Annotated in this window: 107 protein-coding genes (2 of these 107 cut by a window edge); 61 read left to right on the top strand and 46 right to left on the bottom strand. The window is 33.0% G+C overall.

Features of this window, described 5'->3' with window-relative positions:
• From MW871_RS01005 to MW871_RS00980, 6 genes are all read left to right on the top strand, one after another.
• Positions 1-3,900 carry the end of a T9SS type B sorting domain-containing protein gene (locus MW871_RS01005; protein ID WP_248427261.1) on the top strand. The gene continues 13,599 nt to the left of window position 1, outside the view, so the window shows 3,900 of its 17,499 coding nt (coding positions 13,600-17,499); its start codon lies off the left edge, out of view; its stop codon occupies positions 3,898-3,900.
• A gap of 47 nt (positions 3,901-3,947) precedes the next feature.
• Positions 3,948-4,922, top strand: coding sequence for a PorP/SprF family type IX secretion system membrane protein (locus tag MW871_RS01000; protein WP_210645112.1), 975 nt, complete (start codon positions 3,948-3,950; stop codon positions 4,920-4,922).
• A gap of 153 nt (positions 4,923-5,075) precedes the next feature.
• Positions 5,076-6,263, top strand: coding sequence for a phosphoglycerate kinase (locus MW871_RS00995; protein WP_248427260.1), 1,188 nt, complete (start codon positions 5,076-5,078; stop codon positions 6,261-6,263).
• Positions 6,264-6,561: 298 nt separating this feature from the next.
• Complete coding sequence (locus MW871_RS00990; protein ID WP_248427259.1) at positions 6,562-8,577, top strand: LysM peptidoglycan-binding domain-containing protein; 2,016 nt, start codon at positions 6,562-6,564, stop codon at positions 8,575-8,577.
• A gap of 48 nt (positions 8,578-8,625) precedes the next feature.
• A complete protein-coding gene (locus tag MW871_RS00985) occupies positions 8,626-9,603 on the top strand; it encodes a DUF4837 family protein (RefSeq protein ID WP_248427258.1) in 978 nt (325 codons plus the stop codon).
• Between the two features lie 42 nt (positions 9,604-9,645).
• Positions 9,646-10,092 (top strand): GNAT family N-acetyltransferase, encoded by a 447-nt coding sequence (locus MW871_RS00980; protein WP_248427257.1) that lies wholly within the window; start codon positions 9,646-9,648, stop codon positions 10,090-10,092.
• Here the strand turns inward: MW871_RS00980 and MW871_RS00975 are convergent, their stop codons facing one another.
• The 4 genes from MW871_RS00975 to rnpA are packed head-to-tail and all read right to left on the bottom strand — an operon-like array spanning position 10,093 to position 13,799.
• Positions 10,093-10,902, bottom strand: a complete 810-nt coding sequence (locus MW871_RS00975) for an OmpA family protein (RefSeq protein ID WP_248427256.1) — start codon at positions 10,900-10,902, stop codon at positions 10,093-10,095.
• Positions 10,899-12,536: a S41 family peptidase gene (locus MW871_RS00970; RefSeq protein WP_248427255.1), complete on the bottom strand. Its 1,638-nt coding sequence runs from the start codon at positions 12,534-12,536 to the stop codon at positions 10,899-10,901. Before MW871_RS00970 ends, MW871_RS00975 begins: the two co-directional genes overlap by 4 nt.
• Positions 12,536-13,375, bottom strand: coding sequence for a DUF4349 domain-containing protein (locus tag MW871_RS00965; RefSeq protein ID WP_248427254.1), 840 nt, complete (start codon positions 13,373-13,375; stop codon positions 12,536-12,538). The genes MW871_RS00970 and MW871_RS00965 overlap by 1 nt, the downstream gene beginning before the upstream one ends.
• 43 nt (positions 13,376-13,418) lie before the next feature.
• A complete protein-coding gene (rnpA, locus tag MW871_RS00960; RefSeq protein WP_188049239.1) occupies positions 13,419-13,799 on the bottom strand; it encodes a ribonuclease P protein component in 381 nt (126 codons plus the stop codon).
• A gap of 124 nt (positions 13,800-13,923) precedes the next feature.
• On the opposite strand from rnpA, the gene MW871_RS00955 reads away from it, so the two are divergent.
• From MW871_RS00955 to MW871_RS00945, 3 genes are all read left to right on the top strand, one after another.
• On the top strand, positions 13,924-14,661 hold the full coding sequence (locus MW871_RS00955) for a lysophospholipid acyltransferase family protein (protein WP_248427253.1): 738 nt from the start codon (positions 13,924-13,926) through the stop codon (positions 14,659-14,661).
• A 16-nt stretch (positions 14,662-14,677) separates the two neighbouring features.
• On the top strand, positions 14,678-15,667 hold the full coding sequence (locus MW871_RS00950; RefSeq protein WP_210645099.1) for an acyl-ACP desaturase: 990 nt from the start codon (positions 14,678-14,680) through the stop codon (positions 15,665-15,667).
• Between the two features lie 86 nt (positions 15,668-15,753).
• Entirely contained in the window at positions 15,754-16,407 is a 654-nt protein-coding gene (locus tag MW871_RS00945) for an HD domain-containing protein (protein ID WP_210645097.1), read from the top strand.
• A gap of 91 nt (positions 16,408-16,498) precedes the next feature.
• On the opposite strand, the gene MW871_RS00940 is transcribed toward MW871_RS00945, so the two are convergent.
• From MW871_RS00940 to MW871_RS00910, 7 genes are all read right to left on the bottom strand, one after another.
• Positions 16,499-16,903, bottom strand: a complete 405-nt coding sequence (locus MW871_RS00940) for a hypothetical protein (RefSeq protein ID WP_188049235.1) — start codon at positions 16,901-16,903, stop codon at positions 16,499-16,501.
• Between the two features lie 147 nt (positions 16,904-17,050).
• On the bottom strand, positions 17,051-17,833 hold the full coding sequence (locus tag MW871_RS00935; RefSeq protein ID WP_248427252.1) for an enoyl-CoA hydratase/isomerase family protein: 783 nt from the start codon (positions 17,831-17,833) through the stop codon (positions 17,051-17,053).
• A gap of 10 nt (positions 17,834-17,843) precedes the next feature.
• The gene (locus tag MW871_RS00930; protein WP_248427407.1) at positions 17,844-19,259 is read right to left on the bottom strand and encodes a sensor histidine kinase; all 1,416 of its coding nucleotides are present in this window, start codon (positions 19,257-19,259) and stop codon (positions 17,844-17,846) included.
• A gap of 58 nt (positions 19,260-19,317) precedes the next feature.
• Positions 19,318-19,872, bottom strand: a complete 555-nt coding sequence (locus MW871_RS00925; RefSeq protein ID WP_210645093.1) for a CopD family protein — start codon at positions 19,870-19,872, stop codon at positions 19,318-19,320.
• On the bottom strand, positions 19,859-21,214 hold the full coding sequence (locus MW871_RS00920; protein WP_188049232.1) for an MATE family efflux transporter: 1,356 nt from the start codon (positions 21,212-21,214) through the stop codon (positions 19,859-19,861). The genes MW871_RS00925 and MW871_RS00920 overlap by 14 nt, the downstream gene beginning before the upstream one ends.
• A complete protein-coding gene (hemH, locus tag MW871_RS00915) occupies positions 21,215-22,270 on the bottom strand; it encodes a ferrochelatase (RefSeq protein ID WP_210645091.1) in 1,056 nt (351 codons plus the stop codon).
• A gap of 103 nt (positions 22,271-22,373) precedes the next feature.
• Positions 22,374-23,240: a helix-turn-helix domain-containing protein gene (locus tag MW871_RS00910; protein WP_210645089.1), complete on the bottom strand. Its 867-nt coding sequence runs from the start codon at positions 23,238-23,240 to the stop codon at positions 22,374-22,376.
• Positions 23,241-23,589: 349 nt separating this feature from the next.
• On the opposite strand from MW871_RS00910, the gene MW871_RS00905 reads away from it, so the two are divergent.
• The 20 genes from MW871_RS00905 to MW871_RS00810 all read left to right on the top strand — a co-directional run bounded on the left by MW871_RS00905 (position 23,590) and on the right by MW871_RS00810 (position 42,015).
• Complete coding sequence (locus tag MW871_RS00905; protein WP_248427251.1) at positions 23,590-23,979, top strand: hypothetical protein; 390 nt, start codon at positions 23,590-23,592, stop codon at positions 23,977-23,979.
• A 141-nt stretch (positions 23,980-24,120) separates the two neighbouring features.
• Positions 24,121-24,558, top strand: coding sequence for a hypothetical protein (locus MW871_RS00900; protein ID WP_188049228.1), 438 nt, complete (start codon positions 24,121-24,123; stop codon positions 24,556-24,558).
• Positions 24,559-24,577: 19 nt separating this feature from the next.
• The gene (locus tag MW871_RS00895; RefSeq protein WP_248427250.1) at positions 24,578-25,171 is read left to right on the top strand and encodes a globin family protein; all 594 of its coding nucleotides are present in this window, start codon (positions 24,578-24,580) and stop codon (positions 25,169-25,171) included.
• Positions 25,172-25,657: 486 nt separating this feature from the next.
• Positions 25,658-26,917 carry a glutamyl-tRNA reductase gene (hemA, locus tag MW871_RS00890; protein ID WP_210645083.1) on the top strand — a complete coding sequence of 420 codons (1,260 nt, stop codon included), beginning with the start codon at positions 25,658-25,660 and terminating at the stop codon, positions 26,915-26,917.
• Between the two features lie 60 nt (positions 26,918-26,977).
• Positions 26,978-27,898 (top strand): hydroxymethylbilane synthase, encoded by a 921-nt coding sequence (gene hemC, locus MW871_RS00885; protein ID WP_248427249.1) that lies wholly within the window; start codon positions 26,978-26,980, stop codon positions 27,896-27,898.
• A 12-nt stretch (positions 27,899-27,910) separates the two neighbouring features.
• Positions 27,911-29,653, top strand: coding sequence for a TrkH family potassium uptake protein (locus tag MW871_RS00880; protein ID WP_188049224.1), 1,743 nt, complete (start codon positions 27,911-27,913; stop codon positions 29,651-29,653).
• A 10-nt stretch (positions 29,654-29,663) separates the two neighbouring features.
• Positions 29,664-30,371 carry a potassium channel family protein gene (locus MW871_RS00875; protein ID WP_188049223.1) on the top strand — a complete coding sequence of 236 codons (708 nt, stop codon included), beginning with the start codon at positions 29,664-29,666 and terminating at the stop codon, positions 30,369-30,371.
• A 2-nt stretch (positions 30,372-30,373) separates the two neighbouring features.
• Positions 30,374-31,030, top strand: a complete 657-nt coding sequence (locus tag MW871_RS00870) for a uroporphyrinogen-III synthase (RefSeq protein WP_248427248.1) — start codon at positions 30,374-30,376, stop codon at positions 31,028-31,030.
• A 66-nt stretch (positions 31,031-31,096) separates the two neighbouring features.
• A complete protein-coding gene (hemE, locus tag MW871_RS00865) occupies positions 31,097-32,122 on the top strand; it encodes a uroporphyrinogen decarboxylase (protein ID WP_188049221.1) in 1,026 nt (341 codons plus the stop codon).
• Between the two features lie 373 nt (positions 32,123-32,495).
• Positions 32,496-33,047, top strand: coding sequence for a transposase (locus tag MW871_RS00860; RefSeq protein WP_188049220.1), 552 nt, complete (start codon positions 32,496-32,498; stop codon positions 33,045-33,047).
• 168 nt (positions 33,048-33,215) lie between these two features.
• Complete coding sequence (locus MW871_RS00855) at positions 33,216-33,596, top strand: hypothetical protein (RefSeq protein ID WP_248427247.1); 381 nt, start codon at positions 33,216-33,218, stop codon at positions 33,594-33,596.
• 3 nt (positions 33,597-33,599) lie between these two features.
• On the top strand, positions 33,600-34,136 hold the full coding sequence (locus MW871_RS00850; protein ID WP_248427246.1) for a GNAT family N-acetyltransferase: 537 nt from the start codon (positions 33,600-33,602) through the stop codon (positions 34,134-34,136).
• Positions 34,126-35,034 carry an oxygen-dependent coproporphyrinogen oxidase gene (gene hemF / locus MW871_RS00845; protein WP_248427245.1) on the top strand — a complete coding sequence of 303 codons (909 nt, stop codon included), beginning with the start codon at positions 34,126-34,128 and terminating at the stop codon, positions 35,032-35,034. The genes MW871_RS00850 and hemF overlap by 11 nt, the downstream gene beginning before the upstream one ends.
• A gap of 87 nt (positions 35,035-35,121) precedes the next feature.
• Entirely contained in the window at positions 35,122-35,577 is a 456-nt protein-coding gene (gene tnpA / locus MW871_RS00840) for an IS200/IS605 family transposase (protein WP_248427244.1), read from the top strand.
• Between the two features lie 90 nt (positions 35,578-35,667).
• Positions 35,668-36,666, top strand: a complete 999-nt coding sequence (hemB, locus tag MW871_RS00835) for a porphobilinogen synthase (RefSeq protein ID WP_248427243.1) — start codon at positions 35,668-35,670, stop codon at positions 36,664-36,666.
• A gap of 128 nt (positions 36,667-36,794) precedes the next feature.
• On the top strand, positions 36,795-37,181 hold the full coding sequence (locus MW871_RS00830) for a c-type cytochrome (RefSeq protein ID WP_188049215.1): 387 nt from the start codon (positions 36,795-36,797) through the stop codon (positions 37,179-37,181).
• Between the two features lie 150 nt (positions 37,182-37,331).
• Positions 37,332-39,215 (top strand): DUF2207 domain-containing protein, encoded by a 1,884-nt coding sequence (locus tag MW871_RS00825; RefSeq protein ID WP_248427242.1) that lies wholly within the window; start codon positions 37,332-37,334, stop codon positions 39,213-39,215.
• A 33-nt stretch (positions 39,216-39,248) separates the two neighbouring features.
• Positions 39,249-39,731, top strand: a complete 483-nt coding sequence (locus tag MW871_RS00820; protein ID WP_188049213.1) for a methylated-DNA--[protein]-cysteine S-methyltransferase — start codon at positions 39,249-39,251, stop codon at positions 39,729-39,731.
• A 77-nt stretch (positions 39,732-39,808) separates the two neighbouring features.
• Positions 39,809-40,522 carry a 3'-5' exonuclease gene (locus MW871_RS00815; protein ID WP_248427241.1) on the top strand — a complete coding sequence of 238 codons (714 nt, stop codon included), beginning with the start codon at positions 39,809-39,811 and terminating at the stop codon, positions 40,520-40,522.
• 53 nt (positions 40,523-40,575) lie between these two features.
• Entirely contained in the window at positions 40,576-42,015 is a 1,440-nt protein-coding gene (locus tag MW871_RS00810) for a nucleoside recognition domain-containing protein (protein ID WP_248427240.1), read from the top strand.
• A gap of 262 nt (positions 42,016-42,277) precedes the next feature.
• Here the strand turns inward: MW871_RS00810 and MW871_RS00805 are convergent, their stop codons facing one another.
• The 5 genes from MW871_RS00805 to MW871_RS00785 form a co-directional block, all read right to left on the bottom strand.
• Complete coding sequence (locus MW871_RS00805; RefSeq protein WP_188049210.1) at positions 42,278-42,937, bottom strand: CoA transferase subunit B; 660 nt, start codon at positions 42,935-42,937, stop codon at positions 42,278-42,280.
• 70 nt (positions 42,938-43,007) lie between these two features.
• Positions 43,008-43,709 (bottom strand): CoA transferase subunit A, encoded by a 702-nt coding sequence (locus MW871_RS00800; protein ID WP_188049209.1) that lies wholly within the window; start codon positions 43,707-43,709, stop codon positions 43,008-43,010.
• Positions 43,710-43,771: 62 nt separating this feature from the next.
• Positions 43,772-46,081 carry a penicillin-binding protein 1A gene (locus MW871_RS00795; RefSeq protein ID WP_188049208.1) on the bottom strand — a complete coding sequence of 770 codons (2,310 nt, stop codon included), beginning with the start codon at positions 46,079-46,081 and terminating at the stop codon, positions 43,772-43,774.
• Positions 46,082-46,090: 9 nt separating this feature from the next.
• Positions 46,091-46,570, bottom strand: a complete 480-nt coding sequence (locus MW871_RS00790) for a gliding motility lipoprotein GldH (RefSeq protein ID WP_248427239.1) — start codon at positions 46,568-46,570, stop codon at positions 46,091-46,093.
• The gene (locus tag MW871_RS00785; protein ID WP_248427238.1) at positions 46,554-47,849 is read right to left on the bottom strand and encodes a PSP1 domain-containing protein; all 1,296 of its coding nucleotides are present in this window, start codon (positions 47,847-47,849) and stop codon (positions 46,554-46,556) included. The genes MW871_RS00790 and MW871_RS00785 overlap by 17 nt, the downstream gene beginning before the upstream one ends.
• A 445-nt stretch (positions 47,850-48,294) precedes the next feature.
• Between MW871_RS00785 and MW871_RS00780 the strand changes: the two genes are divergently transcribed.
• The 4 genes from MW871_RS00780 to MW871_RS00765 all read left to right on the top strand — a co-directional run bounded on the left by MW871_RS00780 (position 48,295) and on the right by MW871_RS00765 (position 52,133).
• Positions 48,295-49,542, top strand: coding sequence for a hypothetical protein (locus MW871_RS00780; RefSeq protein ID WP_248427237.1), 1,248 nt, complete (start codon positions 48,295-48,297; stop codon positions 49,540-49,542).
• Between the two features lie 96 nt (positions 49,543-49,638).
• Positions 49,639-50,151 carry a hypothetical protein gene (locus tag MW871_RS00775; RefSeq protein ID WP_210645054.1) on the top strand — a complete coding sequence of 171 codons (513 nt, stop codon included), beginning with the start codon at positions 49,639-49,641 and terminating at the stop codon, positions 50,149-50,151.
• 60 nt (positions 50,152-50,211) lie between these two features.
• The gene (locus tag MW871_RS00770) at positions 50,212-51,162 is read left to right on the top strand and encodes a DUF6175 family protein (protein WP_248427236.1); all 951 of its coding nucleotides are present in this window, start codon (positions 50,212-50,214) and stop codon (positions 51,160-51,162) included.
• Between the two features lie 17 nt (positions 51,163-51,179).
• Positions 51,180-52,133 (top strand): hypothetical protein, encoded by a 954-nt coding sequence (locus tag MW871_RS00765; protein ID WP_210645051.1) that lies wholly within the window; start codon positions 51,180-51,182, stop codon positions 52,131-52,133.
• A 103-nt stretch (positions 52,134-52,236) separates the two neighbouring features.
• Here MW871_RS00765 and MW871_RS00760 read toward each other — a convergent pair whose 3' ends face one another.
• The 8 genes from MW871_RS00760 to MW871_RS00725 all read right to left on the bottom strand — a co-directional run bounded on the left by MW871_RS00760 (position 52,237) and on the right by MW871_RS00725 (position 60,990).
• On the bottom strand, positions 52,237-52,467 hold the full coding sequence (locus MW871_RS00760; protein WP_188049201.1) for a ferredoxin: 231 nt from the start codon (positions 52,465-52,467) through the stop codon (positions 52,237-52,239).
• A complete protein-coding gene (locus MW871_RS00755) occupies positions 52,467-53,708 on the bottom strand; it encodes a peptidase U32 family protein (RefSeq protein WP_248427235.1) in 1,242 nt (413 codons plus the stop codon). The genes MW871_RS00760 and MW871_RS00755 overlap by 1 nt, the downstream gene beginning before the upstream one ends.
• A gap of 70 nt (positions 53,709-53,778) precedes the next feature.
• On the bottom strand, positions 53,779-55,164 hold the full coding sequence (gene trhO, locus MW871_RS00750) for an oxygen-dependent tRNA uridine(34) hydroxylase TrhO (RefSeq protein WP_248427234.1): 1,386 nt from the start codon (positions 55,162-55,164) through the stop codon (positions 53,779-53,781).
• 552 nt (positions 55,165-55,716) lie between these two features.
• On the bottom strand, positions 55,717-56,325 hold the full coding sequence (locus MW871_RS00745) for a hypothetical protein (RefSeq protein ID WP_248427233.1): 609 nt from the start codon (positions 56,323-56,325) through the stop codon (positions 55,717-55,719).
• Between the two features lie 242 nt (positions 56,326-56,567).
• Complete coding sequence (locus MW871_RS00740; RefSeq protein ID WP_188049197.1) at positions 56,568-56,978, bottom strand: BrxA/BrxB family bacilliredoxin; 411 nt, start codon at positions 56,976-56,978, stop codon at positions 56,568-56,570.
• Positions 56,979-57,085: 107 nt separating this feature from the next.
• Complete coding sequence (locus tag MW871_RS00735; RefSeq protein WP_248427406.1) at positions 57,086-58,237, bottom strand: lycopene cyclase family protein; 1,152 nt, start codon at positions 58,235-58,237, stop codon at positions 57,086-57,088.
• Between the two features lie 36 nt (positions 58,238-58,273).
• Positions 58,274-58,738 (bottom strand): thioredoxin family protein, encoded by a 465-nt coding sequence (locus tag MW871_RS00730; protein ID WP_248427232.1) that lies wholly within the window; start codon positions 58,736-58,738, stop codon positions 58,274-58,276.
• On the bottom strand, positions 58,738-60,990 hold the full coding sequence (locus MW871_RS00725; protein ID WP_427854610.1) for a TonB-dependent receptor: 2,253 nt from the start codon (positions 60,988-60,990) through the stop codon (positions 58,738-58,740). The genes MW871_RS00730 and MW871_RS00725 overlap by 1 nt, the downstream gene beginning before the upstream one ends.
• 103 nt (positions 60,991-61,093) lie before the next feature.
• On the opposite strand from MW871_RS00725, the gene MW871_RS00720 reads away from it, so the two are divergent.
• The 4 genes from MW871_RS00720 (at position 61,094) to MW871_RS00705 (ending at position 65,043) form a co-directional block, all read left to right on the top strand.
• The gene (locus MW871_RS00720; RefSeq protein WP_248427231.1) at positions 61,094-62,965 is read left to right on the top strand and encodes an Nramp family divalent metal transporter; all 1,872 of its coding nucleotides are present in this window, start codon (positions 61,094-61,096) and stop codon (positions 62,963-62,965) included.
• A 125-nt stretch (positions 62,966-63,090) separates the two neighbouring features.
• Positions 63,091-63,738: a metal-dependent transcriptional regulator gene (locus MW871_RS00715; protein ID WP_248427230.1), complete on the top strand. Its 648-nt coding sequence runs from the start codon at positions 63,091-63,093 to the stop codon at positions 63,736-63,738.
• A 2-nt stretch (positions 63,739-63,740) separates the two neighbouring features.
• Positions 63,741-64,559: a ZIP family metal transporter gene (locus tag MW871_RS00710; protein ID WP_188049192.1), complete on the top strand. Its 819-nt coding sequence runs from the start codon at positions 63,741-63,743 to the stop codon at positions 64,557-64,559.
• 61 nt (positions 64,560-64,620) lie between these two features.
• Positions 64,621-65,043, top strand: coding sequence for a hypothetical protein (locus MW871_RS00705; RefSeq protein WP_248427229.1), 423 nt, complete (start codon positions 64,621-64,623; stop codon positions 65,041-65,043).
• Here the strand turns inward: MW871_RS00705 and MW871_RS00700 are convergent.
• From MW871_RS00700 to MW871_RS00685, 4 genes are all read right to left on the bottom strand, one after another.
• Positions 65,040-65,165 (bottom strand): FeoB-associated Cys-rich membrane protein, encoded by a 126-nt coding sequence (locus MW871_RS00700; protein ID WP_188049190.1) that lies wholly within the window; start codon positions 65,163-65,165, stop codon positions 65,040-65,042. The two genes, MW871_RS00705 and MW871_RS00700, sit on opposite strands and share 4 nt — an antisense overlap.
• 6 nt (positions 65,166-65,171) lie before the next feature.
• Positions 65,172-67,274, bottom strand: coding sequence for a ferrous iron transport protein B (gene feoB / locus MW871_RS00695; RefSeq protein WP_188049189.1), 2,103 nt, complete (start codon positions 67,272-67,274; stop codon positions 65,172-65,174).
• On the bottom strand, positions 67,268-67,510 hold the full coding sequence (locus MW871_RS00690; RefSeq protein WP_188049188.1) for a FeoA family protein: 243 nt from the start codon (positions 67,508-67,510) through the stop codon (positions 67,268-67,270). Before MW871_RS00690 ends, feoB begins: the two co-directional genes overlap by 7 nt.
• Positions 67,511-67,675: 165 nt before the next feature.
• On the bottom strand, positions 67,676-68,341 hold the full coding sequence (locus MW871_RS00685; RefSeq protein WP_188049187.1) for an SCO family protein: 666 nt from the start codon (positions 68,339-68,341) through the stop codon (positions 67,676-67,678).
• A gap of 231 nt (positions 68,342-68,572) precedes the next feature.
• On the opposite strand from MW871_RS00685, the gene MW871_RS00680 reads away from it, so the two are divergent.
• On the top strand, positions 68,573-70,636 hold the full coding sequence (locus MW871_RS00680) for a M13 family metallopeptidase (protein WP_248427228.1): 2,064 nt from the start codon (positions 68,573-68,575) through the stop codon (positions 70,634-70,636).
• Positions 70,637-70,780: 144 nt separating this feature from the next.
• The gene (locus MW871_RS00675) at positions 70,781-72,844 is read left to right on the top strand and encodes a M13 family metallopeptidase (RefSeq protein WP_248427227.1); all 2,064 of its coding nucleotides are present in this window, start codon (positions 70,781-70,783) and stop codon (positions 72,842-72,844) included.
• Positions 72,845-72,896: 52 nt separating this feature from the next.
• Here the strand turns inward: MW871_RS00675 and MW871_RS00670 are convergent, their stop codons facing one another.
• The 5 genes from MW871_RS00670 to MW871_RS00650 form a co-directional block, all read right to left on the bottom strand.
• On the bottom strand, positions 72,897-73,838 hold the full coding sequence (locus MW871_RS00670; RefSeq protein ID WP_248427226.1) for a DMT family transporter: 942 nt from the start codon (positions 73,836-73,838) through the stop codon (positions 72,897-72,899).
• A 1-nt stretch (position 73,839) separates the two neighbouring features.
• The gene (locus tag MW871_RS00665; protein ID WP_248427225.1) at positions 73,840-74,682 is read right to left on the bottom strand and encodes a Rossmann-fold NAD(P)-binding domain-containing protein; all 843 of its coding nucleotides are present in this window, start codon (positions 74,680-74,682) and stop codon (positions 73,840-73,842) included.
• Between the two features lie 42 nt (positions 74,683-74,724).
• Entirely contained in the window at positions 74,725-77,052 is a 2,328-nt protein-coding gene (locus MW871_RS00660; RefSeq protein WP_427854616.1) for a M28 family peptidase, read from the bottom strand.
• A gap of 91 nt (positions 77,053-77,143) precedes the next feature.
• Positions 77,144-77,494 (bottom strand): hypothetical protein, encoded by a 351-nt coding sequence (locus tag MW871_RS00655; protein ID WP_188049182.1) that lies wholly within the window; start codon positions 77,492-77,494, stop codon positions 77,144-77,146.
• A complete protein-coding gene (locus MW871_RS00650; protein ID WP_188049181.1) occupies positions 77,494-79,020 on the bottom strand; it encodes a bifunctional GNAT family N-acetyltransferase/carbon-nitrogen hydrolase family protein in 1,527 nt (508 codons plus the stop codon). Before MW871_RS00650 ends, MW871_RS00655 begins: the two co-directional genes overlap by 1 nt.
• Before the next feature lie 185 nt (positions 79,021-79,205).
• Here MW871_RS00650 and MW871_RS00645 point away from each other — a divergent pair, with 185 nt between their 5' ends.
• Entirely contained in the window at positions 79,206-79,529 is a 324-nt protein-coding gene (locus MW871_RS00645; RefSeq protein WP_188049180.1) for a single-stranded DNA-binding protein, read from the top strand.
• A 115-nt stretch (positions 79,530-79,644) separates the two neighbouring features.
• Here the strand turns inward: MW871_RS00645 and MW871_RS00640 are convergent, their stop codons facing one another.
• The 4 genes from MW871_RS00640 to metG form a co-directional block, all read right to left on the bottom strand.
• Positions 79,645-80,901, bottom strand: a complete 1,257-nt coding sequence (locus MW871_RS00640) for an OmpA family protein (protein ID WP_188049179.1) — start codon at positions 80,899-80,901, stop codon at positions 79,645-79,647.
• Positions 80,902-81,181: 280 nt separating this feature from the next.
• Positions 81,182-81,874 carry an HAD family hydrolase gene (locus MW871_RS00635; protein WP_248427223.1) on the bottom strand — a complete coding sequence of 231 codons (693 nt, stop codon included), beginning with the start codon at positions 81,872-81,874 and terminating at the stop codon, positions 81,182-81,184.
• Between the two features lie 14 nt (positions 81,875-81,888).
• The gene (locus MW871_RS00630; protein ID WP_188049177.1) at positions 81,889-82,782 is read right to left on the bottom strand and encodes a DMT family transporter; all 894 of its coding nucleotides are present in this window, start codon (positions 82,780-82,782) and stop codon (positions 81,889-81,891) included.
• Positions 82,783-82,867: 85 nt separating this feature from the next.
• Positions 82,868-84,925, bottom strand: coding sequence for a methionine--tRNA ligase (metG, locus tag MW871_RS00625; protein ID WP_248427222.1), 2,058 nt, complete (start codon positions 84,923-84,925; stop codon positions 82,868-82,870).
• Between the two features lie 302 nt (positions 84,926-85,227).
• Between metG and MW871_RS00620 the strand changes: the two genes are divergently transcribed.
• From MW871_RS00620 to MW871_RS00610, 3 genes are all read left to right on the top strand, one after another.
• The gene (locus MW871_RS00620) at positions 85,228-85,545 is read left to right on the top strand and encodes a hypothetical protein (RefSeq protein WP_248427221.1); all 318 of its coding nucleotides are present in this window, start codon (positions 85,228-85,230) and stop codon (positions 85,543-85,545) included.
• A gap of 41 nt (positions 85,546-85,586) precedes the next feature.
• A complete protein-coding gene (locus MW871_RS00615; RefSeq protein ID WP_248427220.1) occupies positions 85,587-85,937 on the top strand; it encodes a hypothetical protein in 351 nt (116 codons plus the stop codon).
• A 73-nt stretch (positions 85,938-86,010) separates the two neighbouring features.
• Positions 86,011-86,166, top strand: coding sequence for a hypothetical protein (locus tag MW871_RS00610; protein WP_248427219.1), 156 nt, complete (start codon positions 86,011-86,013; stop codon positions 86,164-86,166).
• A gap of 9 nt (positions 86,167-86,175) precedes the next feature.
• On the opposite strand, the gene MW871_RS00605 is transcribed toward MW871_RS00610, so the two are convergent.
• Positions 86,176-86,703, bottom strand: coding sequence for a TlpA family protein disulfide reductase (locus MW871_RS00605; protein WP_248427218.1), 528 nt, complete (start codon positions 86,701-86,703; stop codon positions 86,176-86,178).
• A 240-nt stretch (positions 86,704-86,943) separates the two neighbouring features.
• Here MW871_RS00605 and MW871_RS00600 point away from each other — a divergent pair, with 240 nt between their 5' ends.
• The 8 genes from MW871_RS00600 to proC all read left to right on the top strand — a co-directional run bounded on the left by MW871_RS00600 (position 86,944) and on the right by proC (position 95,016).
• Positions 86,944-87,363: a lipocalin family protein gene (locus MW871_RS00600; protein ID WP_188049171.1), complete on the top strand. Its 420-nt coding sequence runs from the start codon at positions 86,944-86,946 to the stop codon at positions 87,361-87,363.
• Between the two features lie 169 nt (positions 87,364-87,532).
• Positions 87,533-88,072 carry a DMP19 family protein gene (locus MW871_RS00595; RefSeq protein ID WP_248427217.1) on the top strand — a complete coding sequence of 180 codons (540 nt, stop codon included), beginning with the start codon at positions 87,533-87,535 and terminating at the stop codon, positions 88,070-88,072.
• Positions 88,073-88,266: 194 nt separating this feature from the next.
• Complete coding sequence (serS, locus tag MW871_RS00590) at positions 88,267-89,538, top strand: serine--tRNA ligase (RefSeq protein ID WP_248427216.1); 1,272 nt, start codon at positions 88,267-88,269, stop codon at positions 89,536-89,538.
• A gap of 125 nt (positions 89,539-89,663) precedes the next feature.
• Positions 89,664-91,442, top strand: a complete 1,779-nt coding sequence (locus MW871_RS00585) for a tetratricopeptide repeat protein (protein ID WP_248427215.1) — start codon at positions 89,664-89,666, stop codon at positions 91,440-91,442.
• 84 nt (positions 91,443-91,526) lie between these two features.
• The gene (locus MW871_RS00580) at positions 91,527-91,838 is read left to right on the top strand and encodes a DUF4286 family protein (protein ID WP_188049167.1); all 312 of its coding nucleotides are present in this window, start codon (positions 91,527-91,529) and stop codon (positions 91,836-91,838) included.
• A gap of 180 nt (positions 91,839-92,018) precedes the next feature.
• Positions 92,019-92,798, top strand: coding sequence for a 16S rRNA (adenine(1518)-N(6)/adenine(1519)-N(6))-dimethyltransferase RsmA (rsmA, locus tag MW871_RS00575; RefSeq protein WP_210645003.1), 780 nt, complete (start codon positions 92,019-92,021; stop codon positions 92,796-92,798).
• A complete protein-coding gene (gene mgtE, locus MW871_RS00570; RefSeq protein WP_188049165.1) occupies positions 92,788-94,140 on the top strand; it encodes a magnesium transporter in 1,353 nt (450 codons plus the stop codon). The genes rsmA and mgtE overlap by 11 nt, the downstream gene beginning before the upstream one ends.
• Before the next feature lie 99 nt (positions 94,141-94,239).
• On the top strand, positions 94,240-95,016 hold the full coding sequence (gene proC, locus MW871_RS00565; protein WP_248427214.1) for a pyrroline-5-carboxylate reductase: 777 nt from the start codon (positions 94,240-94,242) through the stop codon (positions 95,014-95,016).
• Between the two features lie 111 nt (positions 95,017-95,127).
• On the opposite strand, the gene nhaA is transcribed toward proC, so the two are convergent.
• Entirely contained in the window at positions 95,128-96,282 is a 1,155-nt protein-coding gene (gene nhaA, locus MW871_RS00560; protein ID WP_188049163.1) for a Na+/H+ antiporter NhaA, read from the bottom strand.
• A 146-nt stretch (positions 96,283-96,428) separates the two neighbouring features.
• On the opposite strand from nhaA, the gene MW871_RS00555 reads away from it, so the two are divergent.
• The 3 genes from MW871_RS00555 (at position 96,429) to MW871_RS00545 (ending at position 98,366) form a co-directional block, all read left to right on the top strand.
• Positions 96,429-97,376, top strand: a complete 948-nt coding sequence (locus MW871_RS00555) for a 2-hydroxyacid dehydrogenase (protein ID WP_188049162.1) — start codon at positions 96,429-96,431, stop codon at positions 97,374-97,376.
• 167 nt (positions 97,377-97,543) lie between these two features.
• Entirely contained in the window at positions 97,544-97,927 is a 384-nt protein-coding gene (locus MW871_RS00550; protein ID WP_188049161.1) for a DUF4234 domain-containing protein, read from the top strand.
• Positions 97,902-98,366 carry a DUF2752 domain-containing protein gene (locus MW871_RS00545; RefSeq protein WP_188049160.1) on the top strand — a complete coding sequence of 155 codons (465 nt, stop codon included), beginning with the start codon at positions 97,902-97,904 and terminating at the stop codon, positions 98,364-98,366. Before MW871_RS00550 ends, MW871_RS00545 begins: the two co-directional genes overlap by 26 nt.
• Positions 98,367-98,425: 59 nt before the next feature.
• Here the strand turns inward: MW871_RS00545 and MW871_RS00540 are convergent, their stop codons facing one another.
• Positions 98,426-100,228, bottom strand: coding sequence for a GNAT family N-acyltransferase (locus tag MW871_RS00540; RefSeq protein WP_188049159.1), 1,803 nt, complete (start codon positions 100,226-100,228; stop codon positions 98,426-98,428).
• A gap of 113 nt (positions 100,229-100,341) precedes the next feature.
• Here MW871_RS00540 and MW871_RS00535 point away from each other — a divergent pair, with 113 nt between their 5' ends.
• The 3 genes from MW871_RS00535 to MW871_RS00525 all read left to right on the top strand — a co-directional run bounded on the left by MW871_RS00535 (position 100,342) and on the right by MW871_RS00525 (position 103,401).
• Positions 100,342-101,103 (top strand): exodeoxyribonuclease III, encoded by a 762-nt coding sequence (locus MW871_RS00535; RefSeq protein WP_248427213.1) that lies wholly within the window; start codon positions 100,342-100,344, stop codon positions 101,101-101,103.
• 161 nt (positions 101,104-101,264) lie between these two features.
• Positions 101,265-102,206 carry an OmpA/MotB family protein gene (locus tag MW871_RS00530; RefSeq protein WP_210644996.1) on the top strand — a complete coding sequence of 314 codons (942 nt, stop codon included), beginning with the start codon at positions 101,265-101,267 and terminating at the stop codon, positions 102,204-102,206.
• Between the two features lie 157 nt (positions 102,207-102,363).
• The gene (locus MW871_RS00525) at positions 102,364-103,401 is read left to right on the top strand and encodes an aldo/keto reductase (protein ID WP_188049156.1); all 1,038 of its coding nucleotides are present in this window, start codon (positions 102,364-102,366) and stop codon (positions 103,399-103,401) included.
• A gap of 70 nt (positions 103,402-103,471) precedes the next feature.
• On the opposite strand, the gene MW871_RS00520 is transcribed toward MW871_RS00525, so the two are convergent.
• From MW871_RS00520 to panC, 6 genes are all read right to left on the bottom strand, one after another.
• Positions 103,472-105,433 carry a transglycosylase domain-containing protein gene (locus MW871_RS00520; RefSeq protein ID WP_248427212.1) on the bottom strand — a complete coding sequence of 654 codons (1,962 nt, stop codon included), beginning with the start codon at positions 105,431-105,433 and terminating at the stop codon, positions 103,472-103,474.
• A gap of 172 nt (positions 105,434-105,605) precedes the next feature.
• Positions 105,606-106,016, bottom strand: coding sequence for a hypothetical protein (locus MW871_RS00515; RefSeq protein WP_188049154.1), 411 nt, complete (start codon positions 106,014-106,016; stop codon positions 105,606-105,608).
• A 226-nt stretch (positions 106,017-106,242) separates the two neighbouring features.
• A complete protein-coding gene (radA, locus tag MW871_RS00510; RefSeq protein ID WP_210644990.1) occupies positions 106,243-107,604 on the bottom strand; it encodes a DNA repair protein RadA in 1,362 nt (453 codons plus the stop codon).
• Positions 107,604-108,752, bottom strand: a complete 1,149-nt coding sequence (locus MW871_RS00505) for an alpha/beta hydrolase (RefSeq protein ID WP_210644988.1) — start codon at positions 108,750-108,752, stop codon at positions 107,604-107,606. Before MW871_RS00505 ends, radA begins: the two co-directional genes overlap by 1 nt.
• 226 nt (positions 108,753-108,978) lie before the next feature.
• The gene (gene panD, locus MW871_RS00500; RefSeq protein ID WP_188049151.1) at positions 108,979-109,329 is read right to left on the bottom strand and encodes an aspartate 1-decarboxylase; all 351 of its coding nucleotides are present in this window, start codon (positions 109,327-109,329) and stop codon (positions 108,979-108,981) included.
• Between the two features lie 14 nt (positions 109,330-109,343).
• Positions 109,344-110,192, bottom strand: coding sequence for a pantoate--beta-alanine ligase (gene panC / locus MW871_RS00495; RefSeq protein ID WP_248427211.1), 849 nt, complete (start codon positions 110,190-110,192; stop codon positions 109,344-109,346).
• Between the two features lie 108 nt (positions 110,193-110,300).
• Here panC and MW871_RS00490 point away from each other — a divergent pair, with 108 nt between their 5' ends.
• The 4 genes from MW871_RS00490 to MW871_RS00475 all read left to right on the top strand — a co-directional run.
• A complete protein-coding gene (locus MW871_RS00490; RefSeq protein ID WP_248427210.1) occupies positions 110,301-111,107 on the top strand; it encodes a glycogen/starch synthase in 807 nt (268 codons plus the stop codon).
• Between the two features lie 20 nt (positions 111,108-111,127).
• Positions 111,128-112,786 (top strand): BamH family beta-barrel-assembly machinery protein, encoded by a 1,659-nt coding sequence (gene bamH / locus MW871_RS00485; RefSeq protein ID WP_248427209.1) that lies wholly within the window; start codon positions 111,128-111,130, stop codon positions 112,784-112,786.
• Positions 112,787-112,795: 9 nt separating this feature from the next.
• Positions 112,796-114,643: a glutamine--fructose-6-phosphate transaminase (isomerizing) gene (gene glmS, locus MW871_RS00480; protein WP_188049147.1), complete on the top strand. Its 1,848-nt coding sequence runs from the start codon at positions 112,796-112,798 to the stop codon at positions 114,641-114,643.
• 350 nt (positions 114,644-114,993) lie between these two features.
• Positions 114,994-115,343: the 5' end (the start) of a TonB-dependent receptor gene (locus MW871_RS00475; protein ID WP_248427208.1), read on the top strand. The gene runs 2,464 nt beyond the window's last position; 350 of the gene's 2,814 nt are visible here — the first part of the coding sequence; it begins with the start codon at positions 114,994-114,996; the stop codon falls past the right edge of the window.

Genomic DNA, 115,343 nt, shown 5'->3' with positions numbered 1-115,343 from the left:
AACACATGGGATTTCTATGCTAAAGATGCTCATGGTTGTATTTCTGCACCATTGTTAGTTACAATTGCTATGGATCCGTTGCCAGCAGGATTTACTGCTACTGCAACATATTGTCCTACTGTAACTGGAGAGTATACTATTACGGTAACAGATGGCCCAACAGGAATGGGACCATATACTTACAGCATAGGAACAGGTTTCCAAACAAGTAAAGTATTTATTGTAAATGCTCCAGGAATTTACAATCTTATTGTAAAAGATAAATTTGGTTGTGAAGTTACATTCCCTGCAGCAGTTACCATTTTAAAACCGATTGCTATTGATGCTCAAATTACAGCTTTACCAAGTTGTACAATTAATGACGGAAGCATTACTGCTTCAGCAACTGGTGGTTCTGGAAATTACAGTTATCAAATAGACGGAGGTCTTGCTGTTGCTGGTGCAACTGCTACTTTCCCTGGTTTAGCTTCAGGTGTTCATACTATTTTGGTTACTGACACCAATACTGGTTGTACCGATACGGTAACGCTTAATTTGAGTGCTGCTACTATTGTGACTGGTTTCGGTTTAACAATGACGCCAGTTACTTGTAAAGGAGGTACCGATGGTACAATTACTGCTACAATGGCTACTCCAGCAGCTGGTGTTAATGATAACCCAGTGTATATGTATAGTTTGAATGGTGGTGTACCACAAAGTTCAAATATATTTAGTGGCTTACCAGCAGGTATTGGTTATTCTGTAACGGTTGTTTCAGGAAGAGGTTGTCCAGCTAATGCGACTATTGATGTTACAGAACCAGGTATTATTACAGTTCCTGCTCCAACAGTAGTTCAGTTTGGTTGTACCGCAGGAAAAAATGGTGCTAACTTTGCTACCATTACAGTAGCAGGAGTAGCAGGCGGTTCTGGAACATACACTATTTATAATTTTATCAAAAATGGTGTTAGTGTTCAAAGAGGTGCAAGCACTTCTTATATAGAATCTAATTTTGCAGGTGGTACTTATGTTGTCACTGTATCGGATGATAAAGGTTGTTCAGGTAGTACAATAGTGCCAATAGTAATTGACACGTTTACTCCTTTAGACAAAATAAATGTAGTAGTGAACAACTTTGCTACTTGTACCAATGATGAAGATATTACAGTAACTGCTGTAGATGCTGCTAACAATCCTATTTTAGGAATTACTTACGTGATAACTGAAACGAAGACTGCTGTTACCCAAACTAACAATACTGGTATTTTTACTGGATTGTTAATTGGTAACTACAGAATTACGGCTACCAATGGTACAACATTATGTACTATCGAGACGGTTCATTATGTTAATAATCCAAATACTTTTGAGTTAAAACTAGATTCAGTAGTAGACGCAATTTGTTTTGGTGATACTAACGGAAGTGCACAAGTTACTTTTATAGATACAGTAATTAATGCTACTGATTTAGATCAAGCAGGTATCTTTGATTATATTGTTAAAGATGCTGCAGGAAATACAGTTGTTTCTTTGACAAGATCAACAGGAGTAACAGTTACAATACCATCTCTAAAAGCGGGTGCCTATTCAATTGATGCCACTTTAGTAAATACTCCTTTCTGTACGGCAAGTACAAACTTTACCATTAGTCAACCAAATGCAAAATTGACTATTGCAGAAACGCATACTGAAATTACTTGTATTGCAGGTAACAATGATGGAACAATTTCTGTTACTGCTACAGGTGGATGGCCGGCTGATTATGAATTCGAATTAATCGCTACAAATCCTGCACTCAACGTAAACTATAGTACAGTAAGTGACTTCTTAAATTTAACAGCAGGAACTTATACCATCAACGTAAAAGATAGTAAAGGTTGTGTAGATACTATAAATGTTCAATTATCAGATCCAACACCAATTACTTTTACAGCAGCGGCAAGTGCAACACCATTAAGTTGTTTTGGCGATACTACTGCAACGATTACAGTAAGTACACCAACAGGTGGATCAGGAAGTTATTTATATACTTTGATTACTACTTTCACTGATGGTAGTGTTACGAGCAACGGTCCACAATTGGATAATATTTTCACCAATTTAGGCGTAGGTAGTTATCAAGTTCAAGTGTCGGATACTTGGAACTGTTCTACGGTTTCAACAACTCCTATTGTAATAAGCGAGCCTACTAAAGTAGTTGCAAGTTTAGTAAAAGCTACAGGAATTACTTGTCAAACAGATGCGACTCTTACTTTGAGTGTAGTAGGCGGTAAAGCACCTTATACTTATAGTACAGATCCAAATTTTGCAACGAGTATTAATATGACAGGATCTTCTATTACTTTCCCAGTAATAGTAGGCAATTATAACTATTATGTTAAAGATGCTAACGGTTGTATTAGTTTTGCTTCTAATGATATTAAAATTGATAATTTAGAACCTTTATTACCAAATCTAGATGTTCTTAACGCAATGGTAAGTTGTAAAGGAAGTGCAACAGGTGTAATTGTTGCAAATGCTAGCGGAGGATTAGGAAACTATGTTTATACACTTTTAGATGGAGCAGGAAATGCTATTCCAACAGCTGTGCAAACTACTCCAGGTCGTTTTGATAACTTACTCGCTGGTTTCTATCAAGTAATTGTAGTGAGCGGAGATTGTAGTTCAACTTCACAAATTGTTGAAATTAAAGAGCCAGCAACTTCATTATCTTATACTCCTAAAGTGAGTAACATCACTTGTAATGGAGCTAAAAACGGAAGAATAGAAATAATTGCTTCTGGAGGAACTGGTCAAATCAAGTATGCTATTTCTCCGCGTATGGATCAATTCTTTGATACAGGTGTGTTTGAAAATTTGGTTCCAGATGTTTATCAAGTAGTAATTCAAGATGCCAATGGATGTTTTGAAGTTTATGATTTTGAAATTAAAGAACCTTTAGAATTACTTAGCGACATAGTAGCTGGATCTATCAACGAAGAGTTCTGTGCTGGTGATAAAGATGGTGCATTTAGTATTGACATAGAAGGAGGAACACTTCCTTACAGTGTGAGTTTAGACAATAGAAACGGAACTTACACCACAGGATCACTTACGCAAACGTTCTTTGACTTTAACGGATTAGCTGGTGGAGATCATACGGTTTACATTCGTGACGCTAATGGTTGTACTACAACTGTAACCGCACCATTAAAAGAATCAGTAACGATGAATCCAAAAGCAGTTGTACAATACGATTGTGTAAACAATGCTGCTGCTAATACGGTTACAATAACTATTGATGATAGTATCACAGATCCTTCTGAAGTAGATTACGCTATAGACGGCGGAACTTTCCAAAGCTCTAGTATATTTACTAATGTGGCTCCTGGTTTCCATACCGTAATAGCAAGAAATTTAAATGGTTGCGAACAACCAACCGTAAATTTTGAAGTGATTCAAGTAAATCCGTTGACATTAGTGTTAAATGATGGTGGCCTAAATGAGATCGTTGCTGTTGCAACAGGTGGTGGAGGAAACTACACTTATACTTTCAACGGCGAGAACTACGGTAGTACTTCTAGTTTTATAATTTACAAATCAGGAGATTATACCGTTACCGTTACAGATGCAAATGGTTGTACTGCAACGGCTACTAGATACTTTACGTACATCGACGTTTGTATTCCAAATAATTTTACTCCAAACGGAGATAATATAAATGATACTTGGGCTCCTGGATGTACTGTAAACTATAAAGACTTAGTTTTCTCTATCTTTGACAGATACGGTCGTAAAATAGGAACATATCGTGTAGGACAAGAATGGGAGGGAAAATACAACGGAGAAGAGCTTCCATCAGGAGATTACTGGTACATTCTAAAATTGAATGATAAAAAAGACGATAGAGAATTTGTGGGTCACTTTACGTTGTACAGATAGATTTACCAAAACTGATGATTGTATTCTCTTAATTGAAAAAAAATAGAATGAAAAAAATAATTGCCTCATTACTACTCTTGACTGTAACCTACAGCTACGGTCAAGAGTTAAATTTACCGGTTTTTACTCAGTATTTGGCTGATAATAACTTTGTCGTTTCTCCTACTTTTGCGGGTATAGGTGATAATTTTAGAATTAGAGCAAATGGATTGACGCAGTGGGTTGGGATAAAAGATGCTCCCGATAATCAATCGGTTTATGCTGACTTTAGAATTGCAGATCAATCGGGTGTTGGTGTCTCTTTATACAATGACAGCAACGGATATACCAGACAAACCGGAGCAAAGGTTTCCTTTGCCCACCACTTGATATTGGATTATTATTCCAAGCAATATTTGTCTTTTGGTCTTTCGTATAACATCAACACATTTAAAATTGATATTGATAAGTTCAATACCACTTATGAACGTCCAATTCCAGATGCTGCGATAACCAATAACAGATATGTAGCCAACAATAACTTTGATGTGGGACTTTTGTACCGTAATAAAGGGTATTACATCAGTGTTAATGCTAGTAATGTTTTAAGCAAAAATGCAGATCGTTTTGTTGGAGTAGAGCCAACTTTACTTTTAAACTATCAGATCTATTCTGGATATGTTTTTAAAGTTCCTGGTGATGGAAGAGCCGAGATTGAACCTTCAACCTACATTCAGTATTTTGCAAGTGATAAGCGTTCTAGTACCGATTTAAATGTCAAGTACCGTAAGTACAATCGATACGATGATTATTATTGGGCTGGAATTTCATATCGTTTCTTAAACGATCAAGTAGCTAAACCTTTAAATGTTGGTCCCATGTTGGGTCTTAAAAAGTCAAGTTTTTATTTTGGATATTCCTACCAACTGACATTAAATCAACTAGCGGCTTATAATTCAGGAACTCACGTGGTAACCCTAGGATTTGATTTCTTACAAGGAGTTAGTAATTGTCCTTGTACGCAAAGTCCAGTCCATGATTAATGAATTCCTTTTTTAATTTTTTAATAAATTTTTAAAATAATTAAGCATTCAATTTTCAATTATAAGGTGTAATTCATCAATTTTCAAAAACAAACTCTTTTAAAAATTTTATATTTGTTGAGCTATCAATGAAAATAAACTAAAAAATAAACAATGAGAACTTTAAATGATTTTGATTTCAAAAATAAAAAAGCAATAATTCGTGTTGATTTTAATGTCCCTTTGGATGAAAATTTCAAAGTGACTGATGCCACGCGTATTGAAGCTGCAAAACCAACCATTGATGCTATTCTTGCCCAAGGTGGAAATGTTATTTTGATGTCTCATTTGGGGAGACCTAAAGGAATTGAAGAGAAATATTCTTTACAACATATTTTGGCAAAAACTTCTGAAATTTTAGGAGTGCCGGTTCAGTTTGTATCCAACTGTGTGGGAACAGAAGCTAATACTGCTGCAGCCAATTTGAAACCTGGTGAAGTACTATTGTTAGAAAACCTACGTTTCCATAGTGAAGAAGAAGCTGGAGATGCTGCTTTTGCAAAAGAGCTGGCTAGTCTGGGTGATATTTATGTAAATGATGCCTTTGGAACTGCTCATAGAGCACACGCTTCAACGACTATAATTGCTCAGTTTTTTCCAAAAGATAAATGTTTTGGTTTGCTGTTAGCCAAAGAAATTGAAAGCTTGAATAAAGTTTTAAAAAATAGCGAAAAACCAGTTACAGCAGTTTTAGGAGGATCTAAAGTTTCGTCTAAAATTACCGTTATCGAAAATATTTTGGATAAGGTGGATCACATGATTATTGGTGGGGGAATGACTTTTACTTTTGTAAAAGCACTAGGAGGTAAAATTGGCAATTCAATTTGCGAAGATGACAAAATGGAGTTGGCACTAGAGATCTTAAAACTAGCCAAGGAAAAAGGGGTTCAAATTCATCTTCCAGTTGATGTTGTGGCTGCGGATGCTTTTTCTAATGATGCAGCAACACAAATTGTAGCTGTTGATAAAATTCCGGACGGATGGCAAGGATTAGACGCTGGGCCAAAATCATTAGAAAAAATTAAAGAAGTAATACTAGCCTCTAAAACTATTTTATGGAACGGTCCGTTAGGCGTGTTTGAACTTGAAAATTTTGCAAATGGAACGATTGCCTTAGGTAATTTTATTGCTGAAGCAACTGCAAAAGGAGCTTTTTCTCTAGTTGGCGGAGGGGATTCTGTAGCAGCCGTAAAACAATTTGGTTTAGAAAATAAAGTGAGTTATGTTTCTACAGGTGGAGGAGCGATGTTAGAAATGCTTGAAGGCAGAGTATTGCCTGGTATTGCTGCAATCCTTGACTAATTAATAAACAATATAAATTCTTTTTAGTATTATAAAGCACCATAATATAGTCTTAAAAAACTGTTAAACAATTCTTAAAACCTTAACGATACTGTATTGTTAAGGTTTTTTTGTTTGATAAAATTACGAATAGTATCCTATAAACTATTTTCATGCAGAATTAGTCAAAAAATACGCACAATTAAGCTAAATATTGCATTTTTAACATTTTTTGCGCGGGATTTTAGATTTTAGCTATTATGTTTGTAAATTATGCTTTTTCTAATCATTTGAAATATAGCTATTTGATCACAACGTTATGACTATAAAAAATACCACCTTATCTTTTTTTCTATTATTTTCAGTACAGATATTTTCACAGCAGAGTTATGAAAACAGCGTAATTGATAAATTTGAACCTAAATTATCCTATCTTGATTCTATAAAGAAAACATTTGTTAAAAATGAATTAGCTGCCCGAGTAGATAGCTTATGGATGCAGGAACTGACAAGTTTAGACCTTTATAAAACAATATCAGATGACATTGAGACTATTAATATAGACGCCGATGTGGATTACGAATTGCCAACGGATCTTTTAAAGGAAAGATTAGCGGCAATGGATGCCAAATCTCCTTTCAATATTGAGTACAATCAAGGTTTAGAAAATATTATCAAATCGTTTTTGAAAAATAGGAAAAAATCTTTTGAGCGATTAATGGGTTTTTCAGAATATTATTTTCCAATTTTTGAAGAAGCTTTAGCCAAACAAAATGTTCCACTTGAGATAAAATACTTAGCTGTTGTAGAATCTGCATTAAATCCAAGAGCAATTTCTAAAATGGGCGCCACCGGATTATGGCAATTTATGTATCATACCGGAAAGCAGTACGGGTTAAAAATCGATTCTTATATCGATGAACGCAGCGATCCTTTAAAATCTAGTGCAGCCGCCACACAATACATGACAAATATGTACAAAATGTTTGGCGATTGGGATTTGGTTTTAGCCTCCTATAATTCAGGACCTGGAAATGTTGCCAAAGCGATTCGACGTTCTGGTGGACAAAAAAATTACTGGAACATTAGAAAAAATTTACCCAAAGAAACGCAAGGCTATGTTCCCGCTTTCCTTGCTACAATGTATCTTTATGAATACCACAAAGAACATGGTATTGTACCACAAAGAGCAGCTGTAAAACATTTTGCTACCGATACCATTAGAATTAAACAACAAATCACCTTTAAACAATTAGGGGATTTGTTAGACGTTCCAATCGCACAATTGCAACTTTTAAACCCATCGTATAAACTTAACATTGTCCCTTTTTATAATGATGAAAATCACTATTTGAGACTTCCTCAAGATAAAGTAGCTATTTTTGCTTCTAATGAAGATAAAGTTTACGCTTACACGGAGTATGAACTAGACCAAAGAGAAAAGCCATATCAAGCCATAAAAGCGCTAGCTAGTAACAATAGTAATAATTCTAACTTTAAGACTTCTAAACTATCAAAAACCACTTATTACAAGGTAAAACGAGGAGACAACCTTGGTGCTGTAGCAAATAAGTATGATGTTTCTATTGCTCAATTAAAAAAATGGAATAATCTAAAAGGAAATGCAGTTGCTTATGGAAGAAGTTTAAAGATAATAACCAACCAGAAAGAAGAGCAAGCCATTAAGAAAGAAGTTAAAAATGATATTATTTCTGAAATTACTACTTCAAAAAATCAAGCTTTAGCTGCTAAGTCAAATAAAAATAGTGATGCGACTCCCACAGATGCAGGTTCACAATATATCGTTCAAAAAGGAGATAATTTAGGTGCTATAGCCCAAAAGTATAACGTAACAGTAGCCCAACTTCAGGAATGGAACGGACTAATAAATAATAATGTGCAGTATGGTGTTGCTTTACAAGTCTCTCCAAAGGAAATGGAAACTAAGGAAGAAGTAGTGGCTAAGCAAGAACGTAAGGATATCGAATACATCGTTCAAAAAGGAGATAATTTAGGTACAATTGCTACTAGATTTGGAGCTTCATTAACGGAATTGAAACACTGGAACAAACTTGCAGATAACACGCTTGCTATTGGAAAAACATTAATTGTTGCCAAAGATGAGGTGGTAATTGTTACAGACAAAGCAACTGTAGATTCTTTTAAAAACAAAACTACAAAACAAGCTACAACGGATTATTACGTTAAAAAAGGAGACTCCCTTTTTAGTATCGCAAGAAAGTATCCTGGAACTACTATCGCTGATTTAAAAAAATGGAATGATATTAGCAATGAAGATATTAAACCTGGAATGAAGCTAAAAATAAACGGATAATACAATAAACTTCTATAAATTTGGGTTTTATTTTTTAATAAAGTAGTAATGAATAAGACCCATTTTCTAATTATCTGTATTTCTCTTTTGTTATTTTCTTGTAAAAAAGAGAATGATGGTTTACCTCGTAAAACCAATGGGAAAATAAATACCATCTCCGTAATTATTGATGATCAATTATGGAATGGCGATGTGGGAGATAGCATTCGAAATAAGTTTGCCGCACCTGTAATTGGCTTGCCTCAAGAAGAGCCTTTGTTTAATATCAATCAATATCCCACAAAACTTTTAGAAGGATTTATGACCGATACGCGCGCGATTATCGTTGTAAAAAAAGATATACAAAATAAGTTTGAAATTCGTAAAAATCAATATGCCGCTCCGCAAAACGTATTTCATATTTCTGGAAAAACAAGTACTGATATTATTGATTGCATAGAAAAGCATGCGCCTCAAATGATTCAAATCATTAAACAAGCGGAAATAGAAGAGAATCAAAGAATCAATAGCCTTTCCTTAATTGATCCTAAAGTGATTGCTAATAAATTTCATATTGACATCAAAATTCCTTCTGGTTATGCTTATGTGCTACAAAAAAGTAATTTTATGTGGCTCAAAAAAGAAATTATAGGTGGGAACAATAGTGTTTTACTATACCAAGTCCCACTTAGTACCATAAAAAAGCATGGTGATTTTGTAAGTTGTATTGTAAAAATGCGCGATTCTATTGGTAAATTATACATTAGTGGAAAAGAGCCCAATACCAATATGCTGACTGAAGAAGCGTATGCACCTTATCTTTTTAAGAGCAATCACGACGGTAAAGAAACCTACGAAACTAAAGGAACTTGGCAATTAAATAATGATTTTATGTCTGGCCCTTTTATCAATTACGCCATTGTAGATCCCGAGTATAACCGGATATTAGTATTAGAAGGATTTTGCTATGCCCCATCAAAAGACAAAAGGGACTTAATGCATGAACTAGAAGCGATTATAAAATCAGTTGTAATTATCAAAAGATAGTTAGTAATTGCTTTTATTTGTAATTTAAAATTAAATAAACCTATGGAAATACAGTGGACAATAAAAACATTTGATGCGCTTTCTGTTCATGAACTGTACGATTTATTACAATTAAGAAGCGAGATATTCGTTGTAGAACAAAATTGTGTTTACTTAGATCTTGACGGTAAAGATAAAGTGGCTCTGCATTTAATAGGCAAATATGATGATAATATTGTTGCACATGCCAGACTTTTTAAACCAGGTATTAGTTTTGATAATGCTTCTATTGGGCGAGTAACAGTTGCAATAAAGTACAGAGATAGAAAATGGGGACATGAGTTAATGCGCAACGCTATCAATGGAATTAAAGATCATTTTAACGAACAAAAAATAACTATAGGAGCACAACTGTATCTTAAAAGGTTTTATGAAAGTCACGGCTTTGTACAAACCAGCGAAATGTATTTAGAAGATGATATTCCGCATATTGAAATGATCAAAGGCTAACTAAATTTTTAATATTAAAAATTCAACACGGCGGTCCAATTCTTCTCCTTGGCCTAAAGGAAATTTATTGCCATATCCTGCATAACGCATTCTTAAGCTATTAATGCCTTTGTCTAATAAGTATTTATAAACATTTTTGGCGCGATTCAACGAAAGTTTGCGTTGCAATGTTTCTTTATCAATAGCATCATTGAAATAAGATGGAGTACAACAGACGTGACCAATAATTTTAAATTCCATTGTCTTTTGTTGTTGTAATAAAGTTACAATTTTGTCCAATTCTTTTTTAGACTGTTCCGTTAATTTACTACTTCCCATTCTAAATAAAATTTTTTCAAGATAAATACGATCTCCTGTTTTATGGTTCTCTTGAAAGGAATTGTAAATCCCTTTTCCAAAACTATTTTTCTTAACAAGAAATAAATCGACTCGTCTGTTTTTGGAACGGGTTTCGGAGAGGTTAGATTCTTCTTCTTTTTTTAAAAGAACACGCCCTTTACCTTCAAAAATCATGATTTTATTTTTATTAAATCCTGCTTCAGTTAGGATGTTTTGAACGGTGTTGACTCTTTTTCTAGAAAGTTCGTAATTGTAATCATTGGCACCTCGATCATCGCAATAGCCATAAATCTGAATCGATTCTACTTTCGTAGTGTCGGTGTTTTTCAAAAAATTTAAAATCCCTTTTACTTGATCTTCATAAAGATTGAATTTGTCAAATTCGAAATATACGGTTTCCACAGGTTTATCCTGAGCTGACAAGCAGCTAAAGAACAGTAGAGCCAATATTTTGATTGACTTTTTTATCATGTTTTTAAAATCGAATTATAGGTTGCAGAAGTATTAAGAACGGTTGTTGCTCTTTTGATTTCTGCATTGTTTTGAATGTAATATTGGTACAAACCTTCTTGATATTGAAATCTTTTTATAATCTCATTAACAATCAAACTTTTTATTTCTTTTTGATTTTTATCTAATAAGTTATTTTCGCTCTTTTGAAGTGCCGATAATAATTGTTGGTATTCTAATTGTATCGATTCGTCTAGTTTTTCTTTTTTGGCTATAGCCAAAGTGTTTTTCAAAGCCAATTCCGTTTCTGTATCAAACGAGAAATTTTGAGTTTTCAAAAATTGTTTAAAGTCCGCATAATCGGTATCGGAAATCACAGGAATCTTGGATCCTAAATTAGGGTTTTTATAATAGTAAGAAGTAACATAATTAAAAATTCCGTCGTTGCGAATCAAAGCATTTGTAATCGGACTTGATTTTGCTTCTTCCATCTCAATATCGGGTTGAATTCCTCCGCCGTCATAAACAGTTCTTCCTTTTCTGGTTTTAAAGGCCGTATAATTTTTCTCCTCTGTTTTGATAGCCATTCCGTTTTGATCTTTCTTAGAGTAATCTAAAGCTTGAATGCATCTTCCGGAAGGCGTATAATAGCGTGAAATAGTCACTTTTAGTTGCGTTCCAAAAGTAAGATCAACGGGTCTCTGAACCAATCCTTTTCCAAAACTGCGACTTCCTACTATAACCGCACGATCTAAGTCTTGTAAAGCGCCTGCTACAATTTCTGAGGCAGAAGCGCTTCTGTCATTCACCAATACAATCAACGGAATTTGTGTGTCTACCGGATCTTGGGTCGTTTTATAAGTACTGTTGTGTTTTTCTATTTTTGATTTTGTGGTAACAATAATTTCATTTTTTGCTACAAAAAGATTGCAAATATTGACTGCTTCATTCAAAAGTCCTCCGGGATTGTCTCTAACATCTAATATAATTCGCTCGGCACCTTGTTTTTTTAGTTGTTCTAAAGCTTCTTTGGTTTCCTGAGATGCTTTTTTGCTAAAACGTGCCAATACAATATATCCTGTTTTGTCATCAATTTTAGCATAAAATGGAACTGATTTTATTTCGACTTCATCCAGAATGATTTGTGTAGTATTTGGTTTTCCTTGACGCAAGAATTTAATGTCAATTTTGGTATTCTTGGTTCCTTTAAAAAGATTAGAAGCTTCTTCTTTGTAATCCGCTAAAATGACGTCTCCAATCTGAATGATCTCGTCTCCCGCTTTTAATCCTGCTTTATCAGCGGGAAAATTTTTATAGACTTCCTTGATGATTAACTGCTCTTTTTTTCTGGTCAATAAAGCCCCAATTCCTGTATATTCTCCAGTATTATTTATCTTAAAACGAAGTACATCTTGCTCGTTAAAATAGACTGTATAAGGATCCAAGCTGGCAAGCATTCCTTTAATTGCTTTATCCATTAAATCTCCAGGATTGGTTTCGTCTACATAATTCTTATTGAGTTCTTTGAAAAGCGTAGTGAAGATCTCTATTTGCTTGGCAATTTCAAAAAAATCGTCTTTAAAACTGCTACCTATAAATAGAAAAGTAGCTGCTACAACGGGAATTATGAATTTTTTTTTAAGGAAAGAATACATTATTTTTTATTTTTTGTATTACGTCTATTTTTAATAAAATAAACTAAAACAGTTAGAATAATCAGAAAAGGCCAAATGCTAATCAAAACAATAAACACACTAGAAATACTGTTGAATCCAGATTTTATTGCGGTCCAGATTTTCATTCCGTAAGAACTTGTAACGCCACTCTCACCTGCAACGGGTTTGTAAAATTCTATTGTTAAGGTGCTAAAGGAAACGCGATTTTGTAAATAATTTAATTGTCCTTGTTTAGACTCTATTTCTTCGCGAATAGTAGAAAGCTGTGCTTCAATTTCAAGTATTTCAGAAACTTTGTTTGCTTTTTTTAAAAGATCAAGATAGCGATTTTCTAAAACTTTTTTAGCTTTCAGTCGGGCACTCATATCAATAAATTCTGCAGTTACATCTTGAGAAGTTATTTCTTTATTATCAAAATAGGTAATTCCTTTAGAAACTTCAGTTAAAAAAACATCGAATTTTTGATTGGGAATACGAATGATTAATTTTCTAAATATAGAGTTATAATCCTTGCCTTCTGTATCATTTTGTATGGATGCGTTTTGATTTTTTACAGCCTTTTGTATTTGAGTATATGTCGCTTCTAAATCATTAGTTTCAAAACGAATGTTTCCCTCTTTAATTATTTTTTGCTCGGTTTCTAGAGTTTCCGAGTCAGGATTTGCGGTATCATTTTTTACAAATTTTACCTTCTCATTTTTTTTATCTAATACCGACAATGCATTTGTATCCTCATTGACGGATAAATTGTTTTCTGCTTTTTTACAATTGGAAAAAAGAGCCATTAAAAGTAACGGTAGAATTATTTTGTATTTCATTCATTAAGGATTTGAATGATAAAAATACAAAAAATAGAATAGCTTAGATTTCTTTTTTTATTTGTAGTAAAAACTTCTCGAATAACTGAATCGTTTTAGTATTGATTTCTTCGTAAGTAAGACGATCTTTAGTTTGATAAAAGAACATGAAGGAGTACGGTTGGTCTAAATTATCAATTAGTAAATGTTTGTTGAGTCGATAGGTTTCGCGAAGGATGCGTTTGAAATAATTTCTATCTACTGCTTTTTTAAAATTTTTCTTAGAAACAGAAACACCCATTTTGATTTTCTCCCCTTCGCCAAAAGTACCTGATTTATAGACTAAACGCAACGGATATTTTGAAACTGATTTTCCTTCAGTAAACAATAATCCAATAGTGATTTTACTTTTTAGCTTTTCGTTTTTTGGGTATTTAAAATTCATTTTAATATAAAAAGGCGTAAATTTAGAAGGGCAAAGTTACAATTAAACGATGAGGTGATATATTGTTTTGTATTTAAATAACCCTAAAAAATTATTTAGTACTTTTGTAGCTAATTTTTAAAGCATGCAAAAAATAGTTTCGTATCCCATTTCTGTTATTTATTATTTATTTTTTGGTCTAACATTGCTCGTATTTCACCCAATTCAGTGGATTTGTTTTAATGTCTTTGGATATCAAGCACATAAAATAAGTGTAGATTATTTAAATTTTTTCTTATTAAGATGTACCAATATTTTAGGAACAACTTATAAATTTGAAAATATAGAAAGTATTCCTAAAGATGTTCCACTTATTTTTGTGTCTAATCATCAAAGTATGTATGATATCATTGCAATGATTTGGTTTTTCCGTCGTTTTCATTGTAAATTTGTCAGTAAAAAGGAATTGGGCAAAGGAATTCCTAGTGTATCTTATAATTTGCGTCATGGAGGTTCTGTGCTTATTGATCGAAAAGATCCCAAACAAGCCATTCCTGCGATCAAAGGATTAGGAGAATATATTGAAACAAACCATCGTTCGGCAGTAATTTTTCCAGAAGGAACGAGAAGTAAAACGGGTAAGCCAAAAGAATTTGCACAAAGTGGTTTGAAAATTTTGTGTAAGTATGCGCCCTCTGCTTACGTAGTGCCAGTAAGTATAAACAATTCTTGGAAAGTCGTTAAATACGGGTTTTTTCCGTTAGGTTTAGGAAATCGACTTACCTTTGTGGTACACGAGCCATTAGCAGTTGCAGCGCATGATTTTGCTGAGTTAATGGAGAAAACAGAGAAAGCAGTTGTGCAAGGAATAAAATTTAATTAATATAAATTTATATATAATGTCAATAAAAAACATTCGATTAGAAGTAATGCAGTTTTTAGAAAAAAACGTAGAGAGCTTTGTCGATCAGTATCTTATTCCAGTAGAAAAAATATGGCAACCAACCGATTTTTTGCCTAATTCTCAAAGCGATACTTTTTTTGATGAGGTGACAGAACTACGTGAAATTGCAAAAGATTTACCATACGATTTCTGGGTAACTTTAGTTGGTGATACCATTACCGAAGAAGCATTACCAACTTACGAATCTTGGTTGATGGATGTAGAAGGGGTTGATAATGTCGAAAGAAATGGTTGGTCTAAATGGATCAGACAATGGACAGGCGAGGAAAATCGTCATGGAGATGTACTAAACAAATATTTATACTTGTCTGGTCGTGTAAACATGCGCGAAGTAGAAATGACAACCCAACATCTGATTAACGATGGTTTCGATATTGGAACCGGTAGAGATCCTTACAAAAATTTTGTGTACACCAGTTTTCAAGAATTAGCAACCTATGTTTCTCACAACAGAGTAGCACAAATGGCTAAAAAATATGGCGATAATAAATTGTCAAAAATGTGTAAAATGATTGCTGGTGACGAAATGCGTCATCATCACGCATATAGTGAATTTGTAAACCGTATTTTTCAGGTAGATCCTAGCGAAATGATGCTTGCTTTTCAATATATGATGAAAGCTAAAATCGTTATGCCTGCGCATTTCTTAAGAGAATCTGGGGAAAAAATAAGCACTGCTTTCGAACAATTTTCTGATTCCGCTCAACGAATTGGGGTTTATACTGCTTCTGATTATGTTGATATTATGCAAAAATTAATCGATAAATGGGAAATTGATAAAATAGGTGGTCTTACAGATGAAGCAGAAAAAGCAAGAGATTATCTGATGAAATTACCAGGTAGAATGGCTAAAATTTCTGAAAGATTAGTAATTCCGCAGGAATCTCATATTTTTAAATGGGTTGAACCTGCTGTTTTAAGATAAATTTTGAAGTTCTAAATAAAAACAAAATGTTGGATTTTGAAGTACTGACTTTAAAGTTCAACATTTTTTTTAATTATAAATAAATAATGATAAAGTCTGATTTGATAAGTAAAACCATTTCTTTCGTCAAAGCAAAACTAGAAAATGCCGAAGGCGGACACGATTGGTTTCACATAGAAAGAGTTTACAGAAATGCAATATTAATTTCTAAAAATGAAGTTTGCAATGCTACGATAGTTCAATTAGGAGCGTTGCTTCATGATATTGCGGATAGTAAATTTCATGATGGCGATGAGACTATAGGTCCAAAGATAGCGCGTGAATTTTTAGAGTCGCAAGAAGTGGATCAAGAAATAATAACTCATGTGATCCATATTATCGAAAACATCTCTTTTAAAGGAGGAAATTTCGAAAAGCAGTTTACTTCAAAAGAATTAGATATCGTTCAAGATGCAGACCGTCTAGATGCCATAGGCGCTATAGGAATCGCTAGGATGTTTAATTACGGAGGATTTAAAAACAGAACGATCTATGATCCTAAGATTGCACCAAACACAAAAATGACTAAAGAAGAATACAAAAAGAATGATTCACCGACCATTAATCATTTTTATGAAAAATTATTCCTTTTGAAAGATAAAATGAATACGGAAACGGGAAAGGAAATTGCAAAAGCAAGACACCGTTATATGGAAGGTTTTTTGTCTGAGTTTTATGCTGAGTGGGAAGGAGAGAAGTAAGATTTGAGATTGTGGAATAACGATTTTAGATTTCAGATTTTTTGGATTGCTGATTTTAAAATCAAAAATCAGCAATCGTTAATCAAGAATCTTAAATCTGAATCCCTTTTTCCTTCATTTCAAGAATTACATCTGAAGCATTTTTAAAAGTTGGTGCTTGTTCTACAATAGTTCCTACTCTTTTCTTATTTAGCTTAAAAGTAATATCATTTTCAGTGGTAAATAATAAGGCGGTCAAAAACGGATTATTCATGTACGGAGCCAATACCATAAAGGCTTCGTCTATAGTGTGCGTCGATTCTATTTCTTCAGTTTTGTATTTTGCGGTAAGCGAAAGTGCAAAAACATCATTCTCTAATAAAACCGGACGAACATAGATATTTTTCAAATCAGTGTCACCAATTGTTTTGGCTAATGTTAATTTAGCATAGGTTTTATTTTGAATACTTTCTTTAACTTTTACCCAAAATTGGGCAAATATAGGTTGGTAGGACATATTGTTGTATTTAGTATGTGGTGTAAAATTAAAAACGGAATCACAAAATTAGGTTTTGTAGATCAAACAATATGTTTTTGGAGTGAGATTATTTTAAAGAAACTTAATTTAAATAAAAAGAGAGCCTATTTGGCTCTCTTTTAGTTCTTACTTCCCAGTAAATACGGCTTTTCTTTTCTCTAGAAATGCGGTGGTACCTTCTTTGAAATCTTGAGTTCCAAAACATTTTCCAAAGGCTTTAATTTCGGTTTCATAACCATTTTTGCCTTCTTTGAAATTAGCATTAATTGCTTTTATTGCTTTGCCAATAGCATAAGGAGAATTTTTTAATATTTTACTTGCTATATCGTTGCAAAAAGTTAAAAGTTCTGCTTGAGGTACTACGTGATTTACAAGACCTGTACGGTAGGCATCATCTGCAGTAAGCATTCCTGCAGTTATAATCATTTCCATGGCACGACCTTTTCCTATTAATTGAGGCAAACGCTGTGTTCCTCCATATCCTGGAATGACACCTAATGAAACTTCTGGCAATCCCATTTTTGCATTATCTGATGCTATTCTAAAATGACAGGCCATAGCCAATTCTAATCCACCACCTAAGGCAAAACCATTTACTGCTGCGATTACAGGTGTTTTTAAATTTTCAACAAAGTCAAATAATTTTTCTTGTCCTTCAGCTGCCAATTTTGTTCCTTCCTCGATCGAATAGTGTGCAAATTCAGAGATGTCTGCTCCAGCAACGAAAGCTTTTTCGCCACTTCCTGTCAAAATAATAACTTGAATTTCAATGTTTTTGTCTAACTTTTTAAAAGCTTTGTGCAAATCATTTATCGTAGCAACATTAAGAGCATTTAGCTTTGTTGGACGATTAATTGTAATGGTAGCAATATTATTTTCAATAGTAATTAAGATGTTTTCGTAGTTCATGCCGCTAGTTTTAGGTGTTAATAATAGGTAAGGAAACCGTAAATGTAGTTCCTTTTCCAAATTGAGTTTCAAAGGTAATTGTTCCTTTATAATTTTCTATAATGTTTTTTATAATTCCCAAACCAAGACCCATTCCACTACTTTTTGTGGTAAATTTTGGCTCGAATATGCGAGCAATATCTTTGGGTTGAATTCCAATTCCGTTGTCTGTAAAAGTGATTAATACATTATTGTTTTCTTTTTTAATACGAACAATAACCGATTTTTCATCTTGTTGTTCTGGAATGGATTGTATGGCATTTTTAGCCAAATTGGTGATAATTCGGATCAGTTGTGTACGATCAATTACGGATATAATTTTGGGTACTTCACTAATGACTTGTATGTACTCTTCATTAAAAATATCCATGGCAAGCTCGACAACCTCAACAACATTCAAGGTTTCATTTTGCTGTGCTGGCATCGAGGCAAAGTTCGAGAATGCCGAAGCTACAGCAGTCATTGTATCAATTTGTTGAATTAGAGTCTCGGAGTAATCATTCATTTTTTGTTTGACACTTGGATCATTGGGATCAAATTTTCTCTGAAAACTCTGTACCGTGAGTCGCATTGGCGTAAGCGGATTCTTGATTTCATGTGCCACTTGTTTGGCCATTTCGCGCCAAGCTTCTTCGCGTTCGCTTTGTGCAAGTTTTAAGGCACTTTTCTCTAACTCATCTACCATACCGTTATATGAGTTTATCAAAAGGTTTATCTCTTTGCTGCTGGCTTCTAAAACGATTTTCTCATTTTTTTGACTTAAACTCGTTTCACTTAATTTGTCGGAAATGGTTTTTAGTGATTTTGTGATGTAGGAAGAAAGGAAATAGGCTAATGCAAAAGCCATAATTAGCATGAAGGAATAGACTTGACCCAACCGAATTAGAAAACTATTTAATTCGTTTTCATAGTAACCGTCATCCTCTACATAGGGTAAATTTAAAATTCCCAATGGTTTGAATTTATCATCTTTTATTTGGCTAAAAGCAGAACGATTCTTTTTTCCGTCAATGGTTTTAATGTCTACATATCTTTTTTCAATGGAGGAGCGAACTAGTTTTAAAATATATTTGGGTATTGGCGGAGCTACTTTATCAACAGAAAATGATTCTTTGGATGACTTTAATAGTTTTCCGTCTAAACTGTAAATATTAATTTCGACGTTGTGAATGTGGGCTAATTCATGAATTTTATCTTTGAATATCAAGTCTAAATTGCCAGTAGTAAGAGGATAAGTAGTAGTCGAAAGGATAAAATTGATGTGCTGTTTTACTGCATTTTCATTTCTTTCTAATCGTTGTTGGTGGTAAACTTTTGCTTCATTCTTGAACTGAATGATCGAGATAGAAGCCAAGATAACAGAAGCCATTAATATCAATACAATCATCGAAAGGAAAATCCTTATACGTAATGAAAATGTTGCTATTTTAAAACTTTTAATCATATTAAGATTGATTTCTTTCCCTTATTTTTTTGTAAAATTTAAATCCAAGCATAATTAAAACTGAAAAGGCAAAAATACCTATCACACCATAAATCCAGTTTACAGCATTTTTTAAAACTACCAAAAAAACGACTGCAAATAGAATTATTGTAGCACCTTCATTCCACAAACGCATAAAAGTATTGCTATATTTTACTTTGTTATTTTGTAAATCTTTGAATATTAAATGACATTTCCAGTGGTACAAATACAATAAAAAGACGAAGCATAATTTGACATGCATCCAAGGCATTTTTAACCAAGCTTGACCTAAATCTGTAAATATTAACATCCAAAAAGCAAAAATACTCGCTAAAACAGCCGATGGCCAAGTGATAATATACCACAATCTATAGGTCATTATTTTGTATTGTTTTTGTAATATTTCTTTTTCAGGTGATGGTTTTTGATCGGCTTCGATTTGGTAAACAAATAGGCGAACGATATAAAATAAACCAGCAAACCAGGTAATTACAAAGATAAGGTGTAAGGATTTGAGGTAATTATAATATTCCATCGTTGGTGTGAATTAATTTGGTGTTCATTTCTTTTTTTAGAAAATAACCGGTCAATAAAGTGGAAAGTATATCGGCTATTGGGAATGCAATCCAGACTCCAAAAATACCTAAAAAATTTGGTAGTATCAGCACCAAAGGAATTAAGAAAAATCCTTGTTTGCTCAATGTTAAAAGCAATGCCTTTTTTGCTTTCCCCGCAGCTTGAAAATATGCAGCGCCTATCAATTGAATCGCAATTATGGGCGAAGCTGCAAATACCCATCGTAAGGCATTTGGCGTTTGAGCAATGACAAGGGCGTCCGTAGTGAAAACGGCAGTGATGGGTTTTGCAAAAATTAAAATAACTACAAAAATAAGAGTGGCTAAAATAGCCGCATATTTTATAGAAAGGGATACACTCTCCTTGACTCTTTCATAATATCCGGCACCATAGTTATATCCTGCAATAGGCAAAAAACCTTGTGTAATGCCTAATATAGGAAACAAAGCAAACATTAACATTCTGCTTATAATTCCGTAAATAGCAACAGAATGTTCTCCTCCGTAAGAATATAAAGTATGGTTTAATAGTATAGATAAAACACTGACAACACCTTGTCTTGAAAAAGTGACGAAACTTAGCTCTGAGATTTCTTTTACAATTGGCATCTTAAATTTAAAATGCTTCATTTTTAGCTTTAATTCACTTTTAAAAATAAAGAACCAAAGCACAAATAAAAAACAACTAAAATAAGAAATGGCTGTTGCCATTGCAGCGCCAAACATGCCTAAGTTTAAATATTTAATAAAAAGTATGTCTAAGCCAATATTAACAAATGCTGGTACAATCATGGCTACCATTGCAAATTTAGCTTTCCCTTCGGCTCGAATAATGTTGTTTCCCATCATGCAAAGCGCTAAAAAAGGCACTGATATAATAATAGGGAAAAAGAATTCTCGTGCAGGTTGAATAATTGCTCCTTTTGCTCCAAAAAGGGCTAACATTTCGTCGCTAAAAAAAAGACCTAAAAAAACAAAAATTGACGATAATAAAAGCGTCATCATTATTTGATTTGCAAAAGTATTTTTAGCCTTTTCTTTATGATTGGCGCCTAATGCTCTAGAAAGTACCGAGCCGCCACCTACGCCAATCGCCATTCCTAAGGATGAAATCAAAAAGGTGATGGGTAAAACTATTGTTACCGCCGCAATGGCTAAAGATCCAATCCATTGTCCAACGAAAATGGTGTCAATCAAAATATTGACTGACATAAACAAAACACCAATAGACGATGGAACTGCTTGTTTTATAAGCAGTTTTTTAATGTCTTGAGTTCCTAAATCATCGGCGGTAACAGCCATTTATGCGTTTGTTTTTTCAGTGTTAGCAGTGACAGCAACAGGGGTGTTTGACCAAGTTGTGATCCAATTACCTACAGTGGCGCACCATTCATCACTATCATTTAAACAAGGAATCGCTAGAAACTCTTCTCCACCATGCACTTTAAATTCATGATTGGCTTCCATCGCAATTTCTTCTAAAGTTTCTAAGCAATCCGATACGAAAGCAGGAGTAACAACAGCAAGTTTTTTAATTCCTTTTTCGGGCATTTTATTCACTTCTACGTCAGTGTAAGGCGTAAGCCATTTGTCACCTGCTAAACGCGATTGAAAAGTTTGACTATATTTTCCCTCAGGAATACCCAATAATTTTACGACTTGTTTAGTAGTTTCGTAACATTGATGACGGTAGCAAAACTCATGGGCTGGTGAAGGCGTGTTGCAGCAAGAACCATCTATTTTACAATGTGATTTAGTAATATCTGTTTTGCGAATGTGACGTTCTGGAATTCCGTGATACGAAAATAACAAATGATCATAATCAAAACCTTGTAAGTGGCCTTTGATCGAATCAGCAAGATTCTTGATGTAATCTGGTTTGTTGTAAAATGCAGGAACAATAGTAAATTTCATTTCCGGGAAATGCTTTTTACGTAAATCTTCAGCAAGTTCTAAAATGGTTGTCGTAGAAGCCATTGCGTGTTGCGGGTACAACGGAAAAAGCAATACTTCATTTACACCTTTGTCATGCAATTCTTGTAAGCCAGACAGTAAAGAAGGATTTCCGTAACGCATCGATAATGCAACTGGCACATCAACTAATTGTTTTACTTTCTCGTGCATTCTTTTAGAAATAACGACTAAAGGCGAACCCTCGTCCCACCATATTTTTGCATAAGCTGCAGCAGATTTTTTAGGTCTGGTTTGAAGTATGATTCCACGAACTAGTAATGCTCTCAATAAAAACGGAACATCAATAACGTATTTATCCATTAAAAATTCGTCTAAATACGGTTTTACATCTTTTGGAGTTGGACTTTCTGGAGATCCTAGATTTACTAATAATACGCCTTTCATTGTTTCTGTTTTATTTTCTTCAAAAGTACTTCAAGAACCTTCTTAGAAGTATGATAAATGTTAGTTTTTACTTATTCTATTATGCTTAAAACCAATCGTATTTTTACACATTGGTGTTTATAGACATTAAATATTTTTTTGGTGTAGTGGCAAATTTCTTTTTAAAAGCTGCAATAAAGTGACTTCCGGTACTGTATCCTATTTTTAATCCTACTTCGTTTACATTGTAAGAGCCGCTATCTAATAATTTACGGGCGTAATCCATTTTATAATCAAACAGAAATCCGTAAACGGTATCGCCATAAATTTGCTTAAAACCCATTTTTAGTTTTTTCAAATTCAAACCAATTTCATCTGCTAATTCTTGTAATCCGGGTGGTTCGGCCATATTTGCGATAATGATTTCTTTTGCTTTTCGAATTTTTAATACATTTTCCTCATCAATCAAGAAAGGGCATTGCTCTGCATTTGGATCTTCAGTTCTATTAAAGTATAAGCTTAATAATTCATATCCTTTTCCTTTATAATACAGGTTTTTTATCGAAGGATTTAAATTGTAATGAAACATTTGATTCAATACAATTGCCATTGACGGACTAATATCAGTCTCGTTATAATATTTTTTTTCTTTATTTTCTTTGCTTAAAAAAGGAATGTTTTCGGCATCACTAGTAAAAAGTCCGTGAAATTTTTTGATAGAAACAAATATAGAAATCAACCAAGTTTTTGGAGCAATTTCAACATGTAAAGGCAATTCTTTCTCGGTGTTATAAAACAATAATGCTTTTTCTTCTTTGAGTTTTAAACTGTAATTTCCTTGATTAAAATTAAAGTTAGCATTTCCTTTTAATCCAAAATGAAATTGAATCAAGCCCAATTGTACTGGTCGTTGAAATACTGCAACCTCATCTGAGTTGTTTTGAAAACGAATTAAAATGAAATCATCGTCAATCTTTATTTCTTCTTCCATCTTTTTGATTTTTTTAATTCAATGTAATAGCATCAATTATTGTTAACTGATACCATATCGACCTTCAAAATTAAATCTTTTTCATGGTTAAACCTTTACTTCACTCTAAATTTATAAAATCTTTAATTTTTGAGGATGTTATTTTAAAACTAAGTCGATCTCAGTATGACTTTATTTATCATTATACTACTCGCAATTGATTCAATTAATTACTATAAATAAGCAACAAGCTTCCCATGCACTTACGATGAAACTCTTGCTTTAGTTTTAGGAATGTTAGGTTCAAGACTATAAATCCAATGTTTCGTTTTTAACGTAGATAAACTAAACGTTAAACAAAAACTATAACATGTTCAAAAAATCACTGTTCGCATTTTTTATTTTCTTAATAATCTCGTTTTCTGCTTATTACTTCATCTATAAAAAGGATAAAAGTTTTAAAAATGAGAAAGCTATTTATTCTTTAGATATATCTGTACTTCAACTAGAGTTTATTGCTAATGATAGCCTTGCTCGAACTAAGTATTTAGGTCAAACCATTGAATTAGTTGCTGTGGTTACGAATATAGATCAAGCGAATAATGTAGCTGTGCTTGATAATAAATTGTATGCCTTCTTTAGTAAAAATTTGCCTGCCAATCTGGAGTCGGGAAAAGTTTTTATAATTAAAGGGCGGCTGTTAAGTTATGACGAAACTTTAGAAGAGTTTAAAATGGATCATAGTGCTGTTGTACAGTGACATATTATTCTTGTTGAACCGCAGTAAATACTGCTTTTTAAGATATTAAAACTATTTAAATTTAATCTAAATAGCTTGAATTTCATTTTAAATCAAACCAAGACTTCTAATTGCCCGTAAATAATTGCAAAACCCATTATTATGAAATCCACAAACAAATTAATTAAAAGAGTACTTCAAGGTATTGCAATAATTGCAGTATTATTTGTAGCCATTCTTGTTTTTCACATTGTTACCGCTAAACCAGCAGTATATGATTCTCCAAATTTACAAATAAGCAGAATTGATTTTAAATCGAATATCGATTCGGTTAGAGCAAAAGAAATTTGTGCTGATTTAAGAACGATAAAAGGTTTGACTTCTGATTCTATTATTGTAAAAAGAAATGTGGTCGTTTATTTTCACAATAACAAAATTACGAATTCTCAAAAGGTTTATGATGAACTCATGACTAAAAGGCCTTATGAAGCAAATCAGTTTGTATTACCCGCTGGTTTGGCCAATAAAGAAGTATGTCCTATTGACCAAAATAGTATGACTTACAAAATATCACAAAAGATAAATAGATTTTTTAATTAACCCTTTAAACACAATTCTTATGAAAAATTATTCAAAAATTACACTTAGTGTATTATTCGTAGCCTCTGCAGCTTTTACTTCTTGTAGTAATGATGACGATGTTCCGGCAACACCAATGGTTAAAGCAACTATTTATGAGCGCCTTGGTGGATCAAAAATGGTAGCTGATCCAGATATGCCAGGACAAATGATTGAAGGAGGACGACTGTCTTTCCGTAAAGTGGTAAATTCAACAGTTGGACTTATAGTAGCAGATGTTCAAAGTAACGCTACTGGAAATTTAGGAGCTCACTTTGCGCCATTATTAACAGAAGTAGGAGCAGGAAACACTACTAAATTAGCTGTATTGGTTGATAATTTAACTGATTTTTTCTCTTTTAATACAGGAGGAACAAATGCAGTAAATACCTATTCGGGTATGAATATGGTCGCTACGCATGACCCCGCTAAAAACCAACGTATGGGAACAAAAGCAAGTGATGCTGATTTTACTAAATTTGAAGGTTATGTTGGTGCAGCAGCAGTTGCTAACGGAGTTAAATCGGATACAGAGTTGTACAAAGACATCGTTGTTGTATTAGAGTCTATCAGAAAACCAACCGTTCAGAAATAATATTTTTCTTTGATTAAAAACGCTATTCCGCTTGGATAGCGTTTTTATTACTAAGTATTTTAGGCTTATGTTTTATTAGCGAGTTATTAATTCGTTAGATTTTTAAATCAGTAAATTTTTCTCGATGTTTTATAAACGCAACTGTTGAAAAAAAATCAAACGGATTTATATAAGCTACTTTAATTTTTTACCAGACAGATCATCTACTTTCAAAATAATGCTTAAAAAAGATGTTAACATTATTTTGAAGAACTCTAAGCGATGTTTTTATTTAAAAATTAATAAAAAAACGCAAAGGCTTATTTAGAACTAATCTATATAATAAGCCATAATAACCTTGAATTCACTCTATTTTCAGATAAAATCTGTTTTGTAATTACTATTTTGAATCAAAATTTCCCTTAGCGATACAAAAAGCACTTACAGCGTTGTTTTTATAAAATAGTTAACAATAATTTTGTAGAACTTTTTTAAGAAAAGTATAATATGGAAAAATTCAATATGTCCAGAAACAGCACTTTTTATGCTTTAGGTTTAAGTTACAAAAAAGCTGACGCAACAATTAGAGGTAAATTTAGTTTAGATGCCAAAGCACAAGCTATCTTATTGATTCAAGCAGAGGCTGAGGGAATAGAATCTTTGATCGTTACTTCAACCTGTAATAGAACCGAAATTTATGGTTTTGCTAAACATCCTTACGAATTAATAAAATTACTTTGTGAAAACAGTAACGGTTCTGTAGAGGAATTTCAAGAGGTCGCTTACATTTATAAAAATCAAGAAGCCATTAATCATATGTTTCGTGTAGGAACTGGATTAGATAGTCAGATTTTAGGCGATTTTGAAATTATCAGTCAAATAAAAAATGCTTTTAATTTAAGTAAATCCAACGGTTTAATAAACACCTTTATGGATCGTTTAGTAAACTCGGTGATACAAGCCAGTAAAAGAATAAAAACTCAAACTGATATTTCCTCTGGAGCAACTTCGGTATCGTTTGCTTCTGTTCAATATATTTTTAAAAATGTAGAAGACATTGCTAATAAAAATATATTACTTTTTGGAACAGGAAAAATAGGAAGAAATACCTGCGAGAATTTAGTAAAACATACCAAACACAGTCAGATTACATTAATTAACCGTACCAAAGATAAAGCGGAAAAATTAGCTAGAAAACTGAATGTTGTAGTAAAAGATTATGCTGATTTGCAACTTGAATTGCAAAAAGCAGATGTAGTGGTTGTGGCTACCGGAGCACAAAATCCTACTATCGACAAAACTATTTTGAATTTAAAAAAGCCTTTGCTTATTTTAGATTTATCTATTCCTAAAAATGTAAACGAAAATGTGAATGATATTGAAGGAGTAACCTTAATACACATGGATCAGTTGGCTAAGATTACAGATGAAACCTTAGAAAACAGAAAGCAACATATTCCGCAAGCGGAAGCTATAATCGAAGAAATTAAGGAAGACTTTATCTCTTGGAATAAAAACCGAAAATTTGCTCCTACAATTCAGGCTTTAAAGGAAAAATTAAACGCTATTAAAGATGGGGAACTTAACTTTCAAAGAAAAAAAACACCTAATTTTCATGAAGAACAGGCTGAAATGATCAGCAATAGAATCATTCAAAAAATCACCAAGCATTTTGTGAATCATCTAAAGGATGGAGAATCAATGGATGAGGGTATTGAATGGATAGAAAAAGTATTTCAGTTAGAACAAGATAAATATTTTTCGTAGTTTAACACATTGAAAATGCTTTGAAGTACGAATACAGATTGGTGTAAAAATAAAATAAAAGTGGTCGAAAAAACAATACGCATAGGAACCCGAGATAGTGAACTCGCACTTTGGCAAGCCCACACAGTTGAAAAAAAACTAAATGATTTAGGGTATAAAACTGAAATTACTGCAGTAAAATCTCAAGGAGACATTCTTCTTGACAAACCGCTCTACGAATTAGGAATCACAGGAATTTTTACCAAAACATTAGACATTGCTATGATCAATGGTCAAGTTGATATTGCGGTGCATTCTATGAAAGATGTTCCTACGGCATTGCCAATAGGTATTGTGCAAGCAGCCGTTTTAGAGAGAGCCAATACACTCGATATCTTGGTTCATAAAGGTAATCTTGATTTTCTTGATACAGTAGGAACAATTGCAACAGGTAGTTTGCGTCGCCAAGCGCAATGGTTCAATAGATATCCCAATCATACAGTAGTAGATTTGCGTGGAAACGTAAATACTAGGATGAAAAAACTAGAAGATAATAATTGGGATGGCGCCGTTTTTGCCGCAGCAGGTTTAGAACGCATCAACTTGAAACCTTCAAATTTTATAAATCTTGATTGGATGATTCCTGCACCAGCACAAGGAGCTATGGTTATTGTTGCCATGGCAAATGATGAGTTTTGTAGAGATGCAGCGGCTGAATTAAATGATATCGAAACCGAAGTGTGTACGCACATTGAAAGACAATTTCTTAAAACTTTAGAAGGTGGTTGTACAGCCCCAATAGGAGCTTTAGCAGTAATGCAAGAAGATGATATAATCTTCAAAGGAGTATTATTCTCTCTTGACGGAAAACAAAAAATCGAAGTAAATAAAACAGTTCCATTAGAAGAATGGAAAAAATTAGGATACAAAGCCGCTAAAGAAGTTTTAGAGAACGGAGGAATTAGTTTAATGCAAAGTATTCGTAACGATTTAAAAAAGTAATTTTATTTCAATATGAAGAAAGAATCCTTACTCAATTACTTATATCGCTTTTTTGATATAATTGTATTGCTTTTTATTGTATTCGATTTCGGGTATGATTTTCAGGATAACTATAACACCCCTCATGTTGTAGGATTAATTATTCTTTCGATTGGTTTATTAGGATTTAATGCTTTTAAATACTTTAATTATACGTTCAAAAGCAATAAGAGAGTAGTTTTAATCAATATGATTTTACTCACAGTTCTTTTCTTTGTCTGTGGTGTAATTTGGTTGTTGAACAGTAATTTTTCTACTCCTTATATTTTACAAAAAGTCAAACCAGTTTTAGAAGGAGGTTTGATTTTTTACTTCTTACTCCGGTTAATGGTTTTTGTGCGTCATATTTATGATATCTACTTTAATCCTGCTATCGTTTTTGTGGGTAGTTTTATGATATTAGTTTTAATAGGGGCTTTTTTATTAATACTTCCTAGTGCTACCAACAGCGGAATTACCTTTACCAATGCACTTTTTACAGCAACATCTGCAGTTTGTGTAACGGGATTAACCGTAGTAGACACAGCCGTAGATTTTACTTTAGTAGGACAATCTATAATTATTGTTCTCATTCAATTAGGTGGAATTGGCATTCTTACATTCACTTCTTTTTTTGCTTTTTTTTTTAGAGGAAGTTCTTCTTTTAAGGAAGGCTTAAATACCAGAGATTTTATTGCAAATGAAGGCTTAAAAGATGTTTTTAGAGCGGCGCTAAATGTGGTGATTTTTACTTTGGCAGTAGAGTTGGCAGGAGCTGTATTTATTTATTTTTCGGTTATCGATAATGTTATTATTACCAATAAAATATATTTTTCATTATTTCACTCTATCTCCGCTTTTTGTAATGCTGGATTTTCTACTTTACCCGGTGGAATTTTAAATTCGACTGTTCGTTTTAATTATTACTTGCAGTGGATATTGATGTTAATGATTATTCTAGGAGGATTAGGTCATAATATCGTGTTCAATTCTTTTCATTATTTTAAAACTTACATTTTTGAATTGTTTAATAAAAAGATTATTCACAAAAAAGTGAGAATCATCACGCTAAACACCAGAATCGTAATTTATACCACCTTGCTTTTACTAATAGGAGGTTCTGTTTTTCTGTTCATTTCAGAATACAACCATACTTTATTACAACACAATACTATTTTTGGAAAAATAACAGCAGCAGCTTTTAATGCTGTTTCTCCTAGAACAGCTGGTTTTAGTGCAACTGATTATGCCGAAATGGGTGTTCCATCGTTGCTTTTTATTATTTTTTTAATGTGGATTGGTGGTTCGCCAGCTTCAACAGCAGGTGGAATTAAAACAAGTACCTTTGCCTTAGCCACATTAAATATTGTTGCCGTTGCTAGAGGAAAAAGTAGAATTCAATTGTTTGGTCGTAGAATATCAGCCGATTCTACCTCACGTGCTTTTGCCATTCTATCCATTTCATTATTAACAATTGGACTCTCCATAATGGCGGTATTAATTTTTGAGCCAGAAGGGACATCGATATTAACAGTTGCTTTTGAATGTTTTTCGGCTTATAGCACAGTAGGATCAAGTATCAATTTTACGCCAACAATTACCGAACCCAGTAAATATGTTTTGATCTTAACGATGTTTATTGGTCGTATTGGAATGCTCAACCTTATGGTAGGATTATTGCGTAGATTGAACCATCAGTTCTACGAATATCCAAGAGAAAATATATTAATTAACTAAACTTACTCAGATGAAAATAATCGTATTTGGTTTAGGAAACTTCGGGATGTCGCTGGCAATTAGCCTGACAGAAACTGGAAATGAAGTGATTGGTGTTGACAAAAATATAGAAAAAGTCAATTTAGTAAAGGATAAAATTTCTCATGCAATTGCTATGGATTCTACCAATGAATTATCCTATGAAGCATTGCCCTTAAAAGATGCTGACAAAGTAGTAGTTGCTATTGGAGAAAATGAAGGAGCGGCCATTATTACTACGGCTATTATTAAAAAATTAAGTGATGTAAAGATTATCAGTAGAGCGTTGTCACCGATTCACGATACGGTTCTTGAAGCAATGGGAATTCATAGCATAGTGCATCCAGAACAAGAATCTGCCGATAGACTAACCAAGCAAATTAATTTTAAATCCACTTTAGAAAATTATCAATTAGATGATAATTATACTATTTCTGAAGTAAAAGCCAAACCCGAATTCTATGGTAAAACATTGGCTGCTTTAGATAGTATCGATAAATATCGCTTAACTTTGATTACGATTATTCGCAAACGTGAAAAGAAAAATCTAATAGGAAAAAAATCGATCATAAAAGAGTCAATCGGTCGCCCATCGCCACAAACCGTAATATTAGAAAATGATATTTTAGTCGTTTATGGTTATAATAAAGATATAGAAACCTACTGTTTAGGACAAGAAGAATACCAAATAAGAAGTTAATAATGATTCAGATACTATCTACAAAAATACTTTTGCACGAGCAAAAACAAGCATTAATAAAGGCTAATTTCAATGTTATTGAAGTTGATTTTATTAAAACCCAGAGTCAGCCTTTTCAACTAAGTGAGATAAATGATAATTTAATTTTCACTAGTCAAAATGCGGTTCAAAGTTTCTTATTAGATCCAAAATCTGAGGATTTAAAAACAAAGAATGTCTTTTGTGTGGGATTAAAGACAAAAATTATGCTTTCCGAAAGCGGTTTCAATGTAATAGCCTATACTGGTTATGCCGAAGATCTTGCCGAAATAATCACTTTGATTTATTCAAGTGAAAGCTATACTTTTTTTAGTGGAAACTTAAGAAGAGAGACTTTGCCAAAAGCTTTGAAAGAGGCCAAAATTAAGTTCAATGAAATTCAAGTTTACGAAACTACATTGACACCAGAAAAAATAAAAACACCGGTAGAAGCCATTTTATTCTTTAGCCCTTCTGGAATTGAAAGTTATTTAAAAGAGAATACTATTAAAAATGAAACTTGTTTTTGCATTGGAACAACAACTTGCAGCGCATTAGAAGGAATTACAAAAAATGTAATTGTTGCGCCTCAACCCACAATTGAGGATGTGATTGAAGAAGTAATTGCAGAATATAGATAAATTTTGTTCGTAAGATTAACTTAGGAACAACACAAAATAATGAAAACGCTTTAAGACAATAAAATTATGATTAAGAACGACCTATTTTTAAGAGCACTAAAAGGAGAAACAGTACAACGTCCGCCAGTTTGGATGATGCGCCAGGCAGGAAGGTATTTGCCAGAATTTATTGCACTGCGTGATAAATACGATTTCTTTACTCGTTGTAGAACTCCAGAAATCGCTGCCGAAATTACCGTGCAACCTATTCGTAGAATAGCTCCAGATGCTGCTATTTTATTTTCTGATATTTTGGTTGTGCCACAAGCAATGGGACTTGAAGTGATTATGAAAGAAAATTTTGGTCCTTTTGTACCAAATCCAATTCGTACGATTCAAGATGTAGAACGCGTTATCGTTCCGGATATTCAAGAAACGTTAGGATATGTAATGGACGCGATCAAATTGACTAAGGAAATGTTGAATGATGAGGTTCCATTGATCGGTTTTGCAGGTTCACCGTGGACTATTATGTGTTATGCAGTAGAAGGACAAGGTTCTAAAAGTTTTGATAAAGCAAAAGGATTTTGTTTTCAGTATCCAGAAGCAGCGCATGTTTTATTACAAAAAATCACCGATACCACTATTTTATACCTAAAAGAAAAAGTAAAAGCGGGAGTAAATGCCGTTCAAGTTTTTGACTCTTGGGGTGGAATGTTATCTCCTGTTGATTACCAAGAATTTTCTTGGAAATACATCAACCAAATTGTTGAAGCTTTAGCTGATGACGCACCGGTGATTGTTTTCGGAAAAGGATGTTGGTTCGCTCTTGGCGAAATGGGAAAAAGTAGAGCTTCTGCATTAGGAGTAGACTGGACTTGTTCTCCAAGAAATGCACGTTATTTATCCGGTGGAAACATCACTTTACAAGGTAATTTTGATCCATCACGATTATTGTCTCCAATTCCAGTGATCAAGAAAATGGTACACGAAATGATTGACGAATTCGGTAAAGATAAATATATCGTGAACTTAGGTCACGGAATTTTACCAAATATTCCTGTTGATCACGCAAAAGCGTTTATCGATGCAGTTAAAGAATACAACCAGTAAATCCATTTATCCTACAAGGTTTTTTTTAACCTTGTAGGTATATTTGAATACTATTATTTATAAATCATACCTACAAGGTTTTGTAAACCTTGCAGGAAATTAAAAGTTGAAGTAAGTTAATTAAGTTTTCAATCCTGCAAGGTTTTTTTTAACCTTATAGGTGTCTTTTGAATACTATTATTTATAAATCATACCTACAAGGTTTTGTAAACCTTGCAGGAAATTAAAAGTTGTAGTAAGTTAATTAAGTTAATTAAGTTTTCAATCCTGCAAGGTTTTTTTTAACCTTGTAGGTATACTTGAATACTATCATTTATAAATCATACCTATAAGTTTTTGGAAACTTTGCAGGAAACTTAAAATAATGTGAATAGTGGAGCTAGAAGTTTTAGAAAAAGATAATTATTATCACATTTATAACAGAGGTATAAATGGGGGAATTATTTTTTTTAATGAAGAAAATAAAAATTTCTTTCTAAGACAATTGGGTAAGTATCTCGAGGACAAGATTTCAATATTTGGCTATTGTTTAATGGATAATCATTATCATTTGATAGTTAGATTAAATGATAATGGAAAAGAGGTAACGCAGGCTTTTTCTAATTTTTTTAATTCTTATGCTAAATCAATTAACAAAGAAAATGATAGGACAGGAAGTCTTTTTGAAAAACATTTCAAGAGAATTAGACTGGAAGATGAACAGTATTTAAAGCAATTAATTGTTTACGTACATTTAAACCCAAAGCATCATTTGGATTTAAAGTTTGAAGAGTATAAATACTCTTCATATCAATCCTTTTTATCTCAAAAAGAAACGAAATTAGAAAGAGAAGAGGTTTTGAATTTGTTTGGAGAAATAGAGAATTTCATTTTTTTTCACAATCAAAAAAATGATTTGTTGACTGAAAAATATACTTTTGAATAGATTCTGATTTTCTTTAAGTTTTTTAAAAGGTAACAAATCTAGAATATAAGAATGTTGGATATCCTACAAGGTTTTTTTTAACCTTGTAGGTATTTAAGAGAGGATTGAAGTTTGCAAATTATTCCAATAAGGTTCTAAAACATTGCATAAGAGTAAAATAGTGTAGAAATGCTAAACAAAGGATTAAGAGATAAGGAAAGCCAACGAATAGACAATGTACTAAAGACTTTGCTTTCTTTTGTTTTTGTACCAAAGTTTTGGAATCTTGAAGACACGAGTCTTATGGATGAAAATTTAAAGGATTTCGGATTAACCACGCAGGTTTTGATTGACATGGATCAAAATGAATTAATCGAATTGTTGCGCAAATTGCATTTAGATTTTATTCAGCAAGAACAATTTGCCGATTTTTTAATTACTTTTTCAAAAGACAATCCGTTTGAATTAACATCAAAAGCAATTGCCATTTACGAGCAAGTTCAATCGGAGAGTAAAACCTTTTCGTTTGGAATTTTTAATAAAATAGCTTTGGCAAAAGCCAATTTGTAACCAATGATAATTACAGAAAACTTCTTACTTGATACCTTAAAACAAGTTGATGCCGTTCAGCTGTATCAGTTTATGATTGAAAATAAAGAAAGACTGGAAGTTTTCTTTCCGGTTACGCTTTCGAGTAATGCAACACTTGAAAAGACAAAACAATACATTGAAATAAAAAACAGTGAAATTCAAGCGAGAACTAATTTCACTTTTGCTATTAGAGCAGTAGATACTGGAATGATCGTAGGTTTGATTATTATTAAAAAGATAGATTGGATAAACAGAGTGGGCGAATTAGCCTACTGTATTGGAGGTAATCTGGCAGGAAAACGATTGACAACTAAAGCGGTTCAAGTAATTTCTAATTATGCTTTTGAGGAATTAAACTTGAAAACACTTCAGATTATCGCCCATAAAACAAATTTAGGAAGTGTAAAAGTGGCTTTAAACAATGGTTTTATTTGGCAGAAAATATTAAAAAATGAGTTTACTCCAATCAATGAAACTCCATTAGACATGGAATTATACGAATTGACAAATGAAAAATAAATTTTACGCATACATACAAAACTTGCAAGATCAAATCGTAGCAGGTTTAGAAGCAGTGGATGGTGAAGCTAAATTTAGAGAAGATGTTTGGGAACGACCAGAAGGCGGTGGAGGAAGAACTCGTGTAATAGAAAACGGAAACGTTTTTGAAAAAGGCGGAGTTAATATTTCTGCGGTTCATGGAAAATTACCGGATAGTATGCAAAAACTTTTTAATGTAGGTGAAGCCGATTTTTTTGCTTGCGGATTAAGCTTAGTGATTCATCCCAAAAGTCCAATTGTACCAACAGTTCACGCAAACTGGCGCTATTTCGAAATGTACGATGATGCTGGAAATGTAATCAACAGTTGGTTTGGTGGCGGACAAGATCTTACGCCTTATTACTTATTTGAAGAAGATGCAACGCATTTTCATCAGACTTGTAAAACGGCTTGCGATAGACACAATCCAGATTTTTATCCAAAATATAAAAAGCAATGTGATGCTTATTTCTGGAATGCACACCGTTTTGAAGCGCGCGGAATTGGAGGCTTATTTTTTGATTACTGCAAAGAGACAGAGGAAATGATAATGGAAGATTGGTTCAACTTTGTTTCAGAAGTGGGGAATAGTTTTCTAGAAGCTTATGTTCCAATTGTAGAAAAAAGAAAAAATTTGCCGTATTCAGCTGCTCAGAAAACTTGGCAAGAAATTCGTCGTGGTCGTTATGTAGAGTTCAATTTAGTACACGATAAAGGCACTTTATTTGGTTTGAAAACCAACGGAAGAATCGAGAGTATCTTGATGAGTTTGCCACCGCATGTGCAATGGGTTTACGATCATCATCCAGAACCAGGAAGCGAAGAAGAAAAATTAATACAAGTATTAGAAAATCCAAAAGAGTGGATAGCTCTGTAAGAGCGACATAACTATAGAAGAAAGTGATTTGAATTCAGGAAGCTCCATAGGAGCGTTATATTTATAATAATTGAATTTATAGTAATAATGGCAAATACATATTCACAATTATATATTCAAATTGTATTTGCTGTCAAAGGCAGACAAAATTTGATCTCCAACAAATGGAAAGACGAGTTGTTTAAATATATAACAGGAATTGTTACTAATGAAGGTCAAAAGTTAATTGTTATTAATGGAATGCCCGACCATATTCATATTTTAATTGGATTAAAGCCTAACAAAGCTTTGTCTGATTTGGTTAGAGATATAAAAGCTAATTCATCACGATTTATTAACGAAAAAAAATGGATAAATCGTAAATTTGAATGGCAAACTGGGTTTGGAGCATTTTCATACAGCCATTCGCAATTAACTAACGTTATCAATTATATTCAAAATCAAGAACAAAATCACAAGACAAAAACATTTAAAGAAGAATATATTGATTTTTTAAAAGCATTTGAAATAGAATACAGAGACGAATATATTTTTAAAGAATAAAAAATTACTGAAAAGATGCCGCTCCTATGGAGCTCATAAGAAACACCAATATAAATATATCGCTCCTATGGAGCTAAATCATAAATAATTATGTTCCCATTACAAAGAGGTAGAAGATTACGCGTCAACGAATCCATTCGTTCTTTAATTCGCGAAACCACATTAAGTCCAAGTGATTTTATGTTTCCAATGTTCATCGCAGAAGGTGAAAATTACAAAGTAGAAATTTCGTCAATGCCTGGAATTTTTCGTCGTTCCGTAGACTTAACGGTGTTAGAAGTTAAAGAATTATTCGATTTAGGAATTCGTGCGGTAAACATCTACGTAAAAGTGGATGAAAGCTTAAAAGACAATACTGGTAAAGAAGCATGGAATCCCGATGGATTAATGCAACGTGCCATCAAAGAAATTAAAGCCGCTTGTCCGGAAATGATTGTGATGCCCGATGTGGCATTAGATCCCTATTCTATTTATGGACATGATGGAATCATTGCCAATGGTGATATTGAAAATGACTCCACTAATGAAGCATTAGTAAAAATGGCTGTTTCTCATGCACAAGCTGGAGCTGATTTTGTGGCTCCATCAGATATGATGGACGGACGTGTATTGCGTTTGCGTCAAGGATTGGATGCTGCAGGATTTCAAAATGTAGGGATCATGAGTTATTCTGCTAAATATGCTTCGGCATTTTACGGACCATTTAGAGACGCTTTAGACAGTGCGCCACGCGAATCTGACGTAGTTGTTCCAAAAGACAAAAAAACGTATCAAATGGACTATTCAAACCGTTTAGAAGCGATAAAAGAAGCCTTGTGGGACGTTGAAGAAGGTGCTGATATGGTTATGGTAAAACCAGGAATTGCTTATTTAGATATCGTGCGAGAAGTTAAGAATGCCGTAAATGTACCAGTTACTGTTTTTCATGTTTCGGGTGAATATGCGATGATCAAAGCAGCAGCTGAAAGAGGTTGGTTGGATCATGACAAAATTATGATGGAGCAATTAATGTGTATTAAAAGAGCAGGAGCAAGTTTAATTTCGACATATTTTGCTAAAGAAGCTGCTATACTTTTAAAAAAGGAATAAGGTCAAAGATTTCAAATTAAGGTATTTGTGAATATTTTTAGTATATTTGATATAGAGTCAAATACAGACAATCTTTTATTGATTGGTACCTACTTGAATTTTAAATAACTGTAATTAAATAAATCATTATGAAAAATACCTTATTGTTATTTGCTGTTTTAGCTTTCGCCTCTTGCAAAAAAGAAGAAGAAAAAAAAGAACCTTTGTATCCCGTTAAAACCGAAGAAGTTGTTCAAACTCCAGCGGATTTAGGAGCAGAAATTTTTAAAGGAAAAGGGAATTGCGTTACTTGTCATTTAATGGATAAGAAATTAGTTGGACCAAGTCTTAAAGATATAGCACAGATTTACAAAGATAAAAATGCAAATATGGTAACCTTTTTAAAAGGAGAAGGAGAGCCAATTGTAGATCCTAGTCAATACGAAGTGATGAAAGCTAATTTTACCATTACAAAAGCGATGTCTGATGAAGAATTAGCTGGACTGGAAGCTTATGTGTATTCAAGTTTAAAGTAATTTTAGTTGCTAATAAAAATTTAGAAATAAAAGCAAACCACAAGAATTAGAAATTCTTGTGGTTTTTTTTGTTTTCTTTACAATCAATCTTTCTGTTTTAGAAGTTTTTTAAAACTATTCTAACCATTGAGTTCTAAATTACTTTTTATAATGAAGCCATTCCAAATTATATTTTTCATTAGCTTTTTTTTCTGTTCTTTTTATAAAACCTATGGGCAAGAAGAATCATTAACCTTAGAAGTGGAAAATGAAATCGAAAAAATAAGTCAATTTCACGCAGATATTTTAGTTCAAGAAAATGGTAATATAATAGTAACTGAGACCATAAAGGTAGTTGCTGCAAACCTGCAGGTTGATCATGGTATATTTAGAGAACTTCCTATGAAGAACTACTCCTCTAAAGTTTCTAGAAATAATTTTTATACAGTTATAAATATCTCCAAAAATGGTTCAAAAGAGCCTTTTCATACCCTTGTAAATGATGAAAAATTTATTATTTATATAGGTGATAAGGATGTTTCTCTAAAGGAAGGAGTATATACCTACACAATAACGTATGCGGTAGAGGCACAAATTCATTCCTATACTGATTTTGATGAGGTTTATTGGAATGTTACTGGAAACTTTTGGCATTTTAACATAAGTGCTATTTCTGCAACAGTAATTTTGCCTAAAACTGCTACTGTTCTTCAAACGCATTGTTATACAGGAATTCTTGGTTCTACCGATAGTGATTGTAATTCAGAGATAAAGAATAACTCGGTTTCTTTTAAATCTAAAGACTTAAAAGAGGGAGAAGGTTTTACTATTGCAGTAGGATTTCCAAAAGGAATTGTTCATCAATCTGCATTTTTGCCGCATTTTAAAATGGAAGAATTTTTATCGCCACAAAAAATAGCTACAGGACTATTTGCTGTTGTAATTTGTTTCTTGTTTTATTATTTTTCTTGGAAAACTTATGGTCAAGATGCTTTATATCCTGATAAGAATGAAGAAATTGATTTGAAGAGCAAATATTCTGCTACAATTTTACAATACATTAAAGAAAGATGCTCAAATAGTACAACGCTTTTAACAACAATAATTAGTCTTTCTATCAAAGGAGTAATTCAAATTCAGAGTAATGGAAAAGAAAACTGGCAAGATGGTTTTGAATATTTTTTAAAGAAAAAAACAGCCTTAGCTGCTATCACACCAGAGGAAAATAGTGTTCTCGAAAATATTTTTAAAGAAAATGAGACTTTCGTTATAAATTCTAAAAGTTATTTGACTTTTGATGTTGCAGAAAAAGAGTTGGAAGAGTCATTAAAGAGCCAAATTAATTTAAAGAATTACTTTCAATTTAACGGAGAACAAATTGTATTGGGTTTTATCATTACAACAATCACTCTTTTTGGATATTGTTATTATGTAAAGAATACAATTTTGGGTTGGCCAATTTTTGGATTTATTTGTTTGGTTTTAAGTTTTATATCTATAAAGGAATTTCTAAAATTAATAACAAAAAAGGAATTTAGAACTGCTTTAGTTGTTGCTTTTTTTGCTATTTTTCCAACCGTATTTTGCTATGCCTCATTCTTTGCTTACAATGTAGACAAAGATTATTCAATTTTAAACGCCTTGGTTCTTTTTTTGATCATAACCGGTTTTAGTATTTATTTGCGTTTAATTACACGGTACACCCCTTTGGGAATTAAAATGCAACATGAGACAGAAAATTTAAAAAATGAACTTTTAAATTTCGATGTAATTTCAACTTTAGACGTTATAAATAGTTATGAAGAAAACCTTCCTTATGCATTTGCTTTAGGGATACAAGAAGAATGGAATCAAAAATTTAATCTCGTTCTAAAAAAATTAAAATACAATTGTAATTGGTTAAAGAATCCAAATGCTAATGGTATGTATTCTACCAGTTTATTAGTTAATTTTCATCACACTTATAATGCAACAGCTACAAGTTCAAGCAGTGGAAGTTCTGGAGGAGGAAGTTCTGGAGGCGGAGGCGGAGGCGGCGGAGGCGGTGGATGGTAAGAATGTTGTAATGTATTAATATTGTTTTTTTTTATGAATCAAACCACCTATATAAAAACTCCATTGGGAATTGCAGAAATAATAGGAGATGAAAACGGAGTTTCCTCTATTTCTGTTCAAGATCAAGGAACGATTTCAGTTACGATTCCAAGTGAATTGCAAAATGCTGTAAATCAATTAAACGAATATTTTGAGGGAATTAGAACTGATTTTGATTTTAAATTAAATCCAAAAGGAACCGATTTTCAACAAAAAGTCTGGAAAGGATTGTTGCAGATTCCTTATGGTAAAACGAGAACCTATTTAGAACAGTCAAAAATTTTGGGTGATGTTAAAGCTATTCGTGCTGTGGCTTCTGCCAATGGAAAAAATCCGCTTTGGATTGTCGTTCCCTGTCACCGAGTTATTGGATCTGATGGTTCCTTAACGGGATATGCCGGTGGTTTGTGGCGCAAAAAATGGTTGTTAGAACACGAAAATCCAACTAATCAACAAAGCCTTTTCGATCAAATGTAATATTTTATTCACTTATCAGTATTTTTACTTGTTTTAGTTTATGAAAATTTGTGTAATTTGTGGTCAAATATGAAAAGATGATTGAAAAAATAAACCTCAATAATATTCTATTTCTTGACATCGAAACGGTTCCCGAAGCCGAAGATTTTAATGGTTTGGATTCTGAAATGAAAGAGCTGTGGGAACAGAAAACGCAATACCAGAGAAAAGATGAATTTACAGCCGAAGATTTTTATGACCGAGCTGGAATTTGGGCTGAGTTTGGTAAAATTGTTTGTATTTCGGTGGGTTATTTTACCATCAAAGGAGATATTCGTAATTTTAGAGTGACTTCTTTCTTTGGTGATGAAAAGAAATTATTATTAGATTTTAACAATTTGCTTAACAATCACTTCAATCAACCCCAACACGTTTTATGCGGTCATAATGCCAAAGAGTTTGATATTCCTTTTTTGGCACGTCGCATGATCATCAATCAAATTGCCATTCCGAATAAGTTGAATCTATTTGGAAAAAAACCTTGGGAAATTCCACATTTAGATACCTTAGAATTGTGGAAATTTGGTGATTATAAACATTATACTTCCCTTAAATTGCTAACTAAAATTCTAGGAATTCCTTCTCCAAAAGGGGATATCGATGGGAGTCAAGTAGGTCATGTTTTCTATGTGGATAAAGATATTGATCGAATTGTAACCTATTGCGAAAAAGACACTATTGCGGTAGCACAAGTTTTCTTAAGATTACGACGCGAGGATTTGCTTATCGACGAAGAAATTATTCATGTTTAAAAGCTATGCAGCCAATTGTTATTGATTGATTACATTTACAAAAATTATAGATTATGGTATTGAGTAGATTTTGGTTGGTTATATTTATTTCATCAATTATTTTTGTTGTTTTTAGTTTATTTATCGGAAATACTTATACTATTGATTATGTTTTGAATGGCAAAAAAGATGATCCAATTCTAGTATCTGAAAAGTACATAGAACAACTTCCTGCTTTCATCAAAGACAGTATCATGAATGCACCAGATCAAACCTTGATCGTAGATGTCGATACGAACAACGCAGATACCACTTATGTTTTTAAAAATAAAACCGTAAAAATTTATAGCGGTGTTCAGAAATCCGATGGATTATTGCCAACCTGTAAAAGTACTTTACTCGATTTAATTATTCCATTGATTGCTTATTTAGCCTTTTTCTGCGGATTGATGGAACTATTAATTATTTCAGGTGCCTCCGGAAAATTAGCCAAAGCTTTGAGTCCCGTTTTTGTAAAAGTGTTTCCGAGTATTCCTAAAAACCATCCTTCTATATCATATATGACGCTGAACTTTGCTGCCAATTTCTTAGGCTTAGATTCTGCTGCAACTCCATTTGGATTAAAGGCAATGGAAAGTTTGCAAGAGATAAACCCTGATAAGGACAAAGCGAGTGATGCCCAAATTATGTTCATGTGTTTGCATGCCTCTGGACTTACTTTGATAGCAACTTCAATTATTGGATATCGTGCTGCTGCAAATGCTAGTAATCCTGCTGATGTTATGTTACCTTGTATTATTACTTCTTTTATTGGTACAATCGCTGCTTTTTTACTGGTAGGAATTAAGCAAAAAATTAATTTCAAAAGTGCTTCTTTGGTTGCGGTTTTAATGGCTTTGATCGCTGGAATCGTTGGTTTATTAATGTATGTAAGCCACTTAGATTTAGTTGGAAAAAATTATTTCACTTCTAATCTTTCCGCTTTAATTTTAGTGGGTATTATTGCTTTTACTTTAATTTTTTCATTTATCAATGAGAAAAAGTTTGCTGAAGCCGATACTACGGTTTATGACGCTTTTGTAGTAGGAGCTAATAATGGTGTGAAAACTGGAGTTACTATTTTTCCTTATGTTTTAGGGATGTTAGTTGCTATTTCGTTATTTAGAAACAGTGGTTTGTTTGAAATTATTAGTGATGGTATTGCTTTTTTCTTTTCGAATATGGGAGTAAATAAACAGATTACAGATGCTTTGCCAGTTGCTCTATTGCGTCCGTTTAGTTCTGCTGGTTCAAGAGGTTTTTTGATCGATTCTATGAATACATTTGGAGCAGATTCCTTAACAGCTAGGTTAAGTAGTATTTTTCAGTGTAGTGCCGAAAGTACCTTTTATGTAATTGCAGTCTATTTTGGTTCAGTAAACATCAAAAATACACGTTATGCTTTAGGAACAATGCTTCTAGTAGATGTGATTTGTGTGATTACTGCCATTTTTGTAGCTACTTGGTTTTTTTAAAATCTTAATATGCGTTTGTTTAATAAACTGATAACTCATTTTGTTGGTAATGGCTTTAAATGGATTTATTATATGGGTAGCAAATCTATGGATGAGGTGATCAAAGAGGATAATTCTACCTTAGGCTTTATAGTTATCATTATTTTGATCTTTATAACACTTGGCTTAAAAAAATAAGTTTACAACTTAATTATTGATATAAAAAAAGAGTCGGAATTTCTAATAAAGAAATTCCGACTCTTTTAATTTTAATGAGTTTTATTTAATCGATAATCATTTCCGGAATTTCACCTTCAATAATTAATTCTGCTTCAGTAGAAGCTATAATGTGTTCTACAGAAACACCTGGCGCGCGTTCTAAGAGCTTAAATCCTTTTGGAGTAACTTCTAGAACTGCTAACTCAGTTACTACTTTTTTAACGCAACCCACGCCGGTTAATGGCAAAGTACATCTTTTAAGTATTTTTGATTCGCCCGCTTTATTTACGTGCATCATGGCAACAATAATATTTTCGGCAGAAGCTACTAAATCCATTGCGCCACCCATTCCTTTTACCATTTTCCCTGGGATTTTCCAGTTGGCAATATCTCCATTTTCAGCTACTTCCATGGCGCCAAGAATAGTTAAATCTACTTTTTGGCTACGAATCATTCCAAAACTAAAAGCGGAATCAAAAAAACTTGCTCCAGGCAAAGTGGTGATCGTTTGTTTACCAGCATTGATAATGTCAGCATCTTCTTCGCCTTCAAAAGGGAATGGTCCCATTCCTAAAACACCATTTTCACTTTGAAACTCAACGTTTATTCCTTCAGGAACATAATTAGCTACAAGCGTAGGAATTCCGATTCCTAAGTTCACGTAATAACGATCTTTAACTTCTTTTGCTATTCTTTTTGCAATATCTATTTTATCTAAAGCCATGTTTTTGATGTGTAATTAGTGAATTTGAAAATTAGATAATTGATTTTTATTATCTAATTCACTCCTTTTCTTATTTTCTAATTCTTACGGTACGTTGCTCAATTCTTTTTTCGAATTTTTCACCTTTAAAGATACGTTGAACTAAAATTCCAGGAATGTGTATTTCATTAGGATCTAATGAACCAACCGGTAATAATTCTTCTACTTCGGCAATAGTAATCTTACCCGCACCAGCCATACAAGAATTAAAATTTCTAGCTGTTCCTTTAAAAATAAGATTTCCAGCTTCGTCACCTTTCCAAGCTTTTACAATAGCAAAATCAGCTTTGAAAGCCATTTCCATTACGTGCATTTTTCCGTTGAATTCGCGTGTTTCTTTTCCCTCGGCTACTTCTGTTCCAAAACCTGCAGGAGTAAAAAAAGCGGGGATTCCAGCTTGGGCAGCACGACATTTTTCGGCTAAAGTTCCTTGTGGAGTTAATTCGACATCCAATTCTCCAGAAAGCATCTGACGTTCAAACTCAGCATTTTCTCCTACATATGAAGAAATCATCTTTTTTATTTGACGCTTGTGCAAAAGCAATCCAAGTCCAAAATCATCAACACCTGCATTGTTTGAAATACATGTTAACTCGCTTGTTTCTTTTTTTACTAATTCAGCGATACTATTTTCTGGAATACCACACAATCCGAAACCGCCTAACATTATAGTCATTCCGTTTTCAATTCCTTGAAGTGCTTCCTGAACGTTATTTACTTTTTTATTGATCATAAGATAAATTGCTATATATTTTGTTCTAATTAAAAATAAGCTACTTGCTTTTAGCTAAAACGTTATAATTCAAATTCGTTAGTATCGTGTTCAACATCAGTTGAATCTACTTCTTTTTTAGCGGTATAGCAATCTACTTTAATAGATAGATTTGCTGGTCTTTCAAAAGCTGCTTTAGAAACTTTTAGCTCAGGGTCAGCATAACACAATTTCATAAAATAGCCCCAAACGGGTAATGCTGCTGTTGCACCTTGTCCGTAAGTGATGCTTTTAAAACGGGCAGAACGATCTTCACAACCTACCCAAACTCCTGTTACTAGATTGGGTACCATTCCCATAAACCAACCATCAGATTGATTTTGCGTGGTTCCTGTTTTCCCGGCAATAGGGTTTTTAAATTGGTAAGGATATCCTGTCCAACGATTGTCACCACTTCCGCCACCAGTAGTACGCAAGCGATCTCCAGATCCACCTTCTGTAACACCTTCTAATAATTTGATAACTGCATAAGCAATATCTTTATTTAAAACATCATGTGATTCTGGTATTGGCTCGTAGATGATAACGCCACTTTTATCCTCAATTTTAGATATAAATTGTGGTTTCATATACACTCCTTGATTAGCAAAAGTACTGTATGCAGCAACCATATCTTCAACTGTTATCTCAACGGCTCCAAGCGCAATGGATGGTTGTAAAGGTATTTCAGATTTTACTCCTAATTTGTGTGTCAAATCTACAACTGCTTCTGGACCTACTTTATCCATTAATTTTGCTGATACTGTATTGATAGAGTTGGCCAAACCTCTTTTTAAAGTTACCATTCCGCGGTACCTGTTGTCTGAATTTCTTGGTTCCCAATCCTCAGTGACGTGATGGCGTCCTTTGCGAATAATAAATGGACCATCAATGATTGAGTCGCAAGGGGACATGTTCAATTGTTCAATTGCAGTAGCGTAAACAAAGGGTTTAAAAGTAGAACCTACTTGTCTTGCCCCTTGACCTACGTGATCGTATTGAAAATATTTATAATTAATACCACCCACCCAAGCTTTTATATTACCAGTTTGAGGTTCCATTGCCATTAGTCCAGATTGAAGAAAATGTTTGTAATAACGAATAGAATCTAATGGTGTCATGATTGTATCTCTTTCCCCTTTCCAAGAAAAGACGGTCATTTTCGTTTTTTCACTAAAAGATTTTATTATTTCTTCCTCGCTTTTATCCATAGACTTCATTACTGCCCATCTATTGGATGATTTCATGGCTTGATTTAGTATTTTTTGGGTCTCTGCAGCAGAGATATTAACAAAAGGAGCGTTTTTGTTATCCTTTGATTGTTTAAAAAATTCTTGTTGTAGGTTTGCCATATGCGCAGAGACAGCTTCTTCTGCATGCAATTGCATTCTAGAATCTATTGTAGTATATATTTTTAATCCATCTTTGTAGATGTCATAGTCAGAACCATCTGATTTTTTATTCTTTTCGGTCCATTTCTTCATGTAATCTCTTAGATATTCTCTAAAATAAGTAGCGGTTCCGTCTTTATGTGTTTCTAATTTAAAGTTTAATTTAATGGGTAAACTTTGTAATTTTTCTTTTTGAGCTTCAGTAATGATATCTCCTTTTTCCATTTGCAAAAGCACCACGTTTCTACGATTTTTTACCCCTTGTGGATTGCGTATTGGGTTGTAAAGACCAGAATTTTTAAACATTCCCACCAATATAGCCGATTCGTCAATTGTTAAGTCTTTAGGCTCTTTTGAAAAATAGGTTTTGGCTGCGGAGCTAACACCTACAGAATTATTTCCAAAATCATATACGTTACAATACATGGCAATAATTTCATTTTTTGTGTATTGTCTCTCTAATCGGATGGCAATAATCCACTCTTTTATTTTTTGGACAATTCTAAAAGGTAAAAATTTAGAACCTTCTCCATGAAACAATTGTTTGGCAAGTTGTTGAGTCAATGTACTCGCTCCACCGCTTGTTCCTAAACTAGAAATAGCTCTCAAAGTTCCTCTTCCATCAATTCCGGAATGGTCATAAAAACGAGCATCTTCAGTTGCTACTAGAGCTTGAACTAGGTTTTTAGGTAGGTCAGAATATTTTAACTGGGATCTGTTTTTTTGAAAATATTTACCAATCACTACGCCATCGGATGAGATTATCTCGGTGGCCAAATTAGAGTCTGGATTTTCTAAATCTTCAAAGGAAGGCATAGATCCAAAAATTCCCCAAGAAGCAAATAAGAAAAACAAAGCGACGCTTCCTAATCCTATGAAAAATATTTTCCAAAATTGCTTTTGATAGTACGCAATGTCTTTTACATTACCTTTTGCTGAGTTACTGCTTTTTTTGATAGCCATAATACTATATTATTCTTTTTTTTCAATTCTAAAACCAACTTCTGTAATTCCATCTAAATCCTTAACACCTGGAACTTTTCCGTTCTCTCTAACCGCTTGTTTGATGTGTACTTTGTATTTGGAACGAAACCTTACATTTTCTTTATAAAAAAGTTTACTTTCTTTAATATCAGAAAAACCGTTACCCAATAATGTTCCGTCAGGATCAGCCATTTCGTATTCTAAAGTATCTACTTTTGTAAAACCATTGGGTAATTCTAAAGATACAATTAGAAATAAATTGTTGAACTTATAGTCATTGTTTGCTCTTAAATTAACAAATAAATTATATCTTTTTGTTGAATCTAATTCTGGTAAATTAAAAGTTACAATACTGTCCTTATCCCATGAATTTCCAACAGATTTGTATTCATCATAGACTCTTTTTTTATCACATGAAAAAAGGAGAATGGAACCCAAAAGAATTAAAGCGCTATTTTTTATCCACATTTTTAGTAATAATTATAGGTTTTCTTGGCTCTGCTGGTTTTTTTTCTGCAGAAGCAGGAGCAGGTCGGTTATTGTTTGCGGGTTTGTTATTGTTTGGTTTTGTATTGTTTGCCGGTTTTTTGTTATTAGCTACAATAGCATTTTCACCTACAACTTTGCGTTTTTTATTGGGTTTTTTCTTTGCTTTAGGTTGGTCAAAACGCGTTAAACTTTCTTGGCCCATAGCATTGTTGAAATTTTTCTCCACCTCAACAACTATTTCAATTGCAAAATCCTCTAATGAAGAAACTTTATTTTTTAATTTGTTTTCAGCAACTATTTCTTTGACTTGGTCTATTTTTAAAACATGCCAATTAGCAAAATTATTAGTGTAAGCAAACCACATTAAACCCTTGAAAATATCTTGTTTTTGACAAATAGCATCGCCTTTTTCTGTAACAAGTCTAGTTTCAAAATCTGGAAAATCTTTCAATGCGTCCATATAAGTATCTAACTCATAATTTAAACAACATTTTAATTTTCCGCATTGACCCGCTAATTTTTGTGGGTTTAATGATAATTGTTGGTAACGCGCTGCAGAGGTATTTACACTTCTAAAATCGGTTAACCAAGTAGAGCAACACAATTCTCTTCCACAAGAACCAATTCCTCCTAAACGAGCTGCTTCCTGACGAAAACCTACTTGTTTCATTTCTATTCTAGTGCTGAATTCTTTAGCAAAATCTTTAATTAATGCTCTAAAATCAATTCGATCATTAGCGGTGTAATAAAAAGTAGCTTTTGATCCATCTCCTTGAAATTCAATATCTGAGATTTTCATTTCTAATTTTTGAGCAATCGCCAATTCACGAGCTCTCACCTTCATCGGTTCTTCTTTATCACGCGCAACGGACCAAATGTCAATGTCTTTTTGTGATGCTTTTCTGTATATTTTAGGAACATCATTACTTAAATGATTAACTCCTTTTTTCTTCATTTGAATTTTTACTAATTCGCCTGTCAAGGTTACAATTCCTATGTCATGTCCTGGCGAAGCAACTGTGGCAACAATATCGCCAATACTCAACGTTAATTTCTCTGTATTGCGATAAAATTCTTTTCTTCCATTTTTAAAACGTACTTCAACACAGTCAAAAGGAGCCTCTCCGTTAGGTAAACTCATATTAGAAAGCCAATCGAAAACAGTTAATTTATTGCAGCTGTCGGTGCCGCAAGTCCCATTATTTTTACAACCCTTTGGTGCACCACCATCAGAAGTTGAACAACTTGTACATGCCATAATTTTATATATAGTGTTGTGACTGGCACAACTTAAGTTCTTAAAACGATTAATGTGTAAAGATAGTATTTTTTGATTAAAAGTAGAATCACTTATTTTGATGACTCTATTTGTTGTATTTAATTTTTCTAGTGCAATCTTAAACCACTATTTAAAAAGTATTTACATTTTTGATTTGTTAATCAACATCACTTTTACCAATCCATAAATACTCAAATTATATTATTTTTCGTTCATTTTCTTTTTTTTAACAAACTAATTCCTAATTTTGTTTTCTAAATAAATTCTTAATAATTTTATTTAACACGACAAATATCAATTAATTAGGCTTTGTACTGATTATAGGTATTTCTTACAATTCATATTTTAAAAAGTGTAGTCCAGAAAACACAGAAAAAACGGGGAGTAACTGAAAATCCAAAAGAGTAAGAATCAAATAAATTTTATGAAACTTAAAAATGTGTTTTTACTAGTTTTGGTATTGTTCAGTTTTAACAATTTTGCCCAATCCAATAAAGATTTAAAAGATATTAAATATCGCAGAAGTTCTTTGCATACTATTTTAATAGAATCTGAGAATTTTCCAAAAAAAGAAGCAGTTATAAAAGCATATTACAGCGCACCATTTCCTGATAAATATGACAATCATAATATTGGAGAGAAATCTTTTGATCCTAAAAAATTTGGTGCTGCAAAAGACGATGCCTCTGAGAAAGAAATGATGGATGTAGTTGCAAATTATTTAAAAACGAATAAAATTGCGAATAAAATGGTTGCCAAATGGTTTAACAGAAAAGCCAATGGTACTTTTGATATCGATTTAATTAGCGAAAGAGGACTTCTTAGTGCTTCCTTTACAGATGTTAAAACGGCAGCTGCTTCGGCTGAGGGGAAAGCTTTATTGCAAACTGCAGGTTTAGAATTACTTAACAACACATTTGTTGTAGTTTCAAAAATGAAATTTTACGAAAATGAACCAGTAGCTAGAGCCGCAAAAGTTGCTGCTTATGCAGCTGCAGATAAAATTAGCGTTGCTATGTTGCGTAACAAAGCAGTTGCTGTTGCAGATAAAGCGTATGATGTTGCAAAAGAAGGATATTCGGTTTGGACTACTTCTTTTTTATATAAATTAAAATGGGACGATGTTACGAGTAATACTTTTTATCAAGATTATTGGTTAAGTGATGCTAAAGAACCAAACGCTGCAGCAAAAAAGAAAAATTTTGATACTACAGACTTGTTTCAATTAGAGTTTATTGGTTCCGAAAGTGCTACAAGTTTAGTTACTTTTTCTCTTTCAGAAAAAAGAACTGAAAATCAAATTATTGATTTAGCAGTGACGAGAAACGTTGATAATGTTTATGCCAAATTACAGAAGAAATATGATGTTTTTAAAACTAAAGTTCCGTTGTATTCTGCTAGTCCTTTAAGTGCAAAAATAGGAATGAAAGAAGGATTAGAAGGTGGTGAAAAATTTGAGGTGCTAGAAGCCAATATGGATCCTAAAACGGGAATTATTGAGTACAAAAAGAAAGGTACTATAAAAGTTGATAAAAATAATATTTGGGATAATAGATATAATGCGGGTCTTTTAGACGAAGACAACAAAGGGGCTAAAAAAGAATTAGAAGCTACTTTGTTTGAAGGAGGAGGAAAATTCTACTCTGGAATGCTAATCAGACAAATTAATTAAATTTTATTAAAAATCAGAAATCATATAGAACTGTTTAAAGGTTTTCAAACAGTTCTATTTGATTTTTTCAATTATGTTAATTTTAAATCATTTCTAATGAAAAATATCAAATTTATTATCACTCTATTTTTAGTAGTTTCCTTTTCTACTTTAAGTGTAGCGCAACAAAGAAAAGCAGATAAAGATACTGCTGCTTGGAGATACGAAATTGAAGCTGTGCAAACTGGCGTTCAAGGTACTTATCTAATTAAAGTTTGGTCGTATTCAAAAAAACCAGATGTTGCTATTGACCAAGCGAAAAAAAATGCAATTCATGGAATAATTTTTAAAGGTTTTACCGGAATTTCAGGTGTTCCTGGACAAAGTCCTTTGGCGAATAGTTTAAATTTAGAAGATGAAAAAGCAGATTTCTTTAAACCGTTTTTCAAAGATGGTGGCGATTATATGAAATATGTTTCTCTATCAAATGATGGTGCTGTTGCTGCTGAAGACAGAATGAAAATGGGTAAAGAATATAAAATTGGAGTAATTGTAGCGGTAAATATTACGAATCTGAGAAAAGATTTAGAGAAAGCCGGTGTTATTAAATCACTATCTAGTGGATTTTAGTTTGAAAATTAATACCCTTTAATAAAGCAATCTATATTTTATAATAATGACAATCGTATAATGATGAAAAAAATACTTTTAATCACAATAATAGTTTTAAACGCAGTACTAACTGTGAACGCACAAGCAAAGAAACCAACAATTATGGTGGTTCCTAGCGATGTTTGGTGTAATCAAAGAGGATATATGCTCGATTTTGATAATCAAGGAACTTATGTACAAGTACCAGATTACAAGAGAGCATTACAAGAAAATGCCGCATTACTTATTGTAATAAGTAAAATCAATGAGTTGATGGCGTCGAGAGGATTTCCTTTAAAAAACTTAGAATCAGTTTTAAAATCTTTAGACGGAGAAGCGGCTGAAGACGCAATGCTTACCAGTAAAAAAACAGGTTCGAATATTGTTGAAAGCCCAATTGATAAATTAAAAAAAGTTGCAAAAGCGGATATCGTAATGCAGATATTTTGGAATGTAAATCAAATGGGACCAAAACAGTCGGTAACATTTAATATTCAAGGATTAGATTCATACACAGACAAACAAGTTGCTGGAGCATCTGGTACGGGACAAGAATTAATAGGTTCTACGTTGCCAGTAATGTTAGAGACAGCTGTGTTGTCACACATTGATAATTTCAACGTGCAATTAATGAGTCATTTTGATGATTTATTTGCCAATGGTAGAGAAATATCTTTGAGAATTAAAAAGTTTGATGCTTTTCCAAATGACTTTGAAACGGAATATGCAGGAGAAGAATTGGGAACGCAAATAGAAAATTGGGTTCAAAAAAATACCGTAAAAGGACGTTTTAGCACGACAGATGCTACAGAAAATATGATGTTATTTGAGCAAGTTCGAATTCCACTTTTTGATGCAAGTGGTAAAGCTATCGATGCTAGAGCTTGGGCAAAAGGACTTCAAAAGCACTTAAAAGATACGTACAAAATTGAGGCTAAATTAATGACTAAAGGTCTAGGACAAGCTTCTATTGTAGTAGGAGAGAAATAAATTATAAAATCAATACGATGAAAAAAATAATCTCAACTGTATTCTTGTTTTGTGTTGCATTTGTAAATGCGCAAAGCAATCAATCAGACGCTGCTTCATTAATTGAGCTTACGCCTTACGTTTCTGACCAAGTGGAAGGAATAACAGAAATAGCTAGAAATAATTTAGAAAACAAACTCTCACAAATTGTTACTGCCAATGGAATGGGCGTTAGTGGTGGTGATTCTAGATTTATTATTACAGCCAATATTGTAGTTCTGTCTAAAAATATTACACCCACTGCACCGCCGATGCAAGCTTACACCCTAGAAGTGAATCTTTACATTGGTGACGGTATGGAAGGAATTAAGTTTTCTTCTCATTCTGTGACATTAAAAGGAGTTGGCGAAAATGAAACCAAAGCTTACATGGCTGCATTGCGAAACTTAAAAACAAATGATCCGCAGTATCAGACTTTTGTAAATAAAGGCAAGTTAAAAATTGTTGAATTTTACAATAAAAAATGCGATGCTATTATTGCTGAAGCAAAAGCTTATGCTATGAAAGGGCAATATGACGCAGGTTTATACAAATTATCTTCAATTCCTGTTGCTTGCAAAGAGTGTTATAACAAAGCTGTTCCAATTACTAAAGTGATTTACAAACAGCAAATTGATAAAGAATGTAAAAGCTATTTAGCTAATGCAAAAACAAGCTGGGTAGGAAATCAAGACCAATATGGCGCTACAAATGCGAGTGAATATTTAGCGATGATTGATCCAAATGCAAGTTGTTATAAAGAAGCTCAAGCTTTTTCAAATCAAATTGCAGCAAAAATTCTTTCTGATGAAAAAAGAGAATGGAATTTTAGAATGAAAGTTTACCAAGATGATGTTGCCTCAGAAAAAGCAGCTTTGAAAGCAGCTAGAGATATTTCGTTAGCGTATGCTAAATCTGAAAATGTATATTACACGGTTGTGGGTTGGTGGTAATAGCTATCCAGTAATTTTTAAATAAAAACAGCTGTAAGAGTTATTCTTACAGCTGTTTTTTATTTAATTTCATTTTATAAATTCTTTTCAAAAAGAAGTAGGACTAAGTTTCTTTAACCGAAATAATTTTCACCGGGCACGCTTTTGCCGCTAATTCACAACTTTCAACAATGGTGTGATCAGCTGATTTTAAAGTATAAAAACCTTTAGCATTTACGGAGTGAATCAACACTGATTTGCCGTCTTTCTTAGACATCTGAAAATGCGCTGGATCCATTTCTACACAGTAATTACACCCAATACATTTGTCTCTTTGTAACGTTATGATAACCATTAGGCTTCTACAATTTTATATAATTTGTCGGACATTCTGATTCGGAACGGCAACTTTAAAGTACAATCGTCTCCTTTTGTTGCTTTTTGTGCAGCAGTGTTATTTACTTGCATTTCTTCGATAATCATTTCTTGTGCGCCGGTACTTGGCCCTGTCACTAGAATTTTATCGCCAACTTTTATATCGTAAGCCTCAATTTTAAATTGTCCAACCGCTGCTTTTGGGAAATAATGCGTTCCTTTTCCAACATATACTTTTTTCTGAGTCGCCAAAGATCCCGAAACATCGCTCCATTCGCCTAATTCTTGTCCGAGATAATATCCTGACCAAAATCCACTATTGTAAACGGTGTTTAAAGCTTCCATCCAAACTGCCACTTTTTCTTTTGTAAATTTGCCTTCATAATAACTATCTATTGCTTCACGGTAGGTTTTTATTACGGTTGCCACATATTCTGGAGCACGACCGCGACCTTCAATTTTTAAAACTTGAATGCCAGAATCAATTACTTGATCCAAGAAATCAATGGTACATAAATCTTTTGGAGACATCATGTATTCGTTATCGAGTTCAATCTCAAAACCCGTTTCTTGATCAATAACCGTGTATTTTTTGCGGCAATTTTGCTTGCAAGCACCACGATTGGCCGATGAATTATTGGAATGTAAACTCAAATAGCATTTTCCCGAAACCGCCATGCACAAAGCACCGTGACCGAATATCTCAATTTCAACCAACTTTCCGCTTGGTCCTTTAATTTCTTCTTTCTTAATTTGCTCGGTAATACTTTTCACCTGACGCAAACTCAGTTCCCGACTTAAAACCATCGTATCGGCAAATAGGCTGTAGAATTTTATGGTTTCAATATTAGTCACATTCAACTGCGTCGAAATATGAACTTCCATTCCAATTCCTCTTGCCATTGCAATCACGGCTTGGTCAGACGCGATTACGGCTGTAATATTGGCTTCTTTGGCTTTGTTTAATAAAGTCTTAACCACAGATAAATCGTGATCGTAGATTATGGTGTTCAGAGTCAAATAAGTTCTGATTTTTTTTGCTTCGCAACGACGGGCAATTTCAGGTAAATCATCCATTGTGAAATTTACCGTGGCACGAGCTCTCATGTTTAATTGCTCTACACCAAAGTAAACAGAGTCTGCATTATTGTCTATTGCAGCTTGAAGCGACTCAAAGTTCCCAGCGGGAGCCATAAGTTCTATTGTATTGTTAGTTGTCATTATTGTATGAAGTAAACCTTTGCCAAGTTTTAAATTTTGACAAAGGTGATGAGTGAATTGGTTTGAAAAATTAGTCTAAAACCTTATATAATTTATCAGACAAACGGATTCTAAAAGGTAATTTAAAGGTGCAAGTGTCTCCCGAAGTAGCGATTGTAGCATCAATGTCGTTCACGAACATTTCTTCGATGATCATTTGCTGTTCCCCAGTTGTGGTTCCTTTAATTAAGACTTTATCACCAATTTTTATTTCTCCTTCTTCAATTAGAAATTGAGCAACGCTTGGTTTTGGAAAAAAGTGAGTTCCTTTTCCTATGTATTGTTTTTTAATTTTTGTTTCTTTTTTCAAAACAGTAGCCACTCTGCGAGCTGTTTTTGTTTCGGCTAATTCCGTGAGATTTGGAACCAAAGCCAATGGATCTTGATTGTTTTTAAAAGTCAACACCTCTGATTTTCCTTTTTTGAAAATCATGTTGCCATTTTTTATTCCTCGTCGAACTGCTTTTTGTTCCTCTTCAGGCAAGTGAATTATATCTACACAAGCGGAAGAACAACAGCCTTCCATAGCTGATGCACATTCTTCGCATTGAATGAAAAGCAAATGACAACCTTCATTCGCACAATTCGTATGTACATCACAAGGTTTGCCACATTGGTGGCATTGAGACACGATGTCGTCTGTGATTCTTTCGCCCAAGCGGTGATCAAATACAAAGTTTTTACCGATGAATTTACTTTCTAAACCTTGTTCTTTTACTTGGCGCGTGTATTCAATAATTCCGCCTTCCAATTGGTACACATTTTCAAAACCTTTGTGTTTAAAGTAGGCACTGGCTTTCTCGCAACGAATTCCTCCGGTGCAATACATCAACAGTTTTTTATCTTGTTTGTGCTCCGCTAATTGTTCTTCGATGATAGGCAAACTTTCGCGAAAAGTATCCACATCTGGTTTTATGGCTTTTGTAAAATGACCGATTTCGCTCTCGTAATGATTGCGCATATCGACTACAATAGTATTGGGATCTTCTAATAAATCATTGAATTCCTTCGCTTTTAAATGTATTCCAATGTTGGTTACATCAAAAGTTTCATCCACTAAACCATCGGCAACAATCTTGTCACGGACTTTTACGGTTAGTTTTAAAAAGGAATGATCATCATGTTCTACGGCAATATTCAAACGAATACCTTTCATGAAACCGTACGCTTCTATGGTGTCTTTAAACGCATAGAAATTATCTGCGGGAAGCGAAAGTTGGGCATTTATCCCTTCATGAGCTACGTAAATCCTACCTAGAACGCCTAAGGGATTCCACGCCAGAAATAAATCGTTACGAAATTGTGATGGATTTTGAATTTGCGCATAAGCATAGAAAGACAAAGTAAGTCTTTGTTTTCCGGCATCATCGATCATGATGGCTCTTTCTTCTGCGCTTAAGGTGTTATACAGTTGCATGCTATAAACAGTTTAAGTGTGAAAAATTATTTTTGCAAAAGTAGATAATTTAACTGAAAAGCTCGCAAAGTTTATGAAAGGTTTAATTTGTAGGAGCTTCTTCCAGCTTTTCGCTATATCTCTTGTTTTCGCTAGCGCTACAACAAGAGGATGCCGCTGCAAACAAAGTTTACTGAACTCCTGTGAAAATATATTTATGTGAAGTAATCTGGGCTATTATTCTTGAAGTTGAAAGAATATTTTGCGCTTATTTTGTCATTCTGAGGAACGAAGAATCTTTGTAAATTGCTCAAATAACTATGATTCTTCCTTCGTCAGAATGACAATTTTCTAAGAAAATGATTGAAGTATCTGAATGTTTTATCGACAATAATAGGAATTAATTTGATAGAAAAAAGACCAATATATTAATAGTAGGATTGGTGTCATTTTAAATTATCCAAATTCCTACCTTTGGTGTAATTTGTGGATATTATCACTTTTTTGTTCTATTATTCCTGTTCAAAGTACCTTGAGTTTTTAACCAGAGTAGTTCGTTTTTTTTATTACTACTTATTTATTAAGTCTTTTGTTTTTTATTATTTCTATTGATTTGATTGCCAAAACGGGAGATATCTTGACATTCCTGCTTCCTTTTTCAACATAAAAATAATAGGAACTATTTGATCCAATTAGGAAGATGTCGCTTATTTCGTCATCGCCAAATTTCATTTTATAATCGTAATTGAGGGTGTTTTTAGATATTTTTTTCGCCACTTTAACGCCACTGCCTAGTCCAATTCCAAGGAAAAACGATAATAGGCCAACAGCTAATATGCCTATAATTAGTTTGCTACAAAATGTTTTTACTTCCTCTTCAGTTATTTCTGAAATAGGCTTTTTTAAGTTAATCCTTTTCTTCAACCAATCTTTATTAAAGTTTTTGGTAAGAAGTAAATTAATTATGTAGAGAATTATCAGATAAACAATGAATACTGAAAGTATTAAAGGAGTTGATGTTAAGTCAGCAATTGGACTGATTAATATATCCATTATGTTAGAATACTTTAAAATGTTTATTCCAACTTGATAGTAATAAATACTTTCTTTTAATATCCCTAAAATAACAAGGAATAGATAACCAAATGGGAGTATTTTTTGTAAAGTTTCACTAAATTTCATATTATTTCTTATTGTTTTAAAATAGAATATTGTCAGTTATTTAAAACAAATATACAAATAATGGAATTATTTATATTAGATTTTCTATGCTTGCTAGCCCAGATAGTAGTGGAAATCCTTTTTAAAAGCTTCCAGCCTTATAAAGGCTGGAAGCTTTTAAAAAGATTGAAACGAATAGCTGGATGTGGCTCCAAATAAAAAAACCACGAATGAACGTGGTTTTAATTTGACTTTTTATTGGTTTAGCAATACTCGTTGAAAGCATCTTTCAAGTTTTCTGCAATCATTTCAGCTGGACGACCTTCAATGTGGTGACGCTCTAACATGTGAACTAATTCACCGTTTTTGAACAATGCCATAGCTGGAGAAGATGGAGGAAAAGGAAACATATGTTGTCTCGCTGCATCAACTGCATCTTTATCAACTCCTGCAAAAACAGTAATTAAATGGTCTGGTTTTTTAGCACCATCTAAACTCATTTTAGCTCCTGGACGAGCGTTTCTTGCTGCACATCCACAAACTGAATTCACAACCACTAAAGTTGTTCCTTCTGCTTTTATTGCGCTATCTACTGCCTCAGCACTATGTAAATCTTGAAAACCTGCTGACGTTAATTCCGCTTGCATTGGCATTACCATTTCTTCTGGATACATATCGTTGTATTTTAAGTATTAATTTTAATTAAGCAAAGTTACGAAGTTTAAAAAGAACTCCATTATGTGTAGTATAAAGTTTTGTTATTGTTTGATAGACATTATTTTTATTGAAATAAATGCCTACCTGAACGGACTAAAGCATCTATAAAAGGTATTTTAGGACATTTCCAAATCACTTGAAGATCTTCGGCGAAAGTAGTTTCTTCATCCAGAAATTTAAAAATCAAAGCGGGACTTCCTTTTTTAAATAGAGACGAAAATATCGAAGCTCCTAATTCGTTCTTTCGATATAAAATATCCAAAAGCAACAAATCATAAAACCAAAATTTTGTTGTTTTGTGGAATTTAGTTAAGTCAGTTTCTTTTTGTAAAAATCTAACTAATTCTGTTGATTTTTTATCGGAGCTTTTAAAAGTATAACCTGTGCTGGCTTTGGTCCATCCGCCGGCTGTTCCTATATTCAGTACTTTTTCAGTATTCTTTTTCCAAAAAGGATAGCAACTCATTGGTATACTTCCTTGTTCTTTTTCCACTATTTCATAATCTGTGATTCCAAGTTTTTGAATGTACTTGATAATCTCGTTTTCGTATTCTTCTTTTGGTAATAATTGAGCAGAAAACAAGGTGTATTCTAACAAAGCTTCCGTTGAAGAAGTTGGCAAAACATACATAAACCGCGTGTTTCCTCTTTGTTCCACAGAAAAATCCATAAAAGTAGCTTGGTTGGCGTTGAAAACTGCTTGTTTCGATTTTATAAACCATCCTATAAAATGCTGTTGCAAAAGCGGATAATTGGTTTGGTTTTCGACCTCTGATTTTCTGTAAATACTGTTGATTACTTTGCTACAAGTGAAGTTTTCTAAAGGTGTTGCTACAAAAACATGATTTACGAGTTCATTAATGTCAGTCACTTTTTCGTTTAGAAAAGTAATATTTTTTTGTTTCGAAATCAATTCGAATACTTGATTGTAGAAATCCAGTCCTTTAACCATATTGTATTGATAAGGTTTTAAATCAAGATCTCGACTAAATGTAGCATTGGCAAACAAAGCCGAATCCCATTTTTTAGAAATACTTTTTTCCCATTTTGATTCGTTTTGTTCCCAAAAACACCAGGTTCTGTCATTATCTTTTTTGGTGTTTTCATCGATTAACAAAATAGATTGATCATCAAATTTTCCGGATTCAATCATTTTATAAATTGTCATTAAAGCTGCTAAACCAGTGCCAGTAAAAATGTAATCGTAATGTTTCATAATAATTGGAGCATAATCATCTCCAAAAATAGGCAATTATTTCAGTTTGTCAAGGATAAGCAGTAAGGCTTTCGCTGAAAGAAAGGAACCTTGTTGCAATATAATCGAGTTATCATGATAGAGTATTGTCAAGCTAGGATAGACGACTTGATTGTCAATTGTCGCTAAGGCTGTCGCCAATTCGTGAACTCCAGTATTTGTTCCGTTCGGTTGGAATTGAAATGTATGATTATTGAAAACGATGTCGTGTTTTGTTTCTGCATCAAATGAAATGAAATAGAAATGGTCGTTTAGCGTTGCTACAATTTTTGGGTTTTTGAACGTAGCATTTTCCATCATTTTGCAATATTTACACCAATTTGTATGCGTAAATACAACTATAGGTTTGGGATTTGCCTTTGATAATTGTTCTGCTTGCTCAAATGTGTTTAATTTCAATTGGGCAAAACCCGAAGGAATTGCCCAAAGAAACAATACAAATATGTAAAGTGCTTTTTTCATTATTTCAAAGTGTATCGTAATCCTAGAAAAGTTCGAATTCCTTGATTTGGTCCATAAACATAACTTGGATCAAAAGTTAAAGCGTACGGATTATCAGCGGTGGCTTGTACATTTCCAGTTGCGTCATATTGTACATTTTTATCAAATGGATCATTTGCTCTTGCAATAATAAATGGGTTTCCTTTGTTTGGCGTCCAATTTAAAAGGTTTTTCACTCCTGCATAAATTTCGATTTTCTTGAACTTATTAAAAGTAAATTGGATATTCTGTATGCTCCAAGTTGGTGAGTAGTCTTTTCTTGGATCTAAAGGACCTAAAGTTGGTAAACGCATTGGACCATAAATATTTCCAGTGTAATCTAAATCTAAAAATAGTTTATTTATTCGGTACGAAATCGCCCAAGTTCCTGAGAATTGTTCTGTTAAGATTTGCTTAGTAGTAACGTTGTTCTCTGTTTTGGAAACATCCATAAAAGTAGCTCCTAAAATCATTTTCAAACCATTTGTGAAAACGAAGTCAACATTAGAGCTTATTCCTTTAGTAACTGCGTGACCATCTAAATTTTTATAAATAATTTGGTTAGGATTTGTGTCATAATCAGGAATAATAGAATTACTAAATCGAGTGTACCAAGCGGTTGTTTCAACTCCTATAAAAGTTCCATTTTGAGCGTAAAGTTTCTTCAAATAGTTCAAGTTAACATTAAACGAGCGCTCTGGCTTTAATTCTTCAAGCACAATTACGTCGCGAGAACCAGTTAAAGCAGCATGTTCTTCAGTAAATAGATTTACAATTCTAAAACCAGTTCCCGTATTGAAACGTAGAATATTATTGTCATTCAGTTTCCATTTATAAGCTAATCTCGGAGTAAAAATAGAACCGTGGTTGCGGTTGTAATCGTAACGAGCACCAAGAAGTACTTTATGATTTTCATTAAATGCAACTTCGTCTTGCACAAATAAACTTGGAATCCAGTTAATGTCTTCCTTCACGGTTGCAGTCGTATTATCATCGTAATATTGATAGCGCAAAGCTGTTCCAAAAAGCAAATCGTGATTATTTAGTTTTTTGTCCCAAGTCAGTTGCCCAAAACCAATGCGCTGTTTCGCTAAATACGGAATATCTCCATAAACCGAGTTTTGATCGTGATCCGTATAGGAAAAAGAGAATAACATTTTCTCGGCGATAGGCAATTCATAAGCGCCTAACAATTCCCAACGTTTGGTATAAATGCTCTCGCCATAGACTTCGTTTCCGCCACGGTATTTTTTCTCCCACTGCATTTCACCGCCCCAGCGATCTTCATAAAAATAACGTCCTGCTAATGAGAATTGCTTGTTATTTTTTCGATTAAAATTCCATTTCTGGAAAACAGAGATTCGATCTTGTAGCGTTAAGTCAGTAAAATTATCGTTGTTGTTGTCTATTGGATTACTGTAGTTAAAGTAATTAATTCCAGTTAACATCGAGATGTCTTTAGTAACATTTGCTTTAAAACCTAAGTCAACGTTGAGTTCGCCCCAATCAGTTAAGAATGAATCAGCAGAAAAAAGAGGTGCATTTTTAGGATTCTTAGTGATGATATTTATTAAACCACCCACGGCTTCACTTCCATACAAAGAAGAAGCAGGACCTTTCACAATTTCGATACGTTCCAATAAAGAATTAGGAATTCCAGAAAGTCCGTACACCGTTGAAAGTCCGCTCACGATAGGCATTCCATCAATCAAAACCAAAGTATATGGACCCTCAAGACCATTGATGTGAATATCTCCAGTGTTACAAACATTACAGTTCAGTTGCGGACGTACACCATTTACGTTTTGCAAGGCTTCAAAAATATTTGCAGTTGGATTTTTCTTAAAGAAAATAGGTTTATAAACTTCAACAGGCACAGGACTTTCTAAACGCGATACCGCTTTTAAAGTTCCAGTGATTACCACTTCATCTAAAGTATTATTTTCCTGAAGTTCAAAATTCAAGTAGATATCAGTACTATCGCTAACCGTGAAATTACGTGTTTTTGGTCTAAAACCAGTATAGGAAACTTGAATTTCATAGGTTCCTTTTGTAATGTTTTTAATGTCAAAATTCCCTTCGGAGTCGCTAACTGTTGATTTTTTCAAGGTTTTAATAACAACATTTGCTAGTGGTAAAGGCATTCCATCAGCGGAAACGCTTCCTTTAAGTGTAGTTTGACCAGTCATTATGATGCTGAATAGTATGCAAAAAAGTAGAAATAGATTTTTCAATGTTTTGTTTTTAGTTATGGATGTGTTTATAATTTAGACAAATCTAAAAATTATATTTGATAAAACAAAAAAACATAATTATATTTGCTTCAAATAGTTGTAGATGGGTAAATCTTTAGAAGAGGTCCACGGATCAGTTTCGACACAAAATAAAAAATCAGTTTTTAGAAAAATATTAGCCTTTTTAGGACCAGCCTACTTAATTAGTGTGGGTTATATGGACCCTGGAAATTGGGCAACTGACATTGCCGGAGGAAGCCAGTTTGGTTATTCGTTATTATGGGTTTTATTGATGAGTAATATCATGGCTTTGTTACTACAAAGTTTTAGTGCCCGATTGGGAATCGTAACGCAGCTCGATTTAGCGCAAGCTTCTAGAGCCACTTATTCCAAATTTATTAATTATATTCTTTATTTTCTGGCTGAAATTGCTATCGCGGCCTGTGATCTTGCTGAGGTTTTAGGAATGGCCATTGGTATCAATTTATTATTTGATATTCCGTTGATCGAAGGCGTTCTTATTACTGTTTTAGATACTTTTCTACTGCTATTTCTTATTAATAAAGGGATTCGGAAAATGGAAGCCTTTATTATTGTTTTAGTTGTGATAATTGGAGTTTCTTTCGTTTTCGAAATGTTTTTTGCAAAACCAGAATTAGATAAAGTTTTATACGGATTAATTCCTTCTATGCCTAATGAAGCTGCGCTGTATATCGCAATCGGAATTATTGGAGCAACCGTAATGCCGCACAATTTATACTTGCATTCCTCATTGGTGCAAACCAGAAAATTTGACCGAACGCCAAAAGGAATTAAGCAAGCTATTAAATATAATTTTATTGATTCGACGATTGCATTGAACTTAGCTTTTTTTGTAAACGCCGCCATTTTAATTTTGGCAGCAGCCACATTTTACAAAAGTGGAATGCACGAAGTAGCCGAAATTCAAGATGCACATAAATTTTTAGCACCACTTTTAGGAACCAAATGGGCTCCCATATTATTCGCTGTTGCATTGATTGCCGCTGGACAAAGCTCGACCGTTACAGGAACTTTAGCGGGCCAAATTATAATGGAAGGCTATCTTAATTTAAGAATACAACCTTGGGTGCGAAGAATAATTACGAGATTAATTGCGATTGTTCCTGCTGTGATCGTGATTAGTATTTTTGGTGATGGAGTAACGGGAAAATTGCTAATTTTTAGTCAAGTGATTTTAAGTTTACAATTGGGATTTGCTATTATTCCTTTAATCCATTTTGTGAGTGATAAATCAAAAATGAAAGGATTTCATATTAGCAGAATCACTCAAATTGCGGGCTGGACTGTTGCCTTAATTATTGTTTCCTTAAATATTAAATTGGTTTATGATGAAATAAAAGGTTGGTTAGATGCTGCTGAAAACCCACTTATTTTATGGTTGACGGTGGTGCCTTTGGCATTAGCATTTTTAGTATTGCTCATATATATCATTTTCAAACCTTTCGTTTCAAAATCAAAAATTGATATTCAAAATCATTCGCCACACAATTTGAAATTAAAATTTGAAGAATCGGGGACTTTAACTCATAAAAATATTGCTGTAACGGTAGATTTTTCTGATTCTGATGAGGTAGCGTTAAATACTGCTTTTAAGTTGGGCGGCAAAAATGCGGAGTACACTTTAATACATGTCGTAGAAACGGTAGGAGCAATGGTGTACGGTGAAAAAGTAGATGATCATGAAACATTAATTGACGAGAAATTATTAAACGAATACAAAGAAATGTTGACAGCAAAAGGATTTACGGTTAGTACAAAACTAGGTTTTGGAGATCCAGCCAAAACAATTCCAAAAATCATTAACAAAGAAAATTTTGATATTTTAGTTATGGGAACACATGGCCACACCGGATTTAAAGATTTAATTTTTGGAACTACTGTGGATAAATTGAGACATAAAATATCTATTCCGTTGCTAATTGTTAAAAATTAATGTTTTCCTGGAGCTAATCCAGCTATCCGTTACAATCTTTTAAAATTTGCTAAAGGGCGCAAATTTTAAAAGGATTTCCACTGCTATCTGGGCTAAAAAAATAGTAATCGTTAATCAAAAATCAAATGACTTATTCAGAAGAGAATTATCTCAAAACAATATACCATCTTACTTCGGCTTCAGAAGATGCCATAAGCACCAATGCCATTGCCGAAAAAATGGAAACTAAAGCTTCATCTGTTACAGATATGCTTAAGAAATTATCCGAAAAGGATTTGATTAATTACATCAAATACCAAGGGGTTTCCTTAACAACGCAAGGATTACTCGCTGCAAAAATGATTGTTAGAAAACACCGACTTTGGGAATGTTTTTTAGTAGAAAAATTAGATTTTTCTTGGGATGAGGTTCATGATATTGCCGAGCAATTAGAGCATATTAAATCGGAGAAATTAATCAATAAATTGGATGATTTTCTTGGTAATCCTACTGAAGATCCGCATGGAGATCCTATTCCAGATGCCAATGGAATGATCATCAAAATAGAAAAACGACTGCTTTCTGAATTAGAAAAAAATCAAGCTGGAATTTGTGTGGGTGTCAAAGATACATCTTCAGATTTTTTGCAATATTTAGACAAGCAAGAAATTGCTTTGGGTTCGCAAATTCAAATTTTAGAAAAAGAAAGTTTTGATTCTTCTTACCGAATTCGTGTGGGAAACAAAGAGATCATGATATCTAATAAAATTGCTAGTAACATATACGTTAAATAATTATGTTTCAATCTATAATTGATTATTTCACTGCTATCGATCCTATTTTAGCGGCTTTATATGCCAGTTTGTTTACTTGGTTTCTTACTGCTTTAGGAGCTTCTTTTGTATTTATGTTCAAAACCATGAACCGTACCGTTCTTGATGGAATGCTTGGTTTTACTGGTGGCGTTATGGTTGCCGCTAGTTTTTGGAGTTTATTGGCTCCAGCCATAGAAATGACAGGTGGCGAAGGTTTTGCAAAAGTGATACCTGCGGCAATTGGTTTTTTCCTGGGTGCTTTGTTCATTTTTGGAATCGACAAAGTGTTGCCGCATCTTCATATTAATTTTAAAGTCAGTGAAGGAATTAAATCGCCTTGGCAACGAACTACTTTGCTAGTTTCTGCAATTACACTACATAATATTCCTGAAGGTTTAGCGGTTGGAGTACTTTTTGGAGGTGTTGCCGCCGGAATTCCAGAAGCTTCTATTGCTGGTGCAGTTACCTTAGCCATTGGAATTGGAATTCAGAATTTTCCAGAAGGAATTGCTGTTGCCATGCCATTGAGAAGAATGGGAATGAGCAGATGGAAAAGTTTTATGTACGGACAATCTTCAGCAATTGTTGAACCTATCGCTGCTGTTTTGGGCGCTTTTGCTGTAACTTTTTTCACGCCAATTTTACCTTATGCTTTAGCTTTTGCCGCTGGCGCGATGATATTTGTAGTCGTTGAAGAAGTGATTCCAGAAACACAACAAGATAAAAATACAGATATTGCTACGATGGGATTTGTGGGCGGATTTATTATAATGATGGTTTTAGATGTTGCCTTAGGGTAAGTTTTTATTTACTTTTAAAGCTAGAAAAGTGTATATTTATCACAAAATAAAAAAACTGACAATGAAAAAAGTTGTAACATTTCTGTTTATTGTACTTAGCTCCATCGCTATTGCTCAAAATAATACTGTAGCGAAGCAAAAATTCATTAAAGTGAAACTAAACAGTTGTATTGAAGGAGAAGGGTATCATTTACTGTTGAAAGAAGTATTAACAGATTCCCGTTGTCCTACAGGTGTAGATTGTATTTGGGCTGGCCAAGTTTCGGCGATAGTAGCCGTTTACAAAGATTCAAAATTTATTGAAGAAAAAACCATGGTTTTAACGAAGACTGTTGATGCAGAAAATTTAAAGTGGATTAATTCCTATCTAAATCAAAGTCAAAGAGTAATTAATAGTTTAACAATTAGTCCGTATCCAAATGTGAAGAAGGTTATAAAGCCTGAGGATTATTATTTAGAAATAGGTTATATGCAGTACAATTAACCACAACTTCCACAACCGCTTCCACAGTCTTTATCTGACTTTTTACTTTTGAAAAAGAATTTTTTGATTAGAAAAGCAATAGCAATTCCAAGTACAACGAAGGCTATTATTTCTTGATACATAATTTGTTATTTTAGAATTTGATAGGCTAATAAAGCCACTAGATAAGCAAATCCAGACATAAATACCAGTTGACCTAATGGCCATTTCCAAGAATTAGTTTCTTTTTTTGTTATAGCTAATGTTCCAGCACATTGCATAGCAAAAGCATAAAACAGTAGTAATGATATACCAGAAGCAAAATTAAAAACCTTTTCACCAGTTATAGGATTTACCTCGGCTGCCATTCTGTTTTTGATGGTAACTTCATTATCACTTCCACCAACGCTATAAATGGTTGCTAATGTTCCCACAAAAACCTCTCTCGCTGCAAATGAACTGATGATGGCAATTCCTATTTTCCAGTCATAACCTAATGGTGAAATAGCAGGTTCAATAGTTTTTCCCATTAAACCAATATAGGAATTTTCGAGTTTTTGAGAAGCCACTGCGTTTTCAAACTCTTGATGAGGTAACGGATTATTTTTATTGTTTTCGGTTACTATTTTTTCTGCATTATTAAAGTTTTTCCCAGGACCGTAAGAAGCTAAAAACCATAATATAATAGATATTGCTAGAATAATTTTTCCTGCTCCAAGTACAAAGGCCTTCGTTTTTTCAATTACATTTATAGCTACATTTTTAAATAATGGTAATTTGTAATTTGGCATTTCTACAACAAAATACGTTTTTCCTTTTATTTTCAGTATTTTATTTAAAATGTAAGCGGAGAAAATGGCTGTTCCAAAACCAATTAAGTACAACAACATCAAGGTTAATCCTTGCATATTCAAAAAGCCAAAAATATGGATGTCAGGTATTACCAGTCCAATTATAATTGCATATACGGGAAGCCTTGCCGAACAAGTCGTAAATGGAGTTACTAAAATAGTAATCAGTCTTTCTTTCCAGTTTTCGATGTTACGAGTAGCCATAATAGCAGGAATAGCGCAAGCAGTTCCTGATATAAGAGGAACCACACTTTTTCCTGATAAACCAAATTTTCGCATAATTTTGTCCATTAGGAAAACAACTCGGCTCATATAACCACTCTCTTCAAGTATCGAAATAAACATGAAAAGAAATGCGATTTGTGGTATGAATATTAAAATTCCTCCAATTCCTGGAATAATTCCTTGCGAAATTAAATTAGTCAAAACACCCGCCGGCATTATTTCTGCAGAATAAGCGCTTAGTGAAGCAAATGTGCTATCAATAAAATCCATAGGAATAGTTGACCATTCAAAAATAGATTGAAAAATAACAAACAATATCAAAAAGAATATTACATATCCCCATACTTTGTGCGTTAGTACGCGATCTAATTTGCTTCTATAATCTTTTGCAATCGAAGTGTCAATTTTCAAACCTTCCTTCAGAACATCGTTGATGAATTGATAGCGTTTGATGGTTTCTTTTTGTTGTAAACGTTTTAAATCAGAGTGAGATTTAGTAAATGAACTTCTAATTTCGTTACGTTCTAGATTTAAGAAATTTACATCTTGCGTAATTACCAACCATAATTTATACAACAACTGGTTTGGAAATGCTTTGCGTAAACTATCAAAATATTCAGGGTCAATGACAGAAGCATTCAAACAAGATTCTGTCGAAAGCGTTCTGTAAGTAATAATCATTTCTTTCAATTCCTGAATTCCAAAACCTTTTCTTGAACTGATAAGTGCGATTTTGGTTTTTAGCTGTTCTTCCAGATACGGAATATCTAAAGAAATTCCTTTGAACTTCATTCGGTCGGCCATATTAATGACTAAAATCGTAGGAATTTCAAGGTCTTTAATTTGGGTAAAGAGAAGTAAGTTTCGCTTTAAATTTTCTACATCAGTTACCACTAATGCAACATCAGGATATAACTTATCATTTTTGTTAAGCAATAATTCAATAACAACATTCTCATCTATTGAACTAGCATTTAGGCTATAAGTTCCTGGTAAATCAAGAATATTTGCTTTGATATTATTGGGTAATTTGCAAAAACCAATCTTTTTTTCAACTGTAATTCCAGGGTAATTCCCAACTTGTTGATTTAAACCTGTGAGTTGATTAAAAACGGAAGTTTTACCAACGTTTGGATTGCCAATTAAGGCAATATTGATGTCTTGTTTGCTTACCATAAGTTGAGTTTTATAATGTCAACTTCAATTTCTTTTGCTGTTTCCACTCTGATCGCAACATGCGAACCGTTAATGTTTAAAAATAAAGGATCTCCAAAAGGAGCAATCTGAAGTAATTCAACCACATTACCAGGCAAACAACCCATTTCCAATAATTTTAAAGGAACGGCATCGATGTCAAAGTCTTTTATGATGGCTTGTTCGCCTTTTTTGAGAGAATGTATCGTGGTGTGCAAAGCTTATTTAGATTGAATTAATATTGCAAAAGTACACATTTTATAACAAACAAAAATGATAAATATCACATTTGTATGCTAATTGAATCTAAACAAATAAAGGCTGTGATAAAGTAATTGTGTATTTTGTAAGGAAATTTTTAGACCAATAGAAATTAGATTCGCTTATTCATTACTTAAAAAAGTAATATCTTCGATTAGTCGTTGGATATCTTCTTTTTTGGTGCCGTCATAAAATCCTCGAACGCGTTTTTTAGTATCCACTAAAACAAAATTTTCGGTGTGAACCATGTCGTATAATTCACTTGGTTTTCCCAATTTTACAGCCAAATAGGATTTTCTGGCCATCGTGTAAATTTCTTTTTTGTCACCCGTAACTAAATTCCATTTTGAATCATTTACGTTGTGTTTTATGGCATAAGCTTTTAATACGGGAACACTATCTGTTTCTGGGAAAACAGTGTGAGAAAGCAATTTTACTTTTGGATTATTGGCAAAGGCTGTTTGAATTTCAGAGAGATTAGAGGTCATTTTTGGACAAATCGATCCACAAGTTGTAAAAAAGAAATCGGCAACATATATTTTTCCTTCGTAATCTTTTTGAGTAATGGTTTTTCCATTTTGATTGATGAATGAAAAATCACCAATAGTATGGTATTTACTTTTATACTGTACAGTGCTATCTACTAATTCTGGGTTTACATCTGCAGGATTATAAATAGGAAGCGTTTTTTTTGGCTTTAAAGCCGAATAAAACAACGATAAAACGATGGCTGAAAAAACAATAAAAACACCTAAAAAGAGTCTGTATTTTTTAAGAATTGCTAACATAATGCTATTTTGATGCAAAAATACAAAAACCTAATCGGTTACGGTCTAAATTAACATAATCTTATTCAGTACGATTGCACTCCGTTTTTAGTAAAGATTACTACTGTTTTTAAGAGGATTTAATTTATAATTTACTGTTAATACAATTGTTAATTTTCAAATTAACGCAATCTTGTAAATAAATAAAATAATTAATGATAGCTTTGTATTTCTAATTAAACTCGATAAAAAATGAAATTAAAGCTTTATAAAAAGTTTCTTTTTGTGATTCCTGCAATAATAGGATTTACTGGAACGCAAGCGCAGTCTGTTACTGTTACGAAAGTACCAGGAATTAATGTCTCAAATATTGATAAAAAAGTGAAGCCCAATGATGACTTTTTTAGGTATGTAAACGGAATGTGGTTGGATAAAACGGAAATTCCAAGTGATAGAACTTCTTGGGGAAGTTTTAACGAATTGTTGAAGAAAACCGATAAAGATGCAATGGATATTTTGAAAGAAGCTTCCAAAAATCCAGTTTATACTTCAAGTACTGACCAAGGAAAAGCGGTCAATCTTTTCAACACTATTTTAGATACAGTAGGAAGAAATAAAAGAGGAATCACTCCACTTGAGCCTTATTTTGCTCAGATTGATGCGATTAAAAATGCTAAGGATTTACAAAAATTCTTAATTGAAATGGAACCTATTGGTGGTGCTGGTTTTTTCGGCATTTATATAGGTGCTGATGATAAAGACAGCAACAAAAATTCTGTTTTTCTAGGTACAGGATCATTGGGTATGGCAGATAAAGATTATTATTCTGCAAATGATAAAGATTCTAAAGAAAAAAGAAAAAAATATGAATTGCATGTGGCTAGAATGTTGCAGTTTATAGGTGAGAATCCTACAAAAGCAGTAGTGAGCGCTCGTAAAGTGTTAGCTTTAGAAACAGCCATGTCACGACCAAGATTAGATCGTGTAGAGCAAAGAGACGGAAGATTACAATACAATCCGATGACTTTAAAAGAATTAGAAAAAATAGTTCCGGAGATCGATTGGAAAAATTATTTTTCTAAATTAGGATTAACTAAACTAAGTACTGTAATCGTTTCTGAGCCAAAATACATGAAGGCTTTGCAAATTATTTTGGCAGAAAATAAAGTTGATGACTGGAAAGAATACATGAAATGGTCTTTGTTGAGAGATTCTTCTAAACAATTGTCAACAGAAATAGAATCGGCTAATTTTGATTTTTATGGTAAAACTTTAACAGGAGCCATCAAGGAAAGACCACGTGACGAGCGTGCTTTACAAACTATAAATGGTACAATTGGAGAAGCTTTAGGGAAATTATATGTTGAGAAAATGTTTCCAGCTGCAGCTAAAGCTAAAGCAGAGAACATGATTAAAAATGTTGTTTTAGCTTACCAAAACAGAATTAACAATTTAACTTGGATGTCGGCTGCAACAAAAGTAAAAGCAATCGAAAAGTTAAATAAGATTACAATCAAAATTGGATATCCAGACAAATGGAAAGATTATTCCGCTTTAAAGATTAGCAGTGTAGAAGAAGGAGGAAGCTATTTTGAAAATGTCGAAAATCTTTCGAGATGGGCTTTCAAAGAATCTGTAGATAAATTGTATAAACCTGTAGATAAAACAGAATGGGGAATGTCTCCTCAAACGGTTAATGCCTATTACAATCCGTCTTATAACGAAATTGTTTTTCCAGCAGCCATCTTACAACCTCCTTTTTATAATTATGAAGCAGATGAAGCCGTAAATTATGGTGGAATAGGAGCGGTTATTGGACATGAAATCTCTCATGGTTTTGATGATTCTGGGGCGCGTTACAATGCCGATGGAAATTTAGTAGATTGGTGGTCTGCAGAGGATTTAAAACAATTTACCGCTTTAGGTACTAATCTTGCCAACCAATACAGTGCTTTACAACCGTTGCCAGGTATTTATGTAGATGGTAAATTTACTTTAGGGGAAAACATTGGTGATTTAGGTGGAGTAAACGCTGCTTATGATGGTCTTCAAATGTATTTAAAAGCCAATGGTAATCCGGGATTAATTGATGGATATACTCCAGAGCAACGTTTCTTTATTTCTTGGGCTACAGTTTGGCGTACCAAAATGCGTGATGAAGCTATCAAAAATCAAGTTAAAACAGATCCGCATTCTCCAGGAATGTACAGAGCTTATGTTCCTGTACAAAATGTAGATGCTTTTTATGATGCATTCAACATTCAACCAGGAGAAGGAATGTATATTGAACCAGAAAAACGTGTTAAAATCTGGTAATAGTATTTAGATTAAAAAAAATAAATAAAAATCCCATTCGCTACTGAACAAGTAATGAATGGGATTTTTTTTGATTTCCAACATTTAACAAATAAATTAAAGTTTTATTAATAGCTTTGTGAGATAACTGAATAACTAATAAAAATGAAAACAATGAAAAATAAGCAACTGCTTTTTGTCATTCCTGCCGTTTTGGGCTTTGCTGTAAGTCAGGCCCAAAATGCTCCCGCTTCTAAGGAGCCTGGAATTAATGTAAATTACATGGACAAGAATGTAAAACCAAGTAATGATTTTTTTCGCTATGTAAACGGAACATGGTTAGACAATACTGCTATTCCAAATGATAGAACGCGTTGGGGAAGTTTTGATGAGCTACGCCAAAGAACCGATGCTGATGCTCTAGAAATTTTGAAAGAAGCAACCACAAATCCAAGTTATAAATCAAATACTGATCAAGGTAAAGCTGTAAATTTATACAGAACTATTCTAGACACAGTAGCAAGGAACAAAGCCGGAATTGCTCCATTAAAACCTTATTTAGCAAAAATTAATGCCGTAAAAAACACTAAGGATTTGGAGGCTTTGCTTATAGAAATGGAACCTTTTGGTGGTATTGGTTTTTTTGGTGCGGGAGTAGGAACAGATGCTAAAAATAGTAATAGAAATGTAATTAATTTAGGTCCCGGCGGTGTAGGATTGCCTGATAGAGATTATTATGTTTCTGAAGATGCTGATTCTAAGGAGAAACGTGCAAAATATGTTTTACATGTTGCTAAAATGCTACAGTTTCTTGGTGATAAACCAGCTGTTGCAAAACTAAATGCAGAAAAAATACTAGCGCTTGAAACTGAAATGTCAGTGCCAAGATTAGACAGAGTAGAACGTAGAGATCGTCGTAAGTCCTATAATCCGATGACATTGGCAGAATTGAGTAAATTAACGCCATCTATCAATTGGAATACTTATTTTACTAAAATTGGATTGACAAAAGTAGATACTGTTATTGTTTCTCAGCCAAAATACATGACCGCTTTAGAAACTATTTTTAAAGAAAATAAAGTAGCAGACTGGAAAGCTTATATGCGTTGGAGTTTATTAAATAGAGCTTCAAGTCAATTGTCTACAACTATAGAAAATGCAAACTTTGATTTTTACGGTAAAACCTTAACTGGAGCTGTAAAGCAAAGACCACGTGATGAAAATGCATTGCAAACTATTAATGGAACTATGGGTGAAGCTTTAGGGAAATTATACGTGGAGAAAAAATTCCCAGCTGAAGCGAAAGCGAAAGCAGAGAAAATGATCAAAAATATATTTTTGGCTTTCGAAAACAGAATCAACAATTTGTCATGGATGTCTTCAGAAACCAAAGTTAGTGCTCTTGCAAAATTACACAAATCAAGAATCAAGATTGGTTATCCAGACAAATGGAAGGATTACTCTGCATTGACCATTAAAAGTCCTGAAGAAGGCGGAACGTATTTTGACAATGTTAAAAATATTGCGCAATGGCGTTTTAATGAAAACATTGCTGAGTTGAGCAAACCAGTTGATAAAGACAAATGGGGAATGTCACCACAAACAGTGAATGCGTATTACAATCCTTCTAATAATGAAATTGTTTTCCCAGCGGCTATATTGCAACCTCCATTTTATAATTATCAAGCAGATGAAGCGGTTAATTATGGTGGAATTGGTGGTGTAATTGGTCATGAAATTTCACATGGTTTTGATGACTCAGGATCTCGTTACAATGCCGATGGTAATCTTGTTGACTGGTGGACTGCCGAAGATTTAAAGCAATTTTCAGCTTTAACAGGAGCTCTTGCAGCACAATATAGTGCATTAGAACCATTGCCAGGAACTTTTGTAGATGGTAAGTTTACACTAGGAGAAAATATTGGTGATTTAGGTGGAGTAAATGCTGCTTATGATGGTTTACAATTGTATCTTAAAGAAAATCCAAATCCAGGATTAATTGATGGGTATACTCCAGAACAACGTTTCTTTATTTCTTGGTCAACCATCTGGCGTTCAAAAATGCGTGATGAAGCACTAAAGAATCAAGTGAAAACGGATCCGCATTCACCAGGAATGTACCGCGCTTATGTTCCTTTGCAAAACATAGATACTTTCTATAAAGCTTTTGATATTAAAGCAAATGATGGAATGTACATCGCACCAGAGAAGAGAGTTAGAATCTGGTAAATACTATTTCAATAAAAAAAATCCCATTTGTGAAAACAAATGGGATTTTTTTTTAAACACTATTAATAGCCTTTTTTCTAGATTTTCTTAAAGAATGATTCACCATATACAATCCTAGTAAGGTAACACTTCCGCCTATTGCGATCGCCGCGTTTAGCGTTTCGCCAAAGATTATAGCTCCTAAGAGCACTGCTACAATAGGATTGATATAGGAGTAAATCGTACTGATCTCTGCTGGCAGATTCTGAAGAGCATAAATAAAAGCAATAAAAGTAAGTACGGATCCAAAAACAACTAAATAGGCAATAGACCACCACGAAATAGCTGGAATTTGACTCAATGGCACTGATATTCCGGTAGCTCCCGTATAGGCAAAAATTAAAATGCTAGAAAGAAACATTTGTAATCCTAAACTAAAATAGGGATTAAAAGTGGCTGCTTTTTTCTTGGTGTATAATGTTCCAAAAGCCCAGGTTAATGTAGATGCAACAGAAACTAGTATTCCGAATCGGAAACTTGGAATTAAAAAATCGGTCAAATGGTCGTAAAAAATCACACAAATACCGCTAAAACTGATCATCATACCAATTACCGATAAGCGAGACAAACGCTCTCCTCTAAAAAATGTGATTATAACAACCCATAATGGTACAAGCGCGCCAATTATTGCTCCTAAACCACTACTAATGTACTTGACACCCCAAGTGCTTAATCCGTTGCTTAAAACGAAATTAAGTATGCTAAGGATAATAATCGTTTTCCATTGTTTTCCTTTGGGCCAAGGTGCTTTTTTGAACAGAAAGAAGGAAATATATAAAAAACCACCTAGAAATTGTCTAATTGCTGCAAGTTGCAAAGCAGGCATATGTTTGACGCCTTCTTTTGATGCTATCCAAGTAGTTCCCCAAAAGAAACTTACAAAACACAGCGCTAATATTGGTAATCCAATTATATTGATACGAGACGAAACAGCATTCTTTATTTTAGCTTTCACATTACAAATTTGGTTTTGTAAAAGTATATTTTAAAAGGAGTTCTATTTTGTCATTTTCAATTATTTTTCCAGATGAAGGTTTAGAATGATCAAATTTTGGTAAAACTAAATTTAATTCCCTTGCTTTTTGGGTATAATACTCCTCACGAGTAGGATGAAACGGCGAAACGGCGTTGAAGGTTTCATTCCAATTTTTGGTTTCAATGATTTTTATAATGATACCAATGCAATCTTCTTGATGAATCAAATTGACTACAGCATCAGGATTTTCTATATTTTCTCTGCCAGCTAAATATTTTCCGGGTTGTCTGTCCTGTCCAATTAAACCTCCAAAACGAACTAGAGTTGTCTTAAAATTTATGTTTTTTTGTAAAATTTGCTCGACTTCTAGTAGTTGTTTGCCACTTTCGGTGTCCGGTTTTGGTATTGTAAGCTCAGTTACATTAAGCTGTTGTTCGCCATAAACCGAAGTAGAGCTCACAAATAATACGTTTTTTATTGTTGATTTTTCGATATACGGAATCAAAGAAGCTATCTTTTTCACAAATATTTTTTCGATAGTTGCTGCTTCATCGCCACGAAGTTTAGGAGGAATATCAATTATTAAAGTATCACTTTCTTGCAAAAACGCGCTCATAGAATCTGAGAAAGTATCAGAATTGTTGTTTTCTAGAACTACCGGTAAAGAAATGTTTATCAAAAAAGGAGTAATGCCTTCATGTCGTAAAACAGCTAATTTTTCTACAGAAGTAGTAGATCCATTTACTAGATATCCTTTTTTTATTAATGCTTTCGCCAAAGGGAAACCCAACCATCCACAACCTAGAATACTTATTTTTTTCATTTTTATATGTCGTAATTGTTTTTTAGTTTCAAAAATCAGCTTTTATTGATTTAATTTTAAAGTGTCAATAACTATAGGCGTACTGCGTTTTGGTTTAGAATACGTCACAATTGGTGTTACCACAACTGCAGTTGCTATAACTGGAGTTGGTTTTATCTTCTGTCTAATGATAACTGCATCATTAAGTACAAAAGGAGTTGGCATCATCCAATTTTCTCTTTTTTGCATTTTAAATAGTGGATTGGTCATCAAATCAAAAGAACTTTCTAATAATTCCATGTCAAAAAGAACTTTAGAGTCAATACTAAATTGCATTTCTAATGGTGTGTTTTCTACGACATAATAACTAATTATTTTCTTGCCTTTACGTTTGTATAATGAGTTTTTCTGACTTAGTGACTTTACTCCATTTGCTTTAAAATTGTGAATATTCATATTTTCATTAGCAAAAATATCATATCGGTTCACGCTTCTATTCGGAGTGATTAAGATTTTCAAATACCTTTGAGTGCCTATAATTCTATCTTCAAGAAATTCTATCGTGGGTTTATTTAATTCTTTTTTAGGCGCAGTTGCGCTATACGTAAATCCAGAATTGTATTTGCTAAATAGCGGAATTGCTTCTGCAGCTTGCGCTTCGTTCGGCGTAGTGCCTAAATATTTTTTTGTCCAAAAATCCAAGTTAGTGTCGTATGTTAGCCAACTTGCTTTGTTTGTATCTGCATTGTAAAGATATAATAGACTGTTTGATTTGGCTTTTCCATTTTCATAACCCGACTCATAATGTGCTTTGGCAAAAAAGCCAATAGATAATATAAAAAATCCTAATGACCAGATTCCTTTTTTAGAGAAAGCTCCAAAAACAGGAAGTAATAAAACAAATGTAAGTACGGTTAGAATTGCGCTTCCAAACAAAACTTTAAGTCCTAATCCAATTGGAAACATCTGAATAAATGGTGCGATAAGTAATAAGGCAGGAATGCTTAAAATTAAATTTAAACTTCTATTGGATCTTTGGGTTATAATAAAAAATCCAAAAATGAAAAGTCCAAAATAAACAGGGATAATTAAGAATCCAGCTCCTTTTAAAGTAAAAGCGATAGCACAATTAATTAATATCCATAGTAACAATGGAGCAGCATAATAATTTAAGGTGGTTTTTTTTGCAGAAAATCTATGGTAAATTAAGAAGGTAATCGCAATTGCTAATAAAGTAAAAGCACTTATGTAAGCATGGCCATTATAGGTAAATCCGTTCAACAGATCATTATACTGTGGATAAATAACGAGCAATAATTTCCAGATTGCAAAAGAGGTTATGCCTGTTATAATAAGGGAAAGTAATAAAGGGATAAATCCTTTTATAATTTCATCGAAATAGAGTACTCTTTTTGCGATGCCTACAAATATCAATATTACAAAGAGGAGTAAAGCAATAATAGCCATTGGCACTACCCAGCTAAAAGGATAATTGATGAAGGAATAAGGGACTGAAAAATAGACATAATCTTCCGTTTGTTGTGTGTTTTTTAGATCTGCATTAGAGAAATAATTTAATAATGGCATCAAATAAGAGCCTTGATGTTTTAAGCTATTCTTGTTTAAATGTTTCAAATCATCTTGTGCGGTGTGGTAATTGTAATGATCATCAATAAAGGCAAAATTGTAACCCTGAATATTCCCTTTTTCTCTAAATACAGTCAAATCTGTATCGTTAGGTAGCATTTTGTAAATGCTGTACATTAATGAATTTGATACTGGAAATTTTGTTTTTGCTGCTGCAAATTCTTTGACTAAACCAGCATTTCCTTTATTGGTTTCCATCAGCATGTAACTTGGTCCAGACGTTCCTCGAGCTTCAAAGTTTAGAACCAAACCAACCTCTTTTGCCCATTGATGTTGAGTAACAAATAAAGCAGCACCATTTAACCCTAATTCTTCTGCATCAGAGAACAAAATGATAATGTCGTTTTTATGTGGGGTTTTGTTGTATAGAAACGCACGAACACTTTCTAGAATTGTTGCCACGCCCGAACCAGCATCACTTGCTCCTAGAGAATAGGAATGTGGAGCACTATCATAGTGGGTTAGCAATAACAAAGCTTTTGAGTTATTAGTTCCTTTTATTTTAGCCAGAATATTTTTAGATTTTACCAAATTTCCCCATTCCGTCAATGTGTATCCTTCTTGAATAGAAGTTTGTAATCCTAAATCATCAAGTTCTTTTACAAGATAATTTGCTACTACTTCATGATTCTGAGAACCAACGTAATGCGGTTGTTTTGCAATTTGCGCCACTTTTGTTAAGGCTCTTTGCGTCGAAAATTCAGTAAGCATTCCTTCGTCATCATGAGTTCCTTGTGACATCATTGTGAAGAAAACAAAAGCTAAAGTGAAACAGAGGAATAGAATGGCAATAATAGAGAAATATCTTTTTTTCATTTTTGGTAGAATTGGGGTTCTAAATATCTTTTTTGACTAACATATAAAAATCATTCTCTAATATCATATAGCCTTGATCGTAAAGGAAATAGTAGGTATTGCCTGTTTTTGTCTGTAGAATATTAGTAAAAAAATCAAAGTCAAATCCTTTACTGATCAGCTTTGCTCGGGTTGCTTTAGATTTTCCATCGGGATTAAGTTCGGTTAAAATGCGGTAATTCTTGCGCAACTTGTTATTAATGTTGCGCATGAAATTAGTACTGTCTTTGTTTATTTTGTTGTTGTAGGCGTTGCGACAGCCATCACTGCAAAACTTTTTATCTTCCCGACCTACAATTTTTTCTCCACATTCTAAACAGGCTTTGCTCATTACTTGATTTTTTTAATGTCGTATAAGTCAGTTCTTCTATCTTTAAGAATTCGGACACTTCCATGTTCGTGAAGTTCTTTTAATAAATTTAAATCTACATCTACAATAAGTGTCATCTCTGTATTTGTTGTAGCTTCTGCTTTGATCCCGTTGCTTGGAAAAGCAAAATCAGAAGGAGTAAATACGGCTGATTGTGCGTATTGAATATCCATGTTATTTACTTTAGGTAAATTTCCTACGCAACCGGCTATAGCAACATAACATTCATTTTCGATAGCTCTTGCTTGCGCACAATGCTTTACTCTAGTGTAGGCATTTTGAGTGTCGGTTAAGAAAGGAACAAATAGAATATTCATGCCTTCATCTGCCATTAATCTAGACAGTTCTGGAAATTCGACATCATAACAAATCATAATTCCTATTTTACCACAATCGGTATCAAAGGTTTTTATTGTAGATCCGCCAGTCATTCCCCAATGTTGAACTTCATTTGGCGTTACGTGAATTTTAGAATACATCTCAGAAGTTCCATCCCTTTTGCATAAAAACCCAACATTGTATAAGGTGCCATTTTCTAAGTATGGCATACTTCCCGTTATGATATTGATGTTATAAGATATTGCTAATTCTTGAAAACGTTTGCGTATAGGATCAGAATGCTTGGCCAATTCGCGTATTGCTTCTGCTTCTGATAAATGATTGTAATCTGCCATCAAAGGAGCTATAAACAGTTCTGGAAATAATGCAAAATCACTTCCGTAACCAGAAACTACGTCTACAAAAAATTCACATTGTTCAAAAAGAGCTTCTAAATTGTTTAATTGGCGCATTTGCCATTGTACTAATCCTAATCGAATAACACTTTTCTCTAAGTTAATAAGTCTTGGACTTTCGTCAAAATAAATATTATTCCATTCTAATAGAACAGCAAATTCTTTTGAATCTGAATCGCCTTCCAAGTAATTTTTCATTACTCGAATTACGTGAAAATCATTACTCAATTGAAACGAAAGTACCGGATCGTGTAACTCTTTCTTTTTTACTTTCTCTATGTAATTCTTTGGAGTCATTTCCTTGGAATGTTGGCCATAATTAGGAATTCTTCCGGCAAAAACTATCGCTTTTAGATTTAATTGTTCGCACAATTCCTTCCTTGCATCATATAAACGTCTGCCCAAACGCAGTCCTCTATAGTTAGGGTGAATGAAAACGTCAATTCCGTAGAGAACATCTCCGTTTGAATTATGTGTCGAAAACGAGTAGTTTCCTGTGATATCTGAGTAATTGTGATTTTTATCAACTACACTTTCATCAACAATTAATGATAAAGCAGATCCAACTACTTTTCCGTCTACTAAAATTACCAATTGCCCTTCTGGGAAAATGCTTAATAATTTTTCTATTTGGTGTTCTCTCCAATACGATCCTTCCATTTCAGGATAGGACTCGACCATTGATTTTTTTAGTTCTTTATAGTCATCGTATTTTAAATTTCTTAATTCTACTTTATTTATATGGGTTTGCATACTGGATTGTTTTTACCAAATATAACAATTTATTTCCATTTACAAACGGTTACAATTAATTACAACCGAAAGTAAGTAGTTAGTAACCGAATAATTTTTGAAACGCATCGCATCTTTGCCTTGTTGAAATCGAAGAAACGTTTTAACAAATAAACTATATACACTAATATTTAAATTTACACGCCATGAAAAACAAAGTACAATTAATCGGAAGAGTAGGTCAAGATCCTGAAGTAAAAACATTAGAGGGAGGAAAAAAAATTGCAACAATAACTATTGCAACAAATGATGCTTATTACAAAGAAAATGGTGATAAGGTAGAGCAAACTGAATGGCATCGTGTGACCGCTTGGGGAAAAGTAGCTGAAATTATAGAAAAGTTTGTTACTAAGGGAAGGGAAATAGGTATTGAAGGGAAGTTAACTCACAGAAGTTATGATGACAAAAATGGAGAAAAGCGTTATATAACAGAAATTATAGCTAATGAAGTATTGCTTTTAGGAAAGTAATGGAATTTTATTTGCTGTTGATAATAATTATCTAGAATTATAAATAATAATTATTCAAATAAAAAAAGCCCTAAAGGAATTTCCTTTAGGGCTTTTAAATAATATAGTAATTAGATTATTTTACTCTGAAAGTAACTCTTCTAACTAATTTTCTTGCAGCATCTGAATCTTTTTGAACTGATTTATCTTCACCAGCAGCAACAATGATCAATCTTGAAGAATCGATGTTAGCTTTTAATAAAGTGTTCTTAACATTAGTAGCTCTTGCATTAGATAATTTATCGTTGTAAGCAGATCTTCCTAATTCGTCAGCATGACCAATAATTTCAACTGAAGCTGAAGGATTGTTTCTTAAGTAAGTTAAGATAAAATCGATTCCTTCTACAGAAACGTTTGTAGGTTTAGCTTGATTGAAATCAAAGTAAGTACAAACATAACCATCATTGATTAAGTTTTTGATCAATTCGCTATCAGCAATTTTAGTTACATCTGAAGTTTTGCTAGCGTAGTTTTTCAATATATAAGCTTCTGTTTCATCAGGAACATTATTATTGTTTTTGTCAATAGCTCTACCTTTAGTGTCAACCATTGCTCCAGCTGGAGTATTTTTTTCTAAGTCTAAATAATCAGCAACACCATCTTGATCAGCATCAACTAACATGTTTTCTAAACTATCAACTCTGCTTCTTAATGCTAACATATCTTTGTCAACAACAGTAGCCCAGTCAGCATGTTTTTCACTTTTACCTAAGTAAACTGTCAAACCAACAGTACCGTTAAAAAGGATTCCACCAAAACCTCTAGAAGAAGCAGCGCTTGCACCATCGAAAGCAGCATCTTGACTAGCGTTAAGAATAGTAGTAAAATCACCTGTTAAAGCAATTCTGTTAGATAATTTAATTTGACCAGTTACACCAGCCATAAAGTTACCCATTCTGTCTTTCAAAGAAGAATTTTGATCTTCTAATTGAGCTAAACCAAAACCAGCATGACCTAATAAACCAATAGTATTAGTCCAAGATTCGAAGTTCATGATTCTACCTAAGTTAGCTACTGCTTGTAAATCTGCTCTGTAGTACTTAGTGTCAAAATCTTTAGATTCACTTTTACCTTGAAAACTGTTGTAACCAAAGTCTGCTTTTAAACCAAATTTGTTGTTGAACATGTATCTAACTCCAAGATCAACTACATAAGGACTTGGTGTAGATGTGAAATAACCAGCAGTCATTGGTCTTTGTGTTTTGTTAACACCACCAGCTAATTCAACAGACCATTTATTATAATCTGTCCCTGCGCTTTTTCCCATATCAGTTTGAGCATTTGCAGTCGAGGCTGCAGCAGCAAAAACTAATGCAAACATTAATTTTTTCATTATTGTAATTTTTATAAGTTTTATGCAAAATTACAACTTATAGTTAGATAAGAAATTTCAATCAGTTAATTATATAAAAAAAAACTAATATTATACAAATAATGGACTGTTTTGATTAGAATGTTGCGTTATAAATTATTTTTTAAACAAATAATTTCGTTTATATAAATAATTTATGAATATTTTTTAAGAAAAAAGCTTCCAAAAACAGTTTATTAAGCTTAAATTATGGTAAATTAAGTTTAATTTAACTTTATTCCTTTTAAAAAACACCCAGTAACTATTGATTTAGTACTGTTAAAACTTGAGTTATTTGATCGAATGTATTAAAATTTTCGTGCTCTATTTCATGATCAATTCTTTCATGTTCCCAAGTAGTATGAAAAGGAATATGAACCGCATGTGCACCAATAGCTAAAACGGGTAAAACATCCGATTTTAAAGAATTTCCAATCATAAAGAATTCTGAAGGTTCGATTTCTAATCTTTTTATCAAATCTTTATAGTCAATTTCTTGTTTGTCAGACATCACTTCAATATGATGAAAATACTTTCCTAATCCCGAATTGTGTAATTTTCTGCGTTGGTCTAATAAGTCACCTTTTGTGGCAACAACCAATTTATATTTGCCATGCAAAGCTTGTAAAGTTTCTTCTACACCTTCTAATAGTACAATAGGCTTTTCAGTCAATTCTTTTCCGTATTGAATAATGCGCTCTATAGCTTGTACCGAAATAGTATTGTTCGAAATTTTCATAGCTGCTTCGATCATAGAAAGAATATATCCTTTTATTCCATAACCGTATATTTTTAAATTGTCAATTTGAATCTTGAAAAGTTCTTTTGCAATTCCTTGATTGGATAAGTAATCACTCATTAAATTACAGAATTTCTCTTCCGTTTCGGCAAAGTAAGTTTCGTTTACGAATAAAGTATCGTCAGCATCAAATGCAATTACTTTTATATTTTTCATACTTGTATATGTTTCTAATGAAGTGTTTTATTAAATAGCTTTTTTAGTGAAAGTGTTTTGCTGTAAAAGGTGATTCGGATACCAAACAGTAAAATCAAACCGCCAATAATCATCTGAAATGTAATTTTTTCGTCTAAAAATAACCAAGCTAAAAGAGTTGCCAAAACTGCTTGTCCCAACAAAGATAAGGACACTCGCGTGGCTCGCATATTTTGAGTCGCATAACTAATTAATAACCATGCAATCAGTTGACAAACTATTCCTTGAATAAATAAAACTACCCAGCCTAAATTAGAAAACCCACTAAAAGGCTCTTTTAAAATTAAGCAAACAATTCCTAAAAATAAAGTAGAAGTTAGTAGCGTAACCATCATAAAAGAAACAACGTCCATCTCAGAAAGAATGTTTTTACTGACCAGCATGTAAACAGCGTATAAAACTCCTGATAATATGGCTAGCAAAAAAGCAGAATTAAAATTTAAGTTCAAGAAAAATTCGAAACCAACCAGAGTAATCATACCAAAAATTGCTATCAATGTGCCAATCCAAAAATTAGTTGCTGGTTTATTCTTTAAGAATAAAAAAGAAAACACTCCAACCCAAACCGGTGAAAGATTGGTTAGTAAAGTAGCTTGAGTAGCACTTGATTGTTGAATAGAAATATTCCAAACCGCAACATCAGAGGCGAATAAAAGACCACAAACAATTGCTAATAGTAAAATCCTAGTTCTTGGTAATTTGAATTTTTGGGTAATGACAACATAAGGCAGTAATAGCATTGCAGCAATTGCCATTCGATAAAAAGCCGAAATTAATCCTCCGGTAAGATTGAGCTTGACCAGTATTGGAAAAACCGAAATGCATAAAATTCCAATCGCTAGAGCTAATCTCGGTTTTGCATTTGTCATTGTTTTTTATTTAAAAATACAAACTTCACTAATTATCGAAAACATAATTTCTGAAAAATAGTGAAGATTATATTTAGTTGTATTGTTAATTTATAGTCTCTCCATTGGCAGCATCTGCATCTGGATTTACAAAAACTAATTTTTCCTCTGCATTAGTAGTCATCAGGATCATTCCTTGACTTTCTACGCCGCGAAGATTTCTTGGAGCCAAGTTTACTAAAACAGTCACTTTCTTACCAATAATATCCTCGGGTTTAAAACTTTCGGCAATTCCAGAAACAATGGTACGAACATCAATTCCAGTATCTACTTTCAAAATCAAAAGCTTATTTGCTTTTGGCATTTTTGTAGCTTCTAAAATGGTTCCTACACGTAAATCCATTTTGGCAAAATCATCAAATTGAATCAAGTCTTTTTGAGATTCTACAACTTTGTTTTCGGCTTTATTTGCTGTTTTAGTCGCTTCTAGTTTATCTATTTGTTTCTGAATTTCTTCATCTTCAATTTTTGAAAAAAGCAATTCCGCTTCGCCAATTTGGTGTCCTGTAGCAATCAAATCTGAATTTTCTGAAATCGTATTCCAAGACAATGGAGATTCTATTTTTAAAATTCTTGATAATTTTGTTGCTGTAAAAGGTAAAAACGGTTCGCAAAGTGAACTTAATGCGGCAGCGATTTGCAAGGCTACATACATTTGTGTTTGTACGCGCTCTGGATTGTCTTTAATGACTTTCCAAGGTTCTTCATCCGCCAAGTATTTATTTCCAAGACGGGCAACATTCATTAATTCACCTAACGCTTCTCTAAATCTATATCTTTCTATAGAACTCGAAATCACCGCTGGATACGCTTTCAGTTCCGTTAAAGTTGCTTCGTCAACTTCTGATAATTCATTTGGTTGAGGTACAATTCCATTATAGTATTTGTTAGTTAAAACTACCACACGATTGATGAAATTTCCGTAAATCGCCACTAACTCATTGTTGTTTCTAGCTTGAAAATCTTTCCAAGTAAAATCATTGTCTTTGGTTTCCGGCGCATTAGATGTCAAAGCGTAACGCAAAACATCTTGCTGATTCGGGAATTCTTCTAAATATTCGTGCAACCAAACGGCCCAGTTTTTAGAAGTAGACAATTTATTTCCTTCTAAGTTCAGGAACTCATTTGCAGGAACATTGTCTGGCAAAATGTAGCTTCCTTCGGCTTTAAGCATCGCTGGAAAAATGATACAGTGAAAAACAATATTGTCTTTACCAATAAAATGAACCAGTTTGGTGTCTTGATCTTTCCAATACGGTTCCCATTCTTTTCCTTCGCGCAAAGCCCATTCTTTAGTAGAAGAAATATAGCCAATAGGTGCATCAAACCACACATATAGCTTTTTCCCTTCAGCACCTTCCACCGGAACATCAATTCCCCAATCCAAATCACGAGTTACCGCGCGAGGTTCTAATCCGCCATCAATCCATGATTTTACTTGACCGTAAACATTGGGTTTCCAGTCATTTTTATGGCCAACAAGAATCCATTCTTTCAAGAAATCTTCATAACGATCCAAAGGCAAAAACCAGTGTTTCGTAGATTTCATAATAGGTGTTTCTCCTGTAATTGTCGATTTTGGGTTTATTAAATCAGTTGCGTTCAAAGTAGAACCGCATTTTTCGCATTGATCACCGTAGGCTTCTTCGTTACCACACTTTGGGCAAGTTCCTACTACAAAACGATCTGCCAAAAACTGATCTGCTTTGGCGTCATACAATTGCTCGGTTACTTGCTCTATAAAATCACCTTTTTTATATAACGTTGTAAAAAAATCTGAAGCCGTATCGTGATGAATCTTCGCCGAAGTCCTTGAATAATTGTCAAAAGAAATTCCAAAATCAGAAAACGATTTACGGATAATTCCATCGTATTTGTCAATTACCTCTTGAGGGGTAATTCCTTCCTTCTTGGCTTTCATTGAAATAGCCACTCCGTGTTCATCGCTTCCACAAACAAACAAAACGTCTCTTCCTTGCAAACGTAAATAACGAGAATAAATATCTGAAGGCACATAAACACCCGCCAAATGACCAATATGAATCGGTCCGTTTGTATAAGGCAATGCCGCTGTAATCGTATATCTTTTTGGATTTTGTAACATAATTCAGTTTAATTTGATGCAAAAATAAGCAATAGAATTTTTATTTGGAGCTATTTCCCGCTATACGTTACAATCTTTTGTTTCTCTCGATAATTATCGAGAGAAACAAAAGGATTTTCACTGCTATCGGGGCTAGGATTTAAGGGTTTCATGGTTGTTTTATTACTCTTTAGTAATCTTAGTTTCAAACATTCGCTATTTCTCATTTGAAACAATTCTAACTATAGACACTTTCTAAAACTTTTCTTTCAGTCCAATTTTCATAGCTTTGTATAAATTAATCCAGAGCTAATAACAGTATAATGATCAAATCCTACATCAAGTGTTCAGATTGCAATACAGTCAATATAAATAAGGAGTATTGCGAGAACTGTGGTGCTATATTAGATTTGGTTCTTAAGCGCCGACTTGAAACCCAGAAAAAACTTCAAGAGAAATTAGACGAAAAAGAAAAAACAAAAAAGCCACCAAGCAAAATAGAAGTCTATTTTAATAATGGTTTAGAGCATTCTAATGTTTTGATACGATATCTTTTTCAAGCTATTTACTCAATTTGGCTTTTCTTTGCTGTAATTATAGGAGGTATTATCGCTGCGGTTACCGCCGCTGCAGCGGGTTAAAACAAAAAGTAAGATTTTTAAATGGAGTAATAAAATAGATAATGTTTAGAAAAATACTTTATGGTTTGCTATTTATTATCGCTCTGACTATTTATGCTTTGCAGCGCTTGCATTTTTCATTACCTAGCCTTATTAATAATTATCTAAATGATTTGCTTTATGTTCCCATAGCGCTGGGTGCAATCCAATTTATAATCCGAAGATTAAAAAAAGATCCTTTGTTTCAATTGCCACTGGGGTTTATTCTCTTTTTATCCTCTTTCTACTCTTTTTATTTCGAGTATTATCTTCCTAAAGTAAATGTAAGATACACAGCAGACTGGATTGATGTATTGCTTTACTTTATAGGAGGTGTAGTTTTCTTTTTATTGCAAAGAAGGAACAAGTTTTAGAAGAGAATTTTTTAAATTTAGGTTTTCTTTAATTCATTTATCTTTGTAAACGTAATTCATCTAGATTTTTAAAATGGGAAAAGGACCTGAAAAAAAAACTAAAAACAAAGCGTTGCATACTAAATTGCTCAATCGTAAAAAAGCTAAACTTCAAGAAGAAAAGAAAGAAAAAGCCATGCGATTGAAAGCTTTAGTTGCCAAAATTAATTTACAAAAAAATAGCGAATAGGAGTAAGTTTTATTCGTTCAAAATCGCTGTATTTGTTGGTGTGCTTTTTTTATACTTCTCAATAATTGTTTTAATGACATTTGGGGTTAGTTCAAATCCATTTTGTATAGGATTGCCTTCCCAACGCACAATTCCAGTGGGATCTATTAAAATGCAATGCGGAAGAGCTCTTATTTTCAAGGCTTTATATGATTTTCTTCGAGTATCAATTGCGCTGTAGTACTCGATTTTAGGAGTTATTACTTTGTTTACTTTACGTTCTCTTTCATCACTTATACCAATTACAATTAAATCCTCCTTAAACTCTTTGCTTATACTATTTAATTTAGGAGTCAAAGTTTGGTATGATTCGCACCAAGTTCCCCAAAAATCGATTATCACAAATTTTCCTTTTAATTCCGGTGGATCAGAAAGCCATTTTTCGACTACCAGGTTAGGTGCTTTTTGATCTATTATTGATTTTGCCCATATTTCTTTTTCTTGTGAAAAAATAGGCAGAGCAAAAGTAAAAATCAAAAATAAAAGTAGTTTTTTCATACATTGAAATTATATGGTTTCTCAAATATATTGTTTTTTTTCCTACAAAAATATATTTTTTTACTGCTAGTTGTATGTGTGAAAGCGCTTTGTATAATCAAATAAACAATCTTTGATAAATTAATGCTTTTGAACTAAATAATAAAATGAAGTAATTATGTAAATATGACCAAATACTATGTAACAATTTTTAAACGCTATCAAGTTAATTTAGCCATTATTAATTATAAACAAACAAACATGAAAATTAGAAGCATATTATTAGCATTAACATTGAGTATCGGATTATTTGCAACTTCTTGTAGCAGTAATGATGAAAATGAAGGAGCAACAATTATTCCTATTACAGGAAAATGGGGTGTAGTAAAAGTGGGTACAAATATTGGTGGTGTAGAGACATTGGTAGATCCGCCACAAAATGTAACAGGATGTGATCATGATTATCTTAGTTTTAAAATTGATAACACATTAGTTTCAGGAGATTATGATTCTACTTTAAGTCCATGTGCTTTAACAACAGTTTCAGGAACTTATAGCAGACCAGATAATAAATTAACAACGGTTATAAATGGTGTAACTACTACTTATGATATTGTTAATCTTACTCTTACTGAATTAAAGTTAAAAAATGGTACAGCAATATCAGTTTACACCAGATAATTTAGTTATTTTTACATCGTAAGTTTTTGAGATGTATTAAAACGGAAACGACTTTTAAAGTTGTTTCCGTTTTTTTTTATTCCATATAAAGGCAAACAAGTATGATTTTTTGTGTTTGTATTATTCTTTTATCCGAAATTTGCGTGCAAACTCTTTAAAAACATAAGCAATGGAATTCGGTAGAATCATAATTTCAGAAACAGCAGCAAGTAGCGAAAACCCACAAGATGTTATCAATTCGAATATTTCGGTGATTAATTTAATGCGCGAGGAAAAAATCGATGACGATTTAATTCATGAAGATGCCTTGATGAGTTATTATCTAGATTATTATACGTCTCAATATACAGAAGGTAATTTTGCACAATTTGTCTATAATTCTCAATGGAACACAGAATTGAATGAATTGATAGAAGAAGGATTGCAATTGCTTGGCGCCGAAAAACATCTAGAATTATTTCAGCAACAATGTAAGAAAGTCAAGTTGATGAGCAGCGTAAAAAGAGATAAATTTTTTAAAGGAAAGCTAGAAGGTGTAAATCCAGTTCGTGATTTGATGAATAATGATTCTTTTTTTGAAATTGAAGAAAATTTGGTACAACGCAATGCAGAATTCTTAAAATCACATCCCGATCTTGAAGTACTTTCTGTAGACGATATGTTTGCGGCGCTTGAAGAGTTTGTAGGTCATGAAATAAAGAGAGAATAGGATTTAAGAATAGTAGTGGTAGAATAGTTTAAATTTAATTCATGAAATAGCTAGACTGTTGTATTTGTAATCATTCTTGAAATTCTTCCTAGAAATTACAAAACACAAATCACTGATTTTTCAGTCGTTTCTAGCAAACATTTCCTTAAATTTGCTTTCATTAATAGAAATATAATAGTTATAAAAACCCAATTATGTTACAAATTGCATTTATTAGAGAGAATCAAGAGAAAGTAATCAATGCTTTGGCAAAAAAAAATATGGATGCCAAAAGTATTGTTGAAGAAGTGGTACAACTAGATGAAAAACGTCGTGCTACGCAAGTAGAGTTAGACGGAATTTTATCAGAATCTAATAAATTATCCAAAGATATTGGGGAATTGATGAAAAGTGGCGAGAAATCAAAAGCCGCAATTCTAAAAGAAAAAACAATTTTATTAAAAGAAAAAAGTAAGAAGTTGGCAGAATCTGCTGATGTTCTTGCTGCAGAACTTTTAGAAAAATTATATACGTTGCCAAATCTTCCGGCTGATATTGTTCCAGTAGGAAAAACTCCAGAGGAAAATTTAAACGTTTTTCAAGAAGGTGCTATTCCCGTTTTACATGAAGGCGCTCAGCCACATTGGGAATTAGTAAAAAAATATGACATCATCGATTTTGAATTGGGTGTAAAAATTACTGGAGCAGGATTTCCAGTTTATAAAGGAAAAGGAGCAAAATTGCAACGCGCACTAATCAATTATTTCCTAGACAAAAATACGGCTGCAGGTTATAGTGAAGTTCAAGTTCCTCACATGGTAAATGAAGCTTCTGCTTACGGAACAGGACAATTGCCAGACAAAGAAGGACAAATGTATCATGATAAAACAGATGATTTGTACTTGATTCCTACTGCCGAGGTTCCAGTTACAAACTTGTTTCGTGATGTGATTTTGAATGAAAATGAATTACCTGTTTTAACCACCGCTTATACACCTTGTTTCCGTAGAGAAGCGGGTTCTTATGGAGCGCATGTGCGTGGATTAAACCGTTTGCACCAATTTGATAAAGTAGAGATTGTACGAGTGGAGCATCCTGATAAATCGTATGAAGCTTTAGACGGAATGGTAGAACATGTAAAATCGATACTTCAAGAATTAAAATTACCTTACCGAATTTTACGTCTTTGTGGTGGAGACATGAGTTTTACTGCTTCTTTGACCTACGATTTTGAAGTTTTTTCAACCGCGCAAGATCGTTGGTTAGAAATTTCTTCTGTTTCTAACTTCGAAACTTTTCAAGCCAATCGTTTGAAATTGCGTTTCAAAGACAAAGACGGAAAAAACCAATTGGCACATACTTTAAACGGAAGTTCATTAGCCTTACCAAGAGTTTTAGCTGGGATTTTAGAAAATTATCAAACGCCAGAAGGAATTGTAATTCCAGAAGTATTGCTTCCTTACTGCGGATTTGATATTATAGATTAAATTACAGCTTTTTTGAAATAAACGTAAATTCGCAAATTTTTTCTTTTTTAAATAATGAAAATTTGCGAATTCGCGTTTAAAATAATTTCGAATTAACACTCGATTTAGAAACAATAACAATAAATATGAAATTTTTTTTCCTCTTTATTACTTTATTAGTGTCGCTATTTGGATTCGCTCAAAACGAACAATTAGCGCAGTATTATTATGAAAAAGGAGACTTTGAAAAAGCTAAAATTGGTTTCGAAGAATTATTACAGAATACGCCTCAAAACACACAATATTTTTTAAGAACTATTGATTGTTATCAGCAATTACAGCAATTTGATGTTGCTGAGAAAGCCATTCAACAACGTTTGGATAAATACAAGCAAGGTACGCTTCTTGTAGAATTGGGTTATAATTTTCAGTTGCAAAAAAAAGAAGCTAAAGCCAATTCTTATTATGATCAAGCTTTAGAGCGCATCAAGAAAAACCCAATGGAAGTATATGGCATTTCTACCTCTTTTGAGCGAAAAGTGCTCTTAGAATATGCTTTAAAAGCATATCAAACCGCCATAGCAATTGAACCTAATGATAATTTTAATTTCCAAATAGGTTTGCTTTACGGTCAGTTGGGTAATACAGAAATGATGATTGGAACTTTTTTAGATGATGCTTACAAGAATCCTCAAAATGCAATTAGAATTCAAAATCAGTTTGTGCGTTATCTGGCAGATGATGGAGATGCCAATTTTAATGAAATGCTCAGAAAAGCACTGATTTTGAGAACACAAAAAAATCAAGACATTTTTTGGAACCGCTATTTAAGTTGGTTTTACGTTCAACAAAAAGAGTTTGAAAAAGCATTCGTACAGGAAAAAGCGATTTATAAACGCAATCCAGAATCGCTTAACAGTATTGTAAACCTAGCGCAATTGGCAATAGAGGAAGACAATCAAGAAGCAGCGCAGGAAATTTTAGTATTTGTGTTGCAAAATACTAAAGATTTAGAATTGTTAATTCAGGCGAATTCCTATTTGATGGAGATGAGAATCGAAAAAGCCACTGAAAAAGATTTGCCCACTATAAATACCGATCTGTCTAATTTATTGCGAGAATATGAGATAAGTCCATTTACCTTATCTTTGCAATTGATTCAGGCACATTTTGTGGCGTTTAATTTAAAAAAACCAGAAGAAGCTAAGGCAATTGTAAAGAAAGCTTTAGAATTGCGATTGAATGAATATGATGCGGCCAAAGCTAAAATGGAGTTGGGAGATATTTTTCTATATGAAGAAAAATTTAATCAAGCTTTATTATATTATTCGCAGATTGAATTGGACTTAAAAAATGATGTTCTAGCACATGAAGCTACTTTAAAAGCGGCTAAAACTAGTTATTTTAAAACTGATTTTGATTGGGCATTAAAGCAATTTAAAGAATTAAAAGCAGCCAACACACAGTTGATTGCTAACGATGCTTTAGAATATTTTTTATTAATAAATGATAATACCGCTGCAGATTCTACTCAAACGGCATTAAAACAATTTGCAAAAGGAGATTATCTTTTATATCAAAATAGAAACCAAGAAGCAATTGCACAATTTCAATCGATTTTAAAAAGTTTTAAAGGCCAAGAAATTGAAGCTGTAACATTATTGCGATTGGGACAAGTTTACGAAAAACTAGGTGATTTTACTTTGGCTTTAAGCCAGTATCAAAGCATAATTGATCATCACGCTGAAGGGATTTATAGTGATGAAGCTTTGTTTTTTTCGGCCGAAATTTATAACAAAGAACTAAAAGAACCTGAAAAAGCAAAACCTTTGTACGAGAAGATAATTTTTAATCATCAAGACAGTATTTATTTTGTTGAAGCTAGAAAAAAATTCAGACAATTACGAGGCGATACGAATTTATAAAATGATTTTACATTGAAGATTAACCATTTTGAGAGTAGATTTTACATAAGTCTTGATTCAAAATTAAAACACTAAATAAAAATAATGATCATATACAACGTTACTACAAACATACACGAAAGTGTGCACGACCAATGGATGGTTTGGATGCGTCACAAGCATATTCCAGAAGTTCTAGCGACAGGAAAATTTTCTTCAGCCAGAATGGTTCGTGTTTTAATTGAAGAAGAAATGGGCGGAACAACATATTCTGTTCAATATACCACCGATAGCAAAGAAACGCTCGAAAAATATTATCAAGAAGATGCAGCAGGTTTTCGCGAAGAAGGACAGAAATTGTTTGGTGATAAAATGCTAGCATTTAGAACGGAATTAGAATTGATTTCTGATCATTAATTATAGATTAAATTTTTTGTGTTTCAAATCTAGAATCACTTTCTAATTGTGTTCTTAGCTAAAAAATAAATTCAGGTAGCACTTATCTGCTAAATCATTCTCAAGGGTTATTTTTAAAGTCTTGTGAGAGAATATAACACTAAAATTAAGCGAGAATGCCTTGTGCCTCGCAATTAAAATATGGAAAAAGTAAAAGCCAAAAAACATCTGGGACAGCATTTCTTAAAAGATGAAAGTATTGCAAAAGATATTGCAGATACGCTGAACTTAGTTGGTTATGATGATGTGTTAGAAATTGGACCTGGAATGGGTGTTTTGACTAAATATTTATTGGATAAACCTATCAATACTTACGTAATTGAAATCGATACAGAATCAGTTACTTATTTAGATGAAAATTATCCTAAATTAAAAGATAAAATCATCTCTAAGGATTTCTTGAAATACAATATCAACGAAATTTTTGAAGGCAAACAGTTTGCAATTATTGGCAATTTCCCTTATAATATTTCGACTCAAATTGTTTTTAGAGCATTAGAATATCGCAACCAGATTCCTGAGTTTGCTGGAATGTTCCAAAAAGAAGTGGCACAACGTATTTGTGAAAAAAAAGGAACCAAAGCTTACGGAATTCTATCGGTTTTAGTACAAGCGTTTTATGATGCTGAATATTTATTTACTGTAGACGAAAATGTATTTATACCACCACCAAAAGTAAAATCGGGTGTTTTACGCTTGCGCAGAAAAGAAGATTATAGTTTGCCTTGTGGAGAAAAATTATTTTTTACGGTAGTCAAAACGGCTTTTCAACAACGCAGAAAAACACTTCGTAATAGTTTGAAAACTATGAACTTATCTGATAAATTACGTGAAGATATTGTTTTTGATCTTAGACCAGAACAACTTAATGTAGAACAATTTATAGAATTGACTCAAAAAATAGAAGCCGATGGAGTTTAAAATCAGTAAAGAATTAATTCAGGAATTAGAGCTACTTATTCAAAATAAGAACGACAAGCAATTGGAAGTTTTATTGAATGATATGCACCATGCTGATATTGCAGAAATTCTTGATGAGCTGGATTTTAATGAAGCTACCTATATTTTTAAAGTTCTAGATAGTGATAAAACAGCCGAAATTCTTCTAGAGTTAGAGGATGATCTTCGTGAAAATATATTAAGTAGACTTTCAGCAAAAGAGATTGCAGAAGAATTAGATGAGTTAGAAACTAATGATGCGGCTGATATTATTGGGGAGCTTTCACAAGATTTGAAAGCGGAGGTAATATCAGAACTTCAGGATGTTGAGCACGCCAAGGATATTGTGGACTTGCTTCGTTATGATGAGGAAACCGCTGGTGGAATTATGCATAAAGAGTTGGTGAAAGTCAATGAAAATTGGAATGTGCTTACTTGTGTAAAAGAAATGCGTATGCAGGCCGAAAACATTTCTCGAGTGCATTCTATTTATGTGGTAGATGATGAGGATAGACTGAAAGGGCGTTTGTCACTTAAAGACTTGCTCACAACTTCGTCAAGAACAGCTATTAGTGATGTTTATATTAGAAAATTAAACTCTGTAAAAGTTGATACGGAAGATGTTGAGGTCGCTCGTATCATGCAAAAATACGATTTAGAAGCCATCCCAGTTGTAGATGAATTGGGTCGTTTGGTTGGAAGGATAACAATTGATGATATTTTAGACGTAATCAAGGAAGAAGCCGATCAGGATTACCAATTAGCTGCGGGTATTTCTCAAGATGTAGAAGCCGATGATAGTATTCTTGAGCATACAAAGGCGCGTTTGCCTTGGCTTGTATTAGCACTTTTAGGAGGTTTTGTTTCTGTTAGAGTGCTAGGTTTATTTGAAGGCGCAATGGAAGAGCATGGAAAATTATTCTTTTTTACCCCTTTAATAGCTGCAATGGCAGGAAATGTTGGCGTACAATCTTCGGCAATAATTGTGCAAGGATTGGCTAATAATACCCTTAGCGGATCGTTATTTAATAGATTGGTAAAAGAAGTTTCTTTGAGCTTACTAAATGGAGTTATTCTAGCAATTATCTTGTTTTTAGGAAGTCATTTTTTATTGAACGTTGAATTTATTATTGGTATAATTGTCACTATTGCCTTAATTTCTGTAATTATTATTGCATCATTAATTGGAACTTTTATCCCACTATTATTAGATAAATTTGGAATAGATCCCGCGCTGGCAACAGGGCCTTTTATAACCACAAGTAATGATATATGCGGAATTTTGATTTATTTCTCTATTGCAAAACTGATATTAGGTTTTTAAATAGAGTTTCAAAGAAATACAACTAACCAATCCATTCTTTCTTTTAAATACAATTTCTTCAAGGGATTTGTGCTAAATGATAGACAAACCAAAACCAGCATGAAAGTACATATTATTGGCGGCGGCAACCTAGGTGTTTCTATAGCCTTAGGATTGTCTAAATTCTCATCGGATAACCAAGTAACCATAACCAGGAGAAATACTTCAAGTATTTTGTATCTGGAGAAGTTAGGCGCAACTGTTTCTAGTAATAACATACATCAAATTCAAGAAGCTGATATTATTATTTTGACTATAAAACCCTATCAGGTTGATGTTGTTTTGAATGAAATTCTACCTGTAATTTCAAATAAAATTATTGCTTCTGCTGTCAGTGGTCTTTCTATTGAAAACTTGCAAAGTAAAATAGGAGATTCTAATACTGCCATCAGAATTATGCCAAACATTGCAGCGCAGTTTGGTGCATCGGCTACGTGTATTGCTTTTCAAGAAAAAAACTCAGTCAAAGCACAGAGTGTGATTTCGCTTTTTCAAAGTTTAGGAACTGCTCCGATTATTGACGAAAAATTGATGGATGCTGCTACTGTTCTTGCTGCTAGTGGAACTGCTTTTGCTTTGCGCTACATAAGAGCTTCTATGCAAGCAGGAATAGAGATTGGTTTTGATTGGCAAACTGCATTAGCTATTTCTGCCCAAACAGTCAAAGGAGCTGCAGAAATGCTCTTAGAGGAAAAAGTACATCCAGAACAATTAATAGACCGTGTAACTACACCTCAAGGTTGTACTATTGCAGGATTAAATGAAATGGAGATGCATGGTTTTAGTTCATCATTGATTAGAGGCATTAAAACTTCTTTGAAACAAATTAAAGGATAACTATTGTACTAAAAGTAAATTGTTCTTTCAGCAATTTTTATTGTATTGAATACAAAAAAGCCCTAGTTTAATATTAAACTAGGGCTTTTTTTATGTGTTATATAAAGTAATTTACTTTCTTCTTCTGTCTGGTTTCAAGTTGTATTTCAACCATAAAAAACCAATTGTTCCAGCAATAAATGAAGCTATTAAAATGGCTATTTTAGAATACGTAATCACTTCTTGTCCGTCATTCTTAAAAGCGAGCAATGTTATAAATATAGACATTGTAAATCCTATTCCTCCAAGCATTCCGGCTCCTAAAATATTGGTCCATTTTAAATCTTTAGGTAAGGTGCAAATGCCAAAACTAACTGCTGCAAACGAGAAAAGCCATATTCCTAATGGTTTCCCAACAACAAGACCAACGATAATACCAATTGTATTAGGATGATTTAAACCTTCATGCCAATCAGAACCTATTGCGATTCCTGTATTGGCCATAGCGAATAACGGAAGAATGATAAAAGCTACAGGATTGTGTAAAAAGTGCTGTAATTTATACGAAGAAGTTTTCTTGCTACCATCACCAAAAGGGATTACAAACGCCAATAAAACTCCTGTTATTGTTGCATGAACCCCAGAATTTAGCATAAAATACCACATGGCAGCACCACCTATTAGATAAGGAAGCAAATTATGAACTTTTCTTCTGTTAAGAATAAACAAGAAACCCATTATGGCAAACGCAATAAGTAAGTTGGTAAAAGCAATATTGTCGGTATAGAATACTGCAATTACTAAAATGGCACCAATATCATCTATAACTGCAAGAGCCGTTAAAAAAACTTTTAGAGAAGTAGGCACACGATTTCCCAAAAGGGATAAAATACCAATGGCAAATGCAATATCAGTCGCCATAGGAATACCTGCGCCATTTTGTGTTATTGTTCCAAAATTCAAAAGAAGAAACAATCCCGCTGGTACAATCATTCCGCCTAAAGCGCCAAAAATGGGTAAGGATGCATTTTTTATATTAGATAATTCTCCTTGATACATCTCACGTTCTAATTCTAACCCGATCAATAGAAAGAAAATAGTCATTAAGCCGTCATTTATCCAATGAGTGATTGAATGACTGCCAAGATTGGTTTCCCAAAATGCAATATAATCTGTTTGAATAGGTGAATTAGCCAATAAAAGAGAAAGAATGGTTACAGAAAGTAATAAAAGACCACCCGATTTTTCGCTTTCAAAAAAAGCTTTGAACGTTTTTGTTAATTTCATTTTTCAGTTTTCATTTATTACGTTTGTTTATAAGGTAATAAAAATTGAGAGCGCTAATTTACAAATTTAGACTCAAAATACCTTTCTAAAAATGATAAACCGTAATTTTTTTGTTTATTTGAGGTATCAAAAAAATATAATTTTTTATGGATATTAAAGTGCTTCACATAGATAGTAATAATTCCGTTTTATGGGATAAACTTCAAGATGCTGGATTTATAAATCATAGCGACTTCACTTCTTCAAAAGAAGAAATTGAAAATAAAATTCAAGATTATCAAGGAATAGTGATTCGCAGCCGTTTCAAAATTGATCAAACTTTTTTGGATAAAGCTACTAATTTGCAATTTATCGCTCGAGTAGGAGCAGGATTAGAAAGTATCGATTGTGATTATGCTAAAAGCAAAAATATAACGCTTATAGCTGCGCCAGAAGGGAATCGAAATGCTGTTGCAGAGCATGCTTTAGGAATGATCCTTTCTCTTTTTAACAAATTGAATCAAGCGCACAGTGAGATTCAATCCGGTCATTGGAATAGAGAAAGCAATCGAGGATATGAGCTTGATGGTAGAACAGTAGGGATTATTGGTTACGGAAATATGGGGAAAGCTTTTGCTAAAAAACTCCAAGGTTTTGATGTAAAAGTGCTGTGTTATGATATAAAGGAAAATGTGGGTGATACTAATGCTAGACAAGTCACATTAGAAGAATTACAGAAAAATACAGATGTATTGAGTTTGCATATCCCTTGGACGGAGGAAACGGATAAAATGGTTAATTCCGAATTTATTAACGATTTCGAGAAACCATTTTGGATTATAAATACCTCTAGAGGCAATAATATTGTAACGGCCGATTTAGTTGCAGCAATGCAATCGGGTAAGATTCTAGGTGCTGGTTTGGATGTTTTAGAATATGAAAAAGGATCTTTTGAAACCCTTTTTCAAGACAAACAAACTCCAGAAGCTTTTCAGTATCTATTGAAAGCCAAAAATGCTATCTTAACACCACATATTGCTGGTTGGACATTTGAAAGCCACGAGCGATTAGCACAGGTTATTGCTGATAAAATTAAAGCGAAATATTTTATCTAAATCTTTATTGATAGTCATTTTAAAGAAATAAACACTTGCAAGTGTAACAACTTTGCTTCTATAATAGACTTATGAGTAAATATTGTTGTGGTTTATACAACCAGAACTATTTTGATAAAGGAACTCATTAAACATTTTAAATTTAATAATAACTAAACCAAACCAAAATGACAGAAATCGTAAAAGAAACATGGAACACACCCAACAAACCTATTCCGGTATTTAATGTAGATCCTATTTTAGTATTAATTTTAGGTTTTTTAACTTGTGGCCTCTATCTTATTTATTGGAATGTTAAAATCGCCGAGGTTTTTGAAGCTGTTTCTGAAAGAGAAGTTATCTCGCAGCCAATAGCCATCTTTGCTGGTTGTTGTTATCCTGTTAATATTTATTTTTTCTATCTAGCGGGTAGAGATGGATTGCCAGATGTTTACCGTAGATCGGGCTCAGCTCAAAAAGACGATACTGTTTTATTGCTAGTTTTAGGTTTTTTATTTCCAATGGTTGCTGCAATGATCGTTCAAAATGAAATCAATAAATTATATAAATAGTACAAAGAACAAACGTAAAATTTACGGTATTGTAGGTGCTATTCTGGTACTAGTCATTCCTTTTTTGCTAATGCTTTTTAATGCTGATAATCATTTAGAAACGGATCAATCTTTATGTCCTTTTAAAATGGCAACTGGTTTCCCGTGTCCGGGTTGTGGTATAACAAAATCACTGGTTTATTTATATCAAGGTGATTTTTACAAGAGCATATCTTATCATGTTTTAGGACCTTTTGTAATTGCTTTTTGCTTGTTGAGTGTTGCAGTTTTATCGCTAGAAATAATTACTAAAAGGGAGTATTTGAACGGAATTATGTACAATAAAAAGCTAGCCTATAGTTTGGGCTTTTTTCTTATTACATATCACATTATACGACTGATTTTATTTATAAGAAATAATTCTTTAGATGCTATTTTAAAAGAGTCTATCTGGAGATAAAACAAAAAAAATCCCATTGCTTAGAATTGCAATGGGATTTTTTTATAAATTGAATTTTATTAATCCTCTTTTTCGTGTAGTTTTCTTTCAAGTTCTTTTTGGAACTCTTCCATCACGGGTTTCATTGTGCTTTCTGGAATATCTGCAATACGAATGTACATTAATCCATCAATGGCATTATTAAAGAGCGGATCTACATTAAAAGCGACCACTTTTGCGTTTTGTTTAATGTATTTTTTTATCAAAACAGGCAATCGTAAACTACCAGGTTCAAGTTCATCAATAATCTTATCGAACTTATTTAAGTCTGATTCAGCTTCATCAAAAATGAAATCCTTATCAGCATCTTTAAGTTTTACCTTATACTCTTTTTTAGGATGTATATATTGTGCAATATAAGGGTCATAATAGTTAGACTTCATAAATTCTATCATCAGAGATTTAGAGAAATCTGAAAATTGATTGCTAATACTTACACCACCTAATAAAAATTTATGTTCTGGATAACGCAACGTAGTATGAATGATTCCTTTCCAAAGTAAGAAAAGAGGCATTGGTTTTTGTTGGTATTCTTTGATGATGAATGCACGACCCATTTCAATCGATTTGTTCATCATATCATGTAATTCTGGCTCAAAACGAAAAAGATCATTTAGATAAAAACCTTCCATGCCATACTTTGGATAAATTTCAGAACCCAATCCCATTCTATAGGCGCCAGCAACTTTTTTTGCGTCATCGTCCCATAGAAACATGTGGTGATAGTAGTTGTCAAATTTGTCAATATCAATAGATTCATTGGTGCCTTCGCCCACTTCTCTAAAGGTAATCTCTCTCAAACGTCCTATTTCGTGTAGTATGTTTGGTATTTTATTGGCTTCTGTAAAAAAGACTTCGTAGTTTTTACTTTGCAACAATCGGCAACCATTTTCTCTGGCAATTTCTACCTCAGAAATTATTTGCGAACTATTAGCAGCTGTAACAATTTTCTTTGGACTTTTTGCGATTTTTAAGGTTGGTGTTGGTAAAAAGTGGCTTTCTTTCTCAAAAGGATTAGCCAACATATAGGTTTTCTTTCTTAAAAATTCAGAATATTCCTCTATAGTCTTGTACTCATTTTGTTCATTCACAGAAATAGCTTTCCCAATACGAACTTTAATTACACGGTTCTTTTGACTAAAAACTTCTGAAGGTAATTTTGCAGTTCTAAAAGTGCCACTAATTTTAGAAAGTAAATAAAACAAACGGCTGTTTTTAGCATGAAAATAGATAGGAACAACAGGAACCTGAGCTTTTCGGATAACTTTAATCGCGCCTTCTTCCCAAGGTTTATCAACAACTAGTTTGCCATCTTTATAAGTCGAAACTTCTCCAGCTGGGAAAATACCTAATGGTTTTCCGTCACTTAAATGGCGCAGTGTTTCTTTAATCCCTACCACACTTGATTTAGAATCCTTATGATTTTCAAAAGGATTTACTGGCATGATGTATTTTTTTAAAGGTCGAATTCTATGCAATAAAAAATTAGCAATAATCTTGAAATTAGGTTCTCTTTCGAGCATTAATTTCAAAAGTAAAACGCCATCAATTCCTCCTAAAGGATGGTTAGAAATGGTAATATAAGCGCCTTCTTTAGGCAAACGCTTCAAATCTTCTTCAGGAATTTCGAATTTTATTTGTAAATCATCTAATATTCCATTCAAAAAAGCAACATCTTTAAGATGTCTATTTCTATTGTATACTTTATTTAACGTAGAGATCTTCAGCAACTTCATCAGCATCCATCCTGAAAAAGTCCCAAGAACACCATACTTATCTACATTTATTGCCTTTGCAACTTCTTTGGCGGTTACTAAACCCATTTATTTCTTGTTTTTAGAGCAAGAAACAAAGATAGCAAAAAACTCCATTTTCTCTATTTTTCTGAATCAAACTTCTTCTTTTTTATTACTTTTGAAACTCTAAAAATTATTTCATGAAAATTATTTCATACAACGTCAACGGAATTAGGGCTGCCATTTCCAAAGGTTTCATAGACTGGTTGCAACACGCAAATCCAGATGTTATTTGTCTTCAGGAAATTAAGGCTACAGAAGATCAAATCCCTATAGAGGCGATATCTCAGGCAGGATATCCTTATCAATATTATTATTCTGCAACCAAAAAAGGATACAGTGGAGTGGCTATTTTATCTAAAACTAAGCCTAACAATGTGGTCTATGGTACAGGAATTCACCACATGGATTTTGAAGGTAGGAATATTAGAGCAGATTTTGATGACGTCTCTGTAATGAGTTTGTATTTGCCATCAGGAACTAATATCGAACGCTTGGATCATAAGTTTATGTTTATGGATGATTTTCAGCAGTATATCAATGATTTAAAAAAAGAAATACCGAATTTGATTATTGGTGGTGACTACAATATTTGTCATGAGGCTATAGATATTCACGATCCTGTTCGCAATAAAAATGTTTCTGGATTTCTACCTGAAGAAAGAAAATGGTTGGATACTTTTATGAAATCCGGATTTGTAGACAGTTTCCGTCATTTTAATAAAGAGCCACATCAATATTCTTGGTGGAGTTATCGTGCAGGTGCCAGAGGAAATAATAAAGGATGGCGAATAGATTACAATTTAGTTAGTGATTCCCTAAAACACAGGCTTAAAAGAGCGGTAATTTTATCAGATGCCATTCATTCTGATCATTGTCCAATTTTAGTAGAAATTGAGTAATTTATAATAAAAAGAACAATTAGGAGCTATTCCTGCTATACGCTGCAATCTTTTTGCTTTTAATTAAAAGCAAAAAGGATTTTCACTACTATCAGGGCTAGGGAATTAGAATACAATTCCTATTTTTGATTTTTAATAATACCACTAAATATTTAAACAAAATGATAAAAAAAATTTCCATTGGAGTATTGGCATTAGCGCTTTCTACGTCTTGTGTCTCGAAAAAAATATACAATGACTTAGAAAATAAGTTCGCTGATTTAAAGAAGGAAAATAGAAGTATTGCTGATGAGAATGCCGATTTGCTTAAGTCAAAAAGCCAATTAGAATTAGATCGTGAGGCTATGACATCAGATTTTAATAAATCTAAAGCCGAACTCAATAAGCTAAAAGCAGATTATGCTGCCGCTCAAGATAAATTTAAAGTATTGCAAGATTCTTACACTGCTTTAGAAAAAAATAGCGACGATGCTTTGCAAAGTAACATGAAGAAAAATCGTGACTTGTTAGGGCAATTAGACGAAAAAGGAAAAGCATTGGCTCTAGAGCAAGAACGATTAAATAAAAATGCACAACGCTTACAAGAGTTAGAAAATTTGATTGCTGCTAAGGAAGCAAGCATGAAAAAACTAAAAGAAACACTTTCTAAAGCATTAAATAGTTTTGAAGGCAAAGGCTTAACAGTCGAGCAAAAAAACGGAAAAGTGTACGTGTCTATGGAGAATAAACTTCTTTTTAATTCTGGAAGTTATGCTGTAGGTACTGAAGGAAAAAAAGCAGTTACCGAAGTGGGTAAAGTGTTGGGCGATAATCCAGAAATTTCAGTTCTTATAGAAGGACACACAGATAATGACGCTTTTACAGCTTCAGGTCCTATTGCTGATAACTGGGATTTATCAACAAAAAGAGCAACGGCAATTGTTTCTATTTTAAGTGAAAACAAAAAAATAAACAGAAAGAATCTTACTGCTGCTGGTAGAAGTGAGTATTCTCCATTAGTGAGTAATGCCACCGCAGAAGGGAAAGCGAAAAACCGTAGAATCGAAATTATTCTAACGCCTAGATTAGATGAAATCGCAGATATGTTGAATGACTTAAACTAAAATTCAATTCTAAAATAAATACAAAAAAGGCTCAAAGTTTTAACTTCGAGCCTTTTTTTATACGGATAACCATAAACGTTTCTTAAAAATAGTTAAAGGATAAACCGAAAAGTTTTATAACCTATACTTTTGTAACCTAATTTAGAATTATCAAAAAATGAAATACACTACTTTACCCAATACGGATATAAAAGTGAGTAAGATATGTCTTGGTACAATGACTTTTGGACAACAAAACTCAGAAGCCGAAGGTCACGCACAAATGGATTATGCATTTGAAAATGGAGTTAATTTTTTTGATACTGCAGAGATGTATTCTGTTCCAGCCAGTAAAGAAACTTACGGAAGTACAGAGAAAATTATTGGAACTTGGTTTAAAAAATCTGGAAAAAGAGAAGAAGTGGTTTTGGCCTCTAAAATTGCAGGGCCCAATCCCAACTTCACTTACATGCGCGATACAATTGATTTCTCTCCAGCAAGTTTAAAATATGCTTTAGATAATAGTTTGCAGCGCTTACAAACCGAATATTTAGACATTTATCAATTGCATTGGCCAGAGCGAAAAAACAATTGCTTTGGACAACGAGGTTTTAAAGTTCAAGATGATTCTTGGCAAGATAATATTCATCAGGTTTTAGAAACTTTAGACGGATTTGTAAAAGAAGGAAAGATAAAGCATATTGGCGTTTCTAATGAAAATCCTTGGGGAATAATGCGTTTTCTTGAAGAAAGTAAATACCATAATTTACCAAGAATTAAAACAGTTCAAAACCCTTATTCTTTATTAAATAGACTTTTTGAAGTGGGTACTTCAGAAGTTTGTACTAGAGAAAATGTAGGTTTATTGGCTTATTCGCCATTGGCTTTTGGAGTTTTGACAGGAAAGTTCCTTACTGGAGAAAGTCATCCTAACGCAAGAATTAAACTTTTCCCACAATATACGAGATACAACAGCGAACAATGTACACAGGCCGCTCATTTGTATAATGAAATTGCAAAACAAAACGGATTAACATTAACCCAATTATCATTGGCATTTGTAGCGCATCAATCTTTTGTAACGAGTTCAATTATCGGGGCTACATCAATAGAGCAATTAAAAGAGAATATAGACACGATTCAGGTTTCTCTTTCAGAAGAAATAATAGAACAAATCAATAAAGTTCAGGCTATCATTCCAGATCCAGCACCTTAGTTTATTCTATATAATAAAAAAACATAAAAGCCCAATGAAAACTACGTTCTTATTGGGCTTTTATGTTTTTTTAAAGTTCAAATTCTTCTATGCTCGGCAATGAGTCTAATGCGGTAGAATCTTTTACTTTTAATCTCAAATACGATTTTGCAGCACCAGTAATATGTAATTTTTGCTGTTTATAAATGGTGTCATCAAGAGTCAAAAGACCTCTTCGAATCATAATATTTGTTAAAAAAGATTCTTGTTTTACTGCAAATTCCCTTAAATTCCCCTCATCATTAAATTGGTACATGAATTTTTTTGGACTCGGAATAATTCGAGCTAAATACAAGCATTCATTTAAATCTAAATCGGCAGGATTTTTTTGGAAATAAAAACGACTTGCTTCGCCTATTCCGTAAACGTTTGGTCCCCATTCGATGATGTTGAAATAAACTTCCAACATTCGTTCTTTACTTACAATTCGGTTATTTTCTAAAATATAAACGAGTAAGATTTCTTCTAGTTTTCGAGACAATGTTTTTTCTCGAGTCAAAAAAACATTTTTTACTAACTGCATGCTGATGGTACTAGCACCACGAGAAAATTTCTTGGTTTTTATATTCTTGATTATAGATTGCTTGAACGCCTCATTTATAAAACCTCGATGTGAAAAGAAGGAAGGATCTTCGGTCGTTAGGACACTTTTTCTTAAATAGGGAGAAATTTGTTCGAGCGGTGTATAATTCGGATTCGCATTTCCTACTAAAATTGGTCTTTGTAGCACATCCTGTATAATTGCACGATAAATAAATTCGCTATTGAGTTTGTTTAAATTTGCTTCTCCATATTTTGTAATCTTCAAGTTTTCTTTTTTCAAATTACTATCAAAAACCAGTTCATTGGGTTTGTTTTTATTGTATTTAAAATCGAGTTTGTAATCAATACTTCCCTCGGCTTCCATACCTTGAAAATGAGTAAAAAGTCCATCAGGGAGAGAAGATATGAAATCCTGCGCTTTCATTTTTGGTAGTGCTATCTTTAGTTTATAAACGGTGTCTTTGGCAGTTTCATAAGATAAATATGGATTGAATTTAATACTATTCAATTGCACAGTAGAGCTACTATCTACAGAGATAAAATTGGATCCTAATAAAAAACGATAGTCAAATCGTGCGTTTTTGATTACTACATCTTTTCGGGAAATTTTTGGATGATTTATTTTTAAATTAGCGATAGAAGCGTAACCGTCTATATGTAATTCTCCGCGACTATGATTGATATTTTCGATGTTTAAACGAATAGAATCAAAACTTGAAATAAGTCCGTAACGTTCGTCAAAGTAAGGAACTTTTATGGCACCTGTATCAATATTAAAAAATCGAATATCTGCTTTTTTATTTCTAGGATCAGCATATCCTTTAATTTTCCATTGCTGTTCAAAAGTATTTGTTTGTACGTGGATTGCTGTTTCTAATTCTTTATTTAACAATATTAGTTTGTTGATTTTTATAGTTGCTCTTTTGCCATTATCGTCAAGTTTAAAAGTCAGATTTTCAACATCCATATCTGTTGGCACCAGATTGAGTACTTTTGAAATAATTCGATAGGCAAAAGCTGCGTAATCTTTTTTATCGTTGTTTTTAGATTCTTTATTATCTTTTTTCAGAAAAGCCTCAAAGTTTTTACGGTCTCCTTTTTGTGTTAGTTGTACAAAGCCTGTTTTAATTTCTAAAGTGCCTAATTGAACTTCACCCAACAATAATTGCCAAATATTAACACTAGTTCTCATTTTATGAATGTTGAATAAAGTGTCTGCATTTTTTGGGGTCAAAGTTACATCCGTTAAGCTTATTCCTGAAAAGCCTTCAAAATTAGCGGCTCTAACTGTAAAATTGCTATCGTAGTCTTTTTCTATTTTTGAAGTTGCTTTAGTAATTACTTTTTTTAAAATAGAATCTCTAAAAACAAAAAAGGCACTACCAGTAATTATCAGAATTATAAGTGGTATTGTAATGAATAAAAATATTTTCTTTTTTCTGTTTTTCATTAATTAGGTGGAATTTAAAAACTGTCTTTTTAAAGAGTTGGTATTTTATCAATTTAAAGACAAGAAAACAAATTTAGATAAATAAGTTTTAAACTTTTTTAAATTTTAATTATTAACACAAAAAAGCCGCAACGTTTGATTGCGGCTTGCCTTTTTGATGAAATCAATTGGTTTATGGAGTATAAAAGTGCTTAACTTTTGCAATAATTTGTTTCAAAGTCATGTTCTCTGCTGCTTCAACAGCTTTTAATTTACCATTAAAAATTGACTTTTCTTCTTGGATTTTCTTTTCTAATTTAGTTTTTGTTTCTGCTGGACCAAAAATATAAATTTCGTCGCAATCTTTTATTGTTGCGCTAACTTCCTTAAGATACGCATTGGTTTGATGTTTTATTCTTTCGTCAAATGTGTTTTGAGAATCCATATGTTGGTTACCAAAAAAACTACCTTTATCTCCTTCTTTATCGTGATAAACACGGTTTTCTAAATCAGACTGAAGTGTTGTTGTTTTTTCTATTCCTTCTTCCAGAATTACAATGATTGCTTTTGTGGAGTCAATCCAAATACCCGCTTGCTTTTTCATTACTTATTGCTTTATGAAATTAGATAATTTTTTCTTTAAAGAAATTATGAATCTATAACTTTCTAGCAAGCGTTTGTTTATGAGAATGTACTTTTTTAAGTTGCGCTGCAAGCAAAGATTCGTTACATAAAGGTAAACTATTAAAATAAGTATTATTTGCTATTTAACATGTAAATAACTTATAATCAGTATTTAGGGTTTGTTTGGTATTTTTTTAGAATTAGTTTTATCCAAATAATTCTGCGGCTACATCTTCGATTTTTGCCACTAATCGAACTGTAATGCCACTATTTTTAAGTGCTATTTTATTGTATTTAGAAACAAAAATGGTCGAAAATCCTAACTTCTCTGCTTCCTGAATGCGTTGATCTACTCGGTTCACCGGACGTATCTCACCAGAAAGCCCCACTTCTCCAGCAAAACAGAAATCTTTATTAACAGCAATATCTTCATTTGAGGATAAAATAGCAGCAACAACGGCCAAATCGATAGCAGGATCATCTACAGAAATTCCGCCGGTTACATTCAAAAATACATCTTTGGCACCCAATCTAAAACCGGCTCTTTTTTCCAAAACGGCCAAAATCATGTTTAGTCTTTTGGCGTTATAACCAGTGGTGCTGCGTTGCGGTGTTCCGTAAACTGCCGTGCTTACTAAAGCTTGAATTTCTATCATCAAAGGACGCATTCCTTCAAGTGTTGACGCAATTGCTGTTCCAGAAAGTTGCTCGTCTTTGTGAGAAATTAATATTTCTGATGGATTAGAAACTTCACGCAAACCACTTCCTAGCATCTCATAAATTCCTATTTCGGCCGTCGATCCAAATCGGTTTTTTAAGGAACGGAGTATTCGGTACACATGGTTCCTATCGCCTTCAAACTGAAGAACCGTATCAACCATATGTTCCAATATTTTTGGGCCCGCGATCGTTCCATCTTTAGTGATATGTCCAATAAGTATCACAGGAATGTTAGTCTCTTTTGCAAATTTTATTAACTCTGCCGTAGTTTCTCTAATTTGAGAGATACTTCCAGCAGTAGATTCTATATAATCTGTATGTAAGGTTTGAATGGAATCGATAATTACTATTTCAGGCTGAATAGCTTCAATTTGCTTAAAGATATTTTGAGTTTTAGTTTCGGTTAGAATATAGCAATTGGCGCTGCTTGGAGTAATTCTTTCGGCACGCATTTTTATTTGTTTCTGACTTTCTTCTCCAGAAACATATAGTGTTTTATAAGGTAGTTTTAAGGAGATCTGAAGTAAAAGGGTACTTTTTCCAATGCCAGGTTCTCCGCCCAAAAGGATAAGCGAGCCCGGAACAATCCCGCCACCAAGAACTCGATTTAGTTCTGCGTCGGTAGTGTCCATTCTTATTTCTTGAGCAGAATCTATTTCATCAATTCGTAATGGTTTTGGAGCTTTACTATTCGCAGAACTCTCACTTTTCCAAGCAGTTTTTTCTTGCTTCTGAATAATTTCTTCGGCAATAGTATTCCACTCCTTACACGAATTGCATTGTCCTTGCCATTTGGCATATTGAGCGCCACAATTTTGGCAGAAAAAAGTTGTTTTTACTTTAGACATTATTTTTTGGGTATTTGACTTTTCATTAGGTCATAATTGTCAAGCATCATTTGTTTAGTTAAGTCGCTGATTTCTTCAGATTGTGAAGCACTCAAATAATATTTTGCTGCTTTTTTTGGATCTTCCATTTTCTCGAACATCAATGCTAATTCATAATCTCCTAGCATTGATTTAGGATAATACTTGTTGGCTACTTCTGCTAATTTATCCAATTCAGAATAAGCTTTATTTTTTATAATCGCTGCTTCTATTGCTTTAAAATCATTTAAACGAATAGGAAGTTTTATACCGGTGTTTTTATACAAAACGTCATATTTATTAACTAAATAATCTACATATCCACTTTCTAATACTACTATTTTTTCTGCATAATCAGTAGATGTGATGGGTCTGTAATTTTGAAAAATATGATACAACGCATTTGGAATTGAAGGTAAAACCATCGAATAATGAGAAGCTCCTTTTATTACATCTAATTTATAATTTAATTGCGGATTAGTAACTAGTTTTATACTTGCGTCTAACTCTTGTACGGATTTTTGTATTTTCTTTAAATCTCCTTCGCCATACGATTGGTAATAATAAATAGGTCTCTTAAGTTTTTTAAGTTGCTCTGGAATTCTGATTTCCATTTCTGTTGCTAATTCAGGGCTTAAAGAGATATAAGCATCAAAAATAGGATTGTCTTTATAGAGGAAAAAGTTTAAGAAACCTGCTGTTATATCATGACCTGCAATGATACGGAAAGGTGCAACTGGATATTTTTTTTCAATAAAAGGGAGTAATTCTGCTCCTAGAAATTCAAAAAAACGTGCGCCTTCTCTAGTAGGAACGCCATCTACTGGATCGTAAAAGGAGTCATTGGTTCGTTCGCCATTTTTATTTTGGCTAATACCGATTACTATAGTTTCTGGTAAATCATCCCAATACGCTCCGTAATTCAGATCGCCATAAAAAGGATCAAACAAGTAATCTCCATCGAGTAAAATGACTAATGGATATTTTTTATTTGGGTTTTTCTCAAAAGAAGCGGGAAGACCAATCGTTATTTCTCGTTTGGTTTCTAAAACTTTAGACTCAAATTCAATTATGGATTTTTGTGAAAATAGAGAAACAGAAAAGAGTAATAATAGTATTGTTTTTTTCATAGTTTGTAAGATTTTGATCTTTTTTGATTGCTAGATTAGTGGTAGCAATATAATCTATTATTTTATTTTAATATAAAACTTATTGGGTATTCACAAAATGTCATTTCTAGGTTTTAGTTTTGCAAATAAAAGGCCACTGAATTTCTATTTTAAAGTATAAAATAGAGAATCAGTGGCTTGAATTTTAAACTGCTCTTATAAAAGACTAAAGAGTTTTATAAGACTATTAGGTTAGCGAGTTATCCTTTTCATTTGGAAAAATAACCCATGGCTTGAATGTTTTAGCTTCTTCAAACTCCATAGTTGCGTAAGAGATGATAATGATTACATCATCTTTTTGAACTTTTCTAGCCGCTGGACCATTCAGAGTTATTGTTCCTGAATTTTTCTCTCCTTTTATAGCGTATGTTTCAAAGCGTTCGCCGTTATTGATATTTACAATAGAAACTTTCTCTCCCTCTATCATATTAGAAGCCTCTAATAATGCTTCGTCAATAGTAATACTACCGATATAATTAAGATCGGCACCGGTTACTTTAACACGATGAATTTTTGATTTTAAAACTTGAATTTGCATGGTACAAAAGTAAATTAATTTAATGAAATAGTATCTATTAGGCGGATGTTATTGACTAATACGGCAATAAAAGCTCTGTATTTTTTATTTTCTATTTTTTCTGTGCAAGACAAAAGGGTTTCTTCATCTGCTATTGTAAAATATTCTAATTCAAAATGAGCATCTTTTTTTAAATAATCGCTTACCCATTCAGAAATTTCTTTTGTGGTTTCTGTTTTAAATTTCTCTTTTACAGCACTCAGTATTTTATAGATAATAGCAGCATCTTCTCTTTCTTTATAGGATAAGCGCTCATTTCTTGAGCTCATAGCAAGGTGATTCTCTTCTCTAAAAATTGGGCATCCAATGATTACTACTTTTAAACCATTTTTAGCGACCATTTTTTTTACAATTTGTAATTGCTGGAAATCTTTTTCTCCAAAATACGCTTTTGTGGGTGCTACAATTTCAAAAAGGCGTTTTACTATTGTGCCAACACCATCAAAATGTCCCGGTCTAAATTTACCTTCCATTTGGTTTTCTAAACCGTCGAAATCAAAATTTTGTGAAACGACTTTTCCTTCGTAAATGTCGTCTACAGAAGGAGCGTATAATATAATTGAAGGATCTAAATTATCTAATTTTTTTATATCGTCTTCTAAAGTTCTAGGATATTTAGCTAAGTCTTCAGGGTTATTAAATTGCGTTGGATTAACAAAAATACTTACCACTGTATTGTCGTTTTCCAATAATGATTGCCGCATTAAAGCCAAATGTCCTTGATGCAAAGCACCCATGGTTGGAACAAATCCAATAGTAGAATCAGGTGTTTTAATCGATTTCAAATGATCCATTAAAGTTGCTTTTCCGTAGAAAATAGGCATGGCAGTATTATTAAAATTAAATGCAAACTTACTATTTTAGTTAATAACTGCATAAATTTTTGTAATTTTGCTTGGTTTTTATTGCCAATAAATTAAGCAAATTATAATATGAAAGATAAGAGGATATTATATGTATCATCTGAAGTGGTACCTTATCTCGCTGAAAACGAGGTCTCTTTAATGTCTTATGACGTTCCTAAAATGATTAATGACCAAGGTGGACAGATACGAATTTTTATGCCTAGGTATGGAAATATTAACGAGAGAAGACACCAATTACACGAAGTAATTAGACTTTCGGGAATGAATTTGGTTGTAAATGACTTGGATATGCCATTGATTATTAAAGTAGCTTCTATTCCTAAAGAAAGAATTCAAGTTTATTTTATTGATAATGATGAATATTTTAAAAGAAAAGCAACTTTTACAGATGAAGAAGGTGTAATGTTCCCAGATAATGACGAACGTGCTATTTTCTTTGCAAAAGGTGTGGTTGAAACAGTTAAAAAACTGAATTGGGTTCCGGATATTATTCATGTTCATGGATGGATGGCGGCTATGTTGCCTATCTATATGAAGCATTTTTATAAAAACGAAGCTCTGTTTTCTGAAACTAAAATTGTCACTTCTGTTTATTCTCCCTCTTTTGAAGGGACTTTGAATATGGGAATGATTAATAAAGTAAAGTTTGATGGAGTTCCCGCAGAAGCAATAGCTGATCTAGAAGTGCCAAACTACGAAAACATCTTAAAAGCCTCTATTAGTCATTCTGATGCAGTTATTATTGCCTCAAATAACGTGCCTTCAAGTTTAACAAAATTTATAGAATCTTCGGGAAAACCTTTTTTACCTTTCGGCTCGAAAGATGCTTTCGCCGAAGCGTACACTAATTTCTATAGAGACCAAGTTCTTTAAATTAAACTTTTTTGATAAATATGTATAATAATTCTTTTTTTAAGAAAATTCTTTTAGTAGCGACTGTTTTTGTTTTGTATTCCTGTGATAAAGATTACAATGAAGTTGGTGGCGATATAATTGGTGGAAATAATTTTAATTTAGCAAGTACCACATATAGTGTTTTAGGTTATAATCTAAAAACAGGTCCGATTCAATCTAATAATCTTGATGTAAATCCGTTAGGTATTTATAATAATCCTGTTTTTGGTGAGACAACTGCAAATTTTAATACGCAATTGGCTTTGTCTTCTTTTGTAACTTCAATTGGTGCTAGACCTTATGTAGAAAGTGTAGTTTTGACAGTTCCTTATTATATTGATGAAACTAAAACAAAAACCAATGCTAATGGCAGTCATGTTTATGTTCTAGATTCTATTTATGGTCCACAGATGGCTAAAATGAAATTAAGTGTTTATGAATCTGGATATTCTATGGTAAATCCGGGACCTATTACAGGATATCAGGAACAAACTTTTTTTACAGATCAAAATGATTTATTTGATACTAAAAAAGAACCAACTGTATTAAATGATAGTGATGATGATTCTCAGAATAATGAATTTTTCTTTGATTCCTCCGAAGATGTTGTAGATGTCAAAGATTCTTTGACAGGTGTAAAGACTACAAAATATATTGCACCTGCAATGAATTTGAATTTAAACAAAGCCTATTTTAAAACTAAAATTTTAGACGCTATCAGTTCAGGTAAATTGGCCTCTAATGAAGCTTTTAGAAATCATTTTAAAGGGCTTTATTTTAAAGTTGAGAAATCAGGATCTAGCGCAGGAAATTTAGCCATGCTTAATTTTAAAGCAGGTAAAATAACAATTACCTATAATCAAGATTTGGCTTCCACTACTGGTGGTGCTCCAACTCGTGAAAAGAAAACTATTGTTCTTAATATGTCTGGAAATACAGTAAGCTTACTGAAAAATGATTATACTGTTAGTGGATCTGCGTATAATAGTTTGCCTAGTGTTGGTGACAACGTTGCGGGAGATGAGCGTTTGTACTTAAAAGGGGGACAAGGTTCCGTTTCTGTTTTAGAATTGTTTGATAAAAAAGATATAAAGGGATATGATAGTAATGGCAATCTAACTTCTGGTCCAAACGGAGTTCCAGATGAATTAGATGATTTGAGAAATCCTGGTAAGGGTAAAAAAGTTTTAGTTAATGAAGCTAATTTAGTTTTTCACATCGATGCTAGTGCTATGACTGGTGCTGATGAACCACAGAGGGTTTATTTGTATGATTTTAAAAATAATCGTCCAATAATTGATTACTCTGATCCAACTTCTAATGTTAGTTTTCCTAAAAAATCTAAAGTGGTTTTTGGAGGACTTTTAAAATTGGATGCGACTACTAAAAGAGGTTCTACTTATAAAATTAGAATTACAAATCAAATTAGAAATTTGATAAACAATAAGGATTCTACTAATGTTAAATTAGGCTTAGTAGTTACTGAAAATATTGCAAATACTGTTTCATCTAAACTTAAAACGGCTAATTCTTTTATTTCACAAGCACCAAAAGCTTCTGTAATGAACCCTTTAGGGACCGTTTTATACAGCGGAAAATCTACCGTTCCAGATGAAAAAAGATTAAAATTGGAGATTTATTTTACAAAACCAAATTAAAAGAAATTTATGTGCGGAATCGTTGGATATATTGGATATAGAGAAGCTTATCCTATTGTAATAAAAGGATTGAAAAGACTAGAGTATAGAGGATATGATAGTGCTGGTGTCATGTTGTATGATGGTCTTGAAATGAAAGTTGCTAAAGCGAAAGGAAAGGTTTCAGATCTTGAAGAAAGAGCTGAAAAAGAAATCACGCTTAATGGTACTATTGGAATTGGTCATACACGTTGGGCTACACATGGTGTTCCCAATGATGTTAATTCACATCCTCACATTTCAAATTCAGGTGATTTAGCTATTATACATAATGGAATTATTGAAAATTATGCACCTCTAAAAGCAGAATTAATAAAAAGAGGTTATGTGTTTCATTCTGATACTGACACTGAAGTTTTAGTTAATCTTATTGAAGAAGTTCAGAAAAAAGATAATTTGAAATTAGGAAAAGCAGTTCAGGTAGCTTTAAACCAAGTGGTTGGAGCGTATGCGATTGCTGTTTTTGATAAAAAAACACCTAATGAGATTGTTGCCGCACGTTTGGGTAGTCCTTTAGCAATTGGTATTGGAGAAGGAGAGTATTTTATCGCCTCTGATGCTTCGCCATTTATTGAATATACTTCAAATGCGGTATATCTTGAGGACGGAGAAATGGCAAATATTAGGTTACACAAACCTATGAAAGTGCGTAAAATTCAAGATGATTCTTTGGTTAATCCTACAATACAAGAGCTACAAATGAATTTGGAGCAAATTGAAAAAGGAGGTTACGACCATTTTATGTTGAAAGAAATTTATGAGCAACCTAGTGTCATTAAAGATACTTATAGAGGTCGTCTTCATGCCAATGAAGGTTTAATTCAAATGGCAGGTGTTGAAGATAATTTAGAGAAATTCTTAAACGCAGAAAGGATTATTATTGTTGCTTGTGGTACTTCATGGCATGCTGGCTTAGTAGCCGAATATATTTTTGAAGAATTTACTAGAATTCCTGTAGAGGTAGAGTATGCTTCTGAATTTAGATATAGAAATCCAATCATAAATAGAAATGACGTTGTTATTGCTATTTCTCAATCAGGAGAAACGGCAGATACTATGGCTGCAATTAAACTAGCAAAAGAAAATGGAGCTTTTGTTTTTGGAGTTTGTAATGTAGTAGGGTCTTCTATTTCTAGAGAAACTCATGCAGGTGCTTACACGCATGCTGGTCCAGAAATAGGTGTTGCATCAACAAAAGCATTTACCACACAAATTACAGTTTTGACAATGATTGCCTTGCGTTTAGCAAAAGCAAAAGGGACTTTGTCTACTTCGGTTTTTCATGCTTATTTAAATGAGCTTGAAATTATTCCCGAAAAAGTTAAAGAAGCTTTAGAAACTAATGAAAAAGCAAAAGAAATTGCTGCTGTATTTAAAGATGCGCCTAATTGTTTGTATTTAGGAAGAGGTTATAATTTCCCTGTTGCTCTTGAAGGTGCACTTAAATTAAAAGAGATCTCTTATATTCATGCGGAAGGTTATCCTGCTGCAGAAATGAAACACGGACCAATTGCATTGATTGATGAGCTTATGCCTGTTATTGTAATAGCGCCTAAACAAGGACATTATGATAAAATCGTGAGTAATATTCAGGAAATTAAATCTAGAAGTGGAAAAATCATCGCTGTAGTAACGAAAGGGGATACTCAAGTCCGTGAATTGGCAGATTATATTATTGAAATTCCAGAAACATCGGATGCCTTGTCTCCTTTGATTACAACTATACCTTTGCAACTATTATCTTATCACATAGCGGTAATGAGAGGCTGTAATGTAGATCAGCCTAGAAATTTAGCTAAATCAGTTACTGTAGAGTAACACGTTTTATATACTACTTATAATCAAGCCTTGAGGATTTTCTCAAGGCTTTTTTTTTTGCTTAAAACTTTGATTTCTTTGTAAAAGAAACGTTAATTATGTTGGTTATATCACTTTTATCATATTTTTAGAAATTAATAATTTTTTTGATATATGTGTATTTTTTATATGCACGCATAGTGGTATTTTGCCGTTTTGATAGTATTCTCTAAAATAGAGGGTTAAAATTAATTGTATAATATGTATAAATGGTGTGAATTAACTATCAAAAATGAGATATTTAAACACTTTTTTTATTAATATCAAAAATATTTGTACTTTGGCGTGATAAACCAACAAATTATAACCAAATGAGAGTGTATTTACTTTTTTTGTCTTTGTTTTTTTGCAGTCTAACTTTTGCGCAAAATACAATTACAGGTTTTGTTACCGATAGTAACAACCAACCTATTCCTGGAGCCAATATTAAAGTCGTTGGTGATTCGTCAGGTACTGTCGCCGATTTTGATGGTTCTTTTAAGTTACAATCCTCAAAAAAACTTCCGTTTGTCATTGAGGTAACTAGTGTTGGTTTTGGATCTAAAAAAGTTACTATTTCTTCGGCAAATCAAAAGGTTTCTGTACAACTTTTAGATGAGGAAAACAAATTAGATGAAATTGTAGTGTCTGCTTCGAGAACTCCAGAAAGAGTAATTGAGTC

Source organism: Flavobacterium pygoscelis (genome assembly GCF_023162025.1).
Lineage (GTDB): Bacteria > Bacteroidota > Bacteroidia > Flavobacteriales > Flavobacteriaceae > Flavobacterium > Flavobacterium pygoscelis.
The sequence above is the reverse complement of the archived record's forward strand: the minus strand, read 5'-3'. Positions and strand labels throughout refer to the sequence as shown.

Bases quoted from the DNA above. Each gene is read 5' to 3' on its own strand.
- MW871_RS00705 (WP_248427229.1), top strand. From the start codon at position 64,621: ATGAAAAAAGTTGTAACATTTCTGTTTATTGTACTTAGCTCCATCGCT.
- rsmA (WP_210645003.1), top strand. From the start codon at position 92,019: ATGGAAAAAGTAAAAGCCAAAAAACATCTGGGACAGCATTTCTTAAAA.
- MW871_RS00585 (WP_248427215.1), top strand. From the start codon at position 89,664: ATGAAATTTTTTTTCCTCTTTATTACTTTATTAGTGTCGCTATTTGGA.
- MW871_RS00545 (WP_188049160.1), top strand. From the start codon at position 97,902: ATGAAATCAATAAATTATATAAATAGTACAAAGAACAAACGTAAAATT.
- MW871_RS00605 (WP_248427218.1), bottom strand. From the start codon at position 86,703: ATGAAAAAACTACTTTTATTTTTGATTTTTACTTTTGCTCTGCCTATT.
- MW871_RS00985 (WP_248427258.1), top strand. From the start codon at position 8,626: ATGAATAAGACCCATTTTCTAATTATCTGTATTTCTCTTTTGTTATTT.
- MW871_RS00615 (WP_248427220.1), top strand. From the start codon at position 85,587: ATGTTTAGAAAAATACTTTATGGTTTGCTATTTATTATCGCTCTGACT.
- MW871_RS00895 (WP_248427250.1), top strand. From the start codon at position 24,578: ATGAAAAATTATTCAAAAATTACACTTAGTGTATTATTCGTAGCCTCT.
- hemE (WP_188049221.1), top strand. From the start codon at position 31,097: ATGATTAAGAACGACCTATTTTTAAGAGCACTAAAAGGAGAAACAGTA.
- MW871_RS00950 (WP_210645099.1), top strand. From the start codon at position 14,678: ATGTCAATAAAAAACATTCGATTAGAAGTAATGCAGTTTTTAGAAAAA.
- MW871_RS00975 (WP_248427256.1), bottom strand. From the start codon at position 10,902: ATGATAAAAAAGTCAATCAAAATATTGGCTCTACTGTTCTTTAGCTGC.
- MW871_RS00990 (WP_248427259.1), top strand. From the start codon at position 6,562: ATGACTATAAAAAATACCACCTTATCTTTTTTTCTATTATTTTCAGTA.
- MW871_RS00675 (WP_248427227.1), top strand. From the start codon at position 70,781: ATGAAAACAATGAAAAATAAGCAACTGCTTTTTGTCATTCCTGCCGTT.
- panC (WP_248427211.1), bottom strand. From the start codon at position 110,192: ATGCCTATTTTCTACGGAAAAGCAACTTTAATGGATCATTTGAAATCG.
- MW871_RS00825 (WP_248427242.1), top strand. From the start codon at position 37,332: ATGAAGCCATTCCAAATTATATTTTTCATTAGCTTTTTTTTCTGTTCT.
- MW871_RS00940 (WP_188049235.1), bottom strand. From the start codon at position 16,903: ATGTCCTACCAACCTATATTTGCCCAATTTTGGGTAAAAGTTAAAGAA.
- MW871_RS00515 (WP_188049154.1), bottom strand. From the start codon at position 106,016: ATGAAAAAGCAAGCGGGTATTTGGATTGACTCCACAAAAGCAATCATT.
- MW871_RS00595 (WP_248427217.1), top strand. From the start codon at position 87,533: ATGGAATTCGGTAGAATCATAATTTCAGAAACAGCAGCAAGTAGCGAA.
- MW871_RS00630 (WP_188049177.1), bottom strand. From the start codon at position 82,782: ATGACAAATGCAAAACCGAGATTAGCTCTAGCGATTGGAATTTTATGC.
- MW871_RS00965 (WP_248427254.1), bottom strand. From the start codon at position 13,375: ATGAAATACAAAATAATTCTACCGTTACTTTTAATGGCTCTTTTTTCC.
- MW871_RS00850 (WP_248427246.1), top strand. From the start codon at position 33,600: ATGATAATTACAGAAAACTTCTTACTTGATACCTTAAAACAAGTTGAT.
- MW871_RS00660 (WP_427854616.1), bottom strand. From the start codon at position 77,052: ATGATGTCACAAGGAACTCATGATGACGAAGGAATGCTTACTGAATTT.
- MW871_RS00680 (WP_248427228.1), top strand. From the start codon at position 68,573: ATGAAATTAAAGCTTTATAAAAAGTTTCTTTTTGTGATTCCTGCAATA.
- MW871_RS00720 (WP_248427231.1), top strand. From the start codon at position 61,094: ATGGGTAAATCTTTAGAAGAGGTCCACGGATCAGTTTCGACACAAAAT.
- MW871_RS00905 (WP_248427251.1), top strand. From the start codon at position 23,590: ATGTTCAAAAAATCACTGTTCGCATTTTTTATTTTCTTAATAATCTCG.
- MW871_RS00855 (WP_248427247.1), top strand. From the start codon at position 33,216: ATGCTAAACAAAGGATTAAGAGATAAGGAAAGCCAACGAATAGACAAT.
- feoB (WP_188049189.1), bottom strand. From the start codon at position 67,274: ATGGTAAGCAAACAAGACATCAATATTGCCTTAATTGGCAATCCAAAC.
- hemH (WP_210645091.1), bottom strand. From the start codon at position 22,270: ATGAAAGGCGTATTATTAGTAAATCTAGGATCTCCAGAAAGTCCAACT.
- MW871_RS00580 (WP_188049167.1), top strand. From the start codon at position 91,527: ATGATCATATACAACGTTACTACAAACATACACGAAAGTGTGCACGAC.
- MW871_RS00900 (WP_188049228.1), top strand. From the start codon at position 24,121: ATGAAATCCACAAACAAATTAATTAAAAGAGTACTTCAAGGTATTGCA.
- MW871_RS00785 (WP_248427238.1), bottom strand. From the start codon at position 47,849: ATGGCATGTACAAGTTGTTCAACTTCTGATGGTGGTGCACCAAAGGGT.
- MW871_RS00530 (WP_210644996.1), top strand. From the start codon at position 101,265: ATGATAAAAAAAATTTCCATTGGAGTATTGGCATTAGCGCTTTCTACG.
- MW871_RS00780 (WP_248427237.1), top strand. From the start codon at position 48,295: ATGAAACTTAAAAATGTGTTTTTACTAGTTTTGGTATTGTTCAGTTTT.
- MW871_RS00830 (WP_188049215.1), top strand. From the start codon at position 36,795: ATGAAAAATACCTTATTGTTATTTGCTGTTTTAGCTTTCGCCTCTTGC.
- MW871_RS00795 (WP_188049208.1), bottom strand. From the start codon at position 46,081: ATGGCTATCAAAAAAAGCAGTAACTCAGCAAAAGGTAATGTAAAAGAC.
- MW871_RS00635 (WP_248427223.1), bottom strand. From the start codon at position 81,874: ATGAAAAATATAAAAGTAATTGCATTTGATGCTGACGATACTTTATTC.
- MW871_RS00685 (WP_188049187.1), bottom strand. From the start codon at position 68,341: ATGTTAGCAATTCTTAAAAAATACAGACTCTTTTTAGGTGTTTTTATT.
- MW871_RS00945 (WP_210645097.1), top strand. From the start codon at position 15,754: ATGATAAAGTCTGATTTGATAAGTAAAACCATTTCTTTCGTCAAAGCA.
- MW871_RS00740 (WP_188049197.1), bottom strand. From the start codon at position 56,978: ATGTATCCAGAAGAAATGGTAATGCCAATGCAAGCGGAATTAACGTCA.
- nhaA (WP_188049163.1), bottom strand. From the start codon at position 96,282: ATGAAATTAACAAAAACGTTCAAAGCTTTTTTTGAAAGCGAAAAATCG.
- MW871_RS00870 (WP_248427248.1), top strand. From the start codon at position 30,374: ATGATTCAGATACTATCTACAAAAATACTTTTGCACGAGCAAAAACAA.
- tnpA (WP_248427244.1), top strand. From the start codon at position 35,122: ATGGCAAATACATATTCACAATTATATATTCAAATTGTATTTGCTGTC.
- MW871_RS00765 (WP_210645051.1), top strand. From the start codon at position 51,180: ATGAAAAAAATAATCTCAACTGTATTCTTGTTTTGTGTTGCATTTGTA.
- hemB (WP_248427243.1), top strand. From the start codon at position 35,668: ATGTTCCCATTACAAAGAGGTAGAAGATTACGCGTCAACGAATCCATT.
- MW871_RS00980 (WP_248427257.1), top strand. From the start codon at position 9,646: ATGGAAATACAGTGGACAATAAAAACATTTGATGCGCTTTCTGTTCAT.
- metG (WP_248427222.1), bottom strand. From the start codon at position 84,925: ATGTTACAAAATCCAAAAAGATATACGATTACAGCGGCATTGCCTTAT.
- MW871_RS00505 (WP_210644988.1), bottom strand. From the start codon at position 108,752: ATGAAAAAAACAATACTATTATTACTCTTTTCTGTTTCTCTATTTTCA.
- MW871_RS00520 (WP_248427212.1), bottom strand. From the start codon at position 105,433: ATGAAAAACAGAAAAAAGAAAATATTTTTATTCATTACAATACCACTT.
- MW871_RS00910 (WP_210645089.1), bottom strand. From the start codon at position 23,240: ATGGAAGAAGAAATAAAGATTGACGATGATTTCATTTTAATTCGTTTT.
- MW871_RS00535 (WP_248427213.1), top strand. From the start codon at position 100,342: ATGAAAATTATTTCATACAACGTCAACGGAATTAGGGCTGCCATTTCC.
- MW871_RS01000 (WP_210645112.1), top strand. From the start codon at position 3,948: ATGAAAAAAATAATTGCCTCATTACTACTCTTGACTGTAACCTACAGC.
- MW871_RS00805 (WP_188049210.1), bottom strand. From the start codon at position 42,937: ATGGCTTTAGATAAAATAGATATTGCAAAAAGAATAGCAAAAGAAGTT.
- MW871_RS00775 (WP_210645054.1), top strand. From the start codon at position 49,639: ATGAAAAATATCAAATTTATTATCACTCTATTTTTAGTAGTTTCCTTT.
- MW871_RS00820 (WP_188049213.1), top strand. From the start codon at position 39,249: ATGAATCAAACCACCTATATAAAAACTCCATTGGGAATTGCAGAAATA.
- hemF (WP_248427245.1), top strand. From the start codon at position 34,126: ATGAAAAATAAATTTTACGCATACATACAAAACTTGCAAGATCAAATC.
- MW871_RS00715 (WP_248427230.1), top strand. From the start codon at position 63,091: ATGACTTATTCAGAAGAGAATTATCTCAAAACAATATACCATCTTACT.
- MW871_RS00640 (WP_188049179.1), bottom strand. From the start codon at position 80,901: ATGAAAAAATTAATGTTTGCATTAGTTTTTGCTGCTGCAGCCTCGACT.
- MW871_RS00790 (WP_248427239.1), bottom strand. From the start codon at position 46,570: ATGTGGATAAAAAATAGCGCTTTAATTCTTTTGGGTTCCATTCTCCTT.
- MW871_RS00935 (WP_248427252.1), bottom strand. From the start codon at position 17,833: ATGAACTACGAAAACATCTTAATTACTATTGAAAATAATATTGCTACC.
- serS (WP_248427216.1), top strand. From the start codon at position 88,267: ATGTTACAAATTGCATTTATTAGAGAGAATCAAGAGAAAGTAATCAAT.
- radA (WP_210644990.1), bottom strand. From the start codon at position 107,604: ATGTCTAAAGTAAAAACAACTTTTTTCTGCCAAAATTGTGGCGCTCAA.
- MW871_RS00655 (WP_188049182.1), bottom strand. From the start codon at position 77,494: ATGAGCAAAGCCTGTTTAGAATGTGGAGAAAAAATTGTAGGTCGGGAA.
- MW871_RS00650 (WP_188049181.1), bottom strand. From the start codon at position 79,020: ATGCAAACCCATATAAATAAAGTAGAATTAAGAAATTTAAAATACGAT.
- MW871_RS00800 (WP_188049209.1), bottom strand. From the start codon at position 43,709: ATGATCAATAAAAAAGTAAATAACGTTCAGGAAGCACTTCAAGGAATT.
- MW871_RS00970 (WP_248427255.1), bottom strand. From the start codon at position 12,536: ATGTATTCTTTCCTTAAAAAAAAATTCATAATTCCCGTTGTAGCAGCT.
- MW871_RS00930 (WP_248427407.1), bottom strand. From the start codon at position 19,259: ATGATTGTATTGATATTAATGGCTTCTGTTATCTTGGCTTCTATCTCG.
- MW871_RS00925 (WP_210645093.1), bottom strand. From the start codon at position 19,872: ATGGAATATTATAATTACCTCAAATCCTTACACCTTATCTTTGTAATT.
- MW871_RS00810 (WP_248427240.1), top strand. From the start codon at position 40,576: ATGGTATTGAGTAGATTTTGGTTGGTTATATTTATTTCATCAATTATT.
- MW871_RS00710 (WP_188049192.1), top strand. From the start codon at position 63,741: ATGTTTCAATCTATAATTGATTATTTCACTGCTATCGATCCTATTTTA.
- MW871_RS00490 (WP_248427210.1), top strand. From the start codon at position 110,301: ATGAAAGATAAGAGGATATTATATGTATCATCTGAAGTGGTACCTTAT.
- MW871_RS00600 (WP_188049171.1), top strand. From the start codon at position 86,944: ATGAAAATTAGAAGCATATTATTAGCATTAACATTGAGTATCGGATTA.
- trhO (WP_248427234.1), bottom strand. From the start codon at position 55,164: ATGCAACTGTATAACACCTTAAGCGCAGAAGAAAGAGCCATCATGATC.
- MW871_RS00770 (WP_248427236.1), top strand. From the start codon at position 50,212: ATGATGAAAAAAATACTTTTAATCACAATAATAGTTTTAAACGCAGTA.
- MW871_RS00620 (WP_248427221.1), top strand. From the start codon at position 85,228: ATGATCAAATCCTACATCAAGTGTTCAGATTGCAATACAGTCAATATA.
- mgtE (WP_188049165.1), top strand. From the start codon at position 92,788: ATGGAGTTTAAAATCAGTAAAGAATTAATTCAGGAATTAGAGCTACTT.
- MW871_RS00645 (WP_188049180.1), top strand. From the start codon at position 79,206: ATGAAAAACAAAGTACAATTAATCGGAAGAGTAGGTCAAGATCCTGAA.
- MW871_RS00955 (WP_248427253.1), top strand. From the start codon at position 13,924: ATGCAAAAAATAGTTTCGTATCCCATTTCTGTTATTTATTATTTATTT.
- panD (WP_188049151.1), bottom strand. From the start codon at position 109,329: ATGCAAATTCAAGTTTTAAAATCAAAAATTCATCGTGTTAAAGTAACC.
- glmS (WP_188049147.1), top strand. From the start codon at position 112,796: ATGTGCGGAATCGTTGGATATATTGGATATAGAGAAGCTTATCCTATT.
- MW871_RS00525 (WP_188049156.1), top strand. From the start codon at position 102,364: ATGAAATACACTACTTTACCCAATACGGATATAAAAGTGAGTAAGATA.
- MW871_RS00920 (WP_188049232.1), bottom strand. From the start codon at position 21,214: ATGGCTGTTACCGCCGATGATTTAGGAACTCAAGACATTAAAAAACTG.
- bamH (WP_248427209.1), top strand. From the start codon at position 111,128: ATGTATAATAATTCTTTTTTTAAGAAAATTCTTTTAGTAGCGACTGTT.
- MW871_RS00875 (WP_188049223.1), top strand. From the start codon at position 29,664: ATGAAAATAATCGTATTTGGTTTAGGAAACTTCGGGATGTCGCTGGCA.
- MW871_RS00700 (WP_188049190.1), bottom strand. From the start codon at position 65,165: ATGTATCAAGAAATAATAGCCTTCGTTGTACTTGGAATTGCTATTGCT.
- MW871_RS00550 (WP_188049161.1), top strand. From the start codon at position 97,544: ATGACAGAAATCGTAAAAGAAACATGGAACACACCCAACAAACCTATT.
- MW871_RS00610 (WP_248427219.1), top strand. From the start codon at position 86,011: ATGGGAAAAGGACCTGAAAAAAAAACTAAAAACAAAGCGTTGCATACT.
- MW871_RS00745 (WP_248427233.1), bottom strand. From the start codon at position 56,325: ATGAAATTTAGTGAAACTTTACAAAAAATACTCCCATTTGGTTATCTA.
- MW871_RS00730 (WP_248427232.1), bottom strand. From the start codon at position 58,738: ATGAAAAAAGCACTTTACATATTTGTATTGTTTCTTTGGGCAATTCCT.
- proC (WP_248427214.1), top strand. From the start codon at position 94,240: ATGAAAGTACATATTATTGGCGGCGGCAACCTAGGTGTTTCTATAGCC.
- MW871_RS00880 (WP_188049224.1), top strand. From the start codon at position 27,911: ATGAAGAAAGAATCCTTACTCAATTACTTATATCGCTTTTTTGATATA.
- MW871_RS00735 (WP_248427406.1), bottom strand. From the start codon at position 58,237: ATGAAACATTACGATTACATTTTTACTGGCACTGGTTTAGCAGCTTTA.
- MW871_RS00540 (WP_188049159.1), bottom strand. From the start codon at position 100,228: ATGGGTTTAGTAACCGCCAAAGAAGTTGCAAAGGCAATAAATGTAGAT.
- MW871_RS00665 (WP_248427225.1), bottom strand. From the start codon at position 74,682: ATGAAAAAAATAAGTATTCTAGGTTGTGGATGGTTGGGTTTCCCTTTG.
- MW871_RS00995 (WP_248427260.1), top strand. From the start codon at position 5,076: ATGAGAACTTTAAATGATTTTGATTTCAAAAATAAAAAAGCAATAATT.
- hemA (WP_210645083.1), top strand. From the start codon at position 25,658: ATGGAAAAATTCAATATGTCCAGAAACAGCACTTTTTATGCTTTAGGT.
- rnpA (WP_188049239.1), bottom strand. From the start codon at position 13,799: ATGAATTTTAAATACCCAAAAAACGAAAAGCTAAAAAGTAAAATCACT.
- MW871_RS00755 (WP_248427235.1), bottom strand. From the start codon at position 53,708: ATGACAACTAACAATACAATAGAACTTATGGCTCCCGCTGGGAACTTT.
- MW871_RS00760 (WP_188049201.1), bottom strand. From the start codon at position 52,467: ATGGTTATCATAACGTTACAAAGAGACAAATGTATTGGGTGTAATTAC.
- MW871_RS00555 (WP_188049162.1), top strand. From the start codon at position 96,429: ATGGATATTAAAGTGCTTCACATAGATAGTAATAATTCCGTTTTATGG.
- MW871_RS00815 (WP_248427241.1), top strand. From the start codon at position 39,809: ATGATTGAAAAAATAAACCTCAATAATATTCTATTTCTTGACATCGAA.